Source organism: Streptococcus pseudopneumoniae ATCC BAA-960 = CCUG 49455 (assembly GCF_002087075.1).
Taxonomy (GTDB): Bacteria; Bacillota; Bacilli; order Lactobacillales; family Streptococcaceae; genus Streptococcus; species Streptococcus pseudopneumoniae.
This window is the reverse complement of the sequence record NZ_MWSM01000007.1, coordinates 6,844-122,186: the sequence shown is the minus strand read 5'-3', so window position 1 is coordinate 122,186 and position 115,343 is coordinate 6,844. Positions and strand designations below refer to the sequence as shown.

Here is a 115,343-nt window from a genome sequence, read left to right as displayed (position 1 = left end):
CAACGGCATTATCTAAATCTATATCAGACCAGGAAAGGGCCAAAGCTTCATTGATGCGACAACCAGTAGCCAATAGGAACTTATAGAGCGTTGCCTCATAGTAATAACGATATCTATCGCTATCTAAATTATCGAGATAAACAAGAAACTTTTTTAATTCTGGATTTTCAAAGTGCTTTACTTTTTGTCGTTTTGCTTTCTGAGTGTTACGAGGTAAAACAACATCACGGGCAGGATTGGACGGTATCGCTTGCATGGTTACGCCATACTGTAAGATACGTTTGTTTAAAGCGTGTATCTTGTCATAATGTAGAAAAGCCCCTTTTTCCCCTCTATTAGTCTTGTCAGCAAGTTCGTTGATAATGGACTGGATAAGTGGAGTAGTGAGCTTATCGAGCTTGTAAGCCCCCAAAATAGGCAATATATGATTATCGATTAGCTTTTTAACATTGCCTTGAGTGTTTGGCTTAACTGTATTCTTATAACTTTCCAACCAGAGATTGGCTAATTCTTGATAGTTTTTTATGGTGCTAGCCTTTTGTCTAGTAGATCCTGCTTTCTGAAAAGCAATTTTTTCTTGAGTAGCTTTCTGTTTTAATTCCTTTTGTGTCCGACCTGTTACCTTGGTTTTGACTTTCTTTCCTGTTACCTGGTCAACTCCTAGATATACATTAGCACGATAGACTTTACTACCGTCTTTTTTTATAACTTCAGTTATTTTCATGATGATAAACCTTTCTAAAATACATCAGCAGGCAAGCTATTATCAAAAAGGTTTTATATCATGCTAGGGCTTCATAGTTTGCCCTGTATTCGATTTTAAATAGTCAGACGATAAATAATACCAGAGTTGGAAACAAGGCGGATATGGGGCTAATATGGGCTTGTTTATAGTAAACAGGCCTATATTTAAAGTTTTTAATCGTCAGTTAGCTGTTTTAAAGTTTTTTCAAAGTCCGAGTTTATCTTTTGAGTTTTGTTGAATAGTTGGTATTCTGCTTTTGCTTTATCTTTCGCAACCTTGGAAGTGATTTTCCCATGACCTTCTAAAATATCGTATTCTTGGAAAGTCAAAAAGCGGTCAATGCTTTGGGCTAGTTGTTGCATTGTCTGAGCTTTTCGCTGTTCTATCTGTCTTTCCAGATAATCAAAATAGCTAGATATTCCTCTTTCAAGGGAACGGATTTCTGTTTCTGAAAGGTAATTCTTTGCTATTTGGGTATCTGCTTGCAGTATGCGACCATTAGGGGAGTTTTTCCATGTTGTAAGTCCCATGTTGTCTTTTGTATGGTCAGCTTTCGTGTAGATAATTTCCGCAGCAGTTTGGCCAGTGATTGCATAATGAAACTTATTCTGTACATCAGCATAGAATTGCTTAGTCAACGTACTTTGTGGATCATAGTCAATAGAAATTTCTGCAAAAATATCTGTAATCTGCAACCATATACGACGCTCACTAGCTCGGATAGAGCGCACGCGCTCCAAGAGCTCACGGAAATAGTCTTTTTCCAGCAAGTTTTCGCCTTGTTTCAGACGGTTGTCATCCATGGCGAACCCTTTTATCATGTACTCACGAAGTACCGAAGTAGCCCACTGTCTAAATCTCGTAGCTTTTTGGGAATTGACACGGTAACCAACTGAAATGATGGCGTCAAGGTTGTAGTAAGTAATTAAGTAATTCTTCCCATCGGTAGCAGTTGTTTCCATTTTGGAAATAACTGAATCTTCTTCTAATTCGCCCTCTTCAAAGATATTTTTTAGGTGTTTACTAATTGCAGGAACACCGACGTCAAAAAGTCTAGCCATTTCTTTCTGACTAGTCCAGATAGTTTCGCCTTTGATGATGACACTAGCTGTTTCGCTATCGTTATCAGCGGTATAGATTAAGAATTGTAATTCGTTCATGAGATCCTTTCTAAAATATTGTAAGTGGTTGACATTTGTTGACATCAATAAAATTAGTAGATATGGGGCTTATATAGGCTTGAAGCTTGAGCGAAGCACGAGAATCCACGCGCTTCAGGATTGTTGAACATTGTGGCGCGTGGGTTAGTCTTTCTTTTCAATATCAATCATTATTTGAATATCTTCATCATTCACTTTGTAATCCTGAGTACCTTCACCAATCCACCAATTTAATGATTTTAAAAATCCATATTCTTCTTTACTAACTTTTCCATATTGATTTTCGAACCAATCGAAATAATTGGATTGAATTTTTGAAATTATTTCACGCTTAATTATTTTAAATAATTCGCCCTTATCATATGGTGCAATGTATTTTTTTAGAAAGCCTATACTATCATCATCAATATCTATGCTAACAGTAAATGAATTATAATCCAAATCATAAAAGTAAGCTGAAATATACCAGATACTAAAATTATCTCCCATTGGGGTATTCATAAAATTAACTTCTAACCCAAAATCACAACTAACTTCAATATCTATATTATCTGCTTGATGCTGATAAAAATCCAAACTCTCTATTTGAGAACTGTTAGGCTTTTCATCTAATTCAAATGATTTTAGAGAAACTTTTATATCTTTATTATCGTATATACTTTCTACTTCGTAATCATAGGGTAAAAAGTCAAAAAAATCCTTTGGTTCTATTTTTAGCGCCAAACAAATTTTATTTAATGTTATGTAATCTATTTTTGTACTGCTGTTATTAACAATTTTAGACAAGGCTGCTGGAGTTATTCCAGTTTTAACTGATAGCCATGCAGCTGTTTTTTCTTTTGTCTTCAAGATATTTGCTAAATTATTTTTTATCACAATCATCCCTCCTTAGATACATTTTACAATTATCTTCTGAAATACACAATAAAAAATTATCGCAAAGAATAATTTTTTTGTTGACAATTTATTTTTTATTGGTTATTATTATTCTATGCGATAATTATTGCATAGAATAATAACGAGAGGGGTTGACGATATGAACAATAATTTTCGTGTCATATTAGCAAAACAACGTAAAAAAGTTAGTGACGTTCACAAGGCAACAGGCATATCAAAAAGCGCACTCATATCACTATACTATGAACGCACAAAGCGCCCAGATATTGAAACCTTGCTAAAGATTGCTAACTATCTAGGTGTTTCTATTGATGAACTACTAACACCAGAAGATTAAGAAAGGCAGGCAAGCAATGAAGAGGAACTATACAAGGGTCATCGATGAAATGCGAACCACTCACGGGCTGAACTTGGTAGCTATTGGCCAACGGATAGGCATAGACCCCCGAACAGTTGGCAAGTGGGCACAGGGCAAACATAAGCCCAACAAGGAAAGCAGAAAAAGACTAAACAAGTTATACAGAGAGGTTAAGCAAGACATGACAACACAGCAAAAAGATTTATGTGATTTTTTTGGGAACTTCTTTCCCAAAGGAGAACCACACAACAAAAAGGAAGTTTTGGAAGTTGTGACAACTCAACGATTTGGATCTAAACACTTTGATGTTTATGGAGACATTCAAAATCCGTTATTTGTAGCGGTAGAGGTTGCTGAGATGATTGAAATCCAAAACACCACAGATTTACTAAAACGGGTAGATGATGATGAAAAGCTGACCTATGTAATATATAGGGCAGGTCAAAAAAGAGAAATGAATATGCTGACAGAGTTCGGAGTCTATGAAGTATTATCGCAGTCACGCAAACCACTAGCAAAAGAGTTTAAAAAAGTGGTCAAGCACATTCTGAAAGAAATCCGACTAAATGGCTACTACATGGCTGGGGAACTGGTGGAAGAACCACAGACCACTATAAAAGCCCCTGACACGTTGGCAGAGGCAGAGCGGTATTATATCGATACACTAGCCAAAGCTATTGCAGAGGCTCAGAATATGGACGAGAAGAGCCGTCTGACAAGCAAGCTAACCCGATTCATGCAGGAGGTAGAACCACAATGGAATTAGTCTACATGGACGGCAAGAAAGAGCCGTATACGCTGAGCAGTATTGTGGCAGAGTGTGCAGAAGTTAAGCACAGACATTTGAAGATTTTGCTGAATAAGCACCGAGAGGACTTTGAAAGCTTTGGAAAGGTGCAATTTAAAATTTCACCTTCAGAGAGTGGGCAAAATGTACGGGACTATATTTTGAATGAGCAACAAGCAACATTGCTGATCACTTACTTACGGAATACAGAACCCGTCAAGGGGTTTAAAAAGAACCTAGTCAAAGCCTTCTTTGAAATGCGTGAGGAACTTTCTAAGTTTCGTATGCAGAGGGCGCTAGAAAAGCCAAAAAGAAAAACACTGCATGACAGTATTGAGAACTGGGAGGCAAAACCCAAGCACGCGCATAGCACCATGAACAACCTGCTACTGAAGGCAGTAACCGACAGGAATGCTAAACAGTTAAGGGAAGAACGTGGGGGCTACAATGGCATCGATAGCTTGACCAGTGACGAGCTGGAGCAATATCAAGCATTTGAGGATATGGTAATAGCCATGATTGGCTTGAATATGAGTTATCAGGAAATCAAAGCTATGGCATTCAGAAATAAAAAAACACGCCAAAGAAGCGCGTGAGAGCAACAAAAAAGGCTTAGCAATAACCACACCGCAGAGCCTTTCACACTAACACTAAAACGAATTTAACAAAAAGCAGGCAAGCTATTATCAAAGAGGTTTTAGTAAAGATTTATACCTAGATTATAGCATATTTAGGGCAATTTGACCATACGGAGAGCGCCAACTCTTAAAACTGGTACTTTCTCACGCTTTCAATTTGGCGACTCTGAGCGTGAGGAAATCGTCTATAAGAAACAACTCAAAAAGCCCCACGCTCTCGGTCGGCAAACTTCTGAGCGTGAGGAACTTCATTGCAAGAAAAACTGTATAAGAAACAACCATTCAAAATCCCCACACTCGCCATCGCCCAACTTTGAGTGTGAGGATATCCTGGATAGTAAACGACAATTAAAAGGCCAACGGAGGAAAAACATGATAGCAGATCAATTAGAAGCTATTTCAACAAATTTAGAAGAAATACAAGAAATTCTTGTAGGAGATGGAACTGCATTAGCTAAAAGAGAAATCAGCAGGGTATTGAACGACTTGGATGATGTCTACAATGAACTAACTAGCACAGAATACCGTGAACAACAGGAAACACTTAAGGAACAGACGGAAAGGATGAAACAGAGAGTAGTTGCTGAAGTAATAGGAGAACTAGAAGAACGAGAAGAGTCTTATTACAGAAATTATTGGGGTGATACTAAGTTTATAAAGCTACTTTCCAACTTTGATGGATTTCTTTTCTTAAACACTTACCTAGCTGAAATAACTAAAGAGAATGACTACCCTATGACTCCAGACCAAGTATTTAATTATGTATGGGAAGTTATAGCGGTTGATATCGCAAGAAAAAAACGAGGGAAAAAGAACGTTTTGGATTCATGGACAGACTCACCCCTATATACTCGTGGAATGATGATTGATTAGGAGGCAATGCAATGACACTAGACCTAGAAAACATGACACAAGCAGAATTTGATAAACAAATGGCTGAAATCAAGGAGAGAAATCCGAACCTCTTTCAATTCATCACTGATTTTTTAGATAGAAAGGTAACACCCGAAGAGGTGGACGACTTGTTGAATATGGAGCGAGCTGAACAAGTGGAATATATTAAGAATTACAAAGCGAGGGTATGACATGAATGAGTTAGATTTGAGCAACACACAGGCGATTTTTGTTACCGTGGTACTGATTGGCTTACTGCTTTATCTAAACCACCGAGACCGCAAAAAAAGCGCCCAATTTGAGCGAGAAAACCAACAGACGATAGAAACACCTAGCGAGGATTTAAACCCTGAATATGGGCGTTATATTCAGCTTGCAGGGGTAAGAGTTTACGGAGGGATGAAATGAGTTACATAGTGAAGATATACCTTGATAGTGAAAAAATACCAGATGAACCTTATTTTACTAAAGATATTTTTCTAGCTACGTGTATGGACAATGCAACAAAGTTAGCTGTAACTATGGGCTTGTTGACAAAACAAGCGTTTGATTTAGAGACTAAGACAGCTATTTTGAAAACCTTGGATACAATCATAGAAACTCAAAAAGATATTTTGCAAGGGGTAGCAAGCGGACAAATAACCTTTTTGAATAAAAGCAAAGAAGAGGAGGAACTGAATGAGTCTATCAGAGAATGACAAACGAGTACTAAGACTAATCAAGGTAGGTGCTGAGAACTCCATAACAGGGGCAGAAATCAGCCTACTCACCAAACTAGCAGAAAGAACCGTGCAAGATATTATCAGTCGTCTAATCACGCGCCATAGCGTTCCTATTGTTGGGGTTCGCCATGGGACATTTAGAGGATATTTTATCCCAGCTAACAAAGAGGAGCTACTGGACGGAGCAAAAACATTTTACAATCAGATACGAGAAGAAGAAAAGCGCCTAGCGGTGTTGATGAACAGCGACCTAGAAAGCTACAAAGAAACCTTGAAGGAGGTGGGCGGATATGTTTAGCCTAAGCCGAGAAAGCGAGCAAGACCTAGCGCATGGCATTCTGGAAGTAGTGGAAAGATACCTGGAAGCGCGTGATACAGTCAAACCACGACTGACAGGTTTAATCTCAGCCCAGGAAGTCATGGGCGAGTTAGATATAAAATATCTGACACTCCAAAAGTGGGAAAAAGCAGGGCTAAGGCGATACCATCCACCGCTTGAAGATACAAGAAAGGTTTACTATAAAATAACTGACATCTGGAAGTTTCTGGGGGTAGAAAATGGGTAGATACATGACAGAGCCAGCTTATGCTGGTATGAAGTTAGCCAAGGAAGATAAAACCAAGGTCAGACGCCCAAAGTTGAAGCAACTCAAAGAACGGAAACAACTGAAGAAACTGAGGAAGAAACGTCGGAAAGGGAGCTGATATGACGATTTACGAGGCTAGAGGCTTTCAGGGTAATCTTGTCTATCCATTTGATAAAATTGAGCCGTTCCAGTACATTGAACGCTTTAAGCCTTTGGTAGTCCCTGAAGGGGCAAACATTGAAGAATTTAAACGTACACAAGCGCCTTACTGTATCAGTGGGAAAGTGACGCCAGAAAAGCATGGCAGTTACAAGCGAAACAACTCCAGTCTAATCTATCGGGATTTGATTTTCCTTGATTATGATGATATACAGGGGACGACTGAGGGCTTTATAAAGACCGTTTCTAGCGCTTTATTTGGCTACTCTTACATCTTATACCCGACTATCAAACATAGCTTAGAAAAGCCCCGTTTTCGCCTTGTAGTGAAGCCTGATAACGTGATGAATGAGGCAACCTATAAGCAGGTAGTGAAAGAGATTGCTGACAAGATTGGACTACCCTTTGATATGGCCAGCCTTACATGGTCACAACTCCAAGGGCTACCAGTAACAACAGGCAACCCAGCAGACTATCAAAAAATCGTAGAGCATGGCCTAGATTATCCAGTACCACAGACTACGGCTGAACCAGTCAAACGGAATGCTACAAGCCTTCCATACACTCCAAGGCCAAGCGGTCAGAAATCTATGACCATGAGGATTATTGACACGCTTTTCAACGGATTTGGAGATGAGGGAGGGCGCAACGTAGCACTGACACGCTTTGTAGGCTTACTCTTCAATAAGTGGGTTGATTGTGACCTAGAGACAGCCTATGAACTAACAAAGATAGCCAACAGCGTGACAGTTGAACCATTGCCTATTGAAGAGTTAGACCGCACTTTTAGCAGTATAGCACGGGCTGAATATAGAAAGAGAGGATAGAACCATAGAACTAGAAGAATTAGGAAACCTAGAAAGTGAAATCTTAGAGGCGCGTGAAAGCGAAGATAAGCACTTTAAGACTTTCAAAGGTGTTAGGGGACAGCTTATCAAAGAGTGTCAAGAAATCAAGGACAAGGCTTATCAGCAAGCTTATGAAGAAGTTATGGCAGACAGCAAACACCTTGAAAATGTAAAGGCAGGCAGGTTGACCGAGGCCCAGCATGAAGAACTAGCCCAGCAGAAAGGCGAGGAAAAGAGCAGTAAGGCCTTACCAACTAATCCGCTGGGAGTTGCTATTATGTTAAAAAAGTACGTCCGATTTATTAGAATTAAGCCAGAGGCACAAGGGCAAAAAGCCCCATTATATTTCTATAATCCTGATTTTGGTATCTGGTTAGAGGATAATGAATTTTTGCAAGATCTTATTTCTGTCATTTATCCAAACGCAACGGAAAAACAGGCATTTGATACGCTTTATAAAATAGCTAGACAGAGCCAAATGAGGGAAATCCAAGGCAATTATACTGTAATTGGGAAACAGCTATACAATGCTAAGACAGGCATTTTTGAAGAAACGACACCAGAGATTACAGCAACAAGAAAGATAAAAACAGGTTATAGCCCTGGAGCAGAAGAGCCTATAATTAACGGCTGGAAGCCGACAGCTTGGCTTTTAGAGTTGTTTGACGGTGACAAGGAGCTTTATAACCTTGCTATCCAGATTATAAAAGCAAGCGTCACAGGGCAGTCTTTGCAAAAAATCTTTTGGCTTTTCGGTGAAGGTGGAACAGGAAAAGGAACTTTTCAGCAGTTACTTATAAACCTAGTTGGTATGGAAAATGTGGCAAGTTTGAAGATCACTGGTTTAACAAAAAGTCAATTTTCAACGTCTATATTATTGGGAAAGTCGCTTGTAATCGGTGATGATGTACAAAAGGACGCAGTAATTAGAGACACTTCAGATATGTTTAGCTTAGCAACAGGCGACATAATGACCATAGAGGACAAAGGGAAACGCCCTTATAGCATACGCCTTAATATGACGGTAGTACAATCTTCTAATGGTTTACCAAGAATGAACGGGGATAAATCAGCTATTGATAGGCGATTTAGAATTTTACCTTTTACCAAAATATTCAAAGGTAATCCTAACAAGGCTATCAAAGACGATTACATTAACCGCAAAGAAGTGCTGGAGTACCTGGTTAAGTTGGCTATTGAAACACCAATCGCTGACATTAACCCTACGAAGTCTATTGAAATACTTGAAGAACACCATAAGGACATGAACCCCGTTATTGATTTTGTTTCTAAGTTTTTTACTGATGAATTGACAAGTGAGTTTATTCCTAATAGTTTTGTCTATCACGTTTGGAAAGGTTTCCTAGAATACTATGGTATTAAAGAAAACAGGTCAGAAATGGGCTTACATCGAGAAATCAAAAGCAACCTGCCTGAAGGTTTCGCAGTTGGCCAGAAGGTTATCCCTGCAGGGCAACAGATCCATAAAGGTTTTTATCCTAAAGAAGACCTACCGCCGTTTGCAAGCGTAGCCTATGCTAATGGTAGGGCAACACCCGAAAAGCAGAAAAAGCCAAAGAATGAACGCGGGTATTACAACCATTGGCCAGAGTACAAAAAGAGAAGGAAAAGAAAATAAGAATTTTATACACTTTACACAGTAGGGCAAAAGTTTTATACACTTAAAAACGTTGTCATATCAAGGGTTTTATACACTTTATACGAAAAACACGGAAATAAAAAAATTTCCTTATATTATGTTTTAAAAATGGGGTCCCTATTATCCCTATATATGTTTTTATTTTAATGTATAAAGCGTATAAAGTGTATAAAACAATAGCAAAACCCTTGGCATTACTGACTTTATTTTTTATACACTTTTAAAAACAAGTGTATAAAATTTGTAAGAAGCGTATAAAAAAGGGGACAGAAAAATCAATTAAGTACAAAAGGAGTAAAAAACATGAAAATTAAACTATTTTTTTATTACAAATGGCAACAATCACTAGAAAATTTTGAACAGGAAGTAAATGATTTTATGGCGACCGTGCAGGTAATTGATGTAAAACATTCAACCGCAACCGTAGGAGATAGTGATGGTATGGGTGCGATTGCTGGTTTGCTAGTATTATACAGATAACAAAATGGGGTAGATAGTACCGACCCCCTTGCAATGGTGTAACTACTAGTGACACCCTTAAAACAGAAAGAGGAAAAACAACATGACACTAAAAACATTTTCAGATAAAGCAAAAACATTTACTTTCACTTACGAATTTAAAGACCTAGATACTGCTATGGTAGCAGGTCACGCGCTACTGGAATATATGACTGGAACTTATGAAGTACCATCTATTTCAATAACTCACAAGGATAAGGGAACGCTTGTCGCCGAGTATGTGGAGGATAGCAAACTAAACAAGACCTTCAAGCGTATTTGTGACAGTTTTAAAGATTACTACAACCAACCAGTGAACGATGAAGCATTTGAAGAACGTTACAAACGGGAGCGCGTGCTTCAACTCAAAGAGTCAGAGGATTTTGAGAGTTTGCTGGAAAAGGTCACAGACTACGAGCTGGAACTATTAGACTATGCTGATCGCTTGCTTTCTGATACGCCTATCCCTATGGACTCTATGACCGCTTTTGGTACGTTGGAAAAGCTAGGCGATGAAAGTATTAGCCTACTCCAAAAGTTGGACGTAGAGGGCGAATATAAAGGCCTTGCTGGTTATACAGAGCATTTGAAGTAGAACACAGGGGAGCAATCCCCTTTTTGCTATCAAGTCAATAGTTTTGGGTTTTTCCATATAGGGGGAAATAATGAAGCAGTTAGCAATAGAAGCAATCACTAAACCAATGAAGCTGAGAGGAATATCTAAGGGTATAGCCGAGTTGGACGGTCAACGTTTAGAGATTGATTTGGACAGTTTAATGATTGATTTTGGTGGAGAGTCATTTGAATTAGACAGAATAGCAGGAACTAAGGGAGGTAATCGATATTTCTTTCTTTGCCCTGATTGTGGGAGACGGTGCAGGTTGCTTTATAAACGGTATTTGTATTTTAGTTGCGGTACTTGTCTAGATATCCACAAGAGTACCCTGAACCGCAGTAAAACGGATTGCCAATACTACTGGGAGCTTGCACTAAAAGAAGCCAGAAAGGTAGAACCAGGGTGGAGTCCTAGACGTGGTAGATATATGTTTGATGGTTTCCCTGAAAGACCAAGGTATATGAAACGTGACAGGTATCATAAGCACTACAAGAAGTTTTTGAAGTATATGGAAAAAGGGGATAGATTTTGGCTGAATGGTTTGAGATTGTAGGACGATATGAAGTAGTGTGCAATTTACAAAACAAACAAATACTACATATTAGACGGTTTGAATGTTAAAAAAGCTAGATATATCAAGGGTTTAAGTAAGCAGAGCGTTCCAAAAAAAGGGTGCGATAAATGGAGCGCGTGTTTTGATAAAAAAATTATTCGTTTAGGAAAAGGAAACAGGAAATACTTAGGTTTTACTTAGGTAGTGGCAGTAAATATGCCTGACAAACGGCAGGGTTATGTGTTGAACTCCGAGCGAACGCCGAGAAAGTGGATATATCCCCCTATCATTTATCAAGCAGATAAGACCAATAATAACCCTCCTTAACTCCCTGAGAAACGACAAGCAGATAAGCGAAGTTTTTAGCCCTCTTATTTCGGATCTACTCCTTGCAGAATGACAAGGAAATAAGAGAGATAAAAACATCCCTTAATTGCTTATCAAACCATAAGGAGATACGGGGGCTATCCCCCCACCCACGCGCTTCTATGAGCTTCACCCGTCATTGTACATTTTTTCTCACGGGAACAGATTAAGTCTTGAACCATGAGCAAAAGAAAAAAGCCAGCACGGGGCTGACTCCTTTATAAATTATTCCTTAAAATTATTATACCATGAAGGAGTATCAACTTGACCATTAAAGAAATAGAGGAACAACTAAAAAGAGTAAAGAAAGGAAACGACCTTATCCAGAGATTGCAACTAAAGTACCAGAGCTTAGACAATGGGCTATTATCAGGATCCAATCAATTCACTACAAGGGTAAAAACTAGCAAAACCAATACCACCGAGGATAAGATATTGGAAACCTTGGAACTTAAAGATGAGATAGTGGAGCAAATGCAAGCTATTATGGATGAACGATTTGAAGTTTTGAACATGATCAATCAGTTAGATGATGTAGTTGAAAATTTGGTTTTGGTAATGTTATATGTGAACAACTTACCTATGGCTCAGGTTTGTAAGGATTTGGATTTTAGCAAGATTCAAATTTACAGAATTAAGAAAAAAGCCATTGAGAACTTGGCCAAGGTGAAAAATGCCAATCGATAAAGAAAAGACAACAAAGCAGGCCTACAGATTTCTGAAAAGCTATCACTCATTGGTTAAATTGAGCCTAGACGGTCAAGATGGAGCGTTTGAAGTCAAAGCGGTGGAGATAGTGGGCATGATTGAGGCTTACAGGGACAATCTGGACGATGTAAGGCGTGAGATATTCGCCAATCTCTTTACAAGACGAGCAGGAGAGAGGTTAAAGCTATGGCAATTATACGAGGTTCTGGACATCGATAAGGCTCAATATGAGCGCCTCAAAGCTGAGATACTGCTAGACTTTGCTAAAAGCTATCGTGGTGGTGTTTTGTTGAGAAATGTTGAAATTTAAGCGAGAGAACATGAACAATTATGAACATATTCTACCAGTCGTTGAACAGCTTAAAAATGCTCTCTGGGTCTGAAAAGTTCCTACATATTCCACCGGAACGGAGAATTAGAAGCGTAAATGTTGGCAAATGTAGGCTGAGGCTTCATATTTGCCCCCTATTTTGCTTTGTTTCAAAACACCATGGATAAACTACAAGCCCTCAGAAACGAATCTGGGGGCTTTTGTGAGGTCATAATCATATAAAGCACGCGCTTCATGGTATAATATACCTATCAGCAACCAGCAATAAAAAAGCACGTTTGACCGTGCTAGTTTCTTGCCTGCTGAACTCGTCAAATCTTAGCCCTTTTGTGGGGCTTTTTTGCTCCCCTTTTTGCGTACTTTGGGGGAGCAAGTAGTAAAAAGTAATATTAGTGATTTTTGTTAAAAAGCGCGTGATATATGGGTTAGGAAGCCCTAAGGAAACATAAAATAAGCAGTTTTTGATTATACTACAAAATCGGCCTTTTGGGTAATAGAATCTCACTTTTTTTGGTATAATGGTAAGCAATAATGGACTAGAAAGAACAAAGATGCAAGATAAAATTGTCATTCATGGGGCGCGTGCCCATAATTTAAAAAATATTGATGTGGAGATTCCGCGAGACAAGTTGGTTGTCGTGACTGGCTTGTCAGGTTCAGGGAAGTCCAGTCTGGCTTTTGATACCCTCTATGCGGAGGGACAACGTCGCTATGTAGAGAGTTTGTCCGCCTACGCTCGTCAGTTCTTGGGAAATATGGAAAAACCAGATGTAGATGCCATTGATGGTCTCAGCCCAGCTATTTCCATCGACCAGAAAACGACTAGTAAAAATCCTCGCTCGACGGTGGGAACGACGACTGAAATCAATGACTATCTGCGTCTCCTCTACGCACGTGTGGGGACGCCTTACTGTATCAACGGACATGGAGCTATCAAGGCTTCTTCTGTGGAGCAAATCGTTGATAAGGTTTTGGAGTTACCTGAACGCCAGCGCTTGCAGATCTTGGCTCCTGTCATCCGCAAGAAAAAAGGTCAACATAAGAGTGTTATCGAGAAGGTTCAGAAAGATGGGTATGTCCGTGTCCGTGTGGATGGGGAAGTCTATGATGTGACCGAAGTGCCAGACTTGTCCAAGAGCAAGCAACACAATATCGATGTCGTGGTTGACCGTATTGTCATCAAGGAGGGCATTCGTAGTCGTCTCTTTGATTCCATTGAGGCTGCCCTTCGTATCGCAGAAGGCTATGTCATTATCGACACTATGGACGATTCGGAGTTGCTCTTCTCTGAGCATTATGCCTGCCCAGTTTGTGGATTTACTGTTCCAGAGTTAGAGCCACGTCTCTTCTCCTTCAATGCTCCTTTTGGCTCTTGTAGTGAGTGTGACGGTTTGGGCATCAAGTTGGAGGTGGATACTGATTTGGTAGTGCCAGACGCCAGCAAGACCTTACGTGAGGGAGCGCTAGCACCTTGGAATCCTATCTCATCCAACTACTATCCAAACATGCTAGAGCAGGCTATGACGACCTTTGGAGTGGATATGGATAAGCCTTTTGAGGACTTGTCAGAAGAAGATAAAAACTTGATTCTATACGGCTCAGATGGCAAGGAATTCCATTTCCACTATGAGAATGAATTTGGTGGCGTGCGCGATATCGACATTCCGTTTGAGGGAGTTATCAATAATATCAAACGTCGTTACCATGAAACCAATAGCGATTACACTCGCACTCAGATGCGTCTCTACATGAATGAGCTGACCTGCGGAACCTGTCAAGGCTATCGTCTCAATGACCAGGCCTTGTCTGTCCGTGTGGGCGGCCAGCAAGGGCCACATATTGGAGAAATCTCAGACCTGTCTATCGCTGACCACTTGGACTTGGTGAGCCAGCTGACCTTGTCTGAAAATGAAGCCATCATTGCTCGTCCCATTCTCAAGGAAATCAAGGATCGTTTGACCTTCCTTAATAATGTGGGTCTTAACTATCTGACTCTGTCACGTTCAGCAGGAACTCTTTCAGGTGGGGAAAGCCAGCGTATTCGCTTGGCAACCCAGATTGGTTCTAACCTATCAGGCGTCCTCTATATATTGGATGAGCCGTCAATCGGTCTCCACCAGAGGGATAATGACCGTCTCATTGCCAGTCTCAAAAAGATGCGTGACTTGGGCAATACTCTCATCGTGGTGGAACACGACGAAGATACCATGCGTGAGGCTGATTATCTGATTGACGTTGGTCCCGGTGCCGGTGTTTTTGGTGGGGAGATTGTTGCCGCAGGTACGCCCAAACAGGTGGCTCGCAACAGTAAGTCTATCACAGGCCAGTACTTGTCAGGCAAACGTGCCATTCCAGTACCAGAAGAGCGACGTGTCGGAAATGGTCGTTTTATCGAAGTGACAGGAGCGCGAGAGAACAACTTGCAAAATGTTACTGCTCGCTTCCCACTAGGAAAATTCATCGCAGTGACAGGGGTGTCGGGCTCAGGCAAGTCTACCTTGATCAACAGCATCCTCAAAAAAGCCATTGCCCAGAAGCTCAACCGTAATTCAGACAAGCCTGGTAAATTTAAGACTATTACAGGGATTGAGCATGTAGACCGATTGATTGACATTGACCAGAGCCCTATCGGACGAACGCCAAGGTCTAACCCTGCTACCTATACAGGAGTTTTTGACGATATACGTGACCTTTTTGCCCAGACAAACGAAGCCAAGATTCGAGGCTACAAGAAGGGTCGTTTCAGTTTCAACGTCAAGGGTGGTCGCTGTGAAGCCTGTTCAGGCGATGGGATCATCAAGATTGAGATGCACTTCTTGCCAGATGTTTATGTGGCTTGTGAAGTTTGCCACGGAACCCGTTACAACAGTGAAACCCTAGAAGTCCACTACAAGGAAAAAAATATCTCGCAGGTCTTGGATATGACCGTCAACGATGCGGTAGAATTCTTCCAACACATTCCAAAGATTCAGCGCAAACTTCAGACCATCAAGGATGTGGGACTGGGATATGTGACGCTAGGGCAACCAGCTACCACCCTTTCTGGAGGAGAAGCCCAGCGTATGAAGTTGGCTAGTGAACTTCACAAACGATCGACAGGAAAATCTTTCTATATTCTGGATGAGCCGACGACAGGTCTTCATACCGAGGATATTGCTCGCTTGCTTAAGGTTTTAGCTCGCTTTGTAGACGACGGTAATACAGTCCTTGTTATTGAGCACAATCTGGATGTTATTAAGACTGCAGACCATATTATTGACTTGGGACCTGAGGGCGGTGTCGGTGGTGGAACCATCATCGCAACAGGAACTCCAGAAGAAGTAGCGACCAATGAAGCCAGCTACACAGGACAGTATTTGAAAGGAAAGTTACATCATGAATAAACGTGTACAAGCATTTCTAGCTAAAATGCAAGAAAAAGAACTAGATGGTATCATCATCAATAACCTTAAAAACGTCTATTACCTGACTGGTTTTTGGGGCTCAAACGGAACAGTCTTTATCAGCCGTGACCGTCAGGTCTTGGTGACAGACTCTCGCTATATCATTGCAGCCAAGCAAGAAACCAGTGGTTTTGAGATTGTGGCTGACCGTGATGAATTGGCTGTCATTACAGGAATTGTTAAGGACATGGGCTTATCTCGAATCGGTTTTGAAGATGAGATTTCAGTCTCTTATTATCATCGTATGCAGGCCGCCTTTGAAGGAATTGACTTGCTTCCACAAACTCAGTTTGTCGAAGGTCTTCGAATGATTAAGGATGAAGCGGAGATTGCAGCTATTCGTAAGGCTTGTTCTATCTCAGACCAAGCTTTCCGCGATGCGCTTGACTTTATCAAACCAGGAAAGACAGAGATTGAAATAGCCAACTTCCTTGACTTCCGTATGCGTGAGTTGGGAGCATCTGGCTTATCTTTTGACACTATCCTAGCTAGCGGTATCAACTCTTCCAAACCCCATGCCCATCCTATGCACAAACCAGTGGAGCTAGGAGAAGCTATTACCATGGACTTCGGTTGCCTCTACGACCACTATGTCAGTGATATGACACGGACTATCTATCTGGGGCATGTCAGCGACGAGCAAGCAGAGATTTACAATACAGTTCTAAAAGCTAACCAAGCCTTGATTGAACAGGCTAAGGCTGGCTTAGGTTTCCGTGACTTTGACAAAATTCCTCGTGATATTATCATCGAGGCAGGCTATGGTGACTACTTTACCCACGGTATCGGACACGGTATTGGACTGGATATCCATGAAGAGCCTTACTTTAGCCAAACTTCTACAGAAACTATTAAGGCAGGTATGGCCTTGACCGATGAACCAGGTATCTATATCGAAGGCAAATATGGCGTTCGTATCGAGGATGATATCCTGATTACAGAGACAGGTTGTGAATTATTGACCCTAGCTCCAAAAGAGTTGATAGTCATTTAGTTGTTTGTCAAGAAAAAAGTACGAAAATGACGAAAAAAGTCAAAAAAAATTAAAAATAGGTCGCAAGTCGGATGTTTTTTATGGTATAATAGACTAAACTGATAGTAACATGTAGCGAAAGGGGTAGGTACATGATTAAAATTTATACAGTCTCAAGTTGTACTAGCTGTAAAAAAGCAAAAACCTGGCTTAATGCCCACCAGTTAAGTTATAAAGAACAAAACCTTGGTAAAGAAGGAATTACGCGAGAAGAATTACTGGATATTCTAACCAAAACAGATAACGGAATAGCCAGTATCGTCTCATCTAAAAATCGCTATGCCAAAGCCCTTGGAGTGGATATTGAAGATTTGAGTGTTAACGAAGTCCTCAATCTGATTATGGAAACACCTAGAATTTTAAAGAGCCCAATCCTTGTAGATGAAAAACGCCTGCAAGTTGGCTATAAGGAAGACGATATTCGTGCCTTCCTACCACGCTCTGTCCGTAATGTAGAAAATGCAGAAGCACGTTTGCGTGCAGCTCTATAAACATCAAGGCTGGGAGCAATTCCCAGTCTTATTCTATTTTAATTTCAAAAAGAAAGAAGAAAGAAATGAAAAAAATAGTTCTTGTTAGTCTAGCTTTCCTTTTTGTCCTGGTTGGTTGCGGACAGAAAAAAGAAACTGGACCAGCTACAAAAACAGAAAAAGATACGCTTCAGTCGGCATTGCCAGTTATTGAAAATGCTGAGAAGAATACAGTTGTAACCAAGACTTTGGTCTTGCCCAAGTCAGATGATGGTAGCCAGCAGATCCAAACCATTACTTACAAAGACAAGATTTTTTTGAGTCTAACTATCCAACAAAAGCGTCCAGTCTCAGATGAGCTGAAGACCTACATTGACCAACATGGAGTGGAGGAAACTCAAAAAGCTCTTCTCGAGGCGGAAGAGAAAGACGACTCCATCATAGAAGCTCGTAAATTAGCAGGATTTAAGCTTGAAACAAAACTATTGAGTGCAACAGAACTTCAAACAACGACTGGTTTTGATTTTCAAGTTTTGGATGTCAAGAAGGCTTCTCAGTTAGAATATTTGAAGAATATTGGCTTAGAAAATCTTTTGAAGAATGAACCAAGCAAATATATTTCAGACAGATTGGCAAATGGTGCGACAGAACAATAGAAAATCCAAATAAATAAACTGCCTGAATTGTAGAAGGTAAGGAATTATGCTATAATGGTACTATTCTAAGGAAAGAGGGTGTTAGAATGGGATTTACTGAAGAAACCGTACGTTTTAAATTGGACGATTCCAATAAAAAAGAAATTAGCGAAACTTTGACAGATGTTTATGCTTCGTTGAACGATAAGGGCTACAACCCAATTAACCAAATCGTAGGTTACGTATTGAGTGGAGACCCTGCCTACGTTCCTCGTTATAATAATGCACGAAATCAAATCCGTAAGTATGAGCGTGATGAAATCGTTGAGGAATTGGTTCGCTACTACCTTAAAGGACAAGGAGTCGATCTGTAACCTATGAGAATTATGGGATTGGACGTCGGTTCAAAAACGGTAGGGGTGGCCATTAGCGATCCGCTCGGTTTTACAGCTCAAGGGCTTGAAATCATCCAAATCAATGAGGAGCAAGGCCAATTTGGTTTTGACCGCGTTAAGGAGCTGGTTGATACTTACAAGGTGGAACGATTTGTAGTGGGCCTGCCTAAAAACATGAACAATACAAGCGGACCGCGCGTAGAAGCTAGTCAAGCCTACGGAGCAAAGCTAGAAGAGTTTTTTGGTTTACCAGTAGACTATCAGGATGAACGCTTGACAACAGTGGCTGCTGAGCGTATGTTGATTGAACAAGCAGATATCAGTCGCAATAAGCGCAAGAAAGTCATTGATAAGTTAGCAGCTCAGCTGATTTTACAAAATTATTTAGATAGAAAATTTTAATATAAAGGAGAGGATATGTCACACGATCATAACCACGACCACGAAGAACGTGAACTAATCACACTAGTAGATGAGCAAGGAAATGAAACCTTGTTTGAAATCCTTTTGACAATTGATGGAAAAGAAGAATTTGGTAAAAACTATGTTCTTCTAGTACCAGTTAACGCAGAAGAAGACGAAGACGGACAAGTTGAAATCCAAGCTTACTCATTCATCGAAAACGAAGATGGAACAGAAGGCGAATTGCAACCAATCCCAGAAGACTCAGAAGACGAATGGAACATGATTGAAGAAGTCTTCAACAGCTTTATGGAGGAGTAAAAACGTCCGGGGGACGTTTTTAGCCCTGCGCTAGAAATTAGAAACGCAGGTAGTCTGGGAGACTGTATCAGCCCAACTCCCAGAAATGGGGAAGAGTTGGAACGTCCTGTGGATGTTTTAGCCCAAGTTAATATTCATAGTTGTTAGTGATTAGCTAACCAGGTGAGAGGTCGGGACGAAAATCCTGACCTCATTTTTTGTTATCTACGGAATTTTGCTAGATAATTGATTAGACTTTTGTCAAGGAGATGTGTATGTTTGAAGTAGGAGAATGGCTTTATAGTCGGATTGGTTTGAATTTTCGATCAGGTTTAGGCCGAATACAGCAAGCGGTGGATTTGTTAGGGAATCCAGAGAAGTCTTATCCTATTATCCATGTAACAGGGACTAATGGGAAAGGATCTACCATTGCTTTTATGAGGGAGTTATTTATGGGGCATGGCAAAAAAGTCGCGACCTTTACCTCCCCTCATATCGTCTCTATCAATGATCGAATCTGCATTAATGGGCAATCTATAGCAGACACAGACTTTATCCGTTTGGCTGAGCAGGTCAAGGAGATGGAGAAAACGCTTCTGCAAACCCATGATCAGTTGTCCTTTTTTGAACTGCTGACCTTGATTGCTTTTCTTTATTTTAGAGAGCAAGAAGTGGATTTGGTTTTACTAGAAGTGGGAATTGGCGGCTTACTTGACACGACCAATGTGGTAACTGGAGAGCTTGCTGTTATCACCTCCATTGGGCTTGACCATCAGGAAACCTTGGGTGATAGTCTGGAAGCAATCGCAGAGCAGAAAGCTGGTATTTTCAAGGCTGGTAAGAAGGCAGTGATTGCGAAATTGCCTCCAGAAGCTAGGCTTGTCTGTCAGAAAAAAGCAGACTCTTTAGCTGTTGATCTTTATCAGGCAGGTCAAGATTTTTCAATGCTGAATGGTAATTTTTCAAGCTCTTTACTAAATCTTTCACAGCTGAACATAGGCTTAGAAGGAGCTTATCAGCAGGAAAATGCGGCCTTGGCGTTGCAAGCATTTCTTCTCTTTATGGGAGAAGGAAAGGAAGTTGTTTATGAGCAGGTTGTAAGACAGGCTTTGGAGAAGACCCATTGGGCTGGACGTTTGGAGCGTATTCGCCCACAGATTTACTTGGATGGTGCTCATAACCTCCCTGCCTTGACTCGCTTGGTTGAGTTTATCAAAGAAAAAGAGCAGGAAGCCTATCGTCCTCAAATCCTATTTGGAGCCTTGAAACGGAAGGATTATCAAGGGATGTTGGGTTATCTGACTGAAAATTTACCTCAGGTGGAACTCAAGGTGACTGGCTTTGACTATCAAGGTTCTTTGGATGAGACAGATGTAACAGGTTACGATATAGTTTCTTCTTACCGAGAATTTATCAGCAGTTTCGAAGAAAAAGCCGATACGCAGGACTTGTTATTCATTACAGGGTCTCTCTATTTTATCTCAGAAGTACGGAGCTACCTGCTGGGGCATGAACAGATAAATTGACCACCTTTTTTGAACTTGTTATACTAGGGGAATTGCTGGTTAGAGAAAATTTCTCTAAATTGGTAGCAGAAAGGAAATCCATCATGAAATTAACAAGATTCACACGTTCTCTTGCTTCTTTAGCAAGTCTTAGTCTCTTAGTAGCTTGTTCACAAAGAGCTCAACAGATTCAACAACCAGCAGCTCAAGCGCAAACACAACAAACTCAGCAATCACAACCTACTGCTTCATCGTCTACAGAAAATACAAACCAGGTAGCAACAAGTTCTTCATAAAATGCACCTGAGGCTCAACCGACTGATATTGATGGGACTTATACAGGCCAAGATGACGGAGACCGTATCACTTTAGTGGTCACTGGAACGACTGGTACATGGACTGAGCTCGAATCTGACGGGGATCAGAAAGTCAAACAGGTCACATTTGATGCAGCAAATCAACGCATGATTATTGGCGATGATGTCAAAATTTACACTGTAAACGGTAATCAAATCATCGTAGATGATATGGATAGAGACCCATCGGACCAAATCGTTTTAACTAAATAAGACTATGCAAGTAGGAAGGGCTGGATTTTTCAGCCTTTTATTGTACCTGTAATAAAAAAGTTCTAAAAAGTATAAAAATATTTGACTAATCATTATAGATGTGTTACAATAAAATCAGAAAAAGAAACCGATTTCATAAAACGATTGCATTGGTATCGTTAGGTGCATTTACATTTAGTACTACGCCTTTTTATAAGCATTTTGTTCAGAAAATAGACAATTAGAAATTCGAGTACAATCACAACAGAAATTTAATGGATTTGATATTGAGAAAGTAGATTAGTATTCAAACAACAATTGGTATATACAATATATAAAAAAGGAGGTCTATTAATTATTGCAATAATTTTAGGTATAAGAATAGGTTTATGCTCAACTCTCAATGATATTTGGTTGAGCGTTGAGTTAATAGTTGCTTGTAACGGTTAAAGGTAGGTTTCTGGGAAAGAATCTGCTAGTTAGCTAATGAGTCTGATTTTTACAGAAAATTTATTTGTAAGAATTAGATAATTGAGTTTACAGTATTTGCAAGGAGAAAGAATGATTATTTCAGAATTAATTGAAAACTCTCGTTTTCTAGATGTTCCTGCAACAGCTGATGTTGTTTGGTGTTGCTGTTGTTATTTTTGTACTTCGACAGGTCAGTAGGAGGAGATATGTTTATTGTAGAATTGGTAGAACAAAACAGAGTATTTGATTCTCAAACGTCAGCAGAGGTTATATACTGTTGTTGCTGCTATTTTTGTACTTCAACAGGTAGATAAAAATAATCTAATTTGAAGGCGGTGAGAATTGTTATTCTTACCGCCTTACTTATTTTTAGGTAAAGTAGGAGAAAGGTATTTAAAAAATGAAAGATAATGTGAAATTCAAGATTAATTCTGGTGTAGTTATAGTTCCAGATGGTCAATCTGTGATTGTAAGATTCAACGATAGATACTTTAATTTAAATGGGGAGGATGTTGAGAATATCTTACTTCCTATATTGCCATTACTTAATACAGGTGCAAGTTATTCGGAGTTATCACAAAGTGTAGATTTAGAGTTTAGAAGTAAATTATCTAGTGTATTAGAGCAATTAATAAGCAAAGGTTGGATTGATAATAAAAGCGTAGTAAATGACACATTTAATGATCTCCAAAATTATTTTTCAACTGGTTTAAAAACAGAAAGAATTTTGGAAATTTTTAAAGATAAAAAAGTAGGTATTATTAATTTAGATAGAAGATTACCAGTTATAATTGATGATATACCTTTTTTAACGGTGAATATGATAGAAGTAGAACAGTTTCAGAATGAGATGAACTTTCCAGATGTTTTGGAGATCATATCTAATAATGATTTTATAGTATTGATTGAAACCGAAACAAATGATTTTTTTGAGAAAAGAATTAATTCTTTGTGCTTTAAGTGGCAAAAACCTGTCATACTTCTTAAAACGTCTGGTTTTATAGCGGAAATTGGTCCAATGTGTATCCCACCATATACCGCTTGTTTAGAATGTTACAGGACTAGAAAGTATAATAATCTCACGCATTATTCTGAACATATAAAAGTAGAAAAGTTTTTAGAAACTAATCTGAAGGGGGCGATTCAAAGGGCTTATTCGGTTGATTCTACAACATTTCGGATTGGGTTTAATATTATGGTAGGTCAAATATTACAATTTTTCTTGAAAGAAGATACTTGGAATTTTCCGAAAACTATTGAAGGAATTATTGAAATAGATGGTTATAATGTTAATTTCAATTATGACTCCCTTATCAAATCACCGATATGTGAAGTTTGTGGTCAATCTCCAGATTTAAAAGTAACTAACAAGTTTTGGACAAAAACATATAAATATCAAGAATAAAGTATCGATTTGGGGTTCACTAATATATAAAGAAAGGCAAGATTATGAAGTATTTATCGACCAATTTGACAAGTATCTATCCTTTGGCATCTAATAGACTTGTTAACAATAAATTAGGTATTGTAAAAGATTTATTTTATTGGTTGCCTGAACATGATGATGCTAGGGTATTTCTTGTAGCAGCTATTGCTCAAAACTTTTCAAGAATGGGAATTGAGACTTCAACATCTTTTAATAGTGGTGCTGGTCTTACGTTTGAGTCTGCAGCTAATGCTGCAATAGGAGAAACTGTAGAAAGATATTGCTCGGCGTTTATACAACCTTCGGATTTAGTGCTTGGCTCGTATAAAGAATTATTAAATAAATATCGCTGCATTTCTCCGAAAAAATTTGCTTTTTATAACAAACATCAGTATCTAGAATCAAATTTTCCTTTTAGTATTTTTGATGAATCAACAATAGTCAATTGGACTTTTTGCAAAAGGTTAGGAAAGAACGAAGATTACTTAATTCCAGCAGCAGTTACCTATTTGCCATATTATCCAAATGAAGATGAGAAGTTGATTTGGTATCCTATTTCAACGGGGTTGTCATGTGCTTCTAATGATGAGGAGGCTATTGTTAAAGGGATTTTTGAAGTAGTTGAGCGTGATGCTTTTAGTATTCTATGGTATAACGAACTTTCCCTGCCTAAAATTGATATAACATCCAATGAAGAAGTTTACCAATTATATAAAGAAAGATTTGAAATACCTGGCTGTAAATATACTTTAATTGATATGACACTTGATACAAAAATTCCTAGTGTTTTAGGGATTCTAGAGGATGAGCGAGGAGGAATTTTAATTGCAGCAGCGACTAGACTAACATTAAAAGAGGCAGTAATAAAAACTTTTATAGAGTTATCGCAAGGCCGTATTAGCTGGAAAGAAGATTTTGTTCGGGGAAGTAAGGAACAATACAGTGATGATTTTTCTGATATTCGAGACTTCCATAGTCGAGTTATGCTATTTACCCAGAAATCGATGAAGCCACATTTTGATTTTCTGCTTAATCAAGATTATACTGTGAAAATTCAAGAGGAGAAAACTTTAACATACGATGAGCAGCTTAAAATTTTATATGAAAAAATTTCAAATTTAGGGTATGATATTTTTTATAAGAACTTAACAACAAGTGATGTCTATAATTTAGATTATAGAGTATATAAAGTAGTAATACCTGGTTTTATAGAAATTACAAATGACCATTTATATCCTAGAATTGGGGGAAAACGCCTACATGATGTTCCGGTAACATTGGGACTTTTAAATAGACCCAAATCAGTAGAAGAGTTTAATAAAATTCCTCATCCATTTCCGTAATCATAAGGAGTACCGTTATTATGAGTAAAATATCTTCAATTGAGATACTATCTAAAAATGCATTTGAAAATTGCGTTACAAAAAAATATGATTTTCAAACATTTCATGAAATAACTAAATTAAATACTCTAAGAGAAAAAATTTTAGGGAAAAATATCTCTCAAATTATCTCTAACCCTGTTTTCATTGAAGGAGCGGTAAATTCATCACATTCATTTGTAACCCATCCTAAGATAAATTTACCTTCTGATTTTACTGATTATGAAAAACAAACTGAGGGATTTAGAAAGGTTTTATTTTCCAGAAGAAGTATTCGTAAATTTTCGTCAAAAAGTTTAACTTTAAGTGAGGTAAGTTATATTTTAAATTCTAGTTATGGAATTAGTGGAACACTTGAAAATTTAGAAAAAGAATATTATCAAGAGTTGAGAACTTCTCCTTCTGCGGGGGGATTATATCCCCTAGAAATATATTTTTATGCTAATAAGATTGAGGGGTTAGAGAAGGGGATTTATCATTATAACCCTTCAGAACATAACCTATCTGTTTTGCAAAAAGGGGAACTTGATTTATCTGAGTTTACATCTTATTCTAGTATTGCGAAACAATCAGCGTGTGTAATATTTATTACTGCAGTTTTTCCAAGATTATCTTATAAATATGGAGAACGTTCATATAGGTTTGTACATTTAGATGCAGGGCATTTAGGACAAAATATTTATTTATCTGCTGAGAGTATTGATATTGGTGCGTTAGCTATAGGAGGATTTTTTGACGATGAAATTAATAGCTTACTTAATATTGATGGTGTTACAGAAGGAATCGTTTATGAGTTCTTCATTGGTCATAAAGATGAAAGTTAGGTGATTTAATGTCAATAACTTTTTGTCAATCAGAGTCTAATAACATAGATATTTTTAAAGTTAGAGGAACAAATTTAGACGAACTATTAATATGGTTCAATATTGGTGCTATGAATGAAAAAAAAGATTTTCATGGAGTTGTGCATTTAACGGAACATTTGATTTCTAATATTTCTTATAAGGGTATATATTTTTCTGATTTTTTATCCCAAAAAAATATCAAGCTAGAAATGAGGACTGGTTTGGATAGTATGTACATCTATCTAGTTTCACCTTTAGGGAAGATTGCTGATAATTTTCGGGAAATTTTTGAATACTTAATACTTGGATCAATTTCTGAAGTTGAACTTTTCAAAGAGAAGCGTATCATTCATAAAGAAAAGATTTCAAGAAAATTTGATCGGTTAAAAGTTTATCAAGATGAATTGAATGGTTTAATCTGGTCAAAAGAGTTAAATATTGATATTTTAGGAAAAAACTTAACCAACATAACATTAGAAGATGTTCTAAAAACTAGGGGTAACCTCTTTCTTCCAAGTAATATGAAGCTTTATTTTTCGGGTGAAGTATCTGATAAGTCTATTGAAGATACATTAGATGGTTTGTTATTAAATCAAGAGAATATTGACGAGAGCCCTATCTGTTGCCAAAGCAACTTAGTTGATTATTTTAAAACAGGGAATAACAGCAAGGTTCTTGATAGTAACCCAGGAGTCATGGTCTCATTATCATATCTTTTCGATGAAGCTTTGTGTGAAAAAGAGTCAATAATTTTATCTCTTTTGTGTTTACTAATGGTCAATGGGACAAGTGGTTTCCTATTTGATAACTTAAGGAAAAAATTAGCAGACTTATATTTTATAGTTGCTCGAGCGTATTATTATTTTGATACGCCTATTTTTGAAGTACAGTATATAGATTCAAAGGATAACTTAAAGAATGTTTCGGAAATAAATGAGTTTATATTGGGGATTTTTCGGTCATCCGAGTTTAGTAAATATACAAAGTTATATTTAGAAACCTGTAAAACAGAGCTTACTAATATAATTAATTGCCAAGTTAATTCTGGAAGCATGAAAATATTTTTTATTTATTTAGCTAAAGAGCACCAAATTGGTCGGAGTCATATAGTATTAGAATCTACGCTGGAATTGATAGATAGCATAACATCAGAAGATATTTCACACTTTTTGGATAAAATATCAAGTAGAAACTTTTCGATAGCTATTCTTAAATAAAATAGGGAGGTTTTATGATTATTAATGTTAATAAATTAGGTTATTCTTATGATAGTAAAAGTATCTTATCCGATATAACATTTGGTGTTAATAGAGGAGAAGTTGTCGCAATTGTAGGAAAAAATGGTTCTGGGAAAACTACACTTTTTAATTGCTTGCAAGGAATATACACAGATTATAGTGGAGAAAGTATTGTTCTCAATAGTAATTCTAAAGATAGAACATCAGATTTATTGATGAAAATAGGAGTTCAATTTCAAACAAACAAATTTTTTAACAAAATAAAAATTTGTGAGCTGTTTGAATTTATAGGTGCTTTATATAATGTTTCGTTATCAAAAAAAGAGATTTGTGAGCTTTTAGACAAAGTAAGTTTGAAGGATGCTTATAACAGTTACATTTCTGGCTTATCAGGAGGGCAACAACAGAGGATCGCTTTAGCGTTAAGTATGATAAATAACCCTGAAATTATCTTTTTGGATGAACCTACCTTAGGATTAGATATTCAAACCAGAAAGGAACTTTGGAATATTATAAAGGGGTATAAAAAGAATGGGAAAACAATTTTATTAACGACACATTATATAAATGAAATTATTGATGTGTGTGATAGAATAATAATAATTAATCAAGGGAAAATTGTTTATGACGATACAGTTAGGAACGCAATCAAAGGCTTGCCGTATTCTCATAAGATAATATTTGATTACAGTTTGACTGATGTAGATATAGATTTTCTTCAGTCTAATATATCTAAATATTTTAGTGAAAACGAATTTCGTTTTATGGATGAAGAGTTGATTATTTTTTTTTATGATTATGAAAAGGCTCTTACGATATTATCTCAGGTATGTAATAAAGAAAAAAAAGAGTTGAGAGGTATTTCTATTTCGGAAATGGATTTAGAGGATATGTTTTTGATTATGACCGGAGGAAATATACATGGATAGTATCATGAAGTTTATTAAATCATTTTTTTTAATGGAAATACGAAATAAACAAGCAGTGATTACAGGAACTTTTTTGCCGATATTAATGCTTATTTTGATGGGAACGGCAGGCTCTTCTGAGAGTAGGGAAGGAATGTCCTATATGACGTATATCCTTCCTGGTATTTTAGGTATGTCGTATGCCTCGACAGGTTTGATAGCATTTCCTATTATGTTATCAAGTTATAGAGAAAACGGATTTTTGAAATTTATAAAAGTAACTCCCGTCAAAATTTCAAAGATAGTTTTCTCTTTAATAATAACTCAAATAATTTTGATGTTTTTTCAAACATTATTGGTATTATTCTTTTGTAATTATATTTTAAAATTAGGCTTAAAATATAGTTTTCCTAATATAATATGGCTTTTTATGATTCTTTTACTTAGTTCAATTTCTTTAGCATCGATAGGTTTGATTATAAGTATTCTTTCTAAGAATGTAAAAAACACTTCGGTTTTTGGAAATTTAGGTAATTTACTTTCAACATTTTTAGGAGGAGCGTTTTTTCCGACGGATGTCTGGCCAACATTTTTACAGCCATTAGTTAAAGTTAATCCTCTAACACACATGATTGCGATGTTAAGAAGTAGTTTAATTTATAGTGATTTTGTGTTATCTGATATTTGGGATTATACGTTTTATCTAGTGCTTATGATTGTAGTATGCTTTGTTATTTCCTTTAGATATTTTACTTATGAAGTGTAAGATTTTCATAGCGAAAAAGCTAAATTCCCGAACTAAATTCCACCGTTAGTGCAAGTGGAGGTTAATCTGGTAAAAATCGTAAAAACCAGTGGAATTCCGTGTCAGGGTAAGTTCCACTGGTTTTAATAATGACTGTTGAGGAGCTGACATCAAGATTGTGAGTTTTCAGAATATGATAGATGTGTTGTCCCTTTTTATAGTCATTTAGTTTTAAAAGAGCGCTCTAAACCTTCAAAAATATTTGGGACTTTCCTTAATAAATCCGTCGCTTTCTTCTTCAAGATAGCCCAATCTTGCTCAATAGGATTCAAATCTGGTGAATAAGGCGGTAGAGGTAAGAAAAAGTGTTTATCTTGAATGCAAAGTTTATCCAAGATGTTCTTGGGATGAAAACTAGCATTGTCCATGACGATGACATGAGGTGTCTTCAAAGCAGGCAAGAGTTGCGTTTTGAACCACTCCACAAAGAAGTCGCTCGTCATACTTTTCTTGTAAATCATGGGAGCTATAAACTCTCCGTCTACTTGTCCTGCAACGCTTAAAAAATAATCATAAATACTTGCCTTCTATCGAATACCTGGGTTATACTAGTATCAATTACTTGTTTTTAGCATTCAAAATATCAAGGAGGGGATATGAAATATAGAAAATTTCAATTATTGATGTCCAAGTATGGCTTTAGTCTTTCGATTATGCTACTTGAACTTTGTCTTGTTTTTGGTATCTTTCTTTATTTAGGACGCATGGCTCCCATTTTATGGATTACTGTCCTCATTCTACTGAGTATCATCACAATCATTTCGATAGTCAACCGTAATACGACTCCTGAGAATAAGGTAACCTGGTTGTTAGTAGCCTTTGTGCCAGTATTTGGCCCCTTGCTCTATCTGATGTTTGGTGAGAGGCGATTGTCCAAAAAAGAAATCAAACAACTGAAGAAGCTAGGCTCCATGCATTTCCAAGAAGCAAATAGCCAGCTACTAAAAGAGGAATTAAAAGAAAGTGACAAGGCGGCATATGGTGTCATCAAGTCCTTATTGAGTATGGATACCAATGCTGATGTCTATGATCAAACTGCCTCTACATTTTTTTCTAACGGAGAAGCTATGTGGAAAAAGATGGTAGAAGATCTCAAAAAGGCTGAGAAATTTATCTTCTTGGAATATTACATTATAGAAGAAGGTTTGATGTGGAATCGTATTTTAGAAATCTTGGAGCAAAAAGTTGCTCAAGGCATTGAAGTTAAACTGCTCTATGACGATATTGGCTGTATGGCTACTTTAACAGGAGATTATGCACATCGACTTCGTCAGCTGGGCATCGAGGCCCATAAATTCAATAAAGTTATTCCTCGTTTGACAGTGGCCTATAATAACAGAGATCATAGAAAAATATTGATTATTGATGGTCAGATAGCTTATACAGGAGGCATTAACTTAGCCGATGAGTACATTAACCATGTCGAGAGATTTGGTTATTGGAAGGATAGTGGAATTCGCTTAGACGGACTAGCAGTAAAAGCCCTAACACGCTTGTTTTTAACCACTTGGTACATCAATCGAGGAGAGATTAGTGATTTTGATCAATATCATTTAGAAAATCATTCTATCCCAAGTGACGGTTTAACCATTCCATACGGAAGTGGACCCAAGCCAATTTTTCGAACGCAGGTAGGGAAAAAGGTTTATCAGAGTTTGATCAATCAAGCAACGGAATCGGTCTATATTACGACACCTTATTTGATCATAGACTATGATTTAACGGAGACAATCAAAAATGCTGCTATGAGAGGGGTCGATGTTCGGATTGTCACCCCTTACATACCAGATAAGAAGTTCATTCAGTTAGTCACAAGAGGCGCTTATCCAGACCTTCTTTCTGCTGGTGTTCGAATTTATGAGTATAGTCCAGGTTTTATTCATAGTAAGCAGATGTTGGTAGACGAAGATTTTGCGGTGGTGGGGACAATCAATCTCGACTACCGGAGCTTGGTACACCATTATGAAAATGCAGTCTTACTCTATAAAACTCCTTCTATAATGGAAATAGCCCGAGATTTTCAAAATATATTTGCAGATTCTCAGGAAGTTTATCCCCATTCTATCAAAACGAGCTGGTATCAAAAACTTGTAAAAGAAATCGCCCAGTTATTCGCCCCAATCTTATAAGAAATCTAGGACTTAGGAAATGACCGAGTCCTCTTTTTCTTGCTTTTTACGAATAGAAAGATATAGGGAGGGACGATGCTGACTCAGAAAGAATTGGATTATATCCTGACATTCAAACAGACACATTTACACCGTTTTCGGGAAATTGAAACCTTTGTGAAACTATGTAAAAAATCACTTAAACAGCCATCGTAAGCTGACAATCCTAGGACTTTTTGATATACTAAGACAGATAAATTGAATAGGAGAAACGATATGAGTGTGTATGGTAGAGTAGAAGAAGTTCATCAGGAGAATCGTGAACCTCTAGAATACCAAATCAAACAAGAATTGCATCATCGTGAATCAAGTCGTCTTCCTTTGGTGAAAATTTTACTATGGAGTACGCTTGTAACAGGAATAACTCTAGGAGTACCGCTATTACTCGATTTAATGAGTGCACAGGAAGTGCAGGATTTTTATGCAGGTTGGGCGCTTCATCAGACAGGGAAGATTTACAGCGACTATTATGGAAGTCAAGGTTTGCTTTATTATTTGCTGACTTACGTGACTCAGGGCGGATTTTTCTTTGCCATCTTTGAGTGGTTAGCCTTGGTAGCAGGAGGATTTTTCCTTTTTAGATCAGCGGACACCTTGACAGAGCAAGGAGAGCAAGCTGGACAAGTGGTGACTATTTTTTACATGCTAGTTACAGGTCTTGCTTTTGGTGGAGGATATGCGACTCTTTTAGCGCTTCCCTTCTTATTCGCGGCCTTTAGTTTAGTTGCGGCTTACCTAAGCAATCCAAGCCATGATAAGGGCTTTGTACGGATTGGGCTGGCTTTGACAGGCGGATTTTTCTTTGCTCCCTTGTCATCGCTCCTGTTTCTTGCTGTAGTGAGTTTAGGCTTGTTGGTCTTTAACCTTGGGCATAGACGCTTTGCGCATGGGTTTTATCAGTTTCTTGCAGTGGCTTTAGGTTTTTCACTTGTCTTTTATCCCACTACCTACTATAGTGTTGCAACAGGAAGTTTTGGGGATGCCATTAGTGGTATTCGTTATCCTATTGACAGTATTCGCTTTGATTTCACTTCTAAAATTTTAGAGAATATGGCTTTTTATGGCTTGTTGTCCCTTGGTTTGGGATTTGTGGTTTGTATCTTTTTAGGTCTCTTTCAATCCAAACCCTCTAAACTATACGTCATTTCAGTTCCTGCAAGTCTTGTGACAATTTTAGGTTTGATTTTGCTTTTCTTTTCACAAGAGCCTCTGCACGCTTCCTATTTGATGGTCGTCTTCCCTGTTTTCCTACTTTTATTGGTAACCAATATTAAGAGTCAACAGAGGGGGCGTAGTGTTAGAAGAAGACGAAGAGAAACGCCAGTTAGTCTATGGAGTCGTTTCTTCAAAGGAAATCTATATCTGCCAGTTTTAGGCCTTGTCTATCTTTTGTCTATTCCCTTTTTGATGAAGTTTGTCCTTTATCCAGTACCTTATCAAGAACGTAATCGTCTTGCTGATTTGGTAAAAGAGGAGACAAATACGGAAGATGCTATCTATGCATGGGATGATACTACGACTCTTTATCGTAAGAGTGAGCGCTTGTCGCCATCGGCGATTTTGTCTCCCGTGCACTATACAGCAACTGAGGGAAATCGGAATAAGTTACTTAATGACTTGAAAGAAAAACAACCCAAGGTGATTGTGGTAAATGACAAGGTGCCAGTCTGGTCTGAAGTGGAAACAATTTTGAAAGAAAATTACCAACCAGTAAAGACAGATTACTCAGAGTTTAAAGTCTATAAAATTAAATAACTAAATCAATATCTTGTGTATTTTTAAAAATTTTAGGATTTTTACCACAAGATATTGATTTTTCTTTTTAGAGTGGTATAATACTTTTTAGAAAGAACATTTTAGAAAAGAGCATGCATATGATTGCACTAGAAGAAAAAATTACAATTTTGCCAACTCTCTTCGTCGAGAAACGAGATGGGAGACGTGTTGTATTTGATGTGGACAAGATTGACAAGGCTCTCCACAAGGCGGCAGACAAGGTTATGGATGTGACACCCTTGGTCGAAAAGCGCCTAAATGCTCTGACCGAGCGAATTGTCACAGAAATTCATAGTCGCTTTCCAAAGGGAGTGAAGATTTATGAAATTCAAAATATCGTAGAACATGAACTCCTTGAAGCCAAAGAATATGCGCTGGCTGAGGAGTATATTACTTATCGGACGCAGAGGGATTTTGAGCGATCAAAAGCTACAGATATCAACTTTAGTATTCATAAGCTTCTTAATAAAGATCAGGCAGTTGTCAATGAAAATGCCAATAAAGACAGCGATGTCTTTAATACCCAGCGTGATTTGACAGCAGGCATTGTTGGGAAATCAATCGGACTGCAAATGCTTCCCAAGCACGTAGGCAATGCCCACCAAAAGGGGGATATTCACTATCACGATTTGGACTACAGTCCCTATACCCCTATGACCAACTGCTGTTTGATTGATTTCAAGGGGATGTTGGAAAATGGTTTTAAGATTGGAAATGCAGAGGTAGAAAGTCCCAAGTCTATCCAGACTGCGACAGCACAGATTTCTCAAATCATCGCCAACGTTGCTTCTAGCCAGTACGGTGGCTGTTCAGCTGACCGTATCGATGAAATCCTGGCGCCTTATGCAGAGAAGAACTATCAAAAACATCTCAAAGATGCAGAAGAGTGGGTCTTGCCTGAAAAACGGGAAGATTACGCTTGGAAGAAAACGCAAAAGGCCATCTACGATGCCATGCAATCTCTTGAGTATGAAATCAACACCCTCTTCACTTCAAATGGACAAACACCTTTTACTTCGCTCGGTTTTGGTCTAGGAACCAATCGTTTTGAGCGGGAAATTCAAAAAGCTATCTTGAACATCCGAATCAAGGGACTTGGTTCAGAACACCGCACAGCTATCTTCCCTAAACTTATCTTCACGCTTAAAAGAGGACTCAACTTAGAAGAAGGGACTCCCAACTACGACATTAAGCAGTTGGCTCTTGAGTGTGCAACCAAGCGGATGTACCCAGATGTCTTGTCTTACGATAAGATTATCGAGTTGACAGGTTCTTTCAAGGTTCCTATGGGTTGCCGCTCCTTCCTTCAAGGATGGAAGGATGAAAATGGTGTAGAAGTCAATTCAGGTCGCATGAACCTTGGTGTTGTGACAGTTAACCTACCTCGTATTGCTCTTGAGTCTGAGGGCGACATGAATAAGTTCTGGGAAATCTTCAACGAGCGAATGAATATCGCAGAAGATGCTCTTGTTTACCGTGTCGAACGCACTAAAGAGGCGACACCAGCGAATGCTCCTATCCTTTATCAGTACGGTGCTTTTGGCCATCGTCTAGGTAAAGAAGAAAGTGTTGACCAGCTCTTTAAGAATCGTCGTGCGACCGTTTCGCTGGGCTATATCGGCTTGTATGAAGTAGCGACAGTTTTCTTTGGTAACAGCTGGGAAAGTAATCCAGATGCTAAGGAATTCACGCTAGACATCATTCACGATATGAAACGCCGTGTAGAAGAGTGGTCAGACCAATATGGCTACCATTTCTCTATCTACTCAACACCATCCGAAAGTCTGACAGACCGTTTCTGCCGACTAGATATAGACAAGTTTGGCTCTATTCCTGATATCACAGACAAGGAATACTACACCAACTCTTTCCACTACGATGTTCGTAAAAATCCAACACCGTTTGAAAAATTGGACTTTGAGAAAGTCTATCCAGAAGCAGGTGCGTCAGGTGGTTTCATCCATTATTGTGAGTATCCAGTCCTTCAGCAAAATCCAAAGGCCTTGGAAGCTGTCTGGGATTATGCTTATGACCGTGTAGGCTATCTAGGCACCAATACTCCGATTGACCGTTGCTACAAGTGTGACTTTGAAGGGGATTTTGAACCAACTGAGAGGGGCTTTGCTTGTCCAAACTGTGGGAATAGCGATCCTAAAACAGTAGATGTGGTGAAGCGAACTTGTGGCTACCTAGGTAATCCTCAAGCAAGACCGATGGTCAACGGGCGTCACAAGGAAATCGCTGCGCGTGTCAAACATATGAATGGTTCAACGATTAAAATAGCTGGGCATCAAGTAACAAATTAGAAAGAAATGAAATGGGAAAATATCAACTAGACGATAAGGGGCGCGCACAAGTGACCCGTTATCACGAGAAACACTCTAAAGGTGGAGCTGGTAAGAAAGAACGCTTGCTTAGCTTCAGAGAACAATTTTTAAACAAGAACAAGAAAAAATAAAAGTGAGAGCCAGCTCTCGCTTTTCTCATAGTGGGAGGTAAGGATGGAATTACGCAGACCAAGATTAGCGGATAAGAAAGCTGTTTTAGATATGATGACAGAGTTTGAAAAATTTCAGTCGCCTCACGACGGCGGTTTCTGGGATACAGAGAACTTTGTGTATGAAGACTGGTTAGAAAGCAATCAGGAACAGGAAATGGGGATTAATCTGCCTGAAGGATGGGTTCCTGCAATTCAGTTAGTGGCTTTTTCTGAGAAAGGTCAAGCAGTTGGATTTCTTAATCTCCGGTTGCGCCTCAGTAACTTTCTACTAGAAGAAGGTGGCCACATTGGCTACTCCATTCGTCCATCTGAAAGAGGCAAGGGTTATGCAAAAGAGACTCTCCGTCAGGGCTTGCAAGTTGCTAAGGAAAAGAACATCAAGAAAGCTCTGGTGACCTGTAGCGTGAATAATCCTGCTAGCAGAGCAGTCATTCTAGCAAATGGTGGAATATTTGAGGATGCTCACAATGGAGTCGAGCGTTATTGGATAGAGGTAGCGAATGAATAATCCAAAACCACAAGAATGGAAAAGCGAGGAACTTAGTCAAGGTCGTATCATTGACTACAAGGCCTTTAACTTTGTTGATGGCGAAGGCGTGCGTAACTCTCTCTATGTATCAGGCTGTATGTTTCACTGCGAGGGATGTTATAATGTTGCGACTTGGTCTTTTAATGCTGGCATTCCCTATACAGCAGAATTAGAAGAGCAGATTATGGCAGACCTTGCCCAACCCTATGTTCAAGGCTTGACTTTGCTGGGAGGGGAGCCTTTTCTTAATACTGGCATTCTCTTGCCTCTAGTTAAACGCATCCGAAAGGAATTGCCAGACAAGGACATTTGGTCCTGGACCGGCTACACTTGGGAAGAAATGATGTTGGAAACTCCAGATAAACTGGAACTCTTGTCACTGATTGACATTCTTGTCGATGGAAGATATGATCGAACTAAGAGAAATCTTATGCTCCAGTTTCGAGGTTCGTCTAACCAACGAATTATCGATGTGCAAAAATCGCTCAAAAGTGGGCAAGTGGTGATTTGGGACAAGCTCAATGACGGAAAAGAAAGCTATGAACAGGTGAAGAGAGAATGAAGAAAAAGGACTTAGTAGACCAACTAGTCTCAGAGATCGAGACGGGGAAAGTCAGGACACTGGGAATATACGGTCATGGAGCTTCAGGTAAATCAACCTTTGCACAGGAATTGTACCAAGCTTTAGATTCTACTACAGTAAATTTGCTAGAGACAGATCCTTATATCACCTCAGGACGCCATCTGGTAGTACCCAAGGACGCGCCGAATCAAAAGGTGACAGCCAGTCTGCCAGTGGCGCATGAACTGGAGAGTTTGCAGAGAGATATCCTTGCCTTGCAGGCGGGTATGGATGTCTTGACAATTGAAGAACCTTGGAAGGCTAGTGAGGTCTTGTCTGGAGTCAAACCAATTTTGATTGTCGAAGGGATGTCTGTTGGCTTTCTACCCAAGGAACTCTTTGAAAAAACCATCTGTTTCTACACGGATGAGGAGACCGAATTAAAGCGACGCCTTGCTAGAGATACGACTGTGAGAAATCGTGATGCATCCTTTATATTGGCTAGCCATCAGATGAGACGGGAGCAGTATCTGCGATACTATAAAGAAACTGAGTCAAGGGCGGACATTCTAGTGGACCAATCAGAAGGTAAATTTGATGTCAAGAGGACTTAACTTATATGGAAGAAAATCCCTAATTTTAAAAAGAAAAAATAGGAAAACAGTTTCATCGTAAAAAAACGAAAAAACAGCAACAAATCCCTTGCAATCGCAGGGGCTTTGTGTTATTCTATTATGGTGCTGTAAATTACAGCTTTAGCTTTGATGCAAGAGGTTGCGACACGCTCGGTTGCATTGCCACGCAACACCGCGTCGGTTTTCTTGTGGAGCTAGCCTATTATCTTAAATAGACGAAAAGGAGAAAAAGATGGCAAACAAAAAAATCCGTATCCGTTTGAAAGCTTACGAACACCGTACGCTTGATACAGCGGCTGCAAAAATCGTAGAATCAGCTACTCGTACAGGTGCACAAGTTGCGGGTCCAATCCCACTTCCAACTGAACGTAGCCTCTACACAATCATTCGTGCGACTCACAAATATAAAGACTCTCGCGAACAATTTGAAATGCGTACACACAAACGTTTGATCGATATCGTTAACCCAACTCAAAAAACAGTTGATGCTTTGATGAAATTGGATCTTCCAAGTGGTGTAAACGTAGAAATCAAACTTTAATCTAAAATATAAAAGAGCAGAGGCTGGTGTTTCAATCTAATTGAACACGGGCTAAACTCGGTGTGAAAAAGATAAACTTCCTAGTGTCTGCTAGACACTGCGTCAGTTTCCTATTTTCACTTTGAGTTTGACGCCCTTTGTATCTTAGACCTGAGCATAAAAAACGCTCGTTAAAAACTTTTTGAATAAAAAATATAGAAAAGGAACTATTTTCTCATGACAAAAGGAATCTTAGGGAAAAAAGTGGGAATGACTCAAATCTTCACTGAAGCTGGCGAATTGATCCCTGTAACAGTTATTGAAGCAACTCCAAACGTTGTTCTTCAAGTTAAAACTGTTGAAACAGACGGATACAACGCTATCCAAGTTGGTTTTGGTGACAAACGCGAAGTATTGAGCAACAAACCTGCTAAAGGACATGTAGCGAAAGCTAACACGGCTCCTAAGCGCTTCATTCGTGAATTCAAAAACGTTGAAGGCTTGGAAGTTGGTGCTGAAATTACAGTTGAAACATTCGCAGCTGGAGATGTTGTTGATGTAACTGGTACTTCTAAAGGTAAAGGTTTCCAAGGTGTTATCAAACGCCACGGACAATCACGTGGACCAATGGCTCACGGTTCTCGTTACCACCGTCGTCCAGGTTCTATGGGACCTGTTGCACCTAACCGCGTATTCAAAGGTAAAAACCTTGCAGGACGTATGGGTGGCGACCGCGTAACAATTCAAAACCTTGAAGTTGTACAAGTTGTTCCAGAAAAGAACGTTATCCTTATCAAAGGTAACGTACCAGGTGCTAAGAAATCTCTTATCACTATCAAATCAGCAGTTAAAGCTGGTAAATAATAAGGAAAGGGGAATACAGTCAAAATGGCAAATGTAACATTATTCGACCAAACTGGTAAACAAGCGGGCGAAGTTGTTCTTAACGATGCAGTATTTGGTATCGAACCAAATGAATCAGTTGTGTTTGATGTAATCATCAGCCAACGCGCAAGCCTTCGTCAAGGAACTCACGCAGTTAAAAACCGCTCAGCTGTTTCAGGTGGCGGACGCAAACCATGGCGTCAAAAAGGAACTGGACGTGCTCGTCAAGGTTCTATCCGCTCTCCACAATGGCGTGGTGGTGGAATCGTCTTCGGACCAACTCCACGTAGCTATGCGTACAAACTTCCTCAAAAAGTTCGTCGCCTTGCGCTTAAATCTGTTTACTCAGAAAAAGTTGCTGAAAATAAATTTGTAGCCGTTGATTCTCTTGAATTTACAGCTCCAAAAACTGCTGAATTTGCAAAAGTTCTTGCAGCATTGAGCATCGATTCTAAAGTTCTTGTTATCCTTGAAGAAGGAAATGAATTCGCAGCTCTTTCAGCTCGTAACCTTCCAAACGTGAAAGTTGCAACTGCTACAACTGCAAGTGTTCTTGACATCGCAAATAGCGACAAACTTCTTGTCACACAAGCAGCTATCTCTAAAATCGAGGAGGTTCTTGCATAATGAATTTGTATGATGTTATCAAAAAACCTGTCATCACTGAAAGCTCAATGGCTCAACTTGAAGCAGGAAAATATGTATTTGAAGTTGACACTCGTGCACACAAACTTTTGATCAAGCAAGCTGTTGAAGCTGCTTTCGAAGGTGTTAAAGTTGCCAATGTTAACACAATCAACGTAAAACCAAAAGCTAAACGTGTTGGACGTTACACTGGTTTTACTAACAAAACTAAAAAAGCTATCATCACACTTACAGCTGATTCTAAAGCAATCGAGTTGTTTGCTGCTGAAGCTGAATAATCTAAGGAGGAAATATCGTGGGAATTCGTGTTTATAAACCAACAACAAACGGTCGCCGTAATATGACTTCTTTGGATTTCGCTGAAATCACAACAAGCACTCCTGAAAAATCATTGCTTGTTGCATTGAAGAGCAAGGCTGGTCGTAACAACAACGGTCGTATCACAGTTCGTCACCAAGGTGGTGGACACAAACGTTTTTACCGTTTGGTTGACTTCAAACGTAATAAAGACAACGTTGAAGCAGTTGTTAAAACAATCGAGTACGATCCAAACCGTTCTGCAAACATCGCTCTTGTACACTACACTGACGGTGTGAAAGCATACATCATCGCTCCAAAAGGTCTTGAAGTAGGTCAACGTATCGTTTCAGGTCCAGAAGCAGATATCAAAGTCGGAAACGCTCTTCCACTTGCTAACATCCCAGTTGGTACTTTGATCCACAACATCGAGTTGAAACCAGGTCGTGGTGGTGAATTGGTACGTGCTGCTGGTGCATCTGCTCAAGTATTGGGTTCTGAAGGTAAATATGTTCTTGTTCGTCTTCAATCAGGTGAAGTTCGTATGATTCTTGGAACTTGCCGTGCTACAGTTGGTGTTGTTGGAAACGAACAACATGGACTTGTAAACCTTGGTAAAGCAGGACGTAGCCGTTGGAAAGGTATCCGCCCAACAGTTCGTGGTTCTGTAATGAACCCTAACGATCACCCACACGGTGGTGGTGAAGGTAAAGCACCAGTTGGTCGTAAAGCACCATCTACTCCATGGGGCAAACCTGCTCTTGGTCTTAAAACTCGTAACAAGAAAGCGAAATCTGACAAACTTATCGTTCGTCGTCGCAACGAGAAATAATATTAAACTAGTCGCTTAAGTAACTAGTAAATCCGCCAGCTCGGTAGCGCTCCATAGGAGTGCAAGCCGCTGTGGTACAACATTTAAAGGAGAAAATATAAAAATGGGACGCAGTCTTAAAAAAGGACCTTTCGTCGATGAGCATTTGATGAAAAAAGTTGAAGCTCAAGCTAACGACGAAAAGAAAAAAGTTATTAAAACTTGGTCACGTCGTTCAACGATTTTCCCAAGTTTCATTGGTTACACTATTGCAGTTTATGACGGACGTAAACACGTACCTGTTTACATCCAAGAAGACATGGTAGGTCACAAACTTGGTGAATTTGCACCAACTCGTACTTACAAAGGTCATGCTGCAGACGACAAGAAAACACGTAGAAAATAAGGAGAACATAAATGGCAGAAATTACTTCAGCTAAAGCAATGGCTCGTACAGTACGTGTTTCACCTCGTAAATCACGTCTTGTTCTTGATAACATCCGTGGTAAAAGCGTAGCCGATGCAATCGCAATCTTGACATTCACTCCAAACAAAGCTGCTGAAATCATCTTGAAAGTTTTGAACTCAGCTGTAGCTAACGCTGAAAACAACTTTGGTTTGGATAAAGCTAACTTGGTAGTCTCTGAAGCATTCGCAAACGAAGGACCAACTATGAAACGTTTCCGTCCACGTGCGAAAGGTTCAGCTTCACCAATCAACAAACGTACAGCTCACATCACTGTAGCTGTTGCAGAAAAATAAGGAGGTAAAATCGTGGGTCAAAAAGTACATCCAATTGGTATGCGTGTCGGCATCATCCGTGATTGGGATGCCAAATGGTATGCTGAAAAAGAATACGCGGATTACCTTCATGAAGATCTTGCAATCCGTAAATTCGTTCAAAAAGAACTTGCTGACGCAGCAGTTTCAACTATCGAAATCGAACGCGCAGTAAACAAAGTTAACGTTTCACTTCACACTGCTAAACCAGGTATGGTTATCGGTAAAGGTGGTGCTAACGTTGATGCACTCCGTGCAAAACTTAACAAATTGACTGGAAAACAAGTACACATCAACATCATCGAAATCAAACAACCTGATTTGGATGCTCACCTTGTAGGTGAAGGAATTGCTCGTCAATTGGAGCAACGTGTTGCTTTCCGTCGTGCACAAAAACAAGCAATCCAACGTGCAATGCGTGCTGGAGCTAAAGGAATTAAAACTCAAGTATCAGGTCGCTTGAACGGTGCAGATATCGCCCGTGCTGAAGGATACTCTGAAGGAACTGTTCCACTTCACACACTTCGTGCAGATATCGATTACGCTTGGGAAGAAGCAGATACTACATACGGTAAACTTGGTGTTAAAGTATGGATTTACCGTGGTGAAGTTCTTCCAGCTCGCAAAAACACTAAAGGAGGTAAATAACCAATGTTAGTACCTAAACGTGTTAAACACCGTCGTGAATTCCGTGGAAAAATGCGCGGTGAAGCAAAAGGTGGAAAAGAAGTAGCATTCGGTGAATACGGTCTTCAAGCTACAACTAGCCACTGGATCACTAACCGCCAAATCGAAGCTGCTCGTATCGCCATGACTCGTTACATGAAACGTGGTGGTAAAGTTTGGATTAAAATCTTCCCACACAAATCATACACTGCTAAAGCTATCGGTGTGCGTATGGGATCTGGTAAAGGGGCACCTGAAGGTTGGGTAGCACCAGTTAAACGTGGTAAAGTGATGTTCGAAATTGCTGGTGTATCTGAAGAAATCGCACGCGAAGCGCTTCGTCTTGCTAGCCACAAATTGCCAGTTAAATGTAAATTCGTAAAACGTGAAGCAGAATAAGGAGAAGGCATGAAACTTAATGAAGTAAAAGAATTTGTTAAAGAACTTCGTGGTCTTTCTCAAGAAGAACTCGCGAAGCGCGAAAACGAATTGAAAAAAGAATTGTTTGAACTTCGTTTCCAAGCTGCTACTGGTCGATTGGAACAAACAGCTCGCTTGAAAGAAGTTAAAAAACAAATCGCTCGTATCAAAACAGTTCAATCTGAAGCGAAATAATAGACTAGGGAAGGAGAAATTTCAATGGAACGCAATAATCGTAAAGTTCTTGTTGGACGTGTTGTATCTGACAAAATGGACAAGACAATCACAGTTGTAGTTGAAACAAAACGTAACCACCCAGTCTATGGTAAACGTATTAACTACTCTAAAAAATACAAAGCTCATGATGAAAACAATGTTGCCAAAGAAGGCGATATCGTACGTATCATGGAAACTCGTCCGCTTTCAGCTACAAAACGTTTCCGTCTTGTAGAAGTTGTTGAAGAAGCGGTCATCATCTAATCAAACCTGAAAGGAGAAAACTGAAATGATTCAAACAGAAACTCGTTTGAAAGTCGCAGACAACAGCGGTGCTCGCGAAATCTTGACTATCAAAGTTCTTGGTGGTTCAGGACGTAAATTTGCAAACATCGGTGATGTTATCGTGGCATCTGTAAAACAAGCTACTCCTGGTGGTGCGGTTAAAAAAGGTGACGTTGTTAAAGCAGTTATCGTTCGTACTAAATCAGGTGCTCGTCGTGCTGATGGTTCATACATCAAATTTGACGAAAACGCAGCAGTTATCATCCGTGAAGACAAAACTCCTCGCGGAACACGTATCTTTGGCCCAGTTGCACGTGAATTGCGTGAAGGTGGCTTCATGAAGATCGTGTCACTTGCTCCAGAAGTACTTTAATTGGTTGCTCAAAGAAAATTAAAACAAGTCTAGGAAGTAAAACGAAAGCATAACTTAAGTTAGGTGAGTTGAAACTGACGAAGGATTGCTTTGATTTTCGAAGAGCAAAAACAAACAAACTAGTCCCCTAGCTTCAAGCTAGGGTGCCCTTATGGGCGTAAGAAAAATCAAGGAGAAACCTAATGTTTGTAAAAAAAGGCGACAAAGTTCGCGTAATCGCTGGTAAAGATAAGGGAACAGAAGCTGTTGTCCTTACTGCCCTTCCAAAAGTAAACAAAGTTATCGTTGAAGGTGTTAACATCGTTAAGAAACACCAACGTCCAACTAACGAGCTTCCTCAAGGTGGTATCATCGAGAAAGAAGCAGCTATCCATGTATCAAACGTTCAAGTTTTGGACAAAAATGGTGTAGCTGGTCGTGTTGGTTACAAATTTGTAGACGGTAAAAAAGTTCGCTACAACAAAAAATCAGGCGAAGTGCTTGATTAATCACGAAGGAAAGGAGAAGTATAATGGCAAATCGTTTAAAAGAAAAATATCTTAATGAAGTAGTTCCTGCTTTGACAGAACAATTCAACTACTCATCAGTGATGGCTGTGCCTAAAGTAGATAAGATCGTTTTGAACATGGGTGTTGGTGAAGCTGTATCAAACGCTAAAAGCCTTGAAAAAGCTGCTGAAGAATTGGCACTTATCTCAGGTCAAAAACCACTTATCACTAAAGCTAAAAAATCAATCGCCGGCTTCCGTCTTCGTGAAGGTGTTGCGATCGGTGCAAAAGTTACCCTTCGTGGTGAACGGATGTACGAATTCTTGGATAAATTGGTTTCAGTTTCACTTCCACGTGTACGTGACTTCCACGGTGTTCCAACAAAATCATTTGATGGACGCGGAAACTATACACTTGGTGTGAAAGAACAATTGATTTTCCCAGAAATCAACTTCGATGACGTTGACAAAACTCGTGGTCTTGACATTGTTATCGTAACAACTGCTAACACTGACGAAGAGTCACGTGCATTGCTTACAGGCCTTGGAATGCCTTTTGCAAAATAATATAGGAGGTAAATCTAATGGCTAAAAAATCAATGGTAGCTAGAGAGGCTAAACGCCAAAAAATTGTTGACCGTTATGCTGAAAAACGTGCTGCATTAAAGGCAGCAGGGGACTATGAAGGTTTATCTAAATTACCTCGCAACGCCTCACCGACTCGTTTACATAATCGTTGTAGAGTTACGGGGCGCCCACATTCAGTTTACCGCAAATTTGGTCTGAGTCGTATCGCTTTTCGCGAACTTGCGCATAAAGGTCAAATTCCTGGTGTAACAAAAGCATCTTGGTAATTTAAGATATCAAGGGCGTCAAAACTCTAAGTGAAAATAGGAAACTTGACGAAGAAACTGAGGTTTCTAGGAAAGTTTATCTTTTTCACACAGAGTTTAGCCCGGGTTCAGTTGGGCTAGCCAATTTGAACACGAGCTACAGCTTTGGCAAAAAAAGACCAATTTTCTTTGGAGCATCGCTCCTGCATCAAATTGCCTATTTTTGCTCTTGCTGTTACGCTCTTTGTATCATGTATTAACTAGCAAGTGCAACTTGCAAACTACTAGTAAGAGGAGAAAAACAAAATGGTTATGACTGACCCAATCGCAGACTTCCTAACTCGTATTCGTAACGCTAACCAAGCTAAACACGAAGTACTTGAAGTACCTGCATCAAACATCAAAAAAGGGATTGCTGAAATCCTTAAACGCGAAGGTTTTGTAAAAAACGTTGAAATCATCGAAGATGACAAACAAGGCATCATCCGTGTATTTCTTAAATACGGACCAAACGGTGAAAAAGTTATCACTAACTTGAAACGTATTTCTAAACCAGGACTTCGTGTCTACAAAAAACGTGAAGACCTTCCAAAAGTTCTTAACGGACTTGGAATTGCTATCCTTTCAACTTCTGAAGGTTTGCTTACTGATAAAGAAGCACGCCAAAAGAATGTTGGTGGTGAGGTTATCGCTTACGTTTGGTAATATTTAGTTCCCAATTTCTTTGTGACTCTTCGTTATCGTCTCTTGCCTAACACAAAGTTATGCCTGCGAGACGATGCCTAGATTCACTTTGAAATTGAAACCTAAATGTTCCTTTAAATCGAGAAATCGATTTAGCCCCGTGAAAACTGGCCGTTCTGGCCTGACAATTTAACAGGAGAAAATAAACATGTCACGTATTGGTAATAAAGTTATCGTGTTGCCTGCTGGTGTTGAAATCACTAACAATGACAACCTTGTAACTGTAAAAGGACCTAAAGGAGAACTTACTCGTGAGTTCTCAAAAGATATTGAAATCCGTGTGGAAGGTACTGAAGTAACTCTTCACCGTCCAAACGATTCAAAAGAAATGAAAACTATCCACGGAACTACTCGTGCCCTTTTGAACAACATGGTTGTTGGTGTATCAGAAGGATTCAAGAAAGAACTTGAAATGCGCGGGGTTGGTTACCGTGCACAACTTCAAGGATCTAAACTTGTTTTGGCTGTTGGTAAATCTCATCCAGACGAAGTTGAAGCTCCAGAAGGAATTACTTTTGAACTTCCAAACCCAACAACAATCGTTGTTAGCGGAATTTCAAAAGAAGTAGTTGGTCAAACAGCTGCTTACGTACGTAGCCTTCGTTCACCAGAACCATATAAAGGTAAAGGTATCCGTTACGTTGGTGAATTCGTTCGCCGTAAAGAAGGTAAAACAGGTAAATAATGTTGAGTGGTTGATTCTCAACCACCAACCTATTTTCCAACTTTGTGCATAGCACACGATTTAAAACTAAAGAGGTGAAAACTGTGATTTCAAAACCAGATAAAAACAAACTCCGCCAAAAACGCCACCGTCGTGTTCGCGGAAAACTCTCTGGAACTGCTGATCGCCCACGTTTGAACGTATTCCGTTCTAATACAGGCATCTACGCTCAAGTGATTGATGACGTAGCGGGTGTAACGCTCGCAAGTGCTTCAACTCTTGATAAAGAAGTTTCAAAAGGAACTAAAACTGAACAAGCTGTTGCTGTCGGTAAACTCGTTGCAGAACGTGCAAACGCTAAAGGTATTTCAGAAGTGGTGTTCGACCGCGGTGGATATCTATATCACGGACGTGTGAAAGCTTTGGCTGATGCAGCTCGTGAAAACGGATTGAAATTCTAATAGGAGGACACTAGAAAATGGCATTTAAAGACAATGCAGTTGAATTAGAAGAACGCGTAGTTGCTGTCAATCGTGTTACAAAAGTTGTTAAAGGTGGACGTCGTCTTCGTTTCGCAGCTCTTGTTGTTGTTGGTGACCACAACGGTCGCGTAGGATTTGGTACTGGTAAAGCTCAAGAAGTTCCAGAAGCAATCCGTAAAGCAGTAGATGATGCTAAGAAAAACTTGATCGAAGTTCCTATGGTTGGAACAACAATCCCACACGAAGTTCTTTCAGAATTCGGTGGAGCTAAAGTATTGTTGAAACCTGCTGTAGAAGGTTCTGGAGTTGCCGCTGGTGGTGCAGTTCGTGCCGTTGTGGAATTGGCAGGTGTGGCAGATATTACATCTAAATCACTTGGTTCTAACACTCCAATCAACATTGTTCGTGCAACTGTTGAAGGTTTGAAACAATTGAAACGCGCTGAAGAAGTTGCTGCCCTTCGTGGTATTTCAGTTTCTGATTTGGCATAAGAAAGGGGATAAAATGGCTCAAATTAAAATTACTTTGACTAAGTCTCCAATCGGACGCATTCCATCACAACGTAAAACTGTTGTAGCACTTGGACTTGGCAAATTGAACAGCTCTGTTATTAAAGAAGATAACGCTGCTATCCGTGGTATGATCACTGCAGTATCTCACTTGGTAACAGTTGAAGAAGTAAACTAATGAATTTTTAGGGGATGTGCACTATACCATCCCCTAAAACTAGATATAGTCATCTATGATGACGTCGTATAGGCGAGTTGATGGGGGAGACAACCTTTTCTCCCTTATCGGCGCTAGCATTTTACAAAAGAGGAGAAAATAAAAATGAAACTTCATGAATTGAAACCTGCAGAAGGTTCTCGTAAAGTACGTAACCGCGTTGGTCGTGGTACTTCATCAGGTAACGGTAAAACATCTGGTCGTGGTCAAAAAGGTCAAAAAGCTCGTAGCGGTGGCGGAGTTCGCCTTGGTTTTGAAGGTGGACAAACTCCATTGTTCCGTCGTCTTCCAAAACGTGGATTCACTAACATCAACGCTAAAGAATACGCAATTGTGAACCTTGACCAATTGAACGTCTTTGAAGATGGTGCTGAAGTAACTCCAGTTGTTCTTATCGAAGCAGGAATTGTTAAAGCTGAAAAGTCAGGTATTAAAATTCTTGGTAACGGTGAGTTGATTAAGAAATTGACTGTGAAAGCAGCTAAATTCTCTAAATCAGCTGAAGAAGCTATCACTGCTAAAGGTGGTTCAGTAGAAGTCATCTAAGAGAGGTGACCTATGTTTTTTAAATTATTAAGAGAAGCTCTTAAAGTCAAGCAGGTTCGATCAAAAATTTTATTTACAATTTTTATCGTTTTGGTCTTTCGTATCGGAACTAGCATTACAGTTCCTGGTGTGAATGCCAATAGCTTGAATGCTTTAAGTGGATTATCCTTCTTAAACATGTTGAGCTTGGTGTCGGGGAATGCCCTAAAAAACTTTTCGATTTTTGCCCTAGGAGTTAGTCCCTATATTACTGCTTCTATCGTTGTCCAACTCTTACAAATGGATATTTTACCGAAATTTGTAGAGTGGGGAAAACAAGGGGAAGTAGGTCGAAGAAAATTGAACCAAGCTACTCGTTATATTGCCCTTGGTCTAGCCTTTGTGCAATCTATCGGGATTACAGCTGGTTTTAATACCTTGGCTGGAGCTCAATTGATTAAAACTGCTTTAACTCCCCAAGTTTTTCTGACGATTGGTATCATCTTAACAGCTGGTAGTATGATTGTCACTTGGTTGGGAGAGCAAATTACAGATAAGGGATACGGAAATGGTGTTTCTATGATTATCTTTGCCGGGATTGTTGCCTCAATTCCAGAGATGATTCAGGGCATCTATGTGGACTACTTTGTGAACGTCCCAAGTAGCCGGATCACTTCATCTATCATTTTCGTAATCATTTTGATTATTACTGTATTGTTGATCATTTACTTTACAACTTATGTTCAACAAGCAGAATACAAAATTCCAATCCAATATACTAAGGTTGCACAAGGTGCTCCATCTAGCTCTTACCTTCCATTGAAGGTAAACCCTGCTGGAGTTATCCCTGTTATCTTTGCCAGCTCCATTACTGCAGCGCCTGCGGCGATTCTTCAGTTTTTGAGCGCCACAGGTCATGATTGGGCTTGGGTAAGGGTAGCACAAGAGATGTTGGCAACCACTTCTCCAACTGGTATTGCCATGTATGCTTTGTTGATTATTCTCTTTACATTCTTCTATACGTTTGTACAGATTAATCCTGAAAAAGCGGCAGAGAACCTACAAAAGAGCGGTGCCTATATCCATGGAGTTCGTCCTGGTAAAGGTACAGAAGAATATATGTCTAAACTTCTTCGTCGTCTTGCAACGGTTGGTTCCCTCTTCCTTGGTGTGATTTCCATTTTACCGATTGCAGCTAAAGATGTATTTGGTCTTTCTGATGTTGTTGCCTTTGGTGGAACAAGTCTCTTGATCATTATCTCTACAGGTATCGAAGGAATCAAGCAATTGGAGGGTTACCTATTGAAACGTAAGTATGTTGGTTTCATGGACAGAACAGAATAAAAGTATTTACTGAATCAGTAAATGCTGAGGGAGTGGAGGTTTAAACTCTGACATTTGTAAGAGTTGGATCTCCCCTCTTCTATTTTGTTTTTAAATAGGGGTGAAAAGACTTTTTGCTTCTATTTAAAAATAAAATAAGGAGATCAAATCATGAATCTTTTGATTATGGGCTTACCTGGTGCAGGTAAGGGAACTCAAGCAGCAAAAATCGTAGAACAATTCCATGTTGCACATATCTCAACAGGTGATATGTTCCGCGCTGCAATGGCAAATCAAACTGAAATGGGTGTTCTTGCTAAGTCATATATTGACAAGGGTGAATTAGTTCCTGATGAAGTTACAAATGGAATCGTAAAAGAACGTCTTTCACAAGATGATATTAAAGAAACAGGATTCTTGTTGGATGGTTACCCACGTACAATCGAACAAGCTCATGCCTTGGACAAAACATTGGCTGAACTTGGCATTGAACTAGAAGGCGTCATCAACATAGAAGTGAATCCAGATAGCCTCTTGGAACGTTTGAGTGGCCGTATCATCCACCGCGTAACTGGAGAAACTTTCCACAAGGTCTTTAACCCACCAGTTGACTATAAAGAAGAAGATTACTACCAACGTGAAGATGATAAACCTGAGACAGTAAAACGTCGATTGGACGTTAATATTGCTCAAGGAGAACCAATCATTGCTCACTACCGTGCCAAAGGTTTGGTTCATGACATCGAAGGTAATCAAGATATCAATGATGTCTTCTCAGATATCGAAAAAGTATTGACAAATTTGAAATAAAGCGCTTTTCACACTTGCAAAAATCCGCTACAAATGTTATACTGAGATAGTCTGACTTATAATTGTTGTCTCTGTGTCTAGAGGCATCGAATCGAAATTTATGGAGGTGCTTTTGCGTGGCAAAAGACGATGTGATTGAAGTTGAAGGCAAAGTAGTTGATACAATGCCGAATGCAATGTTTACGGTTGAACTTGAAAATGGACATCAGATTTTAGCAACAGTTTCTGGTAAAATTCGTAAAAACTATATTCGTATTTTAGCGGGAGATCGTGTTACTGTCGAAATGAGTCCATATGACTTGACACGTGGGCGTATCACTTACCGCTTTAAATAATCGAAAAACTTGGAGGGATAAGAAATGAAAGTAAGACCATCGGTCAAACCAATTTGCGAATACTGTAAAGTTATTCGTCGTAATGGTCGTGTTATGGTAATTTGCCCAGCAAATCCAAAACACAAACAACGTCAAGGATAAGATAGAAAGGAGAAAACATGGCTCGTATTGCTGGAGTTGACATTCCAAATGACAAACGTGTAGTAATCTCATTGACTTATGTTTATGGTATCGGACTTGCAACATCTAAGAAAATTTTGGCTGCTGCTGGAATCTCAGAAGATGTTCGTGTACGTGATCTTACATCAGATCAAGAAGATGCTATCCGTCGTGAAGTGGATGCAATCAAAGTTGAAGGTGACCTTCGTCGTGAAGTAAACTTGAACATCAAACGTTTGATGGAAATCGGTTCATACCGTGGTATCCGTCACCGTCGTGGACTTCCTGTCCGTGGACAAAACACTAAAAACAACGCTCGCACTCGTAAAGGTAAAGCTGTTGCGATTGCTGGTAAGAAAAAATAATATAGGAGGTAAAAGTCTTGGCTAAACCAACACGTAAACGTCGTGTGAAAAAGAATATCGAATCTGGTATTGCTCATATTCACGCTACATTTAATAACACTATTGTTATGATTACTGATGTGCATGGTAATGCAATTGCTTGGTCATCAGCTGGTGCTCTTGGTTTCAAAGGTTCTCGTAAATCTACACCATTCGCTGCTCAAATGGCTTCTGAAGCTGCTGCTAAATCTGCACAAGAACACGGTCTTAAATCAGTTGAAGTTACTGTGAAAGGTCCAGGTTCTGGTCGTGAGTCAGCTATTCGTGCGCTTGCTGCCGCTGGTCTTGAAGTAACAGCAATTCGTGATGTGACTCCAGTGCCACACAATGGTGCTCGTCCTCCAAAACGTCGCCGTGTATAATCATCGCATTACACTGCTTTTCGTTTAAGAGGGAGTAACTAAATGATCGAGTTTGAAAAACCAAATATAACAAAAATTGATGAAAATAAAGATTATGGCAAGTTTGTAATTGAACCACTTGAACGTGGCTACGGTACAACTCTTGGTAACTCTCTTCGTCGTGTACTTCTAGCTTCTCTACCAGGAGCAGCTGTGACATCTATCAATATTGATGGTGTGTTACATGAGTTTGACACAGTTCCAGGTGTTCGTGAAGACGTGATGCAAATCATTCTGAACATTAAAGGAATTGCAGTGAAATCGTACGTTGAAGACGAAAAAATCATCGAACTAGATGTTGAAGGTCCTGCTGAAGTAACAGCTGGTGACATTTTGACAGATAGCGATATTGAAATTGTAAATCCAGATCATTATCTCTTTACAATCGGTGAAGGTTCTTCCCTAAAAGCGACTATGACTGTTAACAGTGGTCGTGGATATGTACCTGCTGATGAAAATAAAAAGGATAATGCACCAGTTGGAACACTTGCTGTAGATTCTATTTATACACCAGTTACAAAAGTCAACTATCAAGTGGAACCTGCTCGTGTAGGTAGCAATGATGGATTTGACAAATTAACCCTTGAAATCTTGACAAATGGAACAATTATTCCAGAAGATGCTTTAGGGCTTTCAGCACGTATTTTGACAGAACATCTTGATTTGTTTACAAATCTTACTGAGATTGCTAAGTCAACTGAAGTGATGAAAGAAGCTGATACTGAATCTGACGATCGTATTTTGGATCGTACGATTGAGGAACTGGATTTGTCTGTGCGTTCATACAACTGTTTGAAACGTGCCGGTATCAATACTGTGCATGATTTGACAGAAAAATCTGAAGCAGAGATGATGAAAGTACGAAATCTTGGACGCAAGAGTTTGGAAGAAGTGAAACTCAAACTCATTGATTTGGGTCTTGGATTAAAAGATAAATAAAGGAGGAATACATGGCTTACCGTAAACTAGGACGCACTAGCTCACAACGTAAAGCAATGCTTCGTGATTTGACAACTGACCTTTTGATCAACGAATCAATCGTGACAACTGAAGCTCGTGCTAAAGAAATCCGTAAAACTGTTGAAAAAATGATTACTCTAGGTAAACGTGGTGATTTGCATGCACGTCGTCAAGCAGCTGCTTTCGTACGTAATGAAATCGCATCTGAAAACTATGATGAAGCAACTGATAAGTACACTTCTACTACAGCACTTCAAAAATTGTTCTCAGAAATCGCACCTCGTTATGCTGAACGTAACGGTGGATACACTCGTATCCTTAAAACTGAACCCCGTCGTGGTGATGCAGCGCCAATGGCGATCATCGAATTAGTATAAAATCATCAATTTTGTTGAGTGTTATGATGATGGAGTCTTGTACTCTTAGTCTAGCTCTGGTCTACCGCTAGGATTTCGGTCCTAGCGGGAACACTCATCATAAGTTGGGATAGTAGACGCTTGTTTACGAAATTGTTTTTTTCTTAAGAACAACTTCGTAAGCAGGCGTTTTTGAGTATTTTAGTTGGAATTATGCTATACTATTTGAAAAGAATTCTGTTTAATGTTCAGGTTTCTAATTTTAAGAAGAATTGGAGTTTGCTTATGAAAGCGATTATAACTGTTGTTGGTAAAGATAAATCTGGAATTGTTGCAGGTGTTTCTGGTAAAATTGCAGAATTGGGTTTGAATATTGATGATATCTCTCAAACTGTCTTGGATGAATATTTCACGATGATGGCTGTCGTCTCTAGCGATGAAAAGCAAGATTTCACCTATCTTCGTAATGAATTTGAAGCTTTTGGGCAAACTTTGAATGTGAAAATCAATATTCAGAGTGCAGCGATTTTCGAAGCTATGTATAATATCTAGGAGGTTATCATGGATATTAGACAAGTTACTGAAACCATCGCCATGATTGAGGAGCAAAACTTCGATATCAGAACTATTACCATGGGGATTTCTCTTTTGGACTGTATCGATCCGGATATCAATCGTGCTGCGGAGAAAATTTATCAAAAGATTAGGACCAAGGCGGCTAAATTAGTGGCTGTTGGCGATGAAATTGCAGCTGAGTTGGGAATTCCAATCGTTAATAAGCGTGTATCGGTGACTCCTATCTCTTTGATTGGGGCTGCGACAGATGCGACGGACTACGTGGTTCTGGCAAAAGCGCTTGATAAGGCTGCGAAAGAAATCGGTGTGGACTTTATTGGTGGTTTCTCTGCCTTGGTACAAAAGGGGTACCAAAAGGGAGATGAGATTCTCATCAATTCTATTCCTCGTGCTTTGGCTGAAACGGACAAGGTCTGCTCGTCAGTCAATATCGGCTCAACCAAGTCTGGTATCAATATGACGGCTGTCGCAGATATGGGACGAGTTATCAAGGAAACGGCAACTCTATCTGATATGGGAGCAGCCAAGTTGGTTGTATTCGCTAATGCTGTTGAGGACAATCCATTTATGGCGGGTGCCTTCCATGGTGTTGGGGAAGCAGATGTTATCATCAATGTCGGAGTTTCTGGTCCTGGTGTGGTGAAGCGTGCTCTGGAAAAAGTTCGTGGACAGAGCTTTGATGTAGTAGCCGAAACAGTCAAGAAAACTGCCTTTAAAATCACTCGTATCGGTCAATTGGTTGGTCAAATGGCCAGTGAGAGACTGGGTGTGGAGTTTGGTATTGTGGACTTGAGTTTGGCGCCAACTCCTGCGGTTGGAGATTCTGTTGCACGTGTCCTTGAAGAAATGGGGCTAGAAACAGTTGGTACGCATGGGACGACGGCTGCCTTGGCTCTCTTGAATGACCAAGTTAAGAAGGGCGGAGTTATGGCCTGTAACCAAGTCGGTGGTTTGTCTGGTGCTTTTATCCCTGTTTCAGAGGATGAAGGAATGATTGCTGCAGTGCAAAATGGCTCTCTTAATCTGGAAAAACTAGAAGCCATGACGGCTATCTGTTCTGTTGGTTTGGATATGATTGCCATTCCGGAGGATACACCTGCTGAAACCATTGCGGCCATGATTGCAGATGAAGCGGCAATTGGTGTCATTAACATGAAAACAACAGCTGTTCGTATCATTCCAAAAGGAAAAGAAGGCGACATGATTGAGTTTGGTGGCCTATTAGGAACTGCACCTGTTATGAAGATCAATGGGGCTTCGTCTGTTGATTTCATCTCTCGTGGGGGACAAATCCCAGCACCAATTCATAGCTTTAAAAATTAAGAAAATAGGAGAAAATGATGAAAAAAGAAATGAAACATGCTTTAGTAGCTTTAGGACTGTCGACTTTACTAGTCCCAACTTTTACCAGTCAAGTAGTTTTTGCGCAGGAAAATGATACGAATTCCAGAAATGAAAGTTTTTATAAGACAAATTTGGATGTTGAAAAAGCTGCTAGAGACCATTCAGAAGAAATTAAGAGTAAGTTATTAAAAGAAATTGATAATATAGATTGGACTATACTTCGTTTTCAAGATAGTGATATTTTAAAACTAAAAAATGCTATAGTTGAAAAAATGAATGAGATAACAGAGAAAAATATGAGTAATATTTCAAAAAAAGATTATTATTTGAACTATCTATATTTGCAAGATTTAGAAAAAGTCATTATGATTATGGATAGTGAGAAGCCTAACTTTTTAGGATATGTTTTTGATATGGCTAGAATAAAAAAATTTGACTTACTACTTCAGCAAGTAGAAAAAGATAGTAATTTATACTCATCTGTTGAGAAGGAAAAACTAATTAGCGATTTAAAAAGTTTTTACGGACCATTAACAGTCTGGTCGATACCTCGGGACCGTAATTATTTTGGTGATTACGATCCAGAAAATAATACTAATTTAACATTAAAAGATTATGTTCAAAATTTATCAACTTTTTATAAAAATGTTGATAAATCGAGTCCTAGTTTAATTCCTACGCAAAAAAACATTGAAAAGTTGAATGATGTAGCTTTTATTCAAAGAGAAGATATAAGAAGTGATGCTGGTCTTTCAGGTGCAGACAAGCTTAAATTATTCAAAGAAATAGCTCAGATAGTTAAAGAAGCGGAATACAAAATTAATAAAGAAGCAGGTCTAATATATAAGGAAGAACCTGAAATAAGACATATGCTATCCCCTGAAGAGTTATCTGTATTTACTAAGCGTATTGAAGATGTTTACCAAGGAAAAGCTAAACCTAAGGTGACAAAAGAAGAAGCTATTCAAGCAGTTTCTATTGGGACTTCATCCTCAGTTTCAACTTCATCTCAATCTACGGTTACATCTAATGAAGAGACTAAGAAAGATCATCAAGCAAGTAAGTGGTTTAAAGAGTCTGGTAAATGGTACTACAATGACCTTTCTGGTAATCTTGTAAGAAGCCGTTGGGTAGGCCGTTATTATCTAAAAGCAGATGCTTCAATGGCTGCTAGTGAATGGATTTATGATGAAGATTATAAGAGCTGGTTTTATGTAGATTCAACTGGTAGTTATGTGGAGAAAGCTTGGCAGGGAGAATACTACCTAAAACGTGGCGGTTACATGGCTAAGAGTGAGTGGGTATTTGATTCTCAGTATGATAGTTGGTATTATCTGAACCAAGATGGTAAGTACGCTCGTAATCAATGGATTAAAGACGGAGATAAGTGGTATTACTTGTTAGCTGATGGGAAATTGGCAAAAAATATGACCATTAACGGCTATAAAGTAAATGAAAAAGGTGAATGGGTATAATTTTTTAAGCTCTATTTAAGGTTAGCTGTGTATACTATAATCATTAAATAAAGACCTCCTAATATTATTTGAAACAGATAATACTGATTTAGTTTGAATTTGATTTTCATCTAATATCTTTATTTAATAGAACTCCTAAACTTTTTCATAATAATCTCCTGCAAAAGTCACCTGTCTGGGTGGCTTTTGTTTTATCATCCATGATATAATAGAAGCAAACGGAGGACGGAAAATGGTAAAAGTACGATTGTATTTGGTACGTCATGGCAAGACCATGTTTAACACGATTGGTCGCGCGCAAGGTTGGAGTGATACTCCCTTAACAGCTGAAGGTGAGCTAGGAATTCAAGAATTAGGAATCGGTTTGCGAGAATCTGGTCTACAGTTTGAGCGCGCTTATTCCAGTGATTCTGGTCGCACCATTCAGACTATGGGAATTATACTTGAGGAGCTTGGACTGCAAGGGAAAATCCCTTATCGCATGGACAAGCGTATCAGAGAATGGTGTTTTGGTAGCTTTGATGGAGCCTACGATGGCGATCTTTTCATGGGCATTATTCCTCGTATCTTTAATGTGGACCACGTTCACCAATTATCTTATGCGGAACTGGCTGAGGGCTTGGTAGAGGTTGATACAGCTGGTTGGGCTGAAGGATGGGAAAAACTCAGTGGTCGAATCAAGGAAGGTTTTGAAGCGATTGCCAAAGAAATGGAAGAACAAGGCGGGGGCAACGCCCTTGTCGTCAGCCATGGAATGACCATTGGAACCATTGTTTATCTGATCAATGGTATGCATCCGCATGGCCTCGATAATGGTAGCGTGACGATCCTTGAATATGAGAACGGCCAGTTTAGCGTAGAGGTTGTTGGTGACTGTAGTTACCGAGAGCTAGGATGGGAGAAGATGGAAGCGACCTCTATTTAATACTCTTCGAAAATCTCTTCAAACCGCGTCAACGTAGTCTTGTCGTAGATATGGTTACTGACTNNAGCAGTGCTTTGAGCAACCTGCGGCTAGTTTCCTAGTTTGCTCTTTGATTTTCATTGAGTATAATCAGTCTAGACTTGCTTGCTATGAACTAGGGATTTGATAGGAATATCAAGATAAGAAAAAACAGCCGAGGGTAATCCTTTCGGCTGTTTTTGATGGGGGAAACTAAAGTGTAATGCTGTTGCTTTTAGAGATTTTCATAAACAAGAGCAAGGAACCTACTGTTAGAATAGTCAAGATAGTTGACAAGGCTGCGGCTACACCGTAATTCCCTCTGAGAACCTCTGTATAAATGGCTACAGTCATTGTTCTTGTTTTGACATTGTAGAGGAGGATAGAAGTAGAGAGTTCTGAAATCATTGTGACCCAAGATAAGATGGCTCCAGAAATAATACCAGATAGCATCATTGGAGTTGTAATCTTGGCAAAGGTATTGAGACGACTACTTCCTAAGCTTTCCGCGGCTTCTTCAATACTTGGTGCTATTTGTTGCAAACTAGCAACAGATGAGCGAATAGTATAAGGTAATCTTCTGACAGATAGGGACATAATCAAGATGAAAGCAGTTCCTGTAATCATAAGAAATCCACTTCCAAATAGGCCAGTATTGAAGGAAGAAATGAAGGCAATCCCTAGAACGGTTCCTGGTACAATATAAGGGACCATACTGAGGCTGTCAATTAAGTTTGTAAATAAATTCCGTTTTCTAACGGCTAGGTAGGAGATAAATGTTGCAAATAGGACAACTAGAACTAAGGCAATCAAAGGGATACGAATAGTATTGAAAATAGCAGATCCCATACGATTGAAAGCTACCTTGTAACTGTTTAGAGAATAGCCTTTGACAAATACCATACCTGATGTTTTTAGGAAAGAAGTATAAATCAAGTAGACTTGAGGTAGAACAGAGAACAAGATAATTCCGTAGACTGTTGCATAAATGGCAACCATTTTTCCTTTTGTGGTTTTTTTAGGCTCAATTGGATGGAGCGAATTCATACTGAAACTGTAGCGGTTTGAAATGTATTTTTGGATAAGGAAGATTGCCAAGGCAATGATAATCGCCATAATTGCTAAAGCAGATGCAAAAGCCGAATTTCCTCCAACCTCGCTAATAAATTGAGTATAAATCAAGACGGGGAAAGTCCGATATCCTTCACCAATCAACATAGGCGTTCCAAAGTCTGAGAATGCTCTCATAAATACAAGTAGGGCAGCAGCTAGTAAGGTTGGAACTAGGAGAGGCAAAACAACCGTTACGATACGCTTAAATCCGAAGGAACCCATGCTTTCAGCAGCTTCAAGTAGAGAATTGTCAATACTTTTCATTGTCCCAGCAACGTATAGAAATACCAGTGGGAATAGTTGCAGTGTAAAGACAAGTACAATTCCTTTGAATCCATAAATATCGATAGCTGGAAGATGAAGGGTATTTGTCAGGAATTTAGTAATGACCCCATTTCGTCCCAGCAAGAGAATCCAGGAGTAGGCTCCCACGAAAGGAGCTGACATGGAAGCAATGATAATCAATATTTGTAGAAATTTCTTTCCCTTGAAGTCATACATAGAGAAGAGATAAGCTAATAGGGTTCCTACAACTAAGGAAGTGACAGTAGCGGTAATGGAAACCTTGAAACTGTTGACGAGTGTCTCAGAGTAGTAGGCTTTACTAAAGAAAGTGACAAAATTAGCTAGTGAGAATTGTCCTTCATGTATGAGTGCTTGCTTGAGCACGGTAACGATAGGATAAACGAGAAAGACAAGATAAGTAAGAAAGATGAAGAAAGAGGAGGCTGTCCAAATATTTAGTTTTTTACGTTCCATGGTTGACTCCTTTTATCAGGTTTTGTGAACCATCTGCAGAAAAGACGTTTAATTTTTGAGTATTGATTCGTAGACGAATACGATCGCCTTTTTGTAGATCTTCTTCAAAAGTTGATTCTTCGCTAACTTGAATTTTTGAGGCAAATCCTGTTTCGATGAAGTATTCAGTATTCAGTCCAAGATAGACGCTATCGCTAATAGTGCCTTCAATATCTCCAGATTCATCTTTTATAAACTCTTCAGGACGAATACTTACATGAATAGCTTGTGCTTCAGCCTGATCAAGGGCTGGCATTCGAAGAGCATAGCCATCTGAAAAGACGATATAAGCGCCGTCGCTCCGTTTTTCAAGATTGGCAGGGATGATATTTGTGCGTCCGATAAAGGTTGCTACAAACTCATTAGCTGGTTTATGATAGAGTTCTTTTGGCCGACCGATTTGTTGGATGACTCCGTCTTTCATAACAGCAATTTGATCTGAAATAGCCATGGCTTCTTCTTGGTCGTGGGTTACATAGACGGTTGTAATTCCCACTTCGTGTTGGATTTCTCGAATGGCTTGACGCATATCCAAGCGAAGTTTGGCATCTAGGTTACTAAGTGGCTCGTCCATGAGGAGAACACTTGGATTAACAGCTAAGGCGCGTGCCAAGGCGACACGTTGTTGTTGTCCACCACTGAGTTTATCGGGCTTCCGATCCGCATATTGAGCAATTTGCATGAGTTCAAGATACTTGTTGGTCTGTTGAATCAATTCTTCTTTTGGAACCTTCTTTTGCTTGAGACCAAAAGCGACATTATCTCGGACAGTCAAATGTGGGAAAATAGCGTAGTTTTGGAAAACCATCCCGATATTGCGTTTGCTGGGTTCCATATTATTGATTTTTGTATCATCGAAGTAAAATTCTCCACCTTCGATACTGTTGAAACCTGCAATCATACGAAGAAGGGTCGTTTTCCCACACCCTGAAGGCCCAAGAAGGGTAAAGAGACTTCCTTTTGGAATTGTAATGTTCAAATTCTCAATAACAGGGACATCGTGGTAGATTTTTTTGGCGTTAATAATTCTGATCTCACTCATAGTGAACCTCTTTTACTGTTTAGATTGGATATCTGTAAAGACTTCGTTGTATTTCTTAACGATATCTGATTTATTTTTGATGACATAATCATAATCTTCAGTGAGTGTTTTGATTTTGTCAATTGGTTTCATGTTTTCGCTTGTTTTGGCATTTTTACGAACAGGACGGTTAGTAGTGGTTGTACCAAGTGTATCTTGTACTTCTTGAGAGATAATAAAATCGATAAATTTCTTGGCATTTTCCATATTTTTCGCTTTTTTAACGATAGCAGCACTAGCAGGTAGGAAGACGGTTCCTTCTTTTGGATAGACTACCTTGATATTAGCTCCGTCATTTAAGAGTTTAACTGCTGGATCTTCATAAGAGAGACCAACAGCCATTTCTCCGTCAGCGACTGCTTTATAGACACCAGATGAGCTTGAACCGATTTTCCCATCAATAAGTGTGAAGAGATCTTTTACATAAGACCAAGCCTTATCGTCTTTGTAACCACCTTGAGCTTGTAGCATATTTGTTAATTGAGCAAAGGCGCTAGAAGAGTTTGCTGGGTCAGCAGTTGCAATTTTTCCTTTTAGTTCAGGTTTGAGAAGGTCGCTATATCCTTCGATGTTCATGCCTTTCGTTAAATCAGGATTGACGATTAAAACACTACCATCTAGTGTATAAGGAGTAGAGTAGCCAGTTGTGTTTTGATATTCTTTGATAACATTATCATTTTCTTTTGAAGTATAGTTTTCAAAGAGTTCTCCGTGGGTAGCATATTGTGTATAAGAACCACCAAAGATGACATCAGCTACAGGAGCTTCTTTTTCTGACTCCAGTTTTTTGAAAAGTTCTCCAGTACCAGCTTGAATCAGTTCTACTTTGATACCATATTTTTCTTCAAAGGCAGGAATAGTTGCTCCGATTAAGCCCTCTGAGTTTGGTGAATAAACGACTAGCGAACCGCCGTCTCCTTTATCAGATGAACCGCCATCGGCAGATTCATTAGAAGAACAAGCAGCAAGACCAAAAAGGGCTAGTCCGCAAGCAGCATAATACATCCATTTCTTTTTCATGATGGATACCTCCGTTGTGTTATTTAAGTTTATTTTAAAACAATATAAGCGTTTTTAAAACCGACAATTCTATTCTATTAGAGTAAAATTCTCTACAAAAAGAAGAATAGCTTATTTTACTATTCTTCCGAGTGATTTCAATTCCTTTGGGGAAATATGGAGATACTTTTTAAATACTTTGGCAAAATATTTATAGTCTGAAAATCCAACTTGATCAGAGATGTCGCTTAGAGGGGAGTTGGGAGATTCAGCCATCTTATCTATAGCTTGTTTCAGACGATATTGTAAGATATATTCATTTAGAGTCATGGGGAAGTCTTCTTTGATAACTTTATATAGATAGCTTTCGCTATAGTTTAAAGCTTCAGCAATAGTCGCAATCGTAAAATGCTCTGCATAATGCTTGTGGACAAAGGAAATAATTTGTTGAATGATTTGGTTTTGTGTATCAACCTGTTGGATAGAGGTGAGTAAAGTTTGATATTCTTCTAAAAAAGGAGTTTCTTGATAGGTACTACCTTGTAATCGCAAAACAATGTTTTGAAGACATTCTGTCAATTCCTTGGTATCAATTGGCTTGGATAAGAAATCAACTGCTCCGTATTGCATGGCTTTTTTGGCATTTTGAAAATCGTTATAACCTGATAAGATAACTTTTTCATAGGAAAGGGTACGAGTGGCTTCGAACATCATAAAAGCATCCATAATTGGCATGGTGATGTCTGTTAAGACAATATGAGGTTCTTTTTCTTGGATGAGTTTCATTCCCTCTTGACCGTGACTGGCAGTTCCTACGACTTGGATACCTACGGCAGAGTAGTCTACGGCAATCTCTAGCCATTTTCGGATGAGGTGTTCGTCTTCTACGATAATGAGCTTAAACATGAGTTAGTCCTTTCGTTATAAATTTGACCCAAGTTTCTCCTTGGCGATTGACTCCTAAATCTAGCTGGACATCAGAAAAGAAATTGCTCAATCGTTTGTAGCTGTTCACGATGCCATGCTGGGTATGAGGGCTTTCTAAAGAGTCTAAAATAGCGAGTCGCTCTTGTTTTGTGAGCCCTCCGGCATTATCCTTGATTAAAAAAGTCAGAGAATCTGCTTCCAAGGTAATTTGGATATCAATATGAAGATCAATACGGTATTGCATCCCATATTTTATAGCATTTTCTACTAGAGGAAGTAAGAAAAGTTTAGGGATAGGCTGATTATCGACAGTTTCTGGACAGACAATATCATAAGAAAAGTGCTCAAAACGAATCTTATGAATCATAAGGTAATCCTCTATAATCTTTAAATCCTGACAAATGGTTGTTTCTTTTTCTAAATCCGTGATACTGTAGCGAAGAATGCGCGTGAGATTTTGAATTAGGTCTTGTGTGAGGGCGGCATCCATTAAAGAAGTGATTTTAATCGTCTCAAGTGTATTGTAGAGAAAATGAGGATTGAACTGAGCTTCCAGCATTTTTCTTTCAAAAATCCATTTTTCTTTTTCTATGGTCAACATTTTTTGATGAAGTTGATCTAATTCGTACAACATATTGTTGATTTTTTCTGCCATAAACTCAAACTCATCACCTGTTTGTAGAGAAAGCCTTTTTTCTGCTTGTTTAGGAATTTCTTGAAGTTGGTAAACCAAACTTTCAATAGGAACAGCATTGTGTGTGGCAATCTTATGAGCAATTCGTCTTGCTTGCCAGAAGTAGAGGAAGAATATACACAAGGTGAGAATGGAGGCTAGACCAAGTAAGCTAGGAATGGGAAAGAAGGATTGAAAAGTATAGATTGAAAAAATAGCACCGACTTTTTCTTTTTGAACAATAAGCGGTTCATTCGCATACCAGTGGGTGCGAGAGTGTAGGAGTTTTTCATCCAATTTTTCAAGAGTGGAGCGAGTAAACTGATTTGTATTGTTGGAAAACATATTTCCAAAGCTATCGGTAATGATGTATTTGGAATTGATCATTGGGAAGCTTGAGATGAAATCATTCTCATTTACGAAAGCAATAGTATAGGCCTTAACTCGTTGGTTTTGAAGTAGTGGTTTGATAAAGAGTGTGTAATGTTGCTTATCTGAAGAGAGTGCAATTTTTTCTGTCACTTTTTCTTGAGAAGGATTTTGAATGAGCAGTTTTAGATAGTAGGGTGATAAAATACTTTCTTGATGATTTCGATTGGTACTAAATAGTAATTCACCTGTATCGTTTAGAATAATGAGGTCAGAACTAAGCTTCAATCTAGCTTTTGTCTCGTAAAATAAGCTAAAGACTTCTCTCTCTGTGTGTTTGCCGTCCAAAAATTCAGGAATCATTTTATGGTTCATAGTAGTCAGGAGCTCATTATTTGCTTCTTTCATTTCTTGAACCTGTTTGACAATCTGTCTCGTATCTTTGGAGAGTTGCTGCTTTTGTAAAAAATAGGAAAAACCAAAAAGTAAAATGAGTAGTAAAAGAGAGGTCACAAAGGCTGCGATAGAGCTTCTATGGAGAATTTCTTTTTGGAGCGATTTTTTAAAGGAATGAGACATCTGCTACCTCCTTGGAAGGGTTTTCTGTTATAAGTATAGCAGTTTAAAAATTTTAGAGCAAGGTAAAATAGAAAAGTATAGAATAGAACGAGACCAAATTCCCTCAAAAATGGTATAATAGTAACATCACAAAATTGGAGAGAGACCATGAGTTTTTACAATCATAAAGAAATTGAGCCTAAGTGGCAGGGCTACTGGGCAGAACATCATACATTTAAGACAGGAACAGATGCATCAAAACCTAAGTTTTATGCTCTTGATATGTTCCCTTATCCGTCTGGAGCTGGTCTGCACGTAGGACACCCAGAAGGTTATACTGCAACCGATATCCTCAGTCGTTACAAACGTGCGCAAGGCTACAATGTTCTTCACCCAATGGGTTGGGATGCTTTTGGTTTGCCTGCAGAGCAATACGCTATGGATACTGGTAATGACCCAGCAGAATTTACGGCGGAGAACATTGCCAACTTCAAACGCCAAATCAATGCGCTTGGATTTTCTTATGACTGGGATCGTGAAGTCAACACAACAGATCCAAACTACTACAAGTGGACGCAATGGATTTTCACCAAGCTTTACGAAAAAGGCTTGGCCTATGAAGCGGAAGTGCCAGTAAACTGGGTTGAGGAATTGGGAACAGCCATCGCCAACGAAGAGGTCCTTCCTGATGGAACGTCTGAGCGTGGAGGCTATCCAGTTGTCCGCAAGCCAATGCGCCAATGGATGCTCAAAATCACGGCTTACGCAGAGCGCTTGCTCAATGACTTAGATGAACTAGATTGGCCAGAGTCTATCAAGGACATGCAACGCAACTGGATCGGGAAATCAACTGGTGCTAATGTAACCTTCAAGGTTAAGGGAACTGATAAGGAATTCACAGTCTTTACCACTCGTCCTGATACTCTTTTCGGTGCGACTTTCACTGTTTTGGCTCCTGAGCATGAATTAGTAGACGCTATCGTAAGTTCAGAGCAAGCAGAAGCAGTTGCAGACTACAAACACCAAGCTAGCCTCAAATCTGACTTGGCTCGTACAGACCTTGCCAAGGAAAAAACTGGGGTCTGGACAGGTGCTTATGCCATCAACCCTGTCAATGGCAAGGAAATTCCAATCTGGATTGCGGACTATGTTCTTGCTAGTTATGGAACAGGTGCGGTTATGGCTGTGCCTGCCCACGACCAACGTGACTGGGAATTTGCCAAACAATTTGACCTTCCAATCGTCGAAGTACTTGAAGGTGGAAACGTTGAAGAAGCTGCCTACACAGAAGATGGCCTTCATGTTAATTCAGACTTCCTAGATGGATTGAACAAAGAAGACGCAATTGCCAAGATTGTGGCTTGGTTGGAAGAAAAAGGCTGTGGACAAGAGAAGGTTACCTACCGTCTCCGTGACTGGCTCTTTAGCCGTCAACGTTACTGGGGTGAACCAATTCCAATCATTCATTGGGAAGATGGAACTTCAACAGCTGTTCCTGAAAGTGAATTGCCACTTGTCTTGCCTGTAACCAAGGATATCCGTCCTTCAGGTACTGGTGAAAGTCCACTAGCTAACTTGACAGACTGGCTTGAAGTGACTCGTGAAGATGGTGTTAAAGGTCGTCGTGAAACCAACACCATGCCACAATGGGCAGGTTCAAGCTGGTACTACCTCCGCTATATCGATCCACACAACACTGAGAAATTGGCTGATGAGGGCCTTCTCAAACAATGGTTGCCAGTAGATATCTACGTGGGTGGTGCAGAGCATGCTGTACTTCACTTGCTTTATGCTCGTTTCTGGCACAAATTCCTCTATGACCTCGGTGTGGTTCCAACAAAAGAGCCATTCCAAAAACTCTTTAACCAAGGAATGATTTTGGGAACAAGCTACCGTGACCACCGTGGGGCTCTTGTGGCAACCGATAAGGTTGAAAAACGTGACGGTTCTTTCTTCCATGTGGAAACAGGAGAAGAGTTGGAGCAAGCACCAGCCAAGATGTCTAAATCTCTTAAGAACGTTGTCAACCCAGACGATGTGGTGGAACAATACGGTGCCGATACCCTTCGTGTTTATGAAATGTTCATGGGCCCACTTGATGCTTCAATCGCTTGGTCAGAAGAAGGTCTGGAAGGAAGTCGTAAATTCCTTGACCGTGTTTACCGTTTGATTACAAGTAAGGAAATTATTGCGGAAAACAATGGTGCTCTTGACAAGGTTTATAACGAAACCGTTAAAGCTGTCACAGAACAAATTGAGTCCCTCAAATTCAACACAGCCATTGCCCAACTTATGGTCTTTGTCAACGCGGCTAACAAGGAAGAAAAACTTTATGTAGACTACGCCAAAGGCTTTATCCAATTGATTGCACCGTTTGCTCCTCACTTGGCAGAAGAACTCTGGCAAACTGTTGCAGCAACAGGTGAGTCAATCTCTTACGTGGCTTGGCCAACATGGGACGAAAGCAAATTGGTTGAAGACGAAATCGAAATCGTCGTCCAAATCAAAGGAAAAGTCCGTGCCAAACTCATGGTCGCTAAAGACCTATCACGCGAAGAATTGCAAGAAATTGCTCTAGCGGATGAAAAAGTCAAAGCAGAAATTGACGGTAAGGAAATCGTGAAAGTAATTGCGGTACCGAATAAATTGGTTAACATTGTTGTGAAATAAAAAGAAGTAACTCTAGAGTATGAACTTTAGAATAGGTCAGAATGAATAGATTAGTGAACGATAGCAGGAAGTGTGAAATTTTATTATTTAAGATTTCTATTATTGTAGTGTCAGTTATAGTATTAGTAATGTCAATAGTGGGTGCATATTATTTTAAAAATTGTCTTTGGGACAAGGAAAGTTTAAATTTGACACTCACTTTAGACACTCTCTTTGCAGTTTTTATTACTTTCTTTAGTTTTTCAAATGATAAATCAAGCAATATTTTTGGAATATCTCCAAATGAAATTATAAGGACACAGTCTGAAGTGTATCAATTTTTATTTACAAAATCTTTTGCAACTCTATTAATAGTGACAAATTTGTTATCCATTATTCATTATTTTGGAGCCAAAAATTTAATAGTTTCTTTTAATGAAACTTATCCTCGTATTCAATCCAGTGTTGGTATCATGTGGCTACCACTGTTTGGTATTCTGATAATCTATTTTATTTGGCTCTTAATAGAGGGATTAAAATATATCAGAAAAATAAATTATATTATTCAAAATAGGGAAATAATCTATTTTTATTCGCAGGTAAAAGTTGTAGATAAACTTACTGATTCTGAATCGAAAAAATACGGTGAATATATTGATTTGTACGAATCGTGTCGTCAGAACAATTTAAGTGTTCTACTTAACTTTCTTCAAAATTCGGATGATAAACGAGGAGTTATTGCTAGTAACTCAGTGAGAATTATGTTTGAATCTTTGGATAAAGCAGACCAAATTGCGGCCCTGAATATTTGTAGAAACTATGTAGCACGAGAAAATGTTTTAAATAAAGAAGATGCAGAAAAATTGTTAAATGAAATTGATAAAAAACTTGAAATTAGCAGATAGGACAATTCAAATAGAGTTGAGTAAAAAGTTTGAAAAGTGAAACAAGGAGAAAGCTATGCCAGTAAATGAATATGGTCAGATGATTGGTGAGTCAATGGAAGGTTATACACCCGGTGCACTGCCTTCTATTGATTTCTTAGAAGGGCGTTATGCTAGGATAGAGGCTCTCTCGGTAGAAAAACATGCGGAGGATTTGCTAGCTGTTTATGGCCCGGATACTCCTCGGGAGATGTGGACCTATCTTTTTCAGGAGCCAGTAGCAGATATGGGGGAGCTGGTTAGCCTTTTAAATCAGATGTTGGCTCGTAAGGACCGTTTTTACTATGCAATCATAGACAAGGCGACTGGTAAGGCTTTGGGAACTTTTTCTCTCATGCGCATTGACCAGAATAACCGAGTAATAGAAGTCGGAGCAGTCACTTTTTCTCCAGAGCTAAGGGGTACACGGATAGGAACTGAGGCTCAGTATCTCCTAGCTCGCTATATTTTTGAGGAGCTAAACTATCGTCGCTATGAGTGGAAATGCGATGCTCTTAACCTGCCATCCAGACGAGTTGCGGAGCGTTTGGGATTTGTCTATGAAGGAACCTTCCGCCAGGCGGTGGTTTATAAGGGACGGACGAGGGATACGGATTGGTTGTCTATGATTGATAAGGACTGGCCTCAAGTCAAAGATCGTTTGGAAACATGGCTGCGTCCTGAAAATTTTGATAAAAATGGACAGCAGTACAAGAGCTTGAGAGAACTTTAAGAGGTGTTGAGATGATTACTATTAAAAAGCAAGAAATTGTCAAGCTAGAGGATGTTTTGCATCTCTATCAGGCTGTCGGTTGGACAAATTATACCCATCAACCAGAGATGCTGGAGCAGGCCTTATCGCATTCATTAGTAATTTATCTGGCACTTGATGGTGATGCTGTGGTGGGCTTGATTCGTTTGGTTGGAGATGGATTCTCATCAGTTTTTGTACAGGATTTGATTGTTTTACCAATCTATCAGCGTCAAGGGATTGGTAGTGCCCTAATGAAAGAGGCCTTAAAAGATTACAAAGATGCTTATCAAGTCCAGCTGGTGACAGAAGAGACAGAAAAAAACGTGGGATTTTATCGTTCTATGGGCTTTGAAATCTTATCCACCTATAATTGTATAGGGATGACTTGGGCGAATCGAGAAAAATAACAAAACTTGTTTTTTCTTAAGCAAAGTTTAAGGATGGTCTAGTATTATATAGTCATTAAATAAAGACCTCCTAACTTTATTTAATGAAATCCTAAAACTTTTTTTCATCATAATCTCCTAATGAAGTCACCTAATCAGGTGGCTTTTTGTGAGGTGATAGTGATAGTGATTTTCTGCAAAATGGTAGAATCTGAGAAAAGTTAAGCTAGTTTTAAGCTTCGTCTTGTATCATATAGTTATTAAATAAAGACCTCCTAACTTTATTTAATAAAATCCTAAACTTTTCTTTTTCATAATAATCTCCCTTAACTCCACCCGATTAGGTGGAGTTTTTTGGCTCTATTTCAGGCTTTTGGGGACTATTCTAAAAATCATTTTTCGATATTTTTCGGTATTTTTCGGATTTTGGTCGGGGAATTGGCGGGGGCTTTTTTAGCGAATATGATTAAGAAATAGGTCTGTTGTACCTTCAGCTACTTCAACCTCACTTTGAATGTAAGTGACTGTTAATTGAAGGACTAGAACTACTGTAATAATGATTTTGCTTGTCCAGTAGTGGCGTATTAAATGAGGAGTGACATATAAGATTGTCTCTTCGTTTACTAAATCAAAATTTCTATGAAATTGATAGAATCCCTAATTTTCTCTTAAACTTGAAAGTCTTGTTGTAAAGTGGTTAAAGCTTGAGAAGCTGAGGATGTAAAGTTTTGACAAATTTTGTGAACTGTGAGATAATGGAGAGGAATTAAGGATTAGTTCTATATCATGGACTAGAAAAGACCCCAAGCTAACTTCCACATTAAGCTTGGGGTCTTTTTTGACACTATCTATCTTTGTTTAGCCATTTATCGACTAAGCGAAGGATGACACCGACCACAATCGGTCCGATGATAGTTTTAAGGATTAGTTCCATCATGGGCTATCTCACCTCCTTTCGCAGGCGGTGTAGCAGTGCCGTAGAATATTATACCATAAAGTAATCTACTCTCTCATATTATACTAAAGTCAAAAAACATCTTATAATAGTAGTTATGAAACTCACAAACGAAGAAACACAAAAAATTGAAAAACTCCTAAGAGATTCATCGTACGCCGAATACCACAAACGTCTATAGATTATATTTTATTCAAAAGAGTTATAAGGAAATCATGGATCTGCTAGATTGCAATAAAACAACTGTTTGGAGGAATTTGAAAAATATAAGGAGTTTGTATGCTCTTCTTCAAGAGACTCGTGGTGGACGTCATAGAGAATATAGGACTTACGAAGAAGAACAAGCATTTCTAAAACGTCATATAGAAACTGCTCAAGCTGGGGAATTTGTAACTGTCAATCAGTTATTTGCATCCTATCAAAAAGAGATTAGTCGCACTTCTACACGTGATGGTTGCTATTATCTCCTGAAATGCCATGGTTGGCGAACGGTCACTCCTCGACCTGAGCATCCCAAGAAGGCAGACGCTCAGACAATTGAGTATGAACAAGAATCACCTCATTTGTCTTAGAGTGCTATATTTTAGAAAAATTGAAATGGCAAAGTTCTTTTGAGATAATTTTGTTAGTTGAAATTGTTTAGCTAGGCTCAGTGATTGAAACTTTTTAAATCGCATTTATTTAAAAAAATTAAAATTACCCTCAAAAATGCTTTTTTTTTTTAGGAAATATAATATAATAGTTGAAAAAGATTAAAGGAAATTTCTTATGGCTAAGAAAATCAAAGATGAAAATGGGAATGTATATGTGAAAAAAACACCTTTTTATAAAAAATGGTGGTTCATATTGATTGTTATTATTGTTGTATTTGGTGTAGTTAAAGGTGGAAGTGGAAGTAACTCCACTAAGCAGGAAGTTGCATCTAGTTCAAGTACGCAAACAGCAGCATCAGAAGAAACTTCTCAAACAAAGGCAACAGAAAAAAATAAAAATAAGGAAGAGGAGACAAAAGCTAAGGCAGAGAATAAAATCGGAGAAGTTGTTAAAGTTGGAGATGTTGAATATATCGTGAATTCAAAATCTCTGTCTCAAAATGTTGGAGGAGAATTTGGCAAAAACGCAAATGGTATTTATTTAATTCTGAATGTGACGGTAAAAAATAATGGTAAAAAATCTATAACTGTTACGGATGATTTCTTTAAGCTTTTAAAAGATGATACAGAGTACTCAACTGATAGTACAGCTGGTATCTATGCAAATCAGGAAGCAAAATTCTTTTTGTCAGAATTAAACCCTGAAAATAGTATCACAGGAAATGTGGTATTTGATGTGAATACGGAGACTGCAGATGCTTCAGGCTTACAGTTACAAGTACAAACAGGTGTTTTTGGAACTCAAAGAGGAAAAATTAGTCTAGATTAGTCTGAATTAAAAATGCAAAATGTCTATTTTTTAGTAGATGTTATGCATTTTTTCTTATTCTTTACATTTGTTTTTATGTTATGGTTTTAAAAAATTAGTAATCTAGGAATTATGTTGAAGTGGAGAAAATGGTGCAAATTGGATTTTGAAGCCTTATCCACCTATAATTGTATAGGGATGACTTGGATCAACAGAGAAAAATAATAAAACTTGTTTTTGCTTAAGCAAAATTTAAGGCTAGTCTAGTATTATATAGTCATTAAATAAAGACCTCCTAACTTTATTTAATAAAATCCTAAACTTTTCTTTTTCATCATAATCTCCCTTAACTCCACCGGGACTGGTGGAGTTTTTTTGCTCTATTTCAGGCTTTTCGGAAGTTTTCTAAATATCATTTTTCAATAGCTTTCTCTAAATCTTATAAACTTTATTGGACAGATTCTAAAGTTGGAGAAGCTGAATGGATGAGGATATAAACCTTTGACAAAATTCGTGAACTATGGGATAATAAAAAGGAATTGAGTACTAATTCCATCATGGGCTATCTCACCTCCTTTCGTAGGCGGTGTAGAAGTTCCGAACAATATTATACCACATAAGTGCTAGACTCGGGAGTCACAATCCAGTGGCTTTTTTGTTTGTGGCTTGGTTTTTTGATATAATAGAGCCATGAGTAGAATTTTAGATAATGAGATAATGGGGGATGAGGAGTTAGTAGAACGCACGCTCCGTCCTCAGTATTTACGTGAATATATCGGACAGGATAAGGTCAAGAACCAGCTCCAAATCTTTATCGAAGCTGCCAAAATGCGGGATGAAGCGCTGGATCATGTGCTCTTATTTGGCCCTCCAGGCTTGGGAAAAACGACCATGGCTTTTGTTATTGCCAATGAACTAGGTGTCAATCTCAAGCAAACGTCTGGGCCTGTCATTGAAAAAGCCGGTGATCTGGTAGCGATTTTGAATGACTTGGAGCCTGGGGATGTCCTTTTTATTGATGAGATTCATCGCTTGCCCATGTCTGTGGAAGAGGTGCTTTATAGTGCCATGGAGGACTTCTACATTGATATCATGATTGGTGCTGGTGAAGGCAGTCGCAGCGTTCATTTGGAGTTGCCACCTTTTACCTTGATTGGGGCGACGACTCGGGCTGGTATGCTCTCAAATCCGCTACGGGCACGTTTTGGGATTACAGGTCATATGGAGTATTATGCCCATGCTGACTTGACGGAAATTGTTGAGCGGACGGCAGATATTTTTGAGATGGAAATCACCCATGAGGCAGCATCTGAGTTGGCCCTACGTAGTCGTGGGACCCCTCGTATTGCCAATCGTCTCCTCAAGCGCGTGCGCGATTTTGCCCAGATAATGGGGAATGGGGTGATCGATGATCTTATTACCGATAAGGCTTTGACTATGCTGGATGTTGACTATGAAGGTCTGGACTATGTGGACCAGAAAATCCTTCGTACCATGATTGAGATGTACGGAGGTGGTCCTGTTGGTCTAGGAACTCTTTCTGTTAACATAGCAGAAGAACGTGAGACGGTGGAAGACATGTATGAGCCTTACTTGATTCAAAAAGGTTTTATCATGCGGACACGGTCTGGACGGGTGGCGACTGCTAAGGCTTATGAGCATTTTGGGTATGAATATATTGAAAAATAAGGCTGAAATTTTAGACTCTTTCAGAGAAAATCCGGATATGATGGCTATTCTGACTATCATCCGAAACCTTGGTCTGAAAGATTCCTGGTTGGCAGCAGGTTCTGTCAGAAATTTTATCTGGAATCTCTTGTCAGACAAATCCCCTTTTGACTGTGAAACAGATGTAGATGTAATTTTCTTTGATCCAGATATTTCTTATGAGGAAACCTTGTCTCTAGAGAAAAAGTTGAGAGAGGATTTTCCTCAGTACTAGTGGGAATTGAAAAATCAGGTCTGTATGCATCAGCACAGTCCTCATACTGCTCCCTATAGCAGCTCTTGTGATGCCATGAGTAAGTATCCAGAACGATGTACGGCTGTTGGACTGCGCTTGAATGAAGATTCTACTTTAGAACTCTTTACTCCTTACGGACTCGAGGATATTTTGAATTTTCAAGTTCGTCCAACTCCTCATTTCTTAGAAAATGAAGACTGAATGGAGCTTTATCAAACACGTTTATCCAAGAAAAATTGTCAGGAGAAATGGAAAAATTTGATTTTTAAAACTTCTTAAGGAAACTTTAAGCTAGGGAGTGTATACTGAGTTCATAAGTTAAGAAGACCTTAACTTAAACTCCTAAAACTTTTTCATAATAATCTCCCTATAAAAAATAAAGTCGCCCAATCAGGCGGCTTATTTTTTTGAAAAATGGGCTTGGTGCCTGAGAATAATACTCAATGAAAATCAAAGTGTAAACTAGGAAGCTAACCGCAGGTTGCTCAAAACACTGTTTTGAGGTTGCAGATAGAGCTGACGTGGTTTGAAGAGATTTTCGAAGAGTATAAATAGCTTAGTGATAGAAGAAAATAGGGAAATATGGTATAATGAAACGATAGATTTTTGAATAGGAATAAGATCATGTTTGGATTTTTTAAGAAAGATAAGGCTGTGGAAGTAGAGGTTCCGACACAGGTCCCTGCTCATATTGGCATCATCATGGATGGCAATGGCCGTTGGGCTAAAAAACGTATGCAACCGCGAGTTTTTGGACATAAGGCGGGCATGGAAGCATTGCAAACTGTGACCAAGGCAGCTAACAAACTAGGCGTTAAGGTTATTACGGTCTATGCTTTTTCTACAGAAAACTGGACCCGTCCAGATCAGGAAGTCAAGTTTATCATGAACTTGCCAGTAGAGTTTTATGATAATTATGTCCCGGAACTGCATGCGAATAATGTTAAGATTCAAATGATCGGAGAAACGGACCGCCTGCCTAAGCAAACCTTTGAAGCTCTGACCAAGGCTGAGGAATTGACTAAGAACAACACAGGTTTGATTCTTAATTTTGCTCTTAACTATGGTGGACGTGCTGAGATTACACAGGCTCTTAAGTTGATTTCTCAGGATGTTTTAGATGCCAAAATCAACCCAGGTGACATCACAGAGGAGTTGATTGGTAATTATCTTTTTACCCAGCATTTACCTAAGGAGTTACGAGACCCAGACTTGATTATCCGTACCAGTGGAGAATTGCGTTTGAGTAATTTCCTACCATGGCAGGGGGCCTATAGTGAACTCTATTTTACAGATACCTTGTGGCCTGATTTTGACGAGGCGGCCTTGCAGGAAGCCATTCTTGCCTACAATCGTCGTCATCGCCGATTTGGAGGAGTTTAGGAGGAAATATGACACAGGATTTACAGAAAAGAACCTTGTTTGCAGGGATTGCACTGGCTATTTTCCTACCGATTTTGATGATTGGGGGACTCTTGCTTCAGATAGCAATCGGAATCATAGCCATGCTAGCCATGCATGAACTTTTGAGGATGAGAGGTCTAGAGACCATGACGATGGAGGGCCTCTTGACCCTCTTTGCAACCTTTGCATTGACCATTCCCTTGGAGAATTACCTGACTTTTTTGCCAGTTGATGGGAATGTGGTTGCCTATAGTGTTTTGATTTCAATCATGTTAGGAACGACCGTTTTTAGCAAGTCTTATACGATTGAGGATGCGGTTTTCCCTCTTGCTATGAGCTTCTACGTGGGCTTTGGATTTAATGCTTTACTAGATGCTCGTGTTGCAGGTTTAGATAAGGCGCTTTTGGCCTTGTGTATCGTCTGGGCGACAGACAGTGGTGCCTATCTTGTTGGGATGAACTATGGGAAACGAAAGTTAGCACCAAGGGTATCGCCTAATAAAACCCTTGAGGGTGCCTTGGGTGGTATTTTAGGAGCGATTTTAGTAACCATTATCTTTATGATAGTTGACAGTACAGTTGCTCTTCCATATGGAATTTACAAGATGTCAGTCTTTGCTATTTTCTTTAGTATTGCTGGACAATTTGGTGATTTACTAGAAAGTTCGATCAAACGTCATTTTGGTGTTAAGGATTCTGGGAAATTTATCCCTGGACATGGTGGTGTTTTGGATCGTTTCGATAGTATGTTGCTTGTATTTCCAATCATGCACTTATTTGGACTCTTTTAATCAAAAGACGGAGGAAACGCTATGCTCGGAATTTTAACCTTTATTCTGGTTTTCGGGATTATTGTAGTGGTGCACGAGTTCGGGCACTTCTACTTTGCCAAGAAATCAGGGATTTTAGTACGTGAATTTGCCATCGGTATGGGACCTAAAATTTTTGCTCACATTGGCAAGGATGGAACGGCCTATACCATTCGAATCTTGCCTCTGGGTGGCTATGTCCGCATGGCCGGTTGGGGTGATGATACAACTGAAATCAAGACAGGAACGCCTGTTAGTTTGACACTTGCTGATGATGGTAAGGTTAAACGCATCAATCTCTCAGGTAAAAAATTGGATCAAACAGCCCTCCCTATGCAGGTGACCCAGTTTGATTTTGAAGACAAGCTCTTTATCAAAGGATTGGTTCTGGAAGAAGAAAAAACATTTGCAGTGGATCACGATGCAACGGTTGTGGAAGCAGATGGTACTGAGGTTCGGATTGCACCTTTAGATGTTCAATATCAAAATGCGACTATCTGGGGCAAACTGATTACCAACTTTGCAGGCCCTATGAATAACTTTATCTTGGGTGTCGTTGTTTTTTGGATTTTAATCTTTATGCAGGGTGGCGTCAGAGATGTTGATACCAACCAGTTCCATGTCATGCCCCAAGGGGCCTTGGCTAAGGTGGGAGTGCCAGAAACGGCACAAATTACCAAGATTGGCTCACATGAGATTAACAACTGGGAAAGCTTGATTCAGGCTGTGGAAACAGAAACCAAAGATAAGACGGCCCCGACTTTGGATGTGACTATTTCTGAAAAGGGGAGTGACAAACAAGTCACTGTTACACCCGAAGAAAGTCAAGGCCGTTACCTTCTAGGTGTTCAACCGGGAATTAAGTCAGATTTTCTATCCATGTTTGTAGGTGGATTTACAACTGCAGCCGACTCGGCTATCCGAATCCTATCAGCTCTGAAAAATCTGATTTTCCAACCGGATTTGAACAAGCTAGGTGGACCTGTTGCCATCTTTAAGGCAAGTAGTGATGCTGCTAAAAATGGAATTGAGAATGTCTTGTACTTCTTGGCAATGATTTCTATCAATATCGGGATTTTTAATCTTATTCCGATTCCAGCTCTGGATGGTGGTAAGATTGTGCTCAATATCCTGGAAGCCATCCGCCGCAAACCATTAAAACAAGAAATTGAAACCTATGTTACCTTGGCCGGAGTGGTCATCATGGTTGTCTTGATGATTGCTGTGACCTGGAATGACATTATGCGACTCTTTTTTAGATAATCGAGGAATATTATGAAACAAAGTAAAATACCTATCCCAACGCTTCGCGAAATGCCAAGCGATGCTCAAGTTATCAGCCATGCTCTTATGTTGCGTGCTGGTTATGTTCGCCAAGTATCTGCAGGTGTTTATTCTTACCTACCACTTGCTAATCGTGTGATTGAAAAAGCTAAAAATATCATGCGCCAAGAATTCGACAAGATTGGTGCCGTTGAGATGTTGGCTCCTGCCCTTCTCAGTGCAGAATTGTGGCGCGAATCAGGTCGTTACGAAACTTACGGTGAAGACCTTTACAAACTAAAAAACCGTGAAAAATCAGACTTTATCCTAGGTCCAACACACGAAGAAACCTTTACAGCTATTGTCCGTGATTCTGTTAAGTCTTACAAGCAATTGCCACTCAACCTTTACCAAATCCAGCCTAAGTATCGTGATGAAAAACGCCCACGTAATGGACTTCTTCGTACACGTGAGTTTATCATGAAGGATGCTTATAGTTTCCACGCTAACTATGATAGTTTGGATAGTGTTTATGATGAGTACAAAGCAGCCTATGAGCGTATTTTCACTCGTAGTGGTTTAGACTTCAAGGCTATTATTGGTGACGGTGGAGCCATGGGTGGTAAGGATAGCCAAGAATTTATGGCCATTACATCTGCTCGTACAGACCTTGACCGCTGGGTTGTCTTGGACAAGTCAGTTGCCTCATTTGACGAAATTCCTGATCAAGCGCAAGAAGAAATCAAGGCAGAATTGCTCAAATGGATAGTCTCTGGTGAAGATACCATTGCTTACTCAAGTGAGTCTAGCTATGCAGCTAACTTAGAAATGGCAACAAACGAGTACAAACCAAGCAACCGTGTTGTCGCTGAAGAAGAAGTTACTCGTGTTGCAACGCCAGATGTTAAATCAATTGATGAAGTTGCAGCCTTCCTCAATGTTCCAGAAGAACAAACGATTAAAACCCTCTTTTACATGGCAGATGGTGAGCTTGTTGCAGCCCTTCTAGTTGGAAATGACCAACTCAACGAAGTCAAGTTGAAAAACTACTTGGGAGCAGATTTCTTTGACGTTGCTAGCGAAGAAGAAGTGGCGAATCTTGTTCAAGCAGGATTTGGTTCACTTGGACCAGTTGGTTTGCCAGAGAATATTAAAATCATTGCAGACCGTAAGGTACAAGATGTTCGCAATGCAGTTGTCGGTGCTAACGAAGATGGCTACCACTTGACTGGTGTGAATCCAGGTCGCGATTTTACTGCAGAATATGTGGATATCCGTGAAGTTCGTGAGGGTGAAATTTCCCCAGACGGACAAGGTGTTCTTAACTTTGCGCGTGGTATCGAAATTGGTCACATCTTTAAACTCGGCACTCGCTATTCAGCAAGCATGGGAGCAGATGTCTTGGATGAAAATGGCCGTGCTGTGCCAATTATCATGGGATGTTACGGTATCGGTGTCAGCCGTCTCCTTTCAGCAGTGATGGAGCAACACGCTCGCCTCTTTGTTAACAAAACGCCAAAAGGTGAATACCGTTACGCTTGGGGAATCAACTTCCCTAAAGAATTGGCACCATTTGATGTGCACTTGATCACTGTCAATGTCAAGGATGATGAAGCGCAAGCCTTGACAGAAAAGCTTGAAGCAAGCTTGATGGGAGCTGGTTACGAAGTCTTGACAGATGACCGTAACGAACGTGTTGGTGTTAAATTCAGCGACAGCGACTTGATTGGATTGCCGATTCGTATCACTGTTGGTAAGAAAGCAGCCGATGGCATCGTAGAAGTGAAGATTAAAGCGACTGGTGACACTATCGAGGTTCATGCAGATAACTTGCTTGAAACGCTTGAAATCCTCAGCAAGAAATAAAAACTATAATCAGAAGAAAAACAAGGAAAAAATGTAACTAGTTTTTACCTTGTTTTTTCTGTATAATGGGAAAAATGAGTAGATAAAGAGGTAAATGTATGCTAAGATTTCCAAAGGATTTTGTCTGGGGATCCTCTACTTCTGGGCCACAGACAGAAGGACGTATAGCTGGTGACGGTAAGGGAGATAATCTATGGGATTATTGGTACCAAGTGGAGCCAAATCGTTACTATAATGGGATTGGTCCAGATAAGACATCGACCTTTTATGAAAATTGGGAAAAGGATATTGAGCTTTTGGTAGAGACTGGGCATACAGCCTTCCGAACTTCTATCCAGTGGTCTCGGATTTTTCCACAAGGACGTGGAAAAGTCAATTCTCAGGGTGTAGATTTTTACCGTAAGGTTTTTGAGGCTATTAAGGCCAAAGGGATTCGTCTGTTAGTCAATCTTTATCATTTTGATTTGCCTTTTGCCCTTCAAGAGGATGGGGATGGTTGGGAAAATAAGGCGACAGTCTCAGCCTATGAAGACTATGCTCGTTTTTGTTTTGAGACTTATGGAGATTTAGTGGATCAATGGATTACCTTTAACGAGCCAATCGTTCCAGTAGAATTTGGCTATTTTTACGATGCCCATTATCCACATAAGGTGGATGCAGAGGTAGCGGTTAAAGTAGCTTATTATACACAATTGGCCAGCAGTCGGGCGGTTAAGGCCTGTCATGAACTCTTGCCTGATTCCAAGATTGGGATTGTCTTAAACTTGACACCGGCTTATCCACGTAGCCAGCATCCTGCTGATGTCAAGGCGGCTCGTATTGCGGACCTTTTTCAGGCCCAATCTTTCTTAGATCCGTCTGTTTTGGGGACTTATCCACAGGAGTTGGTAGAAATCTTGCATGAATACGGGCTCTTGCCTGATGCTACAGAGGAGGAGTTGGAGCTCATTCGTGACAATACGGTGGACTTCCTTGGTGTCAACTACTATCAACCTTTGCGTGTTATGGCTCCTCGATTTGCGAAGCATCCAGAGAGTCCACTCTTACCAGAACATTTTTATGAGCCTTATGTGATGCCTGGACGTAAAATTAATCCTCACCGTGGCTGGGAGATTTATGAGCAAGGGATTTATGACATTGCCCAAAATATCAAGGAAAACTATGGCAATATTGAGTGGATGTTGACAGAGAATGGTATGGGTGTTGAAGGGGAAGAAAAATTCCGTGAGAATGGAATGATTCAAGATGATTACCGTATTGACTTTGTAAAAGGTCATCTTCGCGAACTTTACCGTGCTATTGAAGACGGAGCCAATTGTAAGGGCTACTTAATTTGGACCTTTATTGACTGTTGGTCATGGCTCAACAGCTATAAAAATCGCTATGGTTTGGTTGAATTGGACTTGAAAACGCAAGAACGCCGTCTGAAGAAATCAGGGCACTGGTTCAAGGAATTAAGCGATAATAATGGATTTTAAAAAGGACTCTGACTGATTATCCTAATTGGTCAGAGTTTTTTGTTTACAAGAAGTTAATGTGAACTATACCAATTTTTACTCTTGACAAGTGAAAAAAACAAGTATATACTGTTTTTGCTGATTCTATAAAAGAAGAATTAGACTATACCAATTTTAAGGAGAAAGCACAGCTTGTCTGTGTCGTATATACTATGTGTGGAATTGTTGGTGTTGTTGGAAACACAAATGCAACTGATATTTTGATTCAAGGGCTTGAAAAGCTTGAATACCGTGGCTATGATTCTGCGGGAATTTTTGTCCTAGGTGGTGCTGAAAATCATCTGGTCAAGGCGGTTGGCCGTATTGCAGAATTGTCTGCTAAGACAGCTGGTGTGGAGGGAACAACTGGTATTGGACATACTCGTTGGGCGACTCACGGAAAACCAACGGAAGACAATGCTCACCCACACCGCTCTGAGACTGAACGTTTTGTCTTGGTGCATAACGGGGTGATTGAGAACTATCTTGAAATCAAGGAAGAATACCTTGCGGGGCACAACTTCAAAGGGCAAACAGATACGGAAATCGCCGTTCACTTGATCGGAAAATTTGCGGAAGAAGATGGCTTGTCAGTTCTTGAAGCTTTCAAAAAAGCTCTTCACATCATCCGTGGTTCTTATGCTTTTGCCTTGGTTGACTCACAAGATCCTGAAGTTATCTACGTAGCTAAGAATAAATCACCACTTTTGATTGGTCTTGGAGAAGGCTATAACATGGTCTGTTCAGATGCTATGGCTATGATTCGTGAGACTAATCAATATATGGAAATTCATGACCAAGAGTTGGTAATCGTCAAGGCAGATAGCGTAGAAGTTCAAGACTATGATGGCAATCGTCGTGAACGTGCTAGCTATACTGCAGAACTTGACTTGTCAGATATCGGTAAGGGAACTTATCCTTACTACATGCTCAAGGAAATTGACGAGCAACCAACGGTTATGCGGAAACTTATCCAAGCCTACACAGATGAGGCTGGTCAAGTTGTCGTAGCCCCAGCTATTATCAAGGCTGTTCAAGACGCAGACCGTATCTACATCCTTGCAGCTGGAACATCTTACCACGCAGGATTTGCTTCTAAGAAAATGTTGGAAGAATTGACAGATACGCCAGTTGAACTTGGAATCTCATCTGAGTGGGGCTACGGTATGCCACTTCTCAGCAAGAAACCACTTTTCATCTTTATCAGCCAGTCTGGTGAAACAGCGGATAGCCGTCAGGTTTTGGTCAAGGCTAATGAAATGGGAATCCCAAGCTTGACAGTGACAAATGTCCCAGGTTCAACCCTTTCACGTGAAGCTAACCATACCATGCTCCTTCACGCAGGTCCTGAAATTGCCGTAGCCTCAACCAAGGCCTATACAGCGCAAATTGCAGCCCTTGCCTTCCTTGCAAAAGCAGTCGGAGAAGCAAATGGCAATGCCAAAGCGCAAGCCTTTGATTTAGTTCATGAGTTGTCAATCGTAGCTCAGTCTATCGAATCAACTCTTTCAGAGAAAGAAACCATTGAAGTCAAGGTTCGTGAGCTACTTGAAACAACTCGTAACGCCTTTTACATCGGACGTGGTCAAGATTACTACGTAGCCATGGAAGCAAGTCTCAAACTTAAAGAGATTTCTTACATCCAGTGTGAAGGCTTTGCGGCAGGAGAACTCAAGCACGGAACTATTGCCTTGATTGAAGAAGGAACACCTGTTTTGACTCTCTTGTCAGATCCAGTCCTTGCCAACCACACTCGTGGAAATATCCAAGAGGTGGCAGCCCGTGGTGCAAAAGTCCTCACTATCGCAGAAGAAAATGTTGCTAAAGAGACAGACGATATCGTCCTTACGACTGTACACCCTTACCTCTCACCAATTTCAATGGTCGTACCAACACAATTGGTCGCTTACTTTGCAACCCTCCACCGTGGTCTTGATGTGGACAAACCACGTAACCTTGCTAAATCAGTAACGGTAGAATAGAATCTATGAATATACGGGCGTAAAGCCATAGGTTTATCCTATAAGGTTTTACAGCCTATTTTTTATGTTACAAATGATGATAGGGGTTTACTTTTCAATAATTATAGCAGATTGAATTTAGAACAGTACACAGGAATACTAAAATATTTCTAGAAATTAATTTGAATTTTCCAATTGATTTGTTCGTATCTTATTTCAAACTACTATAAAAAGAGGAAGCTGGGCAAAAACTCAATTTGAAGAGAAAATTCAGTAAATCTTTCCATGATAAAACGCATCATATTAAGGTTTTGTACACCTGATATGATGCGTTTTATCATTTTTAAGCCTTTTTGCCCAGCCTCGTCAAAAGTAAAGTTTTGGCACAAAATCTGTGACAAAACTTTAGTTTTAAAGGTTTTTAACTTTGTATATACTAGTTTTAAGAAAAGGAGGATGATCCTAATGGAAGAAAAAGTATCATTGAAAGTCAGAGTTCAAAAACTAGGGACATCGCTTTCAAATATGGTTATGCCCAATATTGGAGCATTTATTGCTTGGGGAGTGTTGACTGCCCTCTTTATCGCTGATGGCTATCTGCCAAATGAACAGTTAGCTACTGTTGTTGGTCCTATGTTAACGTATTTATTGCCAATCCTGATTGGTTACACAGGTGGATATATGATCCATGGTCAACGTGGTGCCGTTGTAGGAGCTATTGCTACTGTTGGTGCAATCACAGGTTCTAGTGTTCCTATGTTTATCGGAGCTATGGTAATGGGCTCACTGGGAGGATGGACTATCAAGAAATTTGATGAAAAGTTCCAGGAAAAAATTCGTCCCGGATTTGAAATGTTAGTTAATAATTTCTCAGCTGGTCTCGTTGGTTTTGCATTATTGCTTTTGGCTTTCTACGCAATCGGTCCAGTCGTATCGACTCTTACTGGAGCTGTTGGGAATGGTGTTGAGGCTATTGTTAATGCTCGCCTCCTTCCTATAGCTAATATTATCATCGAACCGGCTAAAGTCCTTTTCCTCAATAATGCCCTCAATCATGGCATTTTTACTCCTCTGGGAGTAGAACAGGTAGCTCAAGCTGGTAAGTCAATTCTCTTCCTATTGGAAGCTAATCCTGGACCAGGCCTGGGAATTCTATTAGCTTATGCTGTATTCGGTAAAGGTTCTGCTAAATCTTCTTCTTGGGGGGCAATGCTTATTCATTTCTTCGGAGGGATTCATGAAATTTACTTTCCTTATGTTATGATGAAGCCTACTCTATTTTTAGCTGCTATGGCAGGAGGTATCTCTGGAACTTTTACTTTTCAACTCTTAGACGCTGGTCTTAAATCTCCAGCTTCACCAGGTTCTATTATTGCGATTATGGCTACGGCGCCAAAAGGCGTTTGGCCCCATCTAAATGTTCTTCTAGGTGTTTTAGTGGCAGCAGTTGTTTCTTTCCTTGTAGCAGCCCTTATTCTTCATGCAGACAAGTCAACTGAGGATTCGCTCGAAGCTGCTCAGGCGGCTACCCAAGCAGCTAAGGCTCAGTCTAAAGGTCAGTTAGTATCAACTTCTGTTGATGCAGTTGTTTCGACAGACTCAGTGGAAAAAATCATTTTCGCCTGCGATGCTGGTATGGGAAGCTCTGCTATGGGAGCTAGTATTCTTCGAGATAAGGTTAAAAAAGCAGGTCTAGAGATTCCAGTATCTAATCAGGCAATCTCAAATTTGCTTGATACACCAAAAACATTAATTGTTACTCAGGAAGAACTGACACCAAGAGCTAAAGACAAGAGTCCAAGTGCTATTCATGTTTCTGTTGATAATTTCTTAGCGTCCCCTCGTTATGATGAAATTGTAGCTTCATTAACAGGAGCTTCTCCAATAGCAGAAATTGAAGGAGATATATCAACTTCAGCATCAGTAGATAGTCAGGAAATTGACCTTAACCATATTGATGCTGTAGTAGTTGCTTATGGTAAAGCACAGGGATCTGCAACTATGGGCTGTGAAACGATTCGGGCTATCTTTAGAAACAAGAATATTCGTATTCCAGTTTCTACTGCCAAAATTTCAGAATTAGGTGAATTTAATTCTAAAAACATAATGATTGTAACAACTATTTCTTTACAGGCAGAAGTGCAGCAAACAGCACCGAATTCTCAATTTCTTATTGTGGATAGTTTAGTAACAACACCAGAATATGACAAAATGGCTGTTAGAATGTACAAATAGAACTAGAGGTTTCTAAATTACGAATGCTATTAACCAAACGAGAAGAACAATTATTGAAGGCTTTCCTACATGTAGGGAAGCTTTCAATGCAAGACATGACTGAAATCTTACAGGTTTCATCTAGAACAATTTATCGAACTTTATCAGATTTGACAGATAGCATGGAGCAATATGGAATCGAAATAACGAAGCATGGGAAATACTATATTTTGACTGGAGAGTTGGATGATTTGCCGACAGAACTTGAAGTGTTAGTTGAGTATAGTCCCCAAGAAAGACAAGAGTTGATTACCTATCGCCTTCTGACTGAGAGTGGTTTTGTCACCAATGAAGCATTGCAAGAGTGCATGAAAGTCAGTAATGTAACTATTATTCAGGATATTTCAGATATTGATAAGCGTCTTTTAGACTTTGATCTGAAAATTGAACGACAAAAAGGTTATCGTATTTCTGGTGATTCAGTTGGTAAGAGAAGATTTTTGGCTATTTTACTGACAAACTGTATCTCAGTAGCAGATTTTTCAACCGGTAATTTTGGGAGCTTTGATATTTTAGAAGCAGATAGAACTAGGCTGGCCAGTCAGATTGTTAATAAGCAACTGTCAGGTTTTCCAGATATGGATGCTAGGATGAAGATGTTTTTTGCGATCTTGTTATCTCTTATAGGTCAGGAGCAAAACATTGAAAATTCACCTAATACTAGTAAGCAGGCTTTGGAAATTTCTCAAAAAATTTTTCAAGCTTACTCTAAGCAGACTGCACAATTTTATAGTATTCAGGAAATTATCTATTTTGCGAGCATCTTGGATGAATTAATCATTAAACGTCAGGACAATCCGCTCTTTACGGAGAAATTTGATGGTGAATTTTTCTACAATATTTCAAATCTGATTGATACGGTTTCCATGTATACCAAGATTGACTTTTTTAAGGACAAGGTTTTATTCAATTTTCTTTTCCATCATATTCGGCTCAGTTTAGGCGTCCCTATCCTTTTTCAGGGTGAAAATTTGCCAGAATCTGTCCAGATTTTAGTTGAAAGGAATAAATTTCTTTATACAGTCATCAGTCTTTTAGTAAATGATATTTTTCCGAAATATCTTCATACAGAGTATGAGTATGGCATGATTGCCCTACATTTTATCTCTAGCTTAGGCCGTAGTCCAGAGATTTATCCAGTCCGTGTTTTGCTTTTAACGGATGAACGTCGGGTCACTAGAGATTTATTAGTCAGTAAAATTAAGAGTGTTGCTCCTTTTGTAGAGTTGATAGATATTCAGTCTCTAGTAGATTACCACAGCATTGATCTCAGTCAGTATGATTATATTTTATCTACCAAGCCGCTGACTAATCAGGAAATCGATGTAATTTCTAGTTTTCCAACCGTCAAAGAACTGCTTGAATTACAGGAACGACTTCAGTATGTACAGGCACATCGTACAATTGTCGCGCGTGATGCTATCGCTCCAGAGAAAAGTTATGACTTGCAAGATTATTTAATATCTAGTAGTCAGCTTTTGAGTCAATTCGAGTTGGTTCAATTGGAGAATAATCAATCATTTGAGCACACGGTAGAACAAATCATCCAATATCAGAAGAATGTGAGTGACAGAGATTACCTAACAAGAAAATTGTTATCTCACTTCCAGAATAGTCCTATGGCTATTCCTAATACTGGTCTGGTGCTTTTACATAGTCAGTCTAGCAAAGTAACAACAAATAGTTTTACTATGTTTGAACTCAAACTACCTATCTCCGCATTGTCAATGAAACGAGAGGAAGAAGAGGTCAAAAGGTGTCTGCTAATGCTAATGTCTAAAGAAGCTAGCGAGGAAGCGAGAGATTTAATGACAGCTATCAGTCAGTCGATTATTGAAAATCATCTTTATACAGAGATTTACAAGACGGGAAATCAATCCATTATTTATCAGATGCTAAATACTATTTTTAACGAAAAAATTAAGAAATTGGAGAACTAATATGAAACTTGAAAAACATTTGATTAAGCTTAATAAACAATTTTCTAACAAGGAGGAAGCTATTTGTTATTGTGGGCAAGTTCTTTATGAGGGTGGATATGTTAATGAAGACTATATTGAAGCCATGATTGAGCGAGATAAAGAGCTATCTGTTTACATGGGTAACTTTATCGCCATACCGCATGGAACAGATGCAGCAAAAAATGATGTCCTCAAGTCTGGTATTACAGTCGTTCAAGTCCCTAGAGGGGTTGATTTTGGGAATGTATCTAACCCTCAAGTGGCAACGGTTCTTTTTGGTATTGCTGGTATTGGTAATGAACACTTAGAAATTATTCAGAAAATTTCTATCTTCTGTGCAGATGTAGATAATGTTCTTAAACTAGCAGATGCTCAGTCAAAAGAGGAAGTATTGCGCTTATTTGATGCTGTTGAATAATTGAATTTAGTCATTTGTTATCTAGTATATATGTCCCTCAAATAGGAAAAGGAGAAATTGAATGAAACATTCTGTTCATTTTGGTGCCGGTAATATCGGTCGTGGTTTTATAGGTGAAATTCTATTTAAAAATGGTTTCCATATTGATTTTGTGGATGTCAATAATCAGATAATTCATGCTCTAAATGAAAAGGGCAAGTATGAAATTGAAATTGCACAGAAAGGACAGTCTCGTATAGAAGTAACTAATGTGGCTGGCATTAATAGCAAAGAAGACCCTGAGCAAGTCATTGAAGCGATTCAAAAGACGGATATTATTACTACTGCAATCGGACCTAATATACTCCCTTTTATCGCTGAACTTCTAGCCAAAGGAATCGAAGCTCGCCGAGTTGCAGGAAATACACAGGCATTGGATGTTATGGCCTGTGAAAATATGATTGGCGGGTCTCAATTTCTTTATCAAGAAGTCAAGAAATATTTAAGTCCGGAAGGTTTGACATTTGCTGATAACTACATAGGTTTTCCAAATGCTGCAGTAGACAGGATTGTTCCAGCACAAAGTCACGAAGATTCCCTTTTTGTTGTGGTCGAACCCTTTAATGAATGGGTCGTGGAAACCAAGCGTCTTAAAAATCCAGATTTACGTCTAAAAGATGTGCATTATGAAGAAGATTTAGAACCCTTTATTGAGCGAAAACTTTTTTCAGTCAATTCTGGACATGCAACTTCAGCTTACATTGGTGCGCATTATGGTGCCAAGACAATTTTGGAAGCTCTTCAAAATCCTAATATCAAATCTCGGATTGAATCTGTATTAACTGAAATTCGGAGTCTCTTGATTGCCAAATGGAACTTTGATAAAAAAGAATTGGAGAATTATCACAAAGTCATTATAGAACGGTTTGAAAATCCTTTCATAGTGGACGAGGTTAGTCGCGTAGCTCGTACTCCAATCCGAAAATTAGGCTATAATGAACGATTCATCCGGCCGATACGTGAATTGAAAGAACTCAGTTTGTCATATAAAAACCTACTTAAAACAGTTGGCTATGCCTTTGACTATCGCGATGTAAATGATGAAGAAAGTATTCGATTAGGTGAATTGTTGGCTAAACAATCAGTCAAAGATGTTGTTATACAAGTTACAGGTTTAGACGACCCAGAATTGATTGAGCAAATTGTAGAGTATATTTAATCTTTTTCGAAAATCTCTTCAAATCAGGTTAGCATCCATCTGCAACCTCAAAACAGTATTTTGAGCTGACTTCATCAGTTCTATCTACCACCTCAAAGCAGTGCTTTGAGCTGACTCCGTCAGTCTTATCTGCAACCTCAAAACAGTGCTTTGAGCAGCCTGCGGCTAGCTTCCTAGTTTGCTCTTTGATTTTCATTGAGTATTAGAATAATTTTTCAAATTGGAGGACAGAGTAGATAGGGATAATGGATATGGTAGAATTGGGAATTTCAACATTTGGGGAAACAACGGAGCTTGAAGGGATTGGGCAAACTTACAGTCATGACGAACGCATTCGCCAGTTGCTAGCAGAGGTTGAACTGGCTGACAAGGTTGGTTTGGATGTGTATGGGATTGGTGAGCACCATCGAGAGGATTTTGCAGTATCAGCCCCAGAGATTGTCCTGGCAGCTGGGGCAGTCAATACCAAGAAAATCCGTTTGACCAGTGCAGTCAGCATTCTCTCGAGTATGGATCCGATTCGCTTATTCCAACAATATGCCACTATCGATGCTTTGTCAAATGGACGTGCGGAGATTATGGCTGGAAGGGGTTCTTTCACGGAATCATTTCCTCTGTTTGGCTATGATTTGAAAGACTACGAAGCCCTTTTTGATGAGAAATTAGACTTGCTCCAGTTAGTCAATGAAAAGACAAAGCTAGACTGGAAAGGTCGATTGACCCAAACGATTGCTGGTAAAGAAGTTTATCCTCGTCCAGTTCAGGACAAATTACCCTTGTGGATAGCGACAGGTGGTCATGTCGAATCAACAGTAAAGATTGCTCAGGCAGGCCTACCGATTGTCTATGCCATTATTGGTGGTAACCCTCGTTATTTTAAAAAGTTGATTCAGGCTTATCGTGAGATTGGGAGCGAAGCAGACCATGCCAGTCAGGAACTAAAGGTTGGGGTCCATTCTTGGGGTTGGATTGCTGAAGATGGCGAGCAGGCTGTGAAAGATTATTTCCATCCGACCAAGCAAGTAGTGGATGCTATTTCCAAAGACCGTCCACACTGGCAAGAATTGCGTTATAAGCAATATTTGGAGCAGGTAGGATCAAATGGCGCCATGTTTGTGGGCAATCCAGATCAGGTGGCCGAAAAATTGATTCGCATGATTGAAGACTTAGGTTTGGACCGCTTCATGCTCCATCTACCGCTTGGTTCCATGCCTCATGAACAAGTCCTGAGAGCTATTGAACTCTTCGGCACACAAGTGGCTCCCAAAGTCCGGGCTTACTTTGCCATGAAAGAGGCTTAATAAAAAATACTAATCAGGCTGATAAAAAATCTATATAACAACTATTTTAAAAAAGCAATAAACAGAAAAAAATCTCTGAAAAGCTAGTAAAATCAAGCTTTTCAGAGATTTTTTTCTCTATTGATATAAACAATCCCAATCAAGTCGATAGTCAATATATATTGGGAAAAGGTCAAAAGGAGTGGTAAGATGGTTTCAATCCAAATGGAAGGAGAGAAGTATGACAAGTAAAAGAGAGCTAGTTTTTAGAGCTATTCGAGGAGAAGAGGTGGAACGGGTTCCTGTTGGCTTTTGGTTTCATTTTGTAACACTGGAGGAAAAAGGACAAGGTTTAAATAATCCACGTATCTTTCAAAAAAGTGTAGAGGGACATCGGAAGTACGTTGAAAGAATCCATCCTGATTTTGTCAAAATGATGAGTGACGGATTTTTCATTTATCCAAGTAATGTCTACAGTCCTAAGGTTACAAGTCTTCAGGAGTTAGCTTCTATTGAGTCGATTGGTGAAAACCATCCTTGGATTCAGCAACAAGTAGAAGTGGTAGAGGCTATTCGAGCAACCTTCACTGAGGACATTGCATCATTTTACAATATTTTTTCTCCGATCTCCTATTTGAAAAGGTGGTTTCGTACAGAGACTTCTAGAGGTGATAAGGAGGTTTCAGATCTTTTTCTTGAAAATCCAGAGCTATTCAGGGATGTTTTAGACGTGATAGCTGAGGATATCGCTATCCTAACTAAAAAAATCATTCAGGATGGTGGAGCAGATGGAATCTATCTCAGTACACAAGAAATTCAGGATGAGCGCATCACAGCAGAATTGTATCAGACCTATATTGAGCCAAGTAACATAAAGGTTTTAGAAGCTGCCAATCAGGTAGGTGGGGTAAATATCCTGCATATCTGCGGTTTCCAAGGTGCCAGTAACAATGTGACTATTTTCAAAGATTATCCAGCCCAGGTTTTCAATTGGGCAACCCACCATGAAGCAGTCAGTTTACCTCAAGGTCAGGAGCTATTTCATGGCAAAGCGGTCTTGGGTGGTTTTGAAAATGGGAAGCAGAGCCTGCTTTATGGAGGTAGAAAGGCTGCACTACAAGAGGAAACCAAACGATTGTTGGCTGAAGCTGGGACTAGAGGAGTCCTTCTTGGAGCGGATTGCACGGTTCCAGATGACTTTGAATTAGAAAGATTGGACTGGATTCGTCAGGCTGCTATGTTAGAATAGGAGAGCCTTATGAAAAGAAAAAAGTGGCTATTGGTAGGGACGGCCCTCGGCTTTGTCATCTTACTTGCGATCAGTCTTACAAAGGGACTTGCTTGTAAGGAAGGGCCAAGATGTCATGGGATTCAGGATTTTCAGAAGAGAAGTCTTCCCTTTATTCAAACCAATGATATTGCCAGTGTTTTATTAGTTGAAAAAGAAAGAAATGGAAAATAGAGATGTCAGAAAAAAGAGACTGGGTTTTAAAAGCATTTAGAGGAGAAGTGGTTGGCCGTGTACCTGTAGGTTTTTGGCACCACTTTACATCAGAAGAGGAATGGTTAAAGGGATTTTCCAATCCTGTGATTATTGAAAAGAACATACAAGGTCACAAACGTTTTATCCGTGACCTACATCCAGACTTTATCAAGTTGATGAGTGATGGCTATTTTGCTTATCCAAATCCAGTTATTGCTAAAGGGAAGTCACTCCAAGAGCTGTCGGAGGTTCAACCTCTGGGTAAAGATCATCCGTGGATTAGAGAGCAGGTAGAATTAGTGAAGAAGATTAAGCAGGAGTTTACGGAAGATATTGTTGCTATTTACAATATTTTTGCGCCTGTGACCTACCTCAAATGGTTACTTGGAGAAGTGTCTGGTGGAGATGATCTCATTGCAGATTTCTTAGTTCAAGATTCTCAGAAATTGAAAAAAGTCCTTGATGTGATTGCGCAAGATATCGCTAGCTTGAGTCAAGCTATTATTAAAGATGCAGGAGTAGATGGTATTTATCTCAGTGTGCAAAGTATTCAGGATGCGCGTGTTTCTGCTGAAGCCTATCAGGAGATTATTGAGCCGAGTGAACTGACTGTTTTAAATGCGGCTAAGTCGGTTGGTGGGGTAAATATCCTTCATATCTGTGGCTATGAAGGAGCTCGAAACGATATTCATATCTTTGCAGACTATCCAGCTCATGTTTTTAACTGGGCAGTTGATCCAGAAGGGATTAGTCTAAAAGAAGGTCGTGAGATTTTCAAGGGTCGTGCTGTTCTGGGAGGATTTGAAAACGGTAAAGATGGCCTTCTCTATCGAGGCAGTAAGGAAGAAATTCAGGCTGAAACCAAACGATTGGTAGAAGAAACAGGGAAAGATGGCCTCATACTTGGAGCAGATTGTACCATTCCAAACGATATTGCAGTGGAGCGTATCCAGTGGGTGAGAGAAGCAGTAGCTAAATAAAGGAGAAGAATATGAGTAAGAAAACATGGATTGTTGGTGGAGTTGCGGTTGTGGCAGTGCTTGGAGCAACGATTATTGGTAGGACTTTGTCGGGAGCATCTGCTAAAGGTGCAGATGCAGCTTCGTCTGGACAAGTAACAACTTTAAAAGTTGCCCATACTCAAAACTATGTCCCTTATGATTTTATTGACGAAAAAGGGGAATCAGATGGTTATGAAGTCGCTGTTTTAAAGGCGGTGGATGAGAAATTAGCAGATTATAAATTTGAGTATACTGGAACTAGTGATGATGATCTCTTGATTGGACTTGAGTCTGGCAAGTACGATATTGGAACTAAAGGTGCTTGGTATACAGATGAACGGGCTAAGAAATTCATTATTCCATCTGAGCCAGTAGGAGCCAGCATTATTGGTTTTACTGTCAGAAAAGGAGATGAAGCTAAATATAAGAATATTGATGATTTCGCCAAAAATAAAGGGAAATTAGTACCCATCTCTCCTCAAAATGCCCAGTGGAATGTGATTAATAGCTATAATGACAAGCACAAGGATACACCAATTGAGTTGACAGCTGCTGAATCTTTCAAGGTGGCAGATGCTTATGCTTGGGTTTTAGAAGGACGTTATGATGCTTTCTTTGACATCAAGTTGTCTTTTGAAAAAGCAGTGACAGCAGAGGATGGTTCTTACCACCAATATGCGGACAAACTTAGCTGGTTCCCTTATAAAGGAATTCCAACCTATCCCTTGATTCACCGTGATGAAAAGGGTGAGAAGTTTGCTAAAGAGTATGAAAAAGCGATTAAAGAATTAAAAGAAGATGGAACTCTAGCTAAACTTTCTCAAAAATACTTCAAAGAAGATGTTTTTAGCTACGTTGATAGAGATTAGATGAGCAGTCAGGCGTGTTATACTCTTCGAAAATCTCTTCAAACCACGTCAACGTCGCCTTGCCGTAGGTATGGTTACTGACTTTGTCAGTTCTATCCACAACCTCAAAACACTGTTTTGAGCAATCTGCGGCTAGTTTCCTAGTTTGCTTTTTGATTTTCATTGAGTATTAGAAAGAGGTTTACATGGTTTCATATGACTTTTCAAGAGTGTTCCAATTTTTACCCACCTTATGGCAGGCTCTTCCGATGACCTTGTCCATTCTCTTTTTTACTACAATCCTTGGTTCCCTTTTCGGTGGCTTACTGGCTTGGGCTCAAGTGGGAGAAGACAAGACTTTTGCAGGTCTTTCTAAGGGCTATATTTTCACTCTTCGCTGTACTCCCCCCATTGTCTTACTGTTTTTAGTTTTTTATGGTTTACCTGAATTTTTAAAATGGTGGCTGAATTTAGATATCAACAACTGGTCTAAGACGGTCTTCGTCTTATTCACCATGGTCTTGCTATTTGCGGCTATCATTGCAGAAGTATTTAAGGCGTCCTATCAGGCAATTCCCAAAGGTCAGATGGAAGCTGGAGTCAGTATTGGTCTGACCCCTAGTCAGACATTTTGGAGAATCATTTTTCCTCAGGCTTTTCAAGTGGCTCTTCCAAATATGACGACCGCTATTCTAAATTTGATGCGGGACGCTGCCCTAGCCTATACGATTGGTTTTGTGGATGTCATGGGAGCTGGGAATCTCTTAATCAGTCGCAATTTGGGGAATTACTCTCTTGAAACCTATACAGCGTTTGCCATTCTTTATTGGGGTGTAGCCTTGGCTGTTTCCTTCTTGAGTCGCTTGTTAGAAAAATCTTTGGAAACGAAAGGGAGATAGGATATGGATTTAGACTATATTGCGAAAACTTTTTTAGAGACCTTAAAAGGGGTGCCAACCACCTTAATCATTATGATTGTAGCCATGGTCTTAAGTTTTGGACCAGCCTTGTTTTTAGCTCTGGGACAAATATATAAAGTCAAAGGTGTTCGAACTTTCTCTCTCGTGTATCTAGCTTTTATAAGAGCAACACCTCCGATTTTGCTGATTCTTTTCTTTTATAGTTTGTTTCCGAGTTTGCTCAATCAATTTCTCAAAAGCATAGGGAGTGATGTTGATATCTTTAAACTCAATCCGATCTATTATGCTTTTATTATCTATAGTTTGATGACAACAGGTAGTTTATCAGAAATCTTACGTTCGGCTATTTTGACTGTGGATAAGGGACAATTAGAAGCTGCACAAGCGATTGGTTTAACCACTAGTCAGGCTTATGTGAGGATTGTTTTTCCACAGGCCTTGCAATCAGCCTTGCCCAATCTGGCTAATCTAGTCATAAATATTGTAAAAGGAACCTCTTTGGTCTTTGTGATGACCATTAAGGATATTACAGCAATTGCCCGTGTTGAAGCGTCTTATGGTTATCAGTATTTTGAATCCTATTTTGTGATCTTTTTACAGTACATTCTTATTTGCGGATTGATTCAATGGGGCTTTTCAATCTTAGAGAAACGCTATATTCAAAGAAGAAAGGGACAAGTAGTGCCCAGTACAGGTTTAGCATAGGAGGAGACAATGTTACAAGTAGAACATGTTGCAAAAAAATTTGGAGACAGACAAGTCCTGGGAGATGTTAATCTCAAGGTCAACCAAGGGGATGTGGTTGTAATATTGGGGCCATCTGGATCAGGTAAAACGACTTTTCTCAGATGTCTCAATCATTTAGAAAAAGCCGATAGTGGCTCTTTGAAGCTTGCTGATAAAGAATACGACCTTGGAAAATTGACTAAAAAAGATATTTTAGAAATTCGCAAGAAGACTGCTTTCGTTTTTCAACATTATAATTTATTTGCTAATAAAACGGCCTTGGAAAATATTTTGGAGGGCTTGATTATTGCTCGGAAAATTCCTAAGGAAGAAGCAACAAAACGTGCGGAAGCTGCCTTAGAAAAAGTTGGTTTACTAGCTTATAAAGCTTACTATCCCTCTCAGCTTTCTGGAGGCCAGCAACAACGAATCGGTATTGCGCGTGCCATTGCTGTGAAACCAGAGGTCATTTTATTAGATGAGCCAACATCGGCCTTGGATCCAGAGTTGGTAGGGGATGTTTTAGATGTTTTAAAACAGTTAGCTAAAGAAGGAGTTACTATGGTAGTAGTGACTCATGAGATGGGTTTTGCTAGAGATGTAGCCAATCATGTTATTTTTATGGACGGTGGGAAAATTGTTGAAGAAAATAATGCCCATGATTTCTTTAGTCGTCCAAAAGAAGAACGAACCAAGCAATTTTTGGCACGAATACTCTCGGATGCGACCTATAGTGTAGAATATATGATTTGATAGATAGGCTTATCAGGGCAAAAATCAATCCCCCGAGCGTTAAGGCTTGGGGGATAGTTCTATAGGAGGGCTAGTTTAGTTCTCTTTTTTATTTTTTAGTAAGAAACCGAGACCAAGGAGCGCAAGGAGGCTGATTCCTGCAAATAGGAGTTTGTTTTCGTTTTTGATTCCTGTATTTGGAAGTTCAGCTTGTTTATCTGGGGTTGCAGGTATATTTTCCTTGCTAGAGTTTTCTACCGATTCGTTTCGAACCGCTTCTTTTACAGATGATGCTTGTGCTTCTTGTGCTGGTTGTGAAGCTTGTGAACCAGTTGTAGCTTGGCTAGGTTTATTTTCTGCATCAGCTACTGTTGCAGATGGTTTAGTAGAATCAGGTTTAGCTTCTGGAGCTGGATCTTGATGTGCAGGGTGAGAAGCTTCATTTTGATGTTCAGGCTTGGAAGGGGTTGAGTCTGGTTTCTCTTCTGCAGTTGACTCATGGCTAGTTCCATTTTGAGAGACTCGAAGAACAGTGGCTGTAAGGGCATTCAATTTCAAGCCTTTTTCAGTCCATTCAAGTCCTTGAGGGTTGGCAATTCCGACTGGTCCTGCTTGGTTTTCATCTGCTAAAACTTCAGCATTTCTGAGGTGGGCAAAGGCAGTTCCCAAGTTAAATTCGCGAGCTTTTTCATCCGCATTGACAAAGACTGCGTAGATATCACCGTTTGGAGCAGTGATTTGGTAGCCAATCACTACATCCTCTTTTTCCACGCCATTTTGACCTGGGACAGTGATGAGGTGGACACGGTCTTTGATATCTTGGAGACTCTTAAGTCGGAAGGCATCTGTAGATTGACGAAGGGCAATCAACCCTTTCATATAGTCACGGCTCTTGACATTTTCAGGATATGCTTTTCCATCTGTAGCCTTAGTCCAGTCAAACTTGTTAATAGCATCACTCGAATCGTAAGAGTCATGGATGAAGTAAGGATAGTCAAATGGATTGCCATCCTTATCACGCAACAAGTGAGATTTGTTTGGTTGTTTATCCTCTGCTACTGGAGTCTTGTAGGCCGGGTCACGGAATTGTTTGGTACGCCCGTATTCCTGACCAGAGTGGATAAACGGAGTTCCTTGAGCTGTCAAGACCATGAGGTTTCCAAGTCGCAAACGACGGTGGATTTCAGCATAGTTCTCAGCCTTGCTTGGGTCTTTTTTGATAGACTGGGCAATGATGTCAAAGAGGGTCAAGTTATCATGGGCTGCGATGTATTGGATGACATCTCCAGGACTGTCTGCTTCAAAGTTGGTTGGTTGAGCAATGAGATTTTTGAAGATAGTGTTGATATCACGCTTGCCACCTGTGATAAAGGCAGGTTGACCTTCGTTTGGATAACCAGACTTGAGGTTGTTACGGATGTCATCTGAGAAGACAGCGACAGTATCGGTATGTTTCATCCAATCTTGGTCAGCAGCTTTAGTAGGCATATTTTCATCACCAGCATAGGTTCTCCAACCTTCACCAAGCATGATTAGGTTTGGATTGAGGGCGCGTGCAGCCTTGTAAGCTTCTTCGATAGAAGCGGCGTCATGGTCTCCCATCATATCGAAACGGAAGCCATCCACTTTGTAGGTATCAACTAGATATTTGATAGAGTCAACTAGAATCCGTTTGCTCATATGGTGGGTTGTCCCCAAGCGTCCACCACCAAAGCTAGTTCGAGGTGTCCCATCAGCATCCATAAAGTGGTAGTAGTTTGGTTCTAAATCTTCAAAGAGATCGACTTTGGCTGTATGGTTATAAACTACGTCTAGGATAGCTCCCATGCCACGTTTGTGGATTTCGTTGATGAGGTTTTTAAATTCTGCGATTCGTTTTTCTGGATTCTTAGGATCGCTTGAGTACATACCAGTCAATGAGAAGTAGTTTTGAGGGTCATATCCCCAGTTGTAGTTGCTGTTGCTTGAAGCATAGTCAGACAAGCGTTCATGGTTTTTCAATTCATTGACAAAGTAGTAAGACAAGACTGGAAGGAGCTGGATGTGGGTCACACCTAAGTCTTTGAGGTAGTCTAGTTTTTCAATAAAGGCTTCAAAGGTACCAAATGGTTTGGTCAAGTCTTTTGCAATGGCAGGATCTGAAGTGAAATCACGCACATGAGCTTCGTAGATAACGGCGTCTTCACGAGTCTTGAAATTGTGAATCTTACCATAAGTTAAGTCTTGAGGTCCGAGTTTAGCTGGATCTACAAAGGCGGCTTTAGCCACTTTATGGGCATCGTCAATCTTGGCATCGTCGCTATTCCAAGCAGCAAGAGATTTAGCGTAAGGATCGAGTGCAAGAACAGTTTTACCTTGACGCTCGATTTGGTATTGATAGTAGTATCCAGTGAAATCGGTGATTCCGAGTTTGTTTGTGCTGTCTAGAGTTTGTTTCCAAGTTCCTCTTTCCCCTTTTTCAAGAGCGACAGTTCCAACTACTTTGTCAGGGTCATTCTTGTCGTAGACAACGACAGAAACCTTATCAGCACTTGGTGACCAGAGGGTCAAATCAACTTGTTTTCCTTCTTCTTTAAGATCAGCTCCAAGTTTACCATCATAGCTGTAAGCCTCATCTTTCAGGCGCCAGCTTGTTTTGGTAGTGAATTGGCCGGAATTGTAGCTAACAGTATATGGGTGTTTTGTGTCAGAGAAATCTCCGCTGTAGGTCACTTTTTTACCAGCTTCATCTATTGCAACATCGGTGATAGCTACTTTATTTCCTAGGTGATTAGTGATGTTGGAGTGTTTGAGGATATCCTCTTTTTTAGCACCGACAAGTGTTGAAAAACTACTTTCAATGCTAGAAGTTCCTACGTGTTGGGCCCCTGTCATGCGGATATCATGGACATAGTATGGATTTGTGTAAATTGATTCGTCATCGTCTTTTAGGAAAATTTGGCTATGATTTTTCAAATCTGTAAACTTATAATCTTCTTTACGGATTTTCACGTCGTCTCCTTCTTTGCTCTCATCTAGTAATAAAAATCCAAATTCTCTTGCGGCTTCATTAAGAGGAATGTCGATATAGCGGCCATATTTGCCTGTAGCCGTAAAGTCTGTTCCGTCAGGCCATTGAGCGCTACTTGGATTTTTCACATCTCCCCAGTACCAGAGAGATTTCTTGTCATAGTTGCCATCTGTGCGGTAGTAGTTGACGCGAACAGTTCCTGCAGGCTGTGGCTCGTAAGAGAAAACCTTGTAATCTTGGTCTAACCAAGCCTCGTTCATTTTTGGAACTAGTTTTTCTATAGATTTATCGCCGGTTAGATTTTTTCCAGCTGTATTGTTGATGAGGAAGCTAATTTTCTTGGCTTCTTCTCCCTTTAATTTGACATCTAGGTAATAGCCGTAGTCATCTTTTTTGGCATCCTTGAAGGACAAGGCTCCGTTTGGCCAATTTTCAGATGGTTTTTCAACATCGTCCCAAGTCCATAGTCCTTGAGCATCCTTGTTTTTTTCAGGAAGTTTTTTGACATGGATACGGAAGTAGTTATCTTCGATGGGCTCTTCTGCCTTAGTTTCAGTCGTTACTGGACTAGTGGAAGTAGTTGTCTCACTTGAACGATCTTGTCCAGTTTGTGGTGCTGGATCGGCTGGGCTTGCAACAGGAGTGGTAGCCTCTGTTGCAGGTTTTTCTTCTTTCTCTAGGGAAGCGCTTGCATTATTAGGTGAAGAAAAATCGCTTTCTTTCTTACCAGTGCTAGTTGCTGTATCAGTAAGAGGCTGGGCAAGGGCAGTAGTAGTTTCACTATTATTTGCGTTAGTGGTTGGTGTACTTTCGTCTGCTGAGATAGTTGGTGTAGCCATGGCAAGCAAGACAAGGCTTGCTCCAATAAGGACAGAACCAGTTCCATTTTTGAGGGAACGGATGCTGTAGACCATTTTTTTCTCAGTGTGAGTTGGTGTTTTTCTCATAATGATTCTCCAATCAATAAATTTTTATACCAGTATAGCATGCAGTAGGAAATAGTGCAAGCGTTTTCTTTGGTTTGTCAAAGAAATTCTTACTTTTGAGAAGTTTTCCGTACTATTTTATATATCAGTATAAATGATGGAGATAATACTCAATGAAAATCAAAGAGCAAACTAGGAAACTAGCCGCAGGCTGTACTTGAGTACGGCAAGGCGACGTTGACGTGGTTTGAAGAGATTTTCGAAGAGTATAAAAATGTCACATAAGACAAGCCGTGTTATTAGGAAGATGATGTATTCTCAGCTATTTTTATTCAGAAATTGATCTCTAATATTTCTTTAAAAAGTTCATCTAGCGAAACTATAAATAGGAAGAGAAAAAGCTAGCGCTTCTCAAGTTTTATCTAGTTTCCAAACTATAGTATTTACTGGAAATCTAAAGAAAATATCAGAAAAATTCAGCAAACGTTTTCTTCTTATTTTCTTGACTTTTTTGCTGGTTTGTGCTTGACTTTTGCTTGAAATTTGATAGACTATAGACAAATAGGAAAACGTATTCATTACAAAACGGAGGAATAAGGAATGAATCAAGAAAAACGTTTGCATCGGTTTGTCAAAAAGTGTGGACTCGGTGTGTGTAGTGCTGTTGTTGCGGCCTTTTTATTGAACGCTCAGGGAGTAGCTTTGGCTACAGAGCAAGGGAATCGTCCAGTTGAGATAGAAAACATCGCTCGTGGAAAACAAGCTAGTCAAAGTTCTACTGCTTATGGAGGAGCTGCTACACGAGCAGTGGATGGTAATGTTGATAGTGACTATGGGCACCATTCTGTAACGCACACAAACTTTGAAGACAATGCTTGGTGGCAAGTTGATCTTGGAAAAACAGAGAATGTTGGAAAAGTTAAACTTTACAATCGTGGAGATGGGAATGTAGCTAATCGTCTTTCCAATTTTGATGTTGTTTTGTTAAATGAAGCAAAAAAAGAAGTTGCTCGTCAACACTTTGATAGTTTGAATGGGAAGGCAGAACTTGAAGTTTTCTTCACAGCCAAAGACGCTCGTTATGTAAAAGTGGAGTTGAAAACTAAAAATACCCCATTGAGCTTGGCAGAAGTGGAAGTATTCCGTTCAGCAACAACTCAAGTTGGACAGGATAGAACTGCACCAGTAGTAGATCAAACATCAGCATTGAAAGACTACCTTTTTGGCTTAACTTATGATCCTTTGGATATTTTAACTCGCAAGGGAGAAACCTTAGAAAATCGCTACAACACAAGTGCTAAGGAACAAAATGGAGAGTTTGTCGTTGTAGAAAAAATCAAGAAAACCCTCTCTACAGGTACAGCAGATGTTTCCATCAATGGAAATCAAAATGTCTTCCTAGGTGGCTTGTATAAGGCAAACCAAAATCTGCTAGAAAATCAGCCAGAATTGATTAGTCTTGCCCGTGCAAAAGGGACAGTCAGCGTCGATTTACCTGGTATGATTCAGTCTGACAGCCGAATTGAAGCAGATCCTACAACTAGTGGTATGCAGTCTGCGATGAATACCTTGGTTGAAAGATGGACAAAGAATTACTCATCTAGCCATTCTGTTCCTGCCCGTGTTCAGTATGAATCGACTACAGCCTATAGCATGAATCAATTGAAAGCAAAATTTGGTGCAGACTTTGAAAAAGCAGGCGCACCGCTCAAGATTGACTTTGAGGCTGTGCAAAAGGGTGAAAAGCAAATTGAAGTTGTAAACTTTAAACAAATCTACTATACAGCGACATTTGATGCACCGACCAATCCAGCGGCTGTATTTGACAAGAGTGTGACACCTGAAGATTTAAAACAAAGAGGCGTTGATTCACAAACTCCACCTGTATATGTAGCAAACGTTTCTTACGGACGTCAAATCTATGTTAAGTTTGAGTCAACAAGTAAGTCTACTGAATTAAAAGCAGCTATCAATGCGGTTATCAAAGGCGCAACAATTGCTCCAAATTCTGAATGGAGCCGTCTATTGAAGAATACTTCTGTAACAGCGGTAATTGTAGGAGGTAATGCTAGCGGTGCCGCCAAAGTTGTCACAGGAACAGTCGAAAACTTGAAGGAACTCATCAGAGAAGGAGCTAACTTTAGCGCTCAAAGTCCAGCTGTGCCAATCTCATATAAGACTGCCTTCCTAAAAGATAATGCCCAAGCAACTTTACAAAATAGTACAGACTATATCGAAACGAAGGTTACTTCTTACAAAAATGGCTTCTTGAAACTTCATCATAAGGGTGCTTATGTTGCGCGTTACTACATCTATTGGGATGAAATTACATATGATGAACAAGGAAATCCAGAAATCCGTTCACGTCAATGGGAAGATAACGGGAAAAACAGAACTTCAGGCTTCCAAACAGAGATTCAATTTAAAGGAAATGTCCGTAATCTTCGTATCAAGGTTCAAGAAAAGACGGGTCTTGTATGGGAACCATGGCGTACAGTTTACAACCGCACAGACTTACCACTAGTACAACAGCGTACAATTACACATTGGGGAACAACTCTAAACCCTAAAGTTGATGAAAAAATTGTGAATGAGTAACGATTTGATTTACTTGATTCGATAGTAAACAGTGAAGAGGAGGAACTTCGATTTCTCCTCTTTTATGATTGACTTTTGAGAGAATGAAAAGGGTAACTTCTATAGCAGATTGAAACTAGAATAGTACGTTGTTGCTATTAAAACATTTCTAGAAATTAAGTTGACTTTCCCAATAAATTTGTTCATGTCTTATTTCAATTCAATATAAAACTAACTTCCAGTTTTCCACAACCTAGCTTTTAGTATGAGAAAAACGCGTTGTTACAGACATAAGGAGCTTTTTGAGAAGAGGGCAATCCGTGCAATCAGATTTGACGGATGTTGGATGCATGATGCGATTGCGCTTAATTTCCTTTGAAATCGTTGACGGACCTTTTCCCATATTCTCAACGATGGAACGGAAAGTCTCACACTTAATTCCACCATAAAAATCCGTTTTAGACTAATTTCCACTTCGGTCAGGCAAGTGGAAGTTACTTTGAGAAGTTACGCAGAGCTAAAATTAACAATAAAAAAGAAAAATATCTTGACAAGCAAGGGAAAATTTTGTTACAATAATAGACGGTACTTTTTACTTTTGGTCTCTCAAGAGTGTACAGGGACGTGCTGACAAATGTTGCAAAAGTACACACAGATGATAGCTGTCACCAAGTGTATCATCACCAAAAATAAAAAAACACAGGAGAATGTAGATGCCTACAATTAACCAATTGGTTCGCAAACCGCGTAAATCAAAAGTAGAAAAATCTAAATCACCAGCTTTGAACGTTGGTTACAACAGTCATAAAAAAGTTCAAACAAACGTTTCTTCACCACAAAAACGTGGTGTTGCAACTCGTGTTGGAACAATGACACCTAAAAAACCTAACTCAGCCCTTCGTAAATTCGCTCGTGTACGTTTGAGCAACCTTATCGAAGTTACTGCCTACATCCCAGGTATCGGACACAACTTGCAAGAGCACAGCGTGGTTCTTCTTCGTGGTGGACGTGTAAAAGACCTTCCAGGGGTACGTTACCATATCGTCCGTGGTGCACTTGATACTGCAGGTGTTAACGATCGTAAACAAGGCCGTTCTAAATACGGTACTAAACGTCCAAAAGCATAAGGAAAGGGGATAAAGAGAAATGAGTCGTAAAAATAGAGCTCCAAAACGTGACGTATTGCCAGATCCGCTTTACAATTCACAACTAGTTACTCGTCTTATCAACCGCGTTATGCTTGATGGTAAACGTGGTACAGCTGCTTCAATCGTTTACGGTGCTTTTGAACAAATCAAAGAAGCTACTGGCAACGATGCACTTGAAGTATTTGAAACAGCTATGGAAAACATCATGCCTGTACTTGAAGTACGTGCACGTCGTGTTGGTGGTTCTAACTACCAAGTCCCAGTTGAAGTTCGTCCAGAACGTCGTACAACACTTGGACTTCGTTGGTTGGTAACAATCGCTCGTCTTCGTGGTGAACACACAATGCAAGATCGTCTTGCAAAAGAAATCTTGGATGCTGCTAACAACACTGGTGCAGCAGTTAAGAAACGTGAAGACACTCACCGTATGGCTGAAGCTAACCGTGCATTCGCACACTTCCGTTGGTAAAATCATGATGCTAGGAACGGTAAGGATGCAAGGTGAAAATAGGAAACTGACGCAGTATTCGACGAATACAAGGAAGTTTATCTTTTTCACACAGCATCCCGTTCCGGCTCAAATCGGCTAATTAACTTTAGCCCGAGTTCAATTCAACTTGTAAATCTACAAGTTGAAACCAACAATAGCATGAAAACATTGAGAACGGGTAGGTCCTGCCTATCCGTTTTTATTAAAATCGTGTTATAATAGAATAGAAATCAAAAATAAATAGGAGAAACAAACCTCATGGCACGCGAATTTTCACTTGAAAAAACTCGTAATATCGGTATCATGGCTCACGTCGATGCTGGTAAAACAACTACAACTGAGCGTATCCTTTACTACACTGGTAAAATCCACAAAATCGGTGAAACTCACGAAGGTGCGTCACAAATGGACTGGATGGAGCAAGAGCAAGAGCGTGGTATCACTATCACATCTGCTGCGACAACAGCTCAATGGAACAACCACCGCGTAAACATCATCGACACACCAGGACACGTGGACTTCACTATCGAAGTACAACGTTCTCTTCGTGTATTGGACGGTGCAGTTACCGTTCTTGACTCACAATCAGGTGTTGAGCCTCAAACTGAAACAGTTTGGCGTCAAGCAACTGAGTATGGAGTTCCACGTATCGTATTTGCTAACAAAATGGACAAAATCGGTGCTGACTTCCTTTACTCTGTAAGCACACTTCACGATCGTCTTCAAGCAAATGCACACCCAATCCAATTGCCAATCGGTTCTGAAGATGACTTCCGTGGTATCATCGACTTGATCAAGATGAAAGCTGAAATCTATACGAACGACCTTGGTACGGATATCCTTGAAGAAGACATCCCAGCTGAATACCTTGACCAAGCTCAAGAATACCGTGAAAAATTGATTGAAGCAGTTGCTGAAACTGACGAAGAATTGATGATGAAATACCTCGAAGGTGAAGAAATCACTAACGAAGAATTGAAAGCTGGTATCCGTAAAGCGACTATCAACGTTGAATTCTTCCCAGTATTGTGTGGTTCTGCCTTCAAGAATAAAGGTGTTCAATTGATGCTTGATGCGGTTATTGACTACCTTCCAAGCCCACTTGACATCCCAGCTATCAAAGGTATTAACCCAGATACAGATGCTGAAGAAACTCGTCCAGCATCTGATGAAGAGCCATTTGCAGCTCTTGCCTTCAAGATCATGACTGACCCATTCGTAGGTCGTTTGACATTCTTCCGTGTTTACTCAGGTGTTCTTCAATCAGGTTCATACGTATTGAACACTTCTAAAGGTAAACGTGAACGTATCGGACGTATCCTTCAAATGCACGCTAACAGCCGTCAAGAAATTGACACTGTTTACTCAGGTGATATCGCTGCTGCCGTTGGTTTGAAAGATACTACAACTGGTGACTCATTGACAGATGAAAAAGCTAAAATCATCCTTGAGTCAATCAACGTTCCAGAACCAGTTATCCAATTGATGGTTGAGCCAAAATCTAAAGCTGACCAAGACAAGATGGGTATTGCCCTTCAAAAATTGGCTGAAGAAGATCCAACATTCCGCGTTGAAACAAACGTTGAAACTGGAGAAACAGTTATCTCAGGTATGGGTGAGCTTCACCTTGACGTCCTTGTTGACCGTATGCGTCGTGAGTTCAAAGTTGAAGCGAACGTAGGTGCTCCTCAAGTATCTTACCGTGAAACATTCCGCGCTTCTACTCAAGCACGTGGATTCTTCAAACGTCAGTCTGGTGGTAAAGGTCAATTCGGTGATGTATGGATTGAATTTACTCCAAACGAAGAAGGTAAAGGATTCGAATTCGAAAACGCAATCGTCGGTGGTGTGGTTCCTCGTGAATTTATCCCAGCGGTTGAAAAAGGTTTGGTAGAATCTATGGCTAACGGTGTTCTTGCAGGTTACCCAATGGTTGACGTTAAAGCTAAGCTTTACGATGGTTCATACCACGATGTCGACTCATCTGAAACTGCCTTCAAGATCGCGGCTTCACTTGCCCTTAAAGAAGCTGCTAAATCAGCACAACCAGCTATCCTTGAACCAATGATGCTTGTAACAATCACTGTTCCAGAAGAAAACCTTGGTGATGTTATGGGGCACGTAACTGCTCGTCGTGGACGTGTAGATGGTATGGAAGCACATGGTAACAGCCAAATCGTTCGTGCTTACGTTCCACTTGCTGAAATGTTCGGTTACGCAACAGTCCTTCGTTCTGCATCTCAAGGACGTGGTACATTCATGATGGTATTTGACCACTACGAAGATGTACCTAAGTCAGTACAAGAAGAAATCATTAAGAAAAACAAAGGTGAAGACTAATCAGTCCTCACTCTAGAAGGAAGTCACTTAGTGGCTTCCTTTTGTCTTTAGAAAATACCTCTAAATATGGTAAAATAGTAGGAGAATAATGTGAGGAAAATGAATGTCAAACAGTTTTGAAATTTTGATGAATCAACTGGGGATGTCTGCTGAAATGAGACAGGATCCTGCTTTATCACAGGCTGATATTGAGCGAGTTGTGGTTCATAAAATTAGTAAGATATGGGAGTTTCATTTCGTATTTTCTAATATTTTACCGATTGAAATCTTTTTAGAATTAAAGAAAGGTTTGAGTGAGGAATTTTCTAAGACAGGCAATAAAGCTGTTTTTGAAATCAAGACTCTGTCTCAAGATTTTTCAAACCAACTCTTGCAGGCCTATTATAGAGAGGCTTTTTCTGACGGGCCATGTGCTAGTCAAGGTTTTAAGTCCCTTTATCAAAATTTGCAAGTTCGTGCGGAGGGCAATCAACTCTTTATTGAAGGCTCTGAGGCGATTGATAAGGAACACTTTAAGAAAAATCATCTTCCTAATTTAGCCAAACAACTTGAAAAATTTGGCTTTCCAACTTTTAACTGTCAAGTAGAGAAAAATGATGTGCTGACCCAAGAGCAGGAAGAGGCTTTTCATGCTGAAAATGAGCAGATTGTTCAAGCCGCCAATGAGGAAGCGCTCCGTGCTATGGAGCAACTGGAACAGATGGCACCTCCTCCAGCGGAAGAGAAACCAGCCTTTGATTTTCAAGCCAAAAAAGCTGCAGCTAAACCGAAGTTAGACAAGGCGGAGATTACTCCTATGATTGAAGTGACGACGGAGGAAAATCGTCTGGTCTTTGAAGGGGTTGTGTTTGATGTAGAGCAAAAAGTGACCAGAACAGGGCGTGTTTTGATCAACTTTAAAATGACGGACTACACTTCAAGTTTTTCTATGCAAAAGTGGGTTAAGAACGAGGAAGAGGCTCAGAAATTTGACCTCATCAAGAAGAATTCTTGGCTCCGAGTTCGTGGGAATGTGGAGATGAATAACTTCACACGCGATTTGACTATGAACGTGCAGGATGTGCAGGAAGTTGTTCACTATGAGCGGAAGGATTTGATGCCGGAAGGTGAGCGTCGGGTTGAGTTTCATGCTCATACTAATATGTCGACCATGGATGCTTTGCCAGAGGTAGAAGAAATCGTTGCGACAGCTGCTAAGTGGGGACACAAGGCGGTTGCCATCACGGATCATGGAAATGTCCAGTCCTTCCCACATGGCTATAAGGCGGCTAAGAAAGCGGGAATTCAGCTAATCTATGGAATGGAAGCCAATATCGTGGAGGACCGTGTCCCTATCGTCTATAACGAAGTGGAGATGGACTTGTCAGAAGCGACCTATGTGGTCTTTGACGTGGAAACGACGGGACTTTCAGCTATCTATAATAATTTGATTCAGGTTGCGGCTTCTAAGATGTACAAGGGGAATGTTATTGCTGAATTTGATGAATTTATCAATCCTGGGCATCCCTTGTCAGCTTTTACTACTGAGTTGACTGGAATTACAGATGATCATGTCAAAAATGCCAAACCACTGGAACAAGTTCTGCAAGAATTCCAAGAATTTTGTAAGGATACGGTCCTAGTTGCCCACAATGCGACCTTTGACGTTGGCTTTATGAATGCCAATTATGAGCGTCATGGTCTGCCAAAGATTAGCCAACCAGTTATTGATACACTTGAGTTTGCTAGAAATCTCTATCCTGAGTATAAACGTCATGGTTTGGGGCCTTTGACCAAGCGTTTTGGTGTGGCCTTGGAACATCACCACATGGCCAATTACGATGCGGAAGCTACTGGTCGTCTGCTCTTTATATTTATCAAAGAGGTAGCAGAAAAACATGGTGTGACCGATCTAGCTAGACTCAACATTGATTTGATTAGTCCAGATTCTTATAAAAAAGCTCGGATCAAGCATGCGACTATTTATGTCAAGAATCAAGTGGGGCTAAAAAATATCTTTAAGCTGGTTTCCTTGTCTAATACCAAGTACTTTGAAGGGGTGCCACGAATTCCGAGAACGGTTTTAGATGCCCATCGAGAGGGCTTGATTTTAGGATCAGCCTGTGCAGAAGGTGAAGTTTTTGATGCAGTTGTTTCCCAAGGTGTGGATGCGGCAGTTGAGGTGGCCAAGTATTATGACTTTATCGAGATCATGCCACCAGCTATCTATGCGCCCTTGATTGCTAAGGAGCAGGTCAAGGATATGGAGGAACTCCAGACCATTATCAAGAGTTTGATAGAAGTTGGAGACCGTCTTGGTAAGCCCGTTCTAGCTACGGGAAATGTCCATTATATCGAACCGGAAGAAGAGATTTACCGTGAAATTATCGTCCGTAGCTTGGGACAGGGGGCTATGATTAACCGAACTATCGGGCATGGAGAACATGCCCAACCAGCACCACTTCCAAAGGCTCATTTTAGAACGACAAATGAAATGTTGGATGAATTTGCCTTCTTGGGAGAGGAATTAGCTCGGAAATTGGTTATTGAAAATCCCAATGCCTTGGCAGAAATCTTTGAACCCGTTGAGGTTGTTAAGGGTGACTTGTACACGCCTTTCATCGACAAGGCTGAAGAAACAGTCGCTGAATTGACCTACAAGAAAGCTTTTGAGATTTATGGAAATCCGTTGCCAGATATTGTCGATTTGCGGATTGAAAAAGAACTAACCTCTATTCTGGGGAATGGATTTGCTGTGATTTATCTGGCATCGCAGATGCTGGTGCAACGTTCCAATGAACGGGGTTACTTGGTTGGTTCTCGTGGATCTGTCGGTTCTAGTTTCGTTGCGACCATGATTGGGATTACGGAGGTCAATCCTCTATCTCCTCACTATGTCTGTGGTCAGTGTCAGTACAGTGAGTTTATCACCGATGGTTCGTACGGTTCAGGATTTGATATGCCCAATAAGGATTGTCCAAACTGTGGTCATAAACTCAGCAAAAATGGGCAAGATATTCCGTTTGAAACCTTCCTTGGTTTTGATGGAGACAAGGTTCCTGATATTGACTTGAACTTCTCGGGAGAAGATCAGCCTAGCGCCCACTTGGATGTGCGTGATATCTTTGGTGAAGAATATGCCTTCCGTGCAGGAACGGTTGGTACGGTGGCTGCCAAGACCGCTTATGGATTTGTCAAGGGCTACGAGCGAGATTATGGCAAGTTTTATCGTGATGCAGAGGTGGAACGTCTAGCCCAGGGAGCTGCTGGTGTCAAACGAACGACAGGCCAACACCCGGGGGGAATCGTTGTTATTCCGAACTACATGGATGTCTATGATTTCACGCCTGTTCAGTATCCAGCGGATGACGTGACGGCTGAATGGCAGACCACTCACTTTAACTTCCATGATATAGACGAGAACGTCCTCAAACTCGATGTACTGGGACATGATGATCCGACCATGATTCGGAAACTCCAGGATTTGTCTGGTATTGACCCTAATGAAATTCCTATGGATGACGAAGGCGTGATGGCACTCTTTTCTGGGACTGATGTGCTTGGGGTAACACCTGAGCAAATCGGAACGCCTACGGGGATGTTGGGGATTCCAGAGTTTGGAACCAACTTTGTACGTGGGATGGTCGATGAAACCCATCCGACGACTTTTGCAGAGTTGCTGCAGTTGTCTGGTCTGTCCCACGGTACCGACGTTTGGCTGGGCAATGCCCAAGATCTGATTAAGCAAGGAATAGCGGACCTATCAACCGTTATCGGTTGTCGGGACGACATCATGGTTTACCTCATGCATGCTGGCCTCGAGCCTAAGATGGCCTTTACCATCATGGAACGGGTGCGTAAGGGCTTGTGGCTCAAGATTTCCGAAGAGGAGCGAAATGGTTATATCGAAGCCATGAAGGCTAATAAGGTGCCAGAGTGGTATATCGAGTCCTGTGGGAAAATTAAGTACATGTTCCCTAAAGCCCATGCGGCAGCCTACGTTATGATGGCCTTGCGTGTAGCTTACTTCAAGGTTCATCATCCCATTTATTACTACTGTGCCTACTTCTCCATTCGTGCTAAGGCTTTTGATATCAAGACTATGGGGGCGGGCTTGGATGCCATCAAACGCAGAATGGAAGAAATCTCTGAAAAACGGAAGAACAATGAGGCCTCTAATGTGGAGGTTGACCTCTATACAACTCTTGAGATTGTCAATGAAATGTGGGAACGTGGTTTCAAGTTTGGGAAGTTAGACCTCTACCGTAGTGATGCGACTGAATTCATCATTGATGGGGATACCCTCATTCCGCCATTTGTAGCAATGGATGGTCTAGGAGAGAACGTTGCCAAGCAGTTGGTGCGAGCGCGTGAAGAGGGAGAATTCCTTTCTAAAACAGAATTGCGCAAGCGTGGAGGGCTCTCATCAACCTTGGTTGAAAAGATGGATGAAATGGGTATTCTTGGAAATATGCCAGAGGATAACCAGTTGAGTTTATTTGATGAGTTGTTTTAAAAAATTGCTTATTTTGATCAAGTGGACAAAATATGTCCACTTGATTTGTTATAATTCTCTTAAAAATAATAGAAAAGAGAGTATAATATGGTGAATCAAGGAATTTTAAATTCTAACGTGTCAATTGAAGAGCAAATTTACAATTTTGAAAAAGGCTTGAAAGATGATGGGAGTGATTGGACTGGATTCCCACAAATAGACTTAAAAGAAGATTCTCAATGTATTTACATTTGCGGTATTTCAGAGACTGACAGATGGCATTTGTTTTATACGTTAACTAAAATAAAACCTGCTACTCCAATAGCATCACTTGGATATTATCGAGTGAGAGATAATTTGATTTTTTCTAAACATAGTCAATGGATAAAACTGCAAATGGAGCATACAGAGTATGACTTGATTTTTCTGGAGGGAGTTCAACTTTTGGGAGAGGCTGATCAAAGGGTACAGGAATACTGGATGCAGCAATTCAAAGAGAATAAGAAAAGAGGCAGACTCTTCATTGTATATTCAGACTGCTTACCCGAAGACTTAAAAAATATGGATGAATCCGTAGTTGAGTTCTTCGAATCTGGCATATTGGTACAGTTGAAATCACCTAAGGGCTAGTTTATTTTGCTTTAATCGTTTTGAATATAAAGTGCTAGTTAGACTATAGAAGTGATAATAATGTACTAGAAATAATATTGTTTGAATAATATGTAGAAGGAAATTGCAGATGAATAATCAAGAGAGACTATTAACAATTTTTTTACGTTTACAGTTAGGTACTTCACTAGGAAAAAAGCAACTGGCTCAGGAATTTGAGGTTAGTGAAAAGACGATACAGAGAGATTTTTCGCTACTCCGTGATATTTTATCTAATAACACCAGTTATAGTGGAGATTTGCTTTATAACCGTAAAATGAATAAGTATAGCCTATCAAGTAAGTCAGTTTTTAATAAAAAGGATATACTTGTTATTTCAAAGATTTTATTGGAAAATCGAGCACTGAATAGGCCAGAAATTGATAGCTTACTAAATAATTTACTGGTCTTAGTTCCCCGTGATGATCAGAAAGAAATTGAGCAAATCATTGGCAGTGAAAAGCTGAACTATACTCCCTTAACGGATCAACAAAATAGAATCGAGAAAATATGGAATTTATCAGAAGCTATTTTGCATGAACAGGTTCTAGATATTATCTATCAAAAACCTTATTCTGAGTCTTCTAAGAGGCAGACTGTTTTGCCAGTCTCTCTTTACTATGATAGTCATTATTTCTATCTGGTTGTTTACCAGTTGAAACATGCTACTTATATTACTTTAAGAGTAGACCGTATCCAGTCATGGTCCCTTAGTGGTATAGAGAAACCCTCTATTTCTTATCGAGATAAATTTAGAGATGGTGATATTCGTAACGAGAGAGTAGATGCTTTTATCGGGAAGAAAATCAGTATTGAAATCGAGTACTTGTACGATCCGACGATTGTGATGGATCAATTTCCAAATGCAAAAATAGTTGGGAAAAATGGCGATTGGACTCATTTTAAATTTGAAAGTCAGCACACACCGGGGCTTAAACGCTGGTTACTGGGGCAAGGGGAAGCAGTTACTGTTTTGTCTCCTCGGATTTTAGTAGAGGATATGAAGCAAACAGTTCAAGAAATGATAGATAAATATAGATGAGGATAAAATGACTATTCAATTTACTTCTAAAAAGGTTGGAGAACTATTGAAAGAAGGGAAGTTGCGGATTCCTTCTTATCAAAGACCTTATAAATGGAACAGAAAACATATCCGTAATCTTTTTTATGATTTACGAGATGCTATGGACAAAAAGGAATATCAGATTGGTTCCGTTATCTTACATGAAAATGATGGATACTTAGATGTTGTCGATGGACAGCAACGGCTAATTTCTATTTCCTTATTTCTTCATTTATTAGATAGTTTAGAGAAATATACGGGTGCTAAGCAACTGATGAGTGCTGCTGTATTTGGAGAGCTATCTTGCTATCATGCGAGTGAAAATTATAATGAGTGGGAAAATTTGACTCAATTGGTTGGAGAAAATCAGGCAAAAGACATTTGCAACTTTTTATTGGAAAATTGTTCTGTCTCCGTGATTACTATGCCACAGGAACGATTATCAGAGGCCTTTCAGTTATTTGATTCTCAGAATAATCGTGGAAAATCTTTAGAACCTCATGATTTGCTCAAAGCCTATCATCTTCGCAAGGAAGATTCAGAAGATGAAAAGATTGTTGAAAAGTGGGAGCAATTTGTAGAGGATAAAGATTTAAGTCTCAAAGAGTTGTTTGATAAACATCTTTTCCGTATGAGACGTTGGTCTCGAGGAGAGACAGGATTGACAAACAAGCGTTATGGTTCTTATCTCCGTTTTACAGAGGATTTTATTGACGATTTTAAAGGTGTTGATTTGAATCAGAACTTTCCATATCTAGAATTGTATCGTCATATTGAAAAACTCCCCATGTCTATTACTATGCCAATCATTGATGGAAGTAAATTTTTTGAGTATATTGAATCTGCTCATGAAACTATTAAAAATCATAAAGATTTTTTAAATGAAGAGTTAGGATTTTCTGATGAATCTGAAGGGGAAGAAAAAAATGTAGCTTACCCAGAAGGCATGTTGAACATTTACAATAGCTCAAAAGGACGCTACCTCAAGTGCCACAATATATTCCTAAATATTTGCTCGCTTTTTGCAGAGAGATTTGGAAAAGATGAGCTATCAAAGGAGATAGTAGAGACCTTGTTTATTTGGTCTTACTACCCTCGGGTTAAGTCTAAAGCCATATATGATGCAACGGTAGGGAAATACGCTGCTGGTGGAAGTTTTAGACAAAAAGAGACTCAAAAGTTATTTCAACTTTTATCCCATGCTGTTACTCCGAATGGTTTCATGATCAAGATAGATAGAGAGCTATTTGAAAATTATACTGTGGACAAGATTATAGAAGAGGAAAAAGATAAATGGTAGAAACACATATAAGCTTATCAGTTAATCGTTTATTAAATGAAGATACTTATGTTATTCCTCTTTATCAGAGAAATTTTGCTTGGACTTATGATGAAATTGAGCAATTATTGAACGATGTTGCAGATGCTTTTCAAGAACAAAGAGAAAACTACTATATTGGAACATTGGTCGTTAATGAAGAGAATGGTCTTTTCAAAATCATAGATGGGCAACAGCGGACAACAGCTCTTAATTTGATTGCCTTGGCTTTGGAACATGAGTTTGGTTTTGATAGATTGAAAGCTGTCAATCTTACTTTCCCAGCTAGGAAGAAGTCAAATGAGAACATTCAAAAGCTATTTACCAAGCAAAAAATTTCTGATGACGATGAGAATGAGCTGACTAGAGGTTACGGATATGCTAAAGACGCATTGAAAAAAGTGCTAGAGGAGCGCCAGCTTAATCCTCAGTTTTTCGTTGACTATCTTTTTGAGAATGTCATCATTTTTCGGAGTATACTTCCTGAGGTTTTAGATTTGAATCTTTATTTCGAACGTTTCAACTCTCGAGGCGAACAACTAGAGGCTCATGAGATTCTCAAGGCACAAATGATGTCTAAATTTGGTGAAGATCAAGAAATGGCACAAAAATTTGTGAGAATTTGGGATGCCTGTGCAGAATTTGATAAGCCGGTAGCAAGTCAGTTTAAGATGCGGCGGAAGAGAGCAGATGACTTTCAAGAACGTGAACGTATTTTTGGATGGCATTTTACAAATTACTCATTTCATAATATTTATGATGATATTGATTTTTATCAAAATGAAAGAAGAAAGTTATCAGATATATTAGGAAAAAAGATAAATGAAAAAAATATAGAAGTAGAAAAAGATTTTGGTGATTATACCCAAGTTATCGATTTTCCAACCTTCCTACTCCATGTATTGGCAATTTGGGAAGGTAAGGATACCAATGAGGTTCAGTTAGACGATAAGAAACTTCTAGCTCTATTTGATATAAAAAATAAAAATAAGACTTGGGTTATTGAATTCAGTGAATTTCTTCTTAAAATAAAACATATTTTTGATAATTACATCGTTAGAAATTCAAATATGGATTCTTCGAGCAGAAATAAGGATGAATGGTTTTTGCAGAAGGGGACTTATTATGAATATCAACCTAATGGAAAAGCGAAAGAGCATTACATAGTTGAAGAACGCTTTACTAAGAATACATTTTCAGATTCGGAAATTAACCAAAACATCATTCTTCTCCAATCCATGTTTGCTGTGACCTTTACTGCCAATCGTGATAGTCGTTGGTTATATGAAATCTTGCAATTCTTGTTTAACCATATTGAAGAGTTAAATCAAACAGAATTTGCTAGTCTGTTTAAGGATTTTCTTGAGAAAATGGCAGTGAGATATGCTGAGGAAAGATTGTTTACTGAAGATAAAAGTATCAAAAAATATGGGGCAATTCCTGTTTATGCTTTTAACTTTGTAGATTATGTTTTATGGAAAAATCGTGCCGAATTAGAGAAAGAGTACAAGGATATTAAATTTGATAATTTCAAATTTGCCTATCGCCGTTCCATAGAGCATTGGTTTCCTCAGAATCCAAACGGACACGATGGAGAGAGCCAATTACCTGCTGATTTTTTACATTCCTTTGGCAATCTTTGTATCATTACAGATAGTCAGAACTCCCGGTTTGGCAATTCCTATCCAGAGGCCAAATTAAAACAATGGAAAGAAGAAGGTATCTTTCCTCGTCAGAGTTTAAAATTACAAATAATGGCTGCCATAACGGAAAAGACTAAATGGAAATCAGATCAGATTGTAGGATTGGAAAAAGAGATCTTGACTAGGGTAAATCATTTTATAGAAAATAAGTCATCAGAACAATGATAATCATCTATCTGAAGAAGGCTAATGTATATCCAATAGATTTACATTGGCCTTCTTTTTTGTTAAAATAGTCTATAGAAAGAGGGTGAGAGTATGTCAAAGACGAGTATGAGCATCCGTTTGGATAGTGAGGTTAAGGAGCAGGCCCAACAGGTGTTTAATAATCTGGGAATGGATATGACAACAGCTATCAATATTTTCCTTCGTCAAGCTATTCAATATCAGGGTTTACCTTTCGATGTTAGACTAGACGAAAATCGGAAGTTGCTTGAGGTATTAACGGATTTAGACCAAAATCGTAATATGAGCCAGTCTTTTGAATCAGTCTCAGACTTGATGGAGGACTTGCGTGCTTAAGATTCGTTATCATAAACAGTTTAAAAAAGATTTTAAGTTGGCTATGAAGCGTGGTTTGAAGGCAGAATTATTAGAAGAAGTTTTAAATTTTCTTGTTCAAGAAAAAGAACTTCCTGCTAGATATCGTGATCATCAATTGACGGCATCCAAGTATTTTCAAGGAGTTCGTGAATGCCATATCCAGCCAGATTGGCTTTTGGTTTATAAAGTAGACAAGGAAGAATTGATTTTAAATTTGCTGAGGACAGGCAGTCATAGTGATTTGTTTTAATAAATTTTAAGGGGGGTTCTCATGAAACTTAGAATATTCGCAGAAGATAAACCGAACCAAAAAGTCTTTGATTATCAGCTGGAACTGGATTCGGATAAAATTTTGAAAGCAACAACTTTGATTTGTGCTACGGTAGCAGCGGTTAGCCTGCTATCCCTGTTTAAATAAAAATAGAAAAGAGAAAACAGAATGGTTTTACCAAATTTTAAAGAAAATCTAGAAAAATATGCGAAATTATTGGTTGCGAACGGAATCAATGTGCAACCTGGTCACACTTTGGCTCTCTCTATCGATGTGGAGCAACGTGAGTTGGCTCACTTAATTGTCAAAGAAGCTTACGCTTTGGGTGCGCATGAGGTTATCGTTCAGTGGACAGATGATGTCATCAACCGTGAGAAATTCCTCCATGCACCGATGGAGCGTCTGGACAATGTGCCTGAATACAAGATTGCTGAGATGAACTATCTCTTGGAGAACAAGGCTAGCCGTCTAGGAGTTCGTTCATCTGATCCAGGTGCCTTGAACGGTGTGGACGCTGACAAGCTTTCGGCTTCTGCTAAAGCTATGGGACTTGCTATGAAGCCAATGCGTATCGCAACTCAATCCAACAAGGTTAGCTGGACTGTAGCAGCCGCTGCTGGACTTGAATGGGCTAAGAAAGTCTTTCCAAATGCTGCGAGCGACGAAGAAGCAGTCGATCTCCTTTGGGACCAAATTTTCAAAACTTGCCGTGTCTATGAAGAAGATCCTGTTAAGGCTTGGAAAGAGCATGCAGCTATCCTCAAGAGCAAGGCAGATATGCTCAATAAAGAGCAATTTTCAGCCCTTCACTACACAGCGCCAGGTACAGATTTGACTCTTGGTTTGCCAAAGAACCACGTTTGGGAATCAGCTGGTGCTATCAATGCACAGGGCGAAGGATTCTTGCCAAATATGCCGACAGAGGAAGTCTTCACAGCGCCTGACTTCCGTCGCGCAGATGGTTATGTCACTTCTACAAAACCGCTTAGCTATAACGGAAATATCATCGAAGGAATTAAAGTAACCTTCAAGGATGGACAAATTGTGGATATCACTGCAGAAAAAGGCGATCAAGTCATGAAAGACCTTGTCTTTGAAAATGCAGGTGCGCGTGCCTTGGGTGAATGTGCCTTGGTACCAGATCCAAGTCCAATTTCTCAGTCAGGCATTACCTTCTTCAACACCCTTTTCGATGAGAATGCCTCAAATCACTTGGCTATCGGTGCAGCCTATGCAACTAGCGTTGTTGGTGGAGCGGAGATGAGCGAAGAGGAGCTTGAAGCTGCGGGGCTTAACCGTTCAGATGTTCACGTAGACTTTATGATTGGTTCTAACCAAATGGATATCGATGGTATCCGTGAGGATGGGACACGTGTACCACTCTTCCGTAAGGGAGATTGGGCAAATTAAGGAGATAATATGTTAGGAAGTATGTTCGTTGGTCTTCTAGTTGGATTTTTAGCAGGTACTCTGACCAATCGTGGAGAGCGAATGGGATGTTTTGGAAAAATGTTTCTAGGATGGATTGGTGCCTTTATAGGCCATTTGCTTTTTGGAACTTGGGGACCGATAATAGCAGGAACAGCCATTATCCCTGCAGTACTAGGTTCCATGATTGTCTTAGCGATTTTTTGGAGACGAGGAAGTTAATTTCCTAAATCTGATACTCAATGACAATCAAAGAGCAAACTAGGA

Annotated in this window: 121 protein-coding genes and 6 pseudogenes (1 of these 127 running past the window's edge); 113 read left to right on the top strand and 14 right to left on the bottom strand. The window is 39.6% G+C overall.

Annotation, left to right across the window (positions count from 1 at the left end; genetic code table 11):
• The 3 genes from B4W83_RS01555 to B4W83_RS01545 all read right to left on the bottom strand — a co-directional run.
• Positions 1-724, bottom strand: partial view of a tyrosine-type recombinase/integrase gene (locus B4W83_RS01555; protein WP_000704659.1) — the 5' portion only. The gene continues 443 nt to the left of window position 1, outside the view; 724 of the gene's 1,167 nt are visible here — the first part of the coding sequence; its start codon is at positions 722-724; its stop codon lies beyond the left edge, outside the window.
• A gap of 194 nt (positions 725-918) precedes the next feature.
• The gene (locus tag B4W83_RS01550; RefSeq protein WP_001004341.1) at positions 919-1,905 is read right to left on the bottom strand and encodes a virulence RhuM family protein; all 987 of its coding nucleotides are present in this window, start codon (positions 1,903-1,905) and stop codon (positions 919-921) included.
• A 144-nt stretch (positions 1,906-2,049) separates the two neighbouring features.
• Positions 2,050-2,787 (bottom strand): helix-turn-helix domain-containing protein, encoded by a 738-nt coding sequence (locus tag B4W83_RS01545; protein ID WP_000635407.1) that lies wholly within the window; start codon positions 2,785-2,787, stop codon positions 2,050-2,052.
• Positions 2,788-2,941: 154 nt separating this feature from the next.
• Here B4W83_RS01545 and B4W83_RS01540 point away from each other — a divergent pair, with 154 nt between their 5' ends.
• From B4W83_RS01540 to B4W83_RS01380, 33 genes and pseudogenes are all read left to right on the top strand, one after another.
• Positions 2,942-3,139, top strand: a complete 198-nt coding sequence (locus B4W83_RS01540; protein WP_007284907.1) for a helix-turn-helix domain-containing protein — start codon at positions 2,942-2,944, stop codon at positions 3,137-3,139.
• A 16-nt stretch (positions 3,140-3,155) separates the two neighbouring features.
• Complete coding sequence (locus tag B4W83_RS01535; RefSeq protein WP_000828329.1) at positions 3,156-3,926, top strand: BRO family protein; 771 nt, start codon at positions 3,156-3,158, stop codon at positions 3,924-3,926.
• Positions 3,917-4,543, top strand: coding sequence for a Rha family transcriptional regulator (locus tag B4W83_RS01530; protein ID WP_000424668.1), 627 nt, complete (start codon positions 3,917-3,919; stop codon positions 4,541-4,543). The genes B4W83_RS01535 and B4W83_RS01530 overlap by 10 nt, the downstream gene beginning before the upstream one ends.
• 414 nt (positions 4,544-4,957) lie before the next feature.
• Positions 4,958-5,458, top strand: a complete 501-nt coding sequence (locus tag B4W83_RS01525; RefSeq protein WP_000559719.1) for a hypothetical protein — start codon at positions 4,958-4,960, stop codon at positions 5,456-5,458.
• A gap of 11 nt (positions 5,459-5,469) precedes the next feature.
• On the top strand, positions 5,470-5,670 hold the full coding sequence (locus B4W83_RS01520; protein WP_000171252.1) for a hypothetical protein: 201 nt from the start codon (positions 5,470-5,472) through the stop codon (positions 5,668-5,670).
• Between the two features lies 1 nt (position 5,671).
• Positions 5,672-5,887, top strand: coding sequence for a hypothetical protein (locus B4W83_RS01515; protein ID WP_001003754.1), 216 nt, complete (start codon positions 5,672-5,674; stop codon positions 5,885-5,887).
• The gene (locus B4W83_RS01510; RefSeq protein WP_000120510.1) at positions 5,884-6,177 is read left to right on the top strand and encodes a hypothetical protein; all 294 of its coding nucleotides are present in this window, start codon (positions 5,884-5,886) and stop codon (positions 6,175-6,177) included. The genes B4W83_RS01515 and B4W83_RS01510 overlap by 4 nt, the downstream gene beginning before the upstream one ends.
• Complete coding sequence (locus tag B4W83_RS01505) at positions 6,158-6,499, top strand: hypothetical protein (RefSeq protein ID WP_000058836.1); 342 nt, start codon at positions 6,158-6,160, stop codon at positions 6,497-6,499. The genes B4W83_RS01510 and B4W83_RS01505 overlap by 20 nt, the downstream gene beginning before the upstream one ends.
• Positions 6,492-6,767 (top strand): hypothetical protein, encoded by a 276-nt coding sequence (locus B4W83_RS01500; RefSeq protein WP_000492141.1) that lies wholly within the window; start codon positions 6,492-6,494, stop codon positions 6,765-6,767. Before B4W83_RS01505 ends, B4W83_RS01500 begins: the two co-directional genes overlap by 8 nt.
• Positions 6,760-6,906 (top strand): hypothetical protein, encoded by a 147-nt coding sequence (locus B4W83_RS12680; protein ID WP_000534152.1) that lies wholly within the window; start codon positions 6,760-6,762, stop codon positions 6,904-6,906. Before B4W83_RS01500 ends, B4W83_RS12680 begins: the two co-directional genes overlap by 8 nt.
• Before the next feature lies 1 nt (position 6,907).
• Entirely contained in the window at positions 6,908-7,774 is an 867-nt protein-coding gene (locus tag B4W83_RS01495) for a primase alpha helix C-terminal domain-containing protein (protein ID WP_000158197.1), read from the top strand.
• Positions 7,775-7,937: 163 nt separating this feature from the next.
• A complete protein-coding gene (locus B4W83_RS01490) occupies positions 7,938-9,434 on the top strand; it encodes a phage/plasmid primase, P4 family (RefSeq protein ID WP_000785436.1) in 1,497 nt (498 codons plus the stop codon).
• Between the two features lie 324 nt (positions 9,435-9,758).
• A complete protein-coding gene (locus B4W83_RS12900; RefSeq protein WP_000694570.1) occupies positions 9,759-9,935 on the top strand; it encodes a hypothetical protein in 177 nt (58 codons plus the stop codon).
• Between the two features lie 82 nt (positions 9,936-10,017).
• A complete protein-coding gene (locus B4W83_RS01480) occupies positions 10,018-10,548 on the top strand; it encodes a hypothetical protein (RefSeq protein ID WP_000173118.1) in 531 nt (176 codons plus the stop codon).
• A gap of 70 nt (positions 10,549-10,618) precedes the next feature.
• Positions 10,619-11,122 (top strand): hypothetical protein, encoded by a 504-nt coding sequence (locus B4W83_RS01475; RefSeq protein WP_000811079.1) that lies wholly within the window; start codon positions 10,619-10,621, stop codon positions 11,120-11,122.
• A 630-nt stretch (positions 11,123-11,752) separates the two neighbouring features.
• Complete coding sequence (locus B4W83_RS01470) at positions 11,753-12,175, top strand: DUF1492 domain-containing protein (protein ID WP_000152763.1); 423 nt, start codon at positions 11,753-11,755, stop codon at positions 12,173-12,175.
• A complete protein-coding gene (locus B4W83_RS12185; RefSeq protein ID WP_001121037.1) occupies positions 12,162-12,506 on the top strand; it encodes a hypothetical protein in 345 nt (114 codons plus the stop codon). The genes B4W83_RS01470 and B4W83_RS12185 overlap by 14 nt, the downstream gene beginning before the upstream one ends.
• 572 nt (positions 12,507-13,078) lie before the next feature.
• Positions 13,079-15,910: an excinuclease ABC subunit UvrA gene (uvrA, locus tag B4W83_RS01460; RefSeq protein ID WP_001152862.1), complete on the top strand. Its 2,832-nt coding sequence runs from the start codon at positions 13,079-13,081 to the stop codon at positions 15,908-15,910.
• Positions 15,903-16,964 (top strand): M24 family metallopeptidase, encoded by a 1,062-nt coding sequence (locus B4W83_RS01455; protein ID WP_001042863.1) that lies wholly within the window; start codon positions 15,903-15,905, stop codon positions 16,962-16,964. Before uvrA ends, B4W83_RS01455 begins: the two co-directional genes overlap by 8 nt.
• 131 nt (positions 16,965-17,095) lie before the next feature.
• Positions 17,096-17,494 carry a transcriptional regulator Spx gene (gene spx / locus B4W83_RS01445; RefSeq protein ID WP_000591165.1) on the top strand — a complete coding sequence of 133 codons (399 nt, stop codon included), beginning with the start codon at positions 17,096-17,098 and terminating at the stop codon, positions 17,492-17,494.
• A gap of 65 nt (positions 17,495-17,559) precedes the next feature.
• Positions 17,560-18,129, top strand: a complete 570-nt coding sequence (locus tag B4W83_RS01440) for an SP0191 family lipoprotein (RefSeq protein WP_000725129.1) — start codon at positions 17,560-17,562, stop codon at positions 18,127-18,129.
• Between the two features lie 86 nt (positions 18,130-18,215).
• Entirely contained in the window at positions 18,216-18,482 is a 267-nt protein-coding gene (locus B4W83_RS01435) for an IreB family regulatory phosphoprotein (protein WP_000507059.1), read from the top strand.
• Positions 18,483-18,485: 3 nt separating this feature from the next.
• Entirely contained in the window at positions 18,486-18,905 is a 420-nt protein-coding gene (gene ruvX, locus B4W83_RS01430) for a Holliday junction resolvase RuvX (RefSeq protein WP_001808830.1), read from the top strand.
• 15 nt (positions 18,906-18,920) lie between these two features.
• Positions 18,921-19,226 carry a DUF1292 domain-containing protein gene (locus B4W83_RS01425; RefSeq protein WP_000017620.1) on the top strand — a complete coding sequence of 102 codons (306 nt, stop codon included), beginning with the start codon at positions 18,921-18,923 and terminating at the stop codon, positions 19,224-19,226.
• Positions 19,227-19,480: 254 nt separating this feature from the next.
• Entirely contained in the window at positions 19,481-20,731 is a 1,251-nt protein-coding gene (locus B4W83_RS01420) for a folylpolyglutamate synthase/dihydrofolate synthase family protein (RefSeq protein WP_000464365.1), read from the top strand.
• An 83-nt stretch (positions 20,732-20,814) separates the two neighbouring features.
• Positions 20,815-21,279 (top strand): annotated as a pseudogene (locus B4W83_RS01415) (SP_0198 family lipoprotein).
• A gap of 113 nt (positions 21,280-21,392) precedes the next feature.
• A pseudogene (locus tag B4W83_RS13640) lies at positions 21,393-21,562 on the top strand (PhrA family quorum-sensing system peptide).
• A gap of 567 nt (positions 21,563-22,129) precedes the next feature.
• Positions 22,130-23,134: a hypothetical protein gene (locus tag B4W83_RS01405; protein ID WP_000654648.1), complete on the top strand. Its 1,005-nt coding sequence runs from the start codon at positions 22,130-22,132 to the stop codon at positions 23,132-23,134.
• 44 nt (positions 23,135-23,178) lie between these two features.
• Entirely contained in the window at positions 23,179-24,498 is a 1,320-nt protein-coding gene (locus B4W83_RS01400) for a YcaO-like family protein (RefSeq protein WP_000876398.1), read from the top strand.
• Between the two features lie 20 nt (positions 24,499-24,518).
• Complete coding sequence (locus tag B4W83_RS01395) at positions 24,519-25,361, top strand: SagB/ThcOx family dehydrogenase (protein ID WP_000036613.1); 843 nt, start codon at positions 24,519-24,521, stop codon at positions 25,359-25,361.
• Between the two features lie 8 nt (positions 25,362-25,369).
• The gene (locus B4W83_RS01390; RefSeq protein WP_000028718.1) at positions 25,370-26,599 is read left to right on the top strand and encodes an insulinase family protein; all 1,230 of its coding nucleotides are present in this window, start codon (positions 25,370-25,372) and stop codon (positions 26,597-26,599) included.
• A gap of 14 nt (positions 26,600-26,613) precedes the next feature.
• A complete protein-coding gene (locus tag B4W83_RS01385; protein WP_000586367.1) occupies positions 26,614-27,549 on the top strand; it encodes an ABC transporter ATP-binding protein in 936 nt (311 codons plus the stop codon).
• Positions 27,542-28,294 carry an ABC transporter permease gene (locus tag B4W83_RS01380; RefSeq protein ID WP_000377327.1) on the top strand — a complete coding sequence of 251 codons (753 nt, stop codon included), beginning with the start codon at positions 27,542-27,544 and terminating at the stop codon, positions 28,292-28,294. The genes B4W83_RS01385 and B4W83_RS01380 overlap by 8 nt, the downstream gene beginning before the upstream one ends.
• Before the next feature lie 200 nt (positions 28,295-28,494).
• Here the strand turns inward: B4W83_RS01380 and B4W83_RS01375 are convergent.
• A pseudogene (locus B4W83_RS01375) lies at positions 28,495-28,830 on the bottom strand (transposase); the annotation flags it as partial.
• 99 nt (positions 28,831-28,929) lie between these two features.
• Between B4W83_RS01375 and cls the strand changes: the two are divergent.
• The 40 genes from cls to B4W83_RS01170 all read left to right on the top strand — a co-directional run bounded on the left by cls (position 28,930) and on the right by B4W83_RS01170 (position 55,930).
• The gene (gene cls / locus B4W83_RS01370; protein WP_000877323.1) at positions 28,930-30,462 is read left to right on the top strand and encodes a cardiolipin synthase; all 1,533 of its coding nucleotides are present in this window, start codon (positions 28,930-28,932) and stop codon (positions 30,460-30,462) included.
• A 255-nt stretch (positions 30,463-30,717) separates the two neighbouring features.
• Positions 30,718-32,256: a hypothetical protein gene (locus B4W83_RS01360; protein ID WP_000118114.1), complete on the top strand. Its 1,539-nt coding sequence runs from the start codon at positions 30,718-30,720 to the stop codon at positions 32,254-32,256.
• Between the two features lie 119 nt (positions 32,257-32,375).
• On the top strand, positions 32,376-34,583 hold the full coding sequence (gene nrdD / locus B4W83_RS01355) for an anaerobic ribonucleoside-triphosphate reductase (protein ID WP_000560893.1): 2,208 nt from the start codon (positions 32,376-32,378) through the stop codon (positions 34,581-34,583).
• Positions 34,584-34,594: 11 nt separating this feature from the next.
• Positions 34,595-34,735, top strand: a complete 141-nt coding sequence (locus B4W83_RS12895; protein WP_000521619.1) for a hypothetical protein — start codon at positions 34,595-34,597, stop codon at positions 34,733-34,735.
• Between the two features lie 43 nt (positions 34,736-34,778).
• Complete coding sequence (locus B4W83_RS01345; RefSeq protein ID WP_000423413.1) at positions 34,779-35,285, top strand: GNAT family N-acetyltransferase; 507 nt, start codon at positions 34,779-34,781, stop codon at positions 35,283-35,285.
• On the top strand, positions 35,278-35,868 hold the full coding sequence (gene nrdG / locus B4W83_RS01340; RefSeq protein WP_001064217.1) for an anaerobic ribonucleoside-triphosphate reductase activating protein: 591 nt from the start codon (positions 35,278-35,280) through the stop codon (positions 35,866-35,868). The genes B4W83_RS01345 and nrdG overlap by 8 nt, the downstream gene beginning before the upstream one ends.
• Positions 35,865-36,482 carry a uridine kinase family protein gene (locus tag B4W83_RS01335; RefSeq protein ID WP_000725989.1) on the top strand — a complete coding sequence of 206 codons (618 nt, stop codon included), beginning with the start codon at positions 35,865-35,867 and terminating at the stop codon, positions 36,480-36,482. Before nrdG ends, B4W83_RS01335 begins: the two co-directional genes overlap by 4 nt.
• 253 nt (positions 36,483-36,735) lie before the next feature.
• A complete protein-coding gene (rpsJ, locus tag B4W83_RS01330) occupies positions 36,736-37,044 on the top strand; it encodes a 30S ribosomal protein S10 (protein WP_001284513.1) in 309 nt (102 codons plus the stop codon).
• Positions 37,045-37,260: 216 nt separating this feature from the next.
• Complete coding sequence (gene rplC, locus B4W83_RS01325; RefSeq protein WP_000160201.1) at positions 37,261-37,887, top strand: 50S ribosomal protein L3; 627 nt, start codon at positions 37,261-37,263, stop codon at positions 37,885-37,887.
• A 24-nt stretch (positions 37,888-37,911) separates the two neighbouring features.
• Entirely contained in the window at positions 37,912-38,535 is a 624-nt protein-coding gene (gene rplD, locus B4W83_RS01320; protein WP_000024552.1) for a 50S ribosomal protein L4, read from the top strand.
• Positions 38,535-38,831: a 50S ribosomal protein L23 gene (locus B4W83_RS01315; protein ID WP_001055347.1), complete on the top strand. Its 297-nt coding sequence runs from the start codon at positions 38,535-38,537 to the stop codon at positions 38,829-38,831. Before rplD ends, B4W83_RS01315 begins: the two co-directional genes overlap by 1 nt.
• A 17-nt stretch (positions 38,832-38,848) precedes the next feature.
• Entirely contained in the window at positions 38,849-39,682 is an 834-nt protein-coding gene (gene rplB, locus B4W83_RS01310) for a 50S ribosomal protein L2 (protein ID WP_000512911.1), read from the top strand.
• 103 nt (positions 39,683-39,785) lie between these two features.
• Positions 39,786-40,067, top strand: a complete 282-nt coding sequence (rpsS, locus tag B4W83_RS01305) for a 30S ribosomal protein S19 (RefSeq protein ID WP_000533766.1) — start codon at positions 39,786-39,788, stop codon at positions 40,065-40,067.
• 11 nt (positions 40,068-40,078) lie between these two features.
• A complete protein-coding gene (rplV, locus tag B4W83_RS01300; RefSeq protein WP_000818137.1) occupies positions 40,079-40,423 on the top strand; it encodes a 50S ribosomal protein L22 in 345 nt (114 codons plus the stop codon).
• Between the two features lie 12 nt (positions 40,424-40,435).
• The gene (rpsC, locus tag B4W83_RS01295) at positions 40,436-41,089 is read left to right on the top strand and encodes a 30S ribosomal protein S3 (protein ID WP_000529936.1); all 654 of its coding nucleotides are present in this window, start codon (positions 40,436-40,438) and stop codon (positions 41,087-41,089) included.
• A gap of 3 nt (positions 41,090-41,092) precedes the next feature.
• Entirely contained in the window at positions 41,093-41,506 is a 414-nt protein-coding gene (rplP, locus tag B4W83_RS01290; RefSeq protein ID WP_000960946.1) for a 50S ribosomal protein L16, read from the top strand.
• Between the two features lie 9 nt (positions 41,507-41,515).
• Positions 41,516-41,722, top strand: a complete 207-nt coding sequence (rpmC, locus tag B4W83_RS01285) for a 50S ribosomal protein L29 (protein ID WP_000772919.1) — start codon at positions 41,516-41,518, stop codon at positions 41,720-41,722.
• A 24-nt stretch (positions 41,723-41,746) separates the two neighbouring features.
• A complete protein-coding gene (gene rpsQ / locus B4W83_RS01280; protein WP_000440801.1) occupies positions 41,747-42,007 on the top strand; it encodes a 30S ribosomal protein S17 in 261 nt (86 codons plus the stop codon).
• A 25-nt stretch (positions 42,008-42,032) separates the two neighbouring features.
• On the top strand, positions 42,033-42,401 hold the full coding sequence (rplN, locus tag B4W83_RS01275) for a 50S ribosomal protein L14 (protein WP_000616545.1): 369 nt from the start codon (positions 42,033-42,035) through the stop codon (positions 42,399-42,401).
• A gap of 182 nt (positions 42,402-42,583) precedes the next feature.
• Positions 42,584-42,889, top strand: coding sequence for a 50S ribosomal protein L24 (rplX, locus tag B4W83_RS01270; protein ID WP_000497691.1), 306 nt, complete (start codon positions 42,584-42,586; stop codon positions 42,887-42,889).
• Between the two features lie 23 nt (positions 42,890-42,912).
• The gene (gene rplE, locus B4W83_RS01265) at positions 42,913-43,455 is read left to right on the top strand and encodes a 50S ribosomal protein L5 (RefSeq protein ID WP_000013542.1); all 543 of its coding nucleotides are present in this window, start codon (positions 42,913-42,915) and stop codon (positions 43,453-43,455) included.
• Positions 43,456-43,472: 17 nt separating this feature from the next.
• Positions 43,473-43,742 carry a 30S ribosomal protein S14 gene (gene rpsN, locus B4W83_RS01260; RefSeq protein ID WP_001085703.1) on the top strand — a complete coding sequence of 90 codons (270 nt, stop codon included), beginning with the start codon at positions 43,473-43,475 and terminating at the stop codon, positions 43,740-43,742.
• Between the two features lie 285 nt (positions 43,743-44,027).
• The gene (rpsH, locus tag B4W83_RS01255) at positions 44,028-44,426 is read left to right on the top strand and encodes a 30S ribosomal protein S8 (RefSeq protein WP_000245503.1); all 399 of its coding nucleotides are present in this window, start codon (positions 44,028-44,030) and stop codon (positions 44,424-44,426) included.
• 187 nt (positions 44,427-44,613) lie between these two features.
• Positions 44,614-45,150 (top strand): 50S ribosomal protein L6, encoded by a 537-nt coding sequence (rplF, locus tag B4W83_RS01250; protein ID WP_000086622.1) that lies wholly within the window; start codon positions 44,614-44,616, stop codon positions 45,148-45,150.
• 83 nt (positions 45,151-45,233) lie between these two features.
• Positions 45,234-45,590, top strand: coding sequence for a 50S ribosomal protein L18 (gene rplR / locus B4W83_RS01245; RefSeq protein WP_000624044.1), 357 nt, complete (start codon positions 45,234-45,236; stop codon positions 45,588-45,590).
• Positions 45,591-45,607: 17 nt separating this feature from the next.
• Positions 45,608-46,102 (top strand): 30S ribosomal protein S5, encoded by a 495-nt coding sequence (gene rpsE / locus B4W83_RS01240; protein WP_000874202.1) that lies wholly within the window; start codon positions 45,608-45,610, stop codon positions 46,100-46,102.
• A 13-nt stretch (positions 46,103-46,115) separates the two neighbouring features.
• Positions 46,116-46,298, top strand: a complete 183-nt coding sequence (gene rpmD / locus B4W83_RS01235) for a 50S ribosomal protein L30 (protein ID WP_000057241.1) — start codon at positions 46,116-46,118, stop codon at positions 46,296-46,298.
• 144 nt (positions 46,299-46,442) lie between these two features.
• Positions 46,443-46,883, top strand: coding sequence for a 50S ribosomal protein L15 (gene rplO, locus B4W83_RS01230; protein WP_000766086.1), 441 nt, complete (start codon positions 46,443-46,445; stop codon positions 46,881-46,883).
• A 12-nt stretch (positions 46,884-46,895) separates the two neighbouring features.
• Entirely contained in the window at positions 46,896-48,206 is a 1,311-nt protein-coding gene (gene secY, locus B4W83_RS01225; RefSeq protein ID WP_000465393.1) for a preprotein translocase subunit SecY, read from the top strand.
• Between the two features lie 150 nt (positions 48,207-48,356).
• Positions 48,357-48,995 (top strand): adenylate kinase, encoded by a 639-nt coding sequence (locus tag B4W83_RS01220; RefSeq protein WP_001050436.1) that lies wholly within the window; start codon positions 48,357-48,359, stop codon positions 48,993-48,995.
• 116 nt (positions 48,996-49,111) lie between these two features.
• On the top strand, positions 49,112-49,330 hold the full coding sequence (gene infA, locus B4W83_RS01215) for a translation initiation factor IF-1 (RefSeq protein ID WP_001029883.1): 219 nt from the start codon (positions 49,112-49,114) through the stop codon (positions 49,328-49,330).
• A 24-nt stretch (positions 49,331-49,354) separates the two neighbouring features.
• Positions 49,355-49,471: a 50S ribosomal protein L36 gene (gene rpmJ, locus B4W83_RS01210; RefSeq protein WP_001808836.1), complete on the top strand. Its 117-nt coding sequence runs from the start codon at positions 49,355-49,357 to the stop codon at positions 49,469-49,471.
• A gap of 17 nt (positions 49,472-49,488) precedes the next feature.
• Positions 49,489-49,854, top strand: a complete 366-nt coding sequence (rpsM, locus tag B4W83_RS01205) for a 30S ribosomal protein S13 (RefSeq protein ID WP_000090781.1) — start codon at positions 49,489-49,491, stop codon at positions 49,852-49,854.
• Positions 49,855-49,871: 17 nt separating this feature from the next.
• Entirely contained in the window at positions 49,872-50,255 is a 384-nt protein-coding gene (gene rpsK, locus B4W83_RS01200; RefSeq protein WP_001118385.1) for a 30S ribosomal protein S11, read from the top strand.
• Between the two features lie 42 nt (positions 50,256-50,297).
• Positions 50,298-51,233, top strand: a complete 936-nt coding sequence (locus B4W83_RS01195; RefSeq protein WP_000568988.1) for a DNA-directed RNA polymerase subunit alpha — start codon at positions 50,298-50,300, stop codon at positions 51,231-51,233.
• An 11-nt stretch (positions 51,234-51,244) separates the two neighbouring features.
• A complete protein-coding gene (gene rplQ / locus B4W83_RS01190; protein WP_000331493.1) occupies positions 51,245-51,631 on the top strand; it encodes a 50S ribosomal protein L17 in 387 nt (128 codons plus the stop codon).
• Positions 51,632-51,895: 264 nt separating this feature from the next.
• On the top strand, positions 51,896-52,162 hold the full coding sequence (locus B4W83_RS01185; RefSeq protein ID WP_000644124.1) for an ACT domain-containing protein: 267 nt from the start codon (positions 51,896-51,898) through the stop codon (positions 52,160-52,162).
• Between the two features lie 9 nt (positions 52,163-52,171).
• The gene (locus B4W83_RS01180; RefSeq protein ID WP_000354887.1) at positions 52,172-53,509 is read left to right on the top strand and encodes a PFL family protein; all 1,338 of its coding nucleotides are present in this window, start codon (positions 52,172-52,174) and stop codon (positions 53,507-53,509) included.
• Positions 53,510-53,526: 17 nt separating this feature from the next.
• Complete coding sequence (locus B4W83_RS01175) at positions 53,527-55,005, top strand: N-acetylmuramoyl-L-alanine amidase family protein (RefSeq protein WP_000711932.1); 1,479 nt, start codon at positions 53,527-53,529, stop codon at positions 55,003-55,005.
• 232 nt (positions 55,006-55,237) lie between these two features.
• The gene (locus tag B4W83_RS01170; RefSeq protein ID WP_000241534.1) at positions 55,238-55,930 is read left to right on the top strand and encodes a histidine phosphatase family protein; all 693 of its coding nucleotides are present in this window, start codon (positions 55,238-55,240) and stop codon (positions 55,928-55,930) included.
• Positions 55,931-56,161: 231 nt separating this feature from the next.
• Here the strand turns inward: B4W83_RS01170 and B4W83_RS01160 are convergent, their stop codons facing one another.
• From B4W83_RS01160 to B4W83_RS01140, 5 genes are all read right to left on the bottom strand, one after another.
• Entirely contained in the window at positions 56,162-57,820 is a 1,659-nt protein-coding gene (locus B4W83_RS01160; RefSeq protein WP_000440015.1) for an ABC transporter permease, read from the bottom strand.
• On the bottom strand, positions 57,810-58,901 hold the full coding sequence (locus B4W83_RS01155) for an ABC transporter ATP-binding protein (RefSeq protein WP_001290047.1): 1,092 nt from the start codon (positions 58,899-58,901) through the stop codon (positions 57,810-57,812). The genes B4W83_RS01160 and B4W83_RS01155 overlap by 11 nt, the downstream gene beginning before the upstream one ends.
• Before the next feature lie 12 nt (positions 58,902-58,913).
• Positions 58,914-59,960, bottom strand: coding sequence for an ABC transporter substrate-binding protein (locus B4W83_RS01150; protein ID WP_000731166.1), 1,047 nt, complete (start codon positions 59,958-59,960; stop codon positions 58,914-58,916).
• Positions 59,961-60,071: 111 nt separating this feature from the next.
• Entirely contained in the window at positions 60,072-60,845 is a 774-nt protein-coding gene (locus B4W83_RS01145) for a response regulator transcription factor (protein ID WP_000475415.1), read from the bottom strand.
• The gene (locus B4W83_RS01140; protein WP_000019712.1) at positions 60,838-62,487 is read right to left on the bottom strand and encodes a sensor histidine kinase; all 1,650 of its coding nucleotides are present in this window, start codon (positions 62,485-62,487) and stop codon (positions 60,838-60,840) included. The genes B4W83_RS01145 and B4W83_RS01140 overlap by 8 nt, the downstream gene beginning before the upstream one ends.
• A 147-nt stretch (positions 62,488-62,634) precedes the next feature.
• On the opposite strand from B4W83_RS01140, the gene leuS reads away from it, so the two are divergent.
• From leuS to B4W83_RS01120, 4 genes are read left to right on the top strand one after another with little or no spacing between them, the layout of a single operon-like run.
• On the top strand, positions 62,635-65,136 hold the full coding sequence (gene leuS, locus B4W83_RS01135; RefSeq protein WP_000011746.1) for a leucine--tRNA ligase: 2,502 nt from the start codon (positions 62,635-62,637) through the stop codon (positions 65,134-65,136).
• 41 nt (positions 65,137-65,177) lie between these two features.
• Positions 65,178-66,020: a hypothetical protein gene (locus B4W83_RS01130; protein WP_001081167.1), complete on the top strand. Its 843-nt coding sequence runs from the start codon at positions 65,178-65,180 to the stop codon at positions 66,018-66,020.
• Between the two features lie 55 nt (positions 66,021-66,075).
• Complete coding sequence (locus tag B4W83_RS01125; RefSeq protein ID WP_001144903.1) at positions 66,076-66,771, top strand: GNAT family N-acetyltransferase; 696 nt, start codon at positions 66,076-66,078, stop codon at positions 66,769-66,771.
• 11 nt (positions 66,772-66,782) lie between these two features.
• Complete coding sequence (locus tag B4W83_RS01120) at positions 66,783-67,199, top strand: GNAT family N-acetyltransferase (RefSeq protein ID WP_000628388.1); 417 nt, start codon at positions 66,783-66,785, stop codon at positions 67,197-67,199.
• Between the two features lie 823 nt (positions 67,200-68,022).
• Here the strand turns inward: B4W83_RS01120 and B4W83_RS01115 are convergent.
• Complete coding sequence (locus B4W83_RS01115) at positions 68,023-68,115, bottom strand: type I toxin-antitoxin system Fst family toxin (RefSeq protein ID WP_000970294.1); 93 nt, start codon at positions 68,113-68,115, stop codon at positions 68,023-68,025.
• A gap of 115 nt (positions 68,116-68,230) precedes the next feature.
• On the opposite strand from B4W83_RS01115, the pseudogene B4W83_RS01110 reads away from it, so the two are divergent.
• From B4W83_RS01110 to B4W83_RS01040, 14 genes and pseudogenes are all read left to right on the top strand, one after another.
• Positions 68,231-68,672 (top strand): annotated as a pseudogene (locus tag B4W83_RS01110) (transposase); the annotation flags it as partial.
• Between the two features lie 229 nt (positions 68,673-68,901).
• Positions 68,902-69,555 (top strand): DUF4352 domain-containing protein, encoded by a 654-nt coding sequence (locus B4W83_RS01105; protein ID WP_001074692.1) that lies wholly within the window; start codon positions 68,902-68,904, stop codon positions 69,553-69,555.
• A 669-nt stretch (positions 69,556-70,224) separates the two neighbouring features.
• Complete coding sequence (ruvB, locus tag B4W83_RS01100) at positions 70,225-71,223, top strand: Holliday junction branch migration DNA helicase RuvB (RefSeq protein WP_007284862.1); 999 nt, start codon at positions 70,225-70,227, stop codon at positions 71,221-71,223.
• A pseudogene (locus B4W83_RS01095) lies at positions 71,204-71,776 on the top strand (nucleotidyltransferase family protein). Before ruvB ends, B4W83_RS01095 begins: the two are co-directional and overlap by 20 nt.
• 345 nt (positions 71,777-72,121) lie before the next feature.
• Positions 72,122-72,880 carry an undecaprenyl pyrophosphate synthase gene (uppS, locus tag B4W83_RS01085; RefSeq protein WP_000466722.1) on the top strand — a complete coding sequence of 253 codons (759 nt, stop codon included), beginning with the start codon at positions 72,122-72,124 and terminating at the stop codon, positions 72,878-72,880.
• Between the two features lie 8 nt (positions 72,881-72,888).
• Positions 72,889-73,692 carry a phosphatidate cytidylyltransferase gene (locus B4W83_RS01080; protein WP_000189868.1) on the top strand — a complete coding sequence of 268 codons (804 nt, stop codon included), beginning with the start codon at positions 72,889-72,891 and terminating at the stop codon, positions 73,690-73,692.
• Between the two features lie 21 nt (positions 73,693-73,713).
• Positions 73,714-74,973, top strand: a complete 1,260-nt coding sequence (rseP, locus tag B4W83_RS01075) for an RIP metalloprotease RseP (RefSeq protein WP_000900657.1) — start codon at positions 73,714-73,716, stop codon at positions 74,971-74,973.
• A 12-nt stretch (positions 74,974-74,985) separates the two neighbouring features.
• Positions 74,986-76,839: a proline--tRNA ligase gene (locus B4W83_RS01070; protein WP_000814009.1), complete on the top strand. Its 1,854-nt coding sequence runs from the start codon at positions 74,986-74,988 to the stop codon at positions 76,837-76,839.
• Between the two features lie 98 nt (positions 76,840-76,937).
• Complete coding sequence (gene bglA / locus B4W83_RS01065; RefSeq protein ID WP_000943498.1) at positions 76,938-78,317, top strand: 6-phospho-beta-glucosidase; 1,380 nt, start codon at positions 76,938-76,940, stop codon at positions 78,315-78,317.
• Between the two features lie 191 nt (positions 78,318-78,508).
• On the top strand, positions 78,509-80,317 hold the full coding sequence (gene glmS, locus B4W83_RS01060; RefSeq protein ID WP_000334290.1) for a glutamine--fructose-6-phosphate transaminase (isomerizing): 1,809 nt from the start codon (positions 78,509-78,511) through the stop codon (positions 80,315-80,317).
• A 444-nt stretch (positions 80,318-80,761) separates the two neighbouring features.
• Positions 80,762-82,531 (top strand): PTS mannitol transporter subunit IIBC, encoded by a 1,770-nt coding sequence (locus B4W83_RS01055; RefSeq protein WP_000391684.1) that lies wholly within the window; start codon positions 80,762-80,764, stop codon positions 82,529-82,531.
• A 23-nt stretch (positions 82,532-82,554) separates the two neighbouring features.
• Entirely contained in the window at positions 82,555-84,510 is a 1,956-nt protein-coding gene (locus B4W83_RS01050; RefSeq protein WP_001864364.1) for a BglG family transcription antiterminator, read from the top strand.
• Between the two features lies 1 nt (position 84,511).
• Complete coding sequence (locus B4W83_RS01045) at positions 84,512-84,949, top strand: PTS mannitol transporter subunit IIA (protein ID WP_000764149.1); 438 nt, start codon at positions 84,512-84,514, stop codon at positions 84,947-84,949.
• A 61-nt stretch (positions 84,950-85,010) separates the two neighbouring features.
• Positions 85,011-86,147: a mannitol-1-phosphate 5-dehydrogenase gene (locus tag B4W83_RS01040; RefSeq protein WP_000682964.1), complete on the top strand. Its 1,137-nt coding sequence runs from the start codon at positions 85,011-85,013 to the stop codon at positions 86,145-86,147.
• 28 nt (positions 86,148-86,175) lie between these two features.
• Here the strand turns inward: B4W83_RS01040 and B4W83_RS13215 are convergent, their stop codons facing one another.
• Positions 86,176-86,343 (bottom strand): hypothetical protein, encoded by a 168-nt coding sequence (locus tag B4W83_RS13215; RefSeq protein WP_023932522.1) that lies wholly within the window; start codon positions 86,341-86,343, stop codon positions 86,176-86,178.
• A gap of 55 nt (positions 86,344-86,398) precedes the next feature.
• On the opposite strand from B4W83_RS13215, the gene B4W83_RS01035 reads away from it, so the two are divergent.
• From B4W83_RS01035 to B4W83_RS01015, 5 genes are all read left to right on the top strand, one after another.
• Complete coding sequence (locus tag B4W83_RS01035; protein ID WP_000229792.1) at positions 86,399-87,448, top strand: LLM class flavin-dependent oxidoreductase; 1,050 nt, start codon at positions 86,399-86,401, stop codon at positions 87,446-87,448.
• 220 nt (positions 87,449-87,668) lie between these two features.
• Positions 87,669-88,676 (top strand): uroporphyrinogen decarboxylase family protein, encoded by a 1,008-nt coding sequence (locus tag B4W83_RS01030; protein WP_000202171.1) that lies wholly within the window; start codon positions 87,669-87,671, stop codon positions 88,674-88,676.
• Positions 88,677-88,685: 9 nt separating this feature from the next.
• Complete coding sequence (locus tag B4W83_RS01025; protein ID WP_000823549.1) at positions 88,686-88,889, top strand: hypothetical protein; 204 nt, start codon at positions 88,686-88,688, stop codon at positions 88,887-88,889.
• A gap of 2 nt (positions 88,890-88,891) precedes the next feature.
• Positions 88,892-89,890 carry a uroporphyrinogen decarboxylase family protein gene (locus B4W83_RS01020; RefSeq protein WP_001291549.1) on the top strand — a complete coding sequence of 333 codons (999 nt, stop codon included), beginning with the start codon at positions 88,892-88,894 and terminating at the stop codon, positions 89,888-89,890.
• Positions 89,891-89,901: 11 nt separating this feature from the next.
• A complete protein-coding gene (locus tag B4W83_RS01015) occupies positions 89,902-90,780 on the top strand; it encodes a transporter substrate-binding domain-containing protein (protein ID WP_000039542.1) in 879 nt (292 codons plus the stop codon).
• Here the strand turns inward: B4W83_RS01015 and B4W83_RS13210 are convergent.
• Positions 90,758-90,943 (bottom strand): chlorohydrolase, encoded by a 186-nt coding sequence (locus B4W83_RS13210; RefSeq protein ID WP_078929755.1) that lies wholly within the window; start codon positions 90,941-90,943, stop codon positions 90,758-90,760. The genes B4W83_RS01015 and B4W83_RS13210 overlap by 23 nt on opposite strands.
• A gap of 22 nt (positions 90,944-90,965) precedes the next feature.
• Here B4W83_RS13210 and B4W83_RS01005 point away from each other — a divergent pair, with 22 nt between their 5' ends.
• Genes B4W83_RS01005 through B4W83_RS00995 form a run of 3 tightly spaced genes read left to right on the top strand, consistent with a single transcriptional unit; the run spans position 90,966 to position 93,158 of the window.
• The gene (locus B4W83_RS01005; RefSeq protein WP_000255466.1) at positions 90,966-91,658 is read left to right on the top strand and encodes an amino acid ABC transporter permease; all 693 of its coding nucleotides are present in this window, start codon (positions 90,966-90,968) and stop codon (positions 91,656-91,658) included.
• A gap of 3 nt (positions 91,659-91,661) precedes the next feature.
• Entirely contained in the window at positions 91,662-92,384 is a 723-nt protein-coding gene (locus tag B4W83_RS01000; RefSeq protein WP_000362517.1) for an amino acid ABC transporter permease, read from the top strand.
• Positions 92,385-92,393: 9 nt separating this feature from the next.
• Positions 92,394-93,158: an amino acid ABC transporter ATP-binding protein gene (locus B4W83_RS00995; protein WP_000942261.1), complete on the top strand. Its 765-nt coding sequence runs from the start codon at positions 92,394-92,396 to the stop codon at positions 93,156-93,158.
• Positions 93,159-93,233: 75 nt separating this feature from the next.
• Here B4W83_RS00995 and spuA read toward each other — a convergent pair whose 3' ends face one another.
• Entirely contained in the window at positions 93,234-97,094 is a 3,861-nt protein-coding gene (gene spuA, locus B4W83_RS00990; protein ID WP_001232841.1) for an LPXTG-anchored pullulanase SpuA, read from the bottom strand.
• Positions 97,095-97,673: 579 nt separating this feature from the next.
• On the opposite strand from spuA, the gene B4W83_RS00980 reads away from it, so the two are divergent.
• Complete coding sequence (locus B4W83_RS00980; protein WP_083022215.1) at positions 97,674-99,671, top strand: thiol-activated cytolysin family protein; 1,998 nt, start codon at positions 97,674-97,676, stop codon at positions 99,669-99,671.
• 257 nt (positions 99,672-99,928) lie between these two features.
• On the opposite strand, the pseudogene B4W83_RS12170 reads toward B4W83_RS00980, so the two are convergent.
• Positions 99,929-100,080 (bottom strand): annotated as a pseudogene (locus B4W83_RS12170) (IS30 family transposase); the annotation flags it as partial.
• Between the two features lie 283 nt (positions 100,081-100,363).
• On the opposite strand from B4W83_RS12170, the gene rpsL reads away from it, so the two are divergent.
• From rpsL to B4W83_RS00915, 13 genes are all read left to right on the top strand, one after another.
• The gene (gene rpsL / locus B4W83_RS00970; protein WP_001142332.1) at positions 100,364-100,777 is read left to right on the top strand and encodes a 30S ribosomal protein S12; all 414 of its coding nucleotides are present in this window, start codon (positions 100,364-100,366) and stop codon (positions 100,775-100,777) included.
• A 19-nt stretch (positions 100,778-100,796) separates the two neighbouring features.
• Positions 100,797-101,267 carry a 30S ribosomal protein S7 gene (gene rpsG / locus B4W83_RS00965; protein ID WP_000087873.1) on the top strand — a complete coding sequence of 157 codons (471 nt, stop codon included), beginning with the start codon at positions 100,797-100,799 and terminating at the stop codon, positions 101,265-101,267.
• 279 nt (positions 101,268-101,546) lie between these two features.
• Complete coding sequence (gene fusA, locus B4W83_RS00960; protein WP_000090345.1) at positions 101,547-103,628, top strand: elongation factor G; 2,082 nt, start codon at positions 101,547-101,549, stop codon at positions 103,626-103,628.
• Between the two features lie 103 nt (positions 103,629-103,731).
• Complete coding sequence (locus B4W83_RS00955; RefSeq protein WP_000071441.1) at positions 103,732-108,123, top strand: PolC-type DNA polymerase III; 4,392 nt, start codon at positions 103,732-103,734, stop codon at positions 108,121-108,123.
• A gap of 87 nt (positions 108,124-108,210) precedes the next feature.
• Positions 108,211-108,732 carry a DnaA ATPase domain-containing protein gene (locus B4W83_RS00950; protein WP_000247996.1) on the top strand — a complete coding sequence of 174 codons (522 nt, stop codon included), beginning with the start codon at positions 108,211-108,213 and terminating at the stop codon, positions 108,730-108,732.
• 109 nt (positions 108,733-108,841) lie between these two features.
• Positions 108,842-109,792, top strand: a complete 951-nt coding sequence (locus B4W83_RS00945) for a helix-turn-helix transcriptional regulator (protein ID WP_001064600.1) — start codon at positions 108,842-108,844, stop codon at positions 109,790-109,792.
• Between the two features lie 7 nt (positions 109,793-109,799).
• On the top strand, positions 109,800-111,113 hold the full coding sequence (locus tag B4W83_RS00940) for a DUF262 domain-containing protein (RefSeq protein WP_000155164.1): 1,314 nt from the start codon (positions 109,800-109,802) through the stop codon (positions 111,111-111,113).
• Positions 111,107-112,999, top strand: a complete 1,893-nt coding sequence (locus tag B4W83_RS00935) for a DUF262 domain-containing protein (protein WP_000230430.1) — start codon at positions 111,107-111,109, stop codon at positions 112,997-112,999. The genes B4W83_RS00940 and B4W83_RS00935 overlap by 7 nt, the downstream gene beginning before the upstream one ends.
• A gap of 93 nt (positions 113,000-113,092) precedes the next feature.
• Positions 113,093-113,356: a type II toxin-antitoxin system RelB/DinJ family antitoxin gene (locus B4W83_RS00930; protein WP_000047859.1), complete on the top strand. Its 264-nt coding sequence runs from the start codon at positions 113,093-113,095 to the stop codon at positions 113,354-113,356.
• A complete protein-coding gene (locus B4W83_RS00925; RefSeq protein WP_000913059.1) occupies positions 113,349-113,627 on the top strand; it encodes a type II toxin-antitoxin system YafQ family toxin in 279 nt (92 codons plus the stop codon). Before B4W83_RS00930 ends, B4W83_RS00925 begins: the two co-directional genes overlap by 8 nt.
• 21 nt (positions 113,628-113,648) lie before the next feature.
• Complete coding sequence (locus B4W83_RS12890) at positions 113,649-113,795, top strand: hypothetical protein (protein ID WP_000776637.1); 147 nt, start codon at positions 113,649-113,651, stop codon at positions 113,793-113,795.
• A gap of 21 nt (positions 113,796-113,816) precedes the next feature.
• Entirely contained in the window at positions 113,817-115,058 is a 1,242-nt protein-coding gene (locus tag B4W83_RS00920; RefSeq protein WP_000243941.1) for an aminopeptidase, read from the top strand.
• Positions 115,059-115,067: 9 nt separating this feature from the next.
• Complete coding sequence (locus B4W83_RS00915) at positions 115,068-115,298, top strand: GlsB/YeaQ/YmgE family stress response membrane protein (protein WP_000901572.1); 231 nt, start codon at positions 115,068-115,070, stop codon at positions 115,296-115,298.
• The last annotated feature ends 45 nt before the right edge of the window (positions 115,299-115,343 follow it).

Excerpts from the sequence above, each read along its gene's own strand:
- B4W83_RS01385 (WP_000586367.1), top strand. The coding sequence starts at position 26,614 with ATGATTATTAATGTTAATAAATTAGGTTATTCTTATGATAGTAAAAGT.
- B4W83_RS01480 (WP_000173118.1), top strand. The coding sequence starts at position 10,018 with ATGACACTAAAAACATTTTCAGATAAAGCAAAAACATTTACTTTCACT.
- B4W83_RS01390 (WP_000028718.1), top strand. The coding sequence starts at position 25,370 with ATGTCAATAACTTTTTGTCAATCAGAGTCTAATAACATAGATATTTTT.
- B4W83_RS01455 (WP_001042863.1), top strand. The coding sequence starts at position 15,903 with ATGAATAAACGTGTACAAGCATTTCTAGCTAAAATGCAAGAAAAAGAA.
- B4W83_RS01160 (WP_000440015.1), bottom strand. The coding sequence starts at position 57,820 with ATGGAACGTAAAAAACTAAATATTTGGACAGCCTCCTCTTTCTTCATC.
- uvrA (WP_001152862.1), top strand. The coding sequence starts at position 13,079 with ATGCAAGATAAAATTGTCATTCATGGGGCGCGTGCCCATAATTTAAAA.
- B4W83_RS01335 (WP_000725989.1), top strand. The coding sequence starts at position 35,865 with ATGAAGAAAAAGGACTTAGTAGACCAACTAGTCTCAGAGATCGAGACG.
- B4W83_RS01425 (WP_000017620.1), top strand. The coding sequence starts at position 18,921 with ATGTCACACGATCATAACCACGACCACGAAGAACGTGAACTAATCACA.
- B4W83_RS01490 (WP_000785436.1), top strand. The coding sequence starts at position 7,938 with ATGGCAGACAGCAAACACCTTGAAAATGTAAAGGCAGGCAGGTTGACC.
- ruvX (WP_001808830.1), top strand. The coding sequence starts at position 18,486 with ATGAGAATTATGGGATTGGACGTCGGTTCAAAAACGGTAGGGGTGGCC.
- rpsE (WP_000874202.1), top strand. The coding sequence starts at position 45,608 with ATGGCATTTAAAGACAATGCAGTTGAATTAGAAGAACGCGTAGTTGCT.
- B4W83_RS01050 (WP_001864364.1), top strand. The coding sequence starts at position 82,555 with ATGCTATTAACCAAACGAGAAGAACAATTATTGAAGGCTTTCCTACAT.
- glmS (WP_000334290.1), top strand. The coding sequence starts at position 78,509 with ATGTGTGGAATTGTTGGTGTTGTTGGAAACACAAATGCAACTGATATT.
- cls (WP_000877323.1), top strand. The coding sequence starts at position 28,930 with ATGAAATATAGAAAATTTCAATTATTGATGTCCAAGTATGGCTTTAGT.
- uppS (WP_000466722.1), top strand. The coding sequence starts at position 72,122 with ATGTTTGGATTTTTTAAGAAAGATAAGGCTGTGGAAGTAGAGGTTCCG.
- B4W83_RS01055 (WP_000391684.1), top strand. The coding sequence starts at position 80,762 with ATGGAAGAAAAAGTATCATTGAAAGTCAGAGTTCAAAAACTAGGGACA.
- B4W83_RS01140 (WP_000019712.1), bottom strand. The coding sequence starts at position 62,487 with ATGTCTCATTCCTTTAAAAAATCGCTCCAAAAAGAAATTCTCCATAGA.
- B4W83_RS01545 (WP_000635407.1), bottom strand. The coding sequence starts at position 2,787 with ATGATTGTGATAAAAAATAATTTAGCAAATATCTTGAAGACAAAAGAA.
- B4W83_RS00935 (WP_000230430.1), top strand. The coding sequence starts at position 111,107 with ATGGTAGAAACACATATAAGCTTATCAGTTAATCGTTTATTAAATGAA.
- B4W83_RS01150 (WP_000731166.1), bottom strand. The coding sequence starts at position 59,960 with ATGAAAAAGAAATGGATGTATTATGCTGCTTGCGGACTAGCCCTTTTT.
- B4W83_RS13210 (WP_078929755.1), bottom strand. The coding sequence starts at position 90,943 with ATGAAAATCAAAAAGCAAACTAGGAAACTAGCCGCAGATTGCTCAAAA.
- B4W83_RS00920 (WP_000243941.1), top strand. The coding sequence starts at position 113,817 with ATGGTTTTACCAAATTTTAAAGAAAATCTAGAAAAATATGCGAAATTA.
- fusA (WP_000090345.1), top strand. The coding sequence starts at position 101,547 with ATGGCACGCGAATTTTCACTTGAAAAAACTCGTAATATCGGTATCATG.
- rpmD (WP_000057241.1), top strand. The coding sequence starts at position 46,116 with ATGGCTCAAATTAAAATTACTTTGACTAAGTCTCCAATCGGACGCATT.
- B4W83_RS01115 (WP_000970294.1), bottom strand. The coding sequence starts at position 68,115 with ATGATGGAACTAATCCTTAAAACTATCATCGGACCGATTGTGGTCGGT.
- B4W83_RS01105 (WP_001074692.1), top strand. The coding sequence starts at position 68,902 with ATGGCTAAGAAAATCAAAGATGAAAATGGGAATGTATATGTGAAAAAA.
- B4W83_RS00955 (WP_000071441.1), top strand. The coding sequence starts at position 103,732 with ATGTCAAACAGTTTTGAAATTTTGATGAATCAACTGGGGATGTCTGCT.
- B4W83_RS01315 (WP_001055347.1), top strand. The coding sequence starts at position 38,535 with ATGAATTTGTATGATGTTATCAAAAAACCTGTCATCACTGAAAGCTCA.
- B4W83_RS00950 (WP_000247996.1), top strand. The coding sequence starts at position 108,211 with ATGGTGAATCAAGGAATTTTAAATTCTAACGTGTCAATTGAAGAGCAA.
- B4W83_RS01520 (WP_000171252.1), top strand. The coding sequence starts at position 5,470 with ATGACACTAGACCTAGAAAACATGACACAAGCAGAATTTGATAAACAA.
- B4W83_RS01380 (WP_000377327.1), top strand. The coding sequence starts at position 27,542 with ATGGATAGTATCATGAAGTTTATTAAATCATTTTTTTTAATGGAAATA.
- B4W83_RS00915 (WP_000901572.1), top strand. The coding sequence starts at position 115,068 with ATGTTAGGAAGTATGTTCGTTGGTCTTCTAGTTGGATTTTTAGCAGGT.
- B4W83_RS00980 (WP_083022215.1), top strand. The coding sequence starts at position 97,674 with ATGAATCAAGAAAAACGTTTGCATCGGTTTGTCAAAAAGTGTGGACTC.
- B4W83_RS01505 (WP_000058836.1), top strand. The coding sequence starts at position 6,158 with ATGAGTCTATCAGAGAATGACAAACGAGTACTAAGACTAATCAAGGTA.
- B4W83_RS12680 (WP_000534152.1), top strand. The coding sequence starts at position 6,760 with ATGGGTAGATACATGACAGAGCCAGCTTATGCTGGTATGAAGTTAGCC.
- B4W83_RS01185 (WP_000644124.1), top strand. The coding sequence starts at position 51,896 with ATGAAAGCGATTATAACTGTTGTTGGTAAAGATAAATCTGGAATTGTT.
- B4W83_RS01005 (WP_000255466.1), top strand. The coding sequence starts at position 90,966 with ATGGTTTCATATGACTTTTCAAGAGTGTTCCAATTTTTACCCACCTTA.
- B4W83_RS01175 (WP_000711932.1), top strand. The coding sequence starts at position 53,527 with ATGAAAAAAGAAATGAAACATGCTTTAGTAGCTTTAGGACTGTCGACT.
- nrdD (WP_000560893.1), top strand. The coding sequence starts at position 32,376 with ATGATTGCACTAGAAGAAAAAATTACAATTTTGCCAACTCTCTTCGTC.
- B4W83_RS01180 (WP_000354887.1), top strand. The coding sequence starts at position 52,172 with ATGGATATTAGACAAGTTACTGAAACCATCGCCATGATTGAGGAGCAA.
- ruvB (WP_007284862.1), top strand. The coding sequence starts at position 70,225 with ATGAGTAGAATTTTAGATAATGAGATAATGGGGGATGAGGAGTTAGTA.
- B4W83_RS01420 (WP_000464365.1), top strand. The coding sequence starts at position 19,481 with ATGTTTGAAGTAGGAGAATGGCTTTATAGTCGGATTGGTTTGAATTTT.
- B4W83_RS01070 (WP_000814009.1), top strand. The coding sequence starts at position 74,986 with ATGAAACAAAGTAAAATACCTATCCCAACGCTTCGCGAAATGCCAAGC.
- spx (WP_000591165.1), top strand. The coding sequence starts at position 17,096 with ATGATTAAAATTTATACAGTCTCAAGTTGTACTAGCTGTAAAAAAGCA.
- B4W83_RS12900 (WP_000694570.1), top strand. The coding sequence starts at position 9,759 with ATGAAAATTAAACTATTTTTTTATTACAAATGGCAACAATCACTAGAA.
- B4W83_RS01400 (WP_000876398.1), top strand. The coding sequence starts at position 23,179 with ATGAAGTATTTATCGACCAATTTGACAAGTATCTATCCTTTGGCATCT.
- B4W83_RS01000 (WP_000362517.1), top strand. The coding sequence starts at position 91,662 with ATGGATTTAGACTATATTGCGAAAACTTTTTTAGAGACCTTAAAAGGG.
- rplD (WP_000024552.1), top strand. The coding sequence starts at position 37,912 with ATGGCAAATGTAACATTATTCGACCAAACTGGTAAACAAGCGGGCGAA.
- B4W83_RS01035 (WP_000229792.1), top strand. The coding sequence starts at position 86,399 with ATGGTAGAATTGGGAATTTCAACATTTGGGGAAACAACGGAGCTTGAA.
- B4W83_RS01395 (WP_000036613.1), top strand. The coding sequence starts at position 24,519 with ATGAGTAAAATATCTTCAATTGAGATACTATCTAAAAATGCATTTGAA.
- B4W83_RS01495 (WP_000158197.1), top strand. The coding sequence starts at position 6,908 with ATGACGATTTACGAGGCTAGAGGCTTTCAGGGTAATCTTGTCTATCCA.
- B4W83_RS01025 (WP_000823549.1), top strand. The coding sequence starts at position 88,686 with ATGAAAAGAAAAAAGTGGCTATTGGTAGGGACGGCCCTCGGCTTTGTC.
- B4W83_RS01015 (WP_000039542.1), top strand. The coding sequence starts at position 89,902 with ATGAGTAAGAAAACATGGATTGTTGGTGGAGTTGCGGTTGTGGCAGTG.
- B4W83_RS00945 (WP_001064600.1), top strand. The coding sequence starts at position 108,842 with ATGAATAATCAAGAGAGACTATTAACAATTTTTTTACGTTTACAGTTA.
- B4W83_RS01360 (WP_000118114.1), top strand. The coding sequence starts at position 30,718 with ATGAGTGTGTATGGTAGAGTAGAAGAAGTTCATCAGGAGAATCGTGAA.
- B4W83_RS12890 (WP_000776637.1), top strand. The coding sequence starts at position 113,649 with ATGAAACTTAGAATATTCGCAGAAGATAAACCGAACCAAAAAGTCTTT.
- B4W83_RS01155 (WP_001290047.1), bottom strand. The coding sequence starts at position 58,901 with ATGAGTGAGATCAGAATTATTAACGCCAAAAAAATCTACCACGATGTC.
- spuA (WP_001232841.1), bottom strand. The coding sequence starts at position 97,094 with ATGAGAAAAACACCAACTCACACTGAGAAAAAAATGGTCTACAGCATC.
- rplP (WP_000960946.1), top strand. The coding sequence starts at position 41,093 with ATGTTAGTACCTAAACGTGTTAAACACCGTCGTGAATTCCGTGGAAAA.
- B4W83_RS01130 (WP_001081167.1), top strand. The coding sequence starts at position 65,178 with ATGAATAGATTAGTGAACGATAGCAGGAAGTGTGAAATTTTATTATTT.
- rpmC (WP_000772919.1), top strand. The coding sequence starts at position 41,516 with ATGAAACTTAATGAAGTAAAAGAATTTGTTAAAGAACTTCGTGGTCTT.
- B4W83_RS01500 (WP_000492141.1), top strand. The coding sequence starts at position 6,492 with ATGTTTAGCCTAAGCCGAGAAAGCGAGCAAGACCTAGCGCATGGCATT.
- B4W83_RS00940 (WP_000155164.1), top strand. The coding sequence starts at position 109,800 with ATGACTATTCAATTTACTTCTAAAAAGGTTGGAGAACTATTGAAAGAA.
- B4W83_RS01475 (WP_000811079.1), top strand. The coding sequence starts at position 10,619 with ATGAAGCAGTTAGCAATAGAAGCAATCACTAAACCAATGAAGCTGAGA.
- rpsQ (WP_000440801.1), top strand. The coding sequence starts at position 41,747 with ATGGAACGCAATAATCGTAAAGTTCTTGTTGGACGTGTTGTATCTGAC.
- rpsJ (WP_001284513.1), top strand. The coding sequence starts at position 36,736 with ATGGCAAACAAAAAAATCCGTATCCGTTTGAAAGCTTACGAACACCGT.
- rplQ (WP_000331493.1), top strand. The coding sequence starts at position 51,245 with ATGGCTTACCGTAAACTAGGACGCACTAGCTCACAACGTAAAGCAATG.
- rpmJ (WP_001808836.1), top strand. The coding sequence starts at position 49,355 with ATGAAAGTAAGACCATCGGTCAAACCAATTTGCGAATACTGTAAAGTT.
- B4W83_RS00930 (WP_000047859.1), top strand. The coding sequence starts at position 113,093 with ATGTCAAAGACGAGTATGAGCATCCGTTTGGATAGTGAGGTTAAGGAG.
- B4W83_RS01125 (WP_001144903.1), top strand. The coding sequence starts at position 66,076 with ATGCCAGTAAATGAATATGGTCAGATGATTGGTGAGTCAATGGAAGGT.
- rpsM (WP_000090781.1), top strand. The coding sequence starts at position 49,489 with ATGGCTCGTATTGCTGGAGTTGACATTCCAAATGACAAACGTGTAGTA.
- B4W83_RS01540 (WP_007284907.1), top strand. The coding sequence starts at position 2,942 with ATGAACAATAATTTTCGTGTCATATTAGCAAAACAACGTAAAAAAGTT.
- rplC (WP_000160201.1), top strand. The coding sequence starts at position 37,261 with ATGACAAAAGGAATCTTAGGGAAAAAAGTGGGAATGACTCAAATCTTC.
- B4W83_RS00995 (WP_000942261.1), top strand. The coding sequence starts at position 92,394 with ATGTTACAAGTAGAACATGTTGCAAAAAAATTTGGAGACAGACAAGTC.
- B4W83_RS01170 (WP_000241534.1), top strand. The coding sequence starts at position 55,238 with ATGGTAAAAGTACGATTGTATTTGGTACGTCATGGCAAGACCATGTTT.
- B4W83_RS01530 (WP_000424668.1), top strand. The coding sequence starts at position 3,917 with ATGGAATTAGTCTACATGGACGGCAAGAAAGAGCCGTATACGCTGAGC.
- B4W83_RS01525 (WP_000559719.1), top strand. The coding sequence starts at position 4,958 with ATGATAGCAGATCAATTAGAAGCTATTTCAACAAATTTAGAAGAAATA.
- nrdG (WP_001064217.1), top strand. The coding sequence starts at position 35,278 with ATGAATAATCCAAAACCACAAGAATGGAAAAGCGAGGAACTTAGTCAA.
- B4W83_RS01440 (WP_000725129.1), top strand. The coding sequence starts at position 17,560 with ATGAAAAAAATAGTTCTTGTTAGTCTAGCTTTCCTTTTTGTCCTGGTT.
- rplN (WP_000616545.1), top strand. The coding sequence starts at position 42,033 with ATGATTCAAACAGAAACTCGTTTGAAAGTCGCAGACAACAGCGGTGCT.
- B4W83_RS01040 (WP_000682964.1), top strand. The coding sequence starts at position 85,011 with ATGAAACATTCTGTTCATTTTGGTGCCGGTAATATCGGTCGTGGTTTT.
- rplF (WP_000086622.1), top strand. The coding sequence starts at position 44,614 with ATGTCACGTATTGGTAATAAAGTTATCGTGTTGCCTGCTGGTGTTGAA.
- rpsL (WP_001142332.1), top strand. The coding sequence starts at position 100,364 with ATGCCTACAATTAACCAATTGGTTCGCAAACCGCGTAAATCAAAAGTA.
- rplX (WP_000497691.1), top strand. The coding sequence starts at position 42,584 with ATGTTTGTAAAAAAAGGCGACAAAGTTCGCGTAATCGCTGGTAAAGAT.
- rpsN (WP_001085703.1), top strand. The coding sequence starts at position 43,473 with ATGGCTAAAAAATCAATGGTAGCTAGAGAGGCTAAACGCCAAAAAATT.
- B4W83_RS12185 (WP_001121037.1), top strand. The coding sequence starts at position 12,162 with ATGCCAATCGATAAAGAAAAGACAACAAAGCAGGCCTACAGATTTCTG.
- rpsS (WP_000533766.1), top strand. The coding sequence starts at position 39,786 with ATGGGACGCAGTCTTAAAAAAGGACCTTTCGTCGATGAGCATTTGATG.
- B4W83_RS01435 (WP_000507059.1), top strand. The coding sequence starts at position 18,216 with ATGGGATTTACTGAAGAAACCGTACGTTTTAAATTGGACGATTCCAAT.
- B4W83_RS01045 (WP_000764149.1), top strand. The coding sequence starts at position 84,512 with ATGAAACTTGAAAAACATTTGATTAAGCTTAATAAACAATTTTCTAAC.
- B4W83_RS01345 (WP_000423413.1), top strand. The coding sequence starts at position 34,779 with ATGGAATTACGCAGACCAAGATTAGCGGATAAGAAAGCTGTTTTAGAT.
- rseP (WP_000900657.1), top strand. The coding sequence starts at position 73,714 with ATGCTCGGAATTTTAACCTTTATTCTGGTTTTCGGGATTATTGTAGTG.
- B4W83_RS01195 (WP_000568988.1), top strand. The coding sequence starts at position 50,298 with ATGATCGAGTTTGAAAAACCAAATATAACAAAAATTGATGAAAATAAA.
- bglA (WP_000943498.1), top strand. The coding sequence starts at position 76,938 with ATGCTAAGATTTCCAAAGGATTTTGTCTGGGGATCCTCTACTTCTGGG.
- B4W83_RS01535 (WP_000828329.1), top strand. The coding sequence starts at position 3,156 with ATGAAGAGGAACTATACAAGGGTCATCGATGAAATGCGAACCACTCAC.
- B4W83_RS01120 (WP_000628388.1), top strand. The coding sequence starts at position 66,783 with ATGATTACTATTAAAAAGCAAGAAATTGTCAAGCTAGAGGATGTTTTG.
- B4W83_RS01220 (WP_001050436.1), top strand. The coding sequence starts at position 48,357 with ATGAATCTTTTGATTATGGGCTTACCTGGTGCAGGTAAGGGAACTCAA.
- B4W83_RS01080 (WP_000189868.1), top strand. The coding sequence starts at position 72,889 with ATGACACAGGATTTACAGAAAAGAACCTTGTTTGCAGGGATTGCACTG.
- B4W83_RS12895 (WP_000521619.1), top strand. The coding sequence starts at position 34,595 with ATGGGAAAATATCAACTAGACGATAAGGGGCGCGCACAAGTGACCCGT.
- rplV (WP_000818137.1), top strand. The coding sequence starts at position 40,079 with ATGGCAGAAATTACTTCAGCTAAAGCAATGGCTCGTACAGTACGTGTT.
- B4W83_RS01510 (WP_000120510.1), top strand. The coding sequence starts at position 5,884 with ATGAGTTACATAGTGAAGATATACCTTGATAGTGAAAAAATACCAGAT.
- rplE (WP_000013542.1), top strand. The coding sequence starts at position 42,913 with ATGGCAAATCGTTTAAAAGAAAAATATCTTAATGAAGTAGTTCCTGCT.
- secY (WP_000465393.1), top strand. The coding sequence starts at position 46,896 with ATGTTTTTTAAATTATTAAGAGAAGCTCTTAAAGTCAAGCAGGTTCGA.
- B4W83_RS13215 (WP_023932522.1), bottom strand. The coding sequence starts at position 86,343 with ATGAAAATCAAAGAGCAAACTAGGAAGCTAGCCGCAGGCTGCTCAAAG.
- B4W83_RS01030 (WP_000202171.1), top strand. The coding sequence starts at position 87,669 with ATGACAAGTAAAAGAGAGCTAGTTTTTAGAGCTATTCGAGGAGAAGAG.
- B4W83_RS01405 (WP_000654648.1), top strand. The coding sequence starts at position 22,130 with ATGAAAGATAATGTGAAATTCAAGATTAATTCTGGTGTAGTTATAGTT.
- leuS (WP_000011746.1), top strand. The coding sequence starts at position 62,635 with ATGAGTTTTTACAATCATAAAGAAATTGAGCCTAAGTGGCAGGGCTAC.
- B4W83_RS01145 (WP_000475415.1), bottom strand. The coding sequence starts at position 60,845 with ATGTTTAAGCTCATTATCGTAGAAGACGAACACCTCATCCGAAAATGG.
- B4W83_RS01515 (WP_001003754.1), top strand. The coding sequence starts at position 5,672 with ATGAATGAGTTAGATTTGAGCAACACACAGGCGATTTTTGTTACCGTG.
- rpsG (WP_000087873.1), top strand. The coding sequence starts at position 100,797 with ATGAGTCGTAAAAATAGAGCTCCAAAACGTGACGTATTGCCAGATCCG.
- B4W83_RS01550 (WP_001004341.1), bottom strand. The coding sequence starts at position 1,905 with ATGAACGAATTACAATTCTTAATCTATACCGCTGATAACGATAGCGAA.
- B4W83_RS01020 (WP_001291549.1), top strand. The coding sequence starts at position 88,892 with ATGTCAGAAAAAAGAGACTGGGTTTTAAAAGCATTTAGAGGAGAAGTG.
- rplO (WP_000766086.1), top strand. The coding sequence starts at position 46,443 with ATGAAACTTCATGAATTGAAACCTGCAGAAGGTTCTCGTAAAGTACGT.
- rpsH (WP_000245503.1), top strand. The coding sequence starts at position 44,028 with ATGGTTATGACTGACCCAATCGCAGACTTCCTAACTCGTATTCGTAAC.